At 73.8% G+C, this 115,343-nt stretch carries 98 protein-coding genes and 2 pseudogenes (1 of these 100 running past the window's edge); 54 read left to right on the forward strand and 46 right to left on the reverse strand.

From position 1 onward, the window contains the following. Positions 1–123 precede the first annotated feature (123 nt). The 4 genes from AB0411_RS03975 to AB0411_RS03990 all read right to left on the reverse strand — a co-directional run bounded on the left by AB0411_RS03975 (position 124) and on the right by AB0411_RS03990 (position 4,999). Positions 124–1,614, reverse strand: a complete 1,491-nt coding sequence (locus AB0411_RS03975; protein WP_366415644.1) for an alpha/beta fold hydrolase — start codon at positions 1,612–1,614, stop codon at positions 124–126. A 278-nt stretch (positions 1,615–1,892) separates the two neighbouring features. Continuing rightward, positions 1,893–3,182 carry a nucleotide disphospho-sugar-binding domain-containing protein gene (locus tag AB0411_RS03980; protein WP_366415645.1) on the reverse strand — a complete coding sequence of 430 codons (1,290 nt, stop codon included), beginning with the start codon at positions 3,180–3,182 and terminating at the stop codon, positions 1,893–1,895. Positions 3,183–3,440: 258 nt separating this feature from the next. Further along, on the reverse strand, positions 3,441–4,460 hold the full coding sequence (locus AB0411_RS03985) for a methyltransferase (RefSeq protein WP_366415646.1): 1,020 nt from the start codon (positions 4,458–4,460) through the stop codon (positions 3,441–3,443). 155 nt (positions 4,461–4,615) lie between these two features. Beyond that, on the reverse strand, positions 4,616–4,999 hold the full coding sequence (locus tag AB0411_RS03990; protein WP_366415647.1) for a hypothetical protein: 384 nt from the start codon (positions 4,997–4,999) through the stop codon (positions 4,616–4,618). A gap of 199 nt (positions 5,000–5,198) precedes the next feature. Between AB0411_RS03990 and AB0411_RS03995 the strand changes: the two genes are divergently transcribed. From AB0411_RS03995 to AB0411_RS04015, 5 genes are all read left to right on the forward strand, one after another. Beyond that, positions 5,199–6,215: a Gfo/Idh/MocA family protein gene (locus AB0411_RS03995; protein ID WP_366415648.1), complete on the forward strand. Its 1,017-nt coding sequence runs from the start codon at positions 5,199–5,201 to the stop codon at positions 6,213–6,215. A gap of 25 nt (positions 6,216–6,240) precedes the next feature. After that, a complete protein-coding gene (locus AB0411_RS04000) occupies positions 6,241–7,485 on the forward strand; it encodes a cytochrome P450 family protein (protein ID WP_366415649.1) in 1,245 nt (414 codons plus the stop codon). 62 nt (positions 7,486–7,547) lie between these two features. After that, positions 7,548–8,606: a methyltransferase gene (locus tag AB0411_RS04005; RefSeq protein WP_366415650.1), complete on the forward strand. Its 1,059-nt coding sequence runs from the start codon at positions 7,548–7,550 to the stop codon at positions 8,604–8,606. 72 nt (positions 8,607–8,678) lie between these two features. Continuing rightward, positions 8,679–9,701, forward strand: coding sequence for a methyltransferase (locus tag AB0411_RS04010; protein WP_366415651.1), 1,023 nt, complete (start codon positions 8,679–8,681; stop codon positions 9,699–9,701). A 160-nt stretch (positions 9,702–9,861) separates the two neighbouring features. Next, complete coding sequence (locus AB0411_RS04015; protein ID WP_366415652.1) at positions 9,862–10,584, forward strand: SDR family oxidoreductase; 723 nt, start codon at positions 9,862–9,864, stop codon at positions 10,582–10,584. A gap of 78 nt (positions 10,585–10,662) precedes the next feature. Here AB0411_RS04015 and AB0411_RS04020 read toward each other — a convergent pair whose 3' ends face one another. Beyond that, complete coding sequence (locus AB0411_RS04020; protein ID WP_366415653.1) at positions 10,663–11,835, reverse strand: winged helix DNA-binding domain-containing protein; 1,173 nt, start codon at positions 11,833–11,835, stop codon at positions 10,663–10,665. Positions 11,836–12,029: 194 nt separating this feature from the next. Beyond that, the gene (locus tag AB0411_RS04025; RefSeq protein WP_366415654.1) at positions 12,030–13,613 is read right to left on the reverse strand and encodes an MFS transporter; all 1,584 of its coding nucleotides are present in this window, start codon (positions 13,611–13,613) and stop codon (positions 12,030–12,032) included. A gap of 248 nt (positions 13,614–13,861) precedes the next feature. On the opposite strand from AB0411_RS04025, the gene AB0411_RS04030 reads away from it, so the two are divergent. From AB0411_RS04030 to AB0411_RS04040, 3 genes are read left to right on the forward strand one after another with little or no spacing between them, the layout of a single operon-like run. Beyond that, positions 13,862–15,094, forward strand: a complete 1,233-nt coding sequence (locus AB0411_RS04030; protein WP_366415655.1) for a class I SAM-dependent methyltransferase — start codon at positions 13,862–13,864, stop codon at positions 15,092–15,094. Positions 15,095–15,154: 60 nt separating this feature from the next. Beyond that, entirely contained in the window at positions 15,155–15,736 is a 582-nt protein-coding gene (locus tag AB0411_RS04035; RefSeq protein WP_366415656.1) for a dTDP-4-dehydrorhamnose 3,5-epimerase family protein, read from the forward strand. 11 nt (positions 15,737–15,747) lie between these two features. After that, entirely contained in the window at positions 15,748–16,695 is a 948-nt protein-coding gene (locus AB0411_RS04040) for an NAD-dependent epimerase/dehydratase family protein (RefSeq protein WP_366415657.1), read from the forward strand. Positions 16,696–16,753: 58 nt separating this feature from the next. On the opposite strand, the gene AB0411_RS04045 is transcribed toward AB0411_RS04040, so the two are convergent. The 4 genes from AB0411_RS04045 to AB0411_RS04060 form a co-directional block, all read right to left on the reverse strand. Further along, positions 16,754–17,863 carry a winged helix DNA-binding domain-containing protein gene (locus tag AB0411_RS04045; RefSeq protein WP_366415658.1) on the reverse strand — a complete coding sequence of 370 codons (1,110 nt, stop codon included), beginning with the start codon at positions 17,861–17,863 and terminating at the stop codon, positions 16,754–16,756. Positions 17,864–17,922: 59 nt separating this feature from the next. Then, entirely contained in the window at positions 17,923–19,308 is a 1,386-nt protein-coding gene (locus AB0411_RS04050) for an NDP-hexose 2,3-dehydratase family protein (RefSeq protein WP_366415659.1), read from the reverse strand. 4 nt (positions 19,309–19,312) lie between these two features. Beyond that, entirely contained in the window at positions 19,313–20,533 is a 1,221-nt protein-coding gene (locus tag AB0411_RS04055) for a cytochrome P450 (RefSeq protein WP_366415660.1), read from the reverse strand. Positions 20,534–20,604: 71 nt separating this feature from the next. Further along, entirely contained in the window at positions 20,605–21,135 is a 531-nt protein-coding gene (locus AB0411_RS04060; protein WP_366415661.1) for a nuclear transport factor 2 family protein, read from the reverse strand. Positions 21,136–21,407: 272 nt separating this feature from the next. Between AB0411_RS04060 and AB0411_RS04065 the strand changes: the two genes are divergently transcribed. Together AB0411_RS04065 and AB0411_RS04070 are read left to right on the forward strand one after the other, a co-directional pair. Then, positions 21,408–21,935 carry a DinB family protein gene (locus AB0411_RS04065; RefSeq protein WP_366415662.1) on the forward strand — a complete coding sequence of 176 codons (528 nt, stop codon included), beginning with the start codon at positions 21,408–21,410 and terminating at the stop codon, positions 21,933–21,935. A 111-nt stretch (positions 21,936–22,046) separates the two neighbouring features. Continuing rightward, the gene (locus tag AB0411_RS04070; protein ID WP_366415663.1) at positions 22,047–23,078 is read left to right on the forward strand and encodes an NADP-dependent oxidoreductase; all 1,032 of its coding nucleotides are present in this window, start codon (positions 22,047–22,049) and stop codon (positions 23,076–23,078) included. Between the two features lie 73 nt (positions 23,079–23,151). On the opposite strand, the gene AB0411_RS04075 is transcribed toward AB0411_RS04070, so the two are convergent. Further along, positions 23,152–23,538: a hypothetical protein gene (locus AB0411_RS04075; RefSeq protein WP_366415664.1), complete on the reverse strand. Its 387-nt coding sequence runs from the start codon at positions 23,536–23,538 to the stop codon at positions 23,152–23,154. Positions 23,539–23,700: 162 nt separating this feature from the next. On the opposite strand from AB0411_RS04075, the gene AB0411_RS04080 reads away from it, so the two are divergent. After that, positions 23,701–24,183 carry a hypothetical protein gene (locus tag AB0411_RS04080; RefSeq protein ID WP_366415665.1) on the forward strand — a complete coding sequence of 161 codons (483 nt, stop codon included), beginning with the start codon at positions 23,701–23,703 and terminating at the stop codon, positions 24,181–24,183. A 149-nt stretch (positions 24,184–24,332) separates the two neighbouring features. Here AB0411_RS04080 and AB0411_RS04085 read toward each other — a convergent pair whose 3' ends face one another. Further along, the gene (locus AB0411_RS04085) at positions 24,333–25,478 is read right to left on the reverse strand and encodes a substrate-binding domain-containing protein (protein ID WP_366415666.1); all 1,146 of its coding nucleotides are present in this window, start codon (positions 25,476–25,478) and stop codon (positions 24,333–24,335) included. 442 nt (positions 25,479–25,920) lie between these two features. Between AB0411_RS04085 and AB0411_RS04090 the strand changes: the two genes are divergently transcribed. From AB0411_RS04090 to AB0411_RS04105, 4 genes are read left to right on the forward strand one after another with little or no spacing between them, the layout of a single operon-like run. Beyond that, complete coding sequence (locus AB0411_RS04090; RefSeq protein ID WP_437041270.1) at positions 25,921–28,473, forward strand: ATP-binding protein; 2,553 nt, start codon at positions 25,921–25,923, stop codon at positions 28,471–28,473. Between the two features lie 25 nt (positions 28,474–28,498). Further along, a complete protein-coding gene (locus AB0411_RS04095; protein WP_366416289.1) occupies positions 28,499–28,930 on the forward strand; it encodes a roadblock/LC7 domain-containing protein in 432 nt (143 codons plus the stop codon). Between the two features lie 46 nt (positions 28,931–28,976). Then, a complete protein-coding gene (locus tag AB0411_RS04100) occupies positions 28,977–29,462 on the forward strand; it encodes a DUF742 domain-containing protein (protein WP_366415667.1) in 486 nt (161 codons plus the stop codon). After that, on the forward strand, positions 29,410–30,024 hold the full coding sequence (locus tag AB0411_RS04105) for a GTP-binding protein (protein ID WP_366415668.1): 615 nt from the start codon (positions 29,410–29,412) through the stop codon (positions 30,022–30,024). Before AB0411_RS04100 ends, AB0411_RS04105 begins: the two co-directional genes overlap by 53 nt. A gap of 39 nt (positions 30,025–30,063) precedes the next feature. Here AB0411_RS04105 and AB0411_RS04110 read toward each other — a convergent pair whose 3' ends face one another. The 6 genes from AB0411_RS04110 to AB0411_RS04135 all read right to left on the reverse strand — a co-directional run bounded on the left by AB0411_RS04110 (position 30,064) and on the right by AB0411_RS04135 (position 36,212). After that, positions 30,064–31,305, reverse strand: coding sequence for an NAD(P)/FAD-dependent oxidoreductase (locus tag AB0411_RS04110; protein WP_366415669.1), 1,242 nt, complete (start codon positions 31,303–31,305; stop codon positions 30,064–30,066). Next, positions 31,305–31,628: a 2Fe-2S iron-sulfur cluster-binding protein gene (locus AB0411_RS04115; RefSeq protein ID WP_366415670.1), complete on the reverse strand. Its 324-nt coding sequence runs from the start codon at positions 31,626–31,628 to the stop codon at positions 31,305–31,307. The genes AB0411_RS04110 and AB0411_RS04115 overlap by 1 nt, the downstream gene beginning before the upstream one ends. An 84-nt stretch (positions 31,629–31,712) precedes the next feature. After that, complete coding sequence (locus AB0411_RS04120; protein ID WP_366415671.1) at positions 31,713–32,936, reverse strand: cytochrome P450; 1,224 nt, start codon at positions 32,934–32,936, stop codon at positions 31,713–31,715. 28 nt (positions 32,937–32,964) lie between these two features. After that, positions 32,965–34,086 (reverse strand): epoxide hydrolase family protein, encoded by a 1,122-nt coding sequence (locus AB0411_RS04125; protein ID WP_366415672.1) that lies wholly within the window; start codon positions 34,084–34,086, stop codon positions 32,965–32,967. A gap of 104 nt (positions 34,087–34,190) precedes the next feature. Further along, the gene (locus AB0411_RS04130; protein ID WP_366415673.1) at positions 34,191–34,964 is read right to left on the reverse strand and encodes an SDR family NAD(P)-dependent oxidoreductase; all 774 of its coding nucleotides are present in this window, start codon (positions 34,962–34,964) and stop codon (positions 34,191–34,193) included. A gap of 84 nt (positions 34,965–35,048) precedes the next feature. Further along, a complete protein-coding gene (locus AB0411_RS04135) occupies positions 35,049–36,212 on the reverse strand; it encodes a winged helix DNA-binding domain-containing protein (RefSeq protein WP_366415674.1) in 1,164 nt (387 codons plus the stop codon). A gap of 235 nt (positions 36,213–36,447) precedes the next feature. Here AB0411_RS04135 and AB0411_RS04140 point away from each other — a divergent pair, with 235 nt between their 5' ends. From AB0411_RS04140 to AB0411_RS04190, 11 genes are all read left to right on the forward strand, one after another. Continuing rightward, on the forward strand, positions 36,448–37,587 hold the full coding sequence (locus AB0411_RS04140; protein ID WP_366415675.1) for a CaiB/BaiF CoA transferase family protein: 1,140 nt from the start codon (positions 36,448–36,450) through the stop codon (positions 37,585–37,587). Positions 37,588–37,816: 229 nt separating this feature from the next. Continuing rightward, the gene (locus AB0411_RS04145; RefSeq protein ID WP_366415676.1) at positions 37,817–38,881 is read left to right on the forward strand and encodes a glucose-1-phosphate thymidylyltransferase; all 1,065 of its coding nucleotides are present in this window, start codon (positions 37,817–37,819) and stop codon (positions 38,879–38,881) included. A gap of 350 nt (positions 38,882–39,231) precedes the next feature. Then, on the forward strand, positions 39,232–40,881 hold the full coding sequence (gene cimA, locus AB0411_RS04150) for a citramalate synthase (RefSeq protein WP_366415677.1): 1,650 nt from the start codon (positions 39,232–39,234) through the stop codon (positions 40,879–40,881). Positions 40,882–40,944: 63 nt separating this feature from the next. Continuing rightward, positions 40,945–41,979, forward strand: coding sequence for a ketoacyl-ACP synthase III family protein (locus AB0411_RS04155; RefSeq protein ID WP_366416290.1), 1,035 nt, complete (start codon positions 40,945–40,947; stop codon positions 41,977–41,979). Between the two features lie 170 nt (positions 41,980–42,149). Next, positions 42,150–43,121, forward strand: coding sequence for an aromatase/cyclase (locus AB0411_RS04160; RefSeq protein ID WP_366415678.1), 972 nt, complete (start codon positions 42,150–42,152; stop codon positions 43,119–43,121). Next, a complete protein-coding gene (locus AB0411_RS04165) occupies positions 43,108–43,737 on the forward strand; it encodes an antibiotic biosynthesis monooxygenase family protein (RefSeq protein ID WP_366415679.1) in 630 nt (209 codons plus the stop codon). Before AB0411_RS04160 ends, AB0411_RS04165 begins: the two co-directional genes overlap by 14 nt. Positions 43,738–43,877: 140 nt before the next feature. Further along, positions 43,878–44,078, forward strand: a complete 201-nt coding sequence (locus tag AB0411_RS04170; RefSeq protein WP_366415680.1) for an acyl-CoA carboxylase subunit epsilon — start codon at positions 43,878–43,880, stop codon at positions 44,076–44,078. 130 nt (positions 44,079–44,208) lie between these two features. Continuing rightward, entirely contained in the window at positions 44,209–45,951 is a 1,743-nt protein-coding gene (locus AB0411_RS04175) for a fatty acyl-AMP ligase (RefSeq protein WP_366415681.1), read from the forward strand. Beyond that, entirely contained in the window at positions 45,948–47,657 is a 1,710-nt protein-coding gene (locus AB0411_RS04180) for an acyl-CoA dehydrogenase family protein (protein ID WP_366415682.1), read from the forward strand. The genes AB0411_RS04175 and AB0411_RS04180 overlap by 4 nt, the downstream gene beginning before the upstream one ends. Positions 47,658–47,714: 57 nt before the next feature. Beyond that, positions 47,715–48,965 carry an acyltransferase domain-containing protein gene (locus AB0411_RS04185; protein WP_366415683.1) on the forward strand — a complete coding sequence of 417 codons (1,251 nt, stop codon included), beginning with the start codon at positions 47,715–47,717 and terminating at the stop codon, positions 48,963–48,965. Between the two features lies 1 nt (position 48,966). Next, positions 48,967–49,803, forward strand: a complete 837-nt coding sequence (locus tag AB0411_RS04190) for a 4'-phosphopantetheinyl transferase family protein (protein WP_366415684.1) — start codon at positions 48,967–48,969, stop codon at positions 49,801–49,803. 38 nt (positions 49,804–49,841) lie between these two features. Here AB0411_RS04190 and AB0411_RS04195 read toward each other — a convergent pair whose 3' ends face one another. The 4 genes from AB0411_RS04195 to AB0411_RS04210 all read right to left on the reverse strand — a co-directional run bounded on the left by AB0411_RS04195 (position 49,842) and on the right by AB0411_RS04210 (position 54,450). After that, positions 49,842–50,456: a response regulator transcription factor gene (locus AB0411_RS04195; protein WP_086717492.1), complete on the reverse strand. Its 615-nt coding sequence runs from the start codon at positions 50,454–50,456 to the stop codon at positions 49,842–49,844. 52 nt (positions 50,457–50,508) lie between these two features. After that, positions 50,509–51,744: a sensor histidine kinase gene (locus AB0411_RS04200; RefSeq protein ID WP_366415685.1), complete on the reverse strand. Its 1,236-nt coding sequence runs from the start codon at positions 51,742–51,744 to the stop codon at positions 50,509–50,511. 146 nt (positions 51,745–51,890) lie between these two features. After that, the gene (locus AB0411_RS04205) at positions 51,891–54,182 is read right to left on the reverse strand and encodes a TOMM precursor leader peptide-binding protein (RefSeq protein WP_366415686.1); all 2,292 of its coding nucleotides are present in this window, start codon (positions 54,180–54,182) and stop codon (positions 51,891–51,893) included. Positions 54,183–54,186: 4 nt separating this feature from the next. After that, positions 54,187–54,450, reverse strand: a complete 264-nt coding sequence (locus AB0411_RS04210) for a hypothetical protein (RefSeq protein WP_366415687.1) — start codon at positions 54,448–54,450, stop codon at positions 54,187–54,189. A 267-nt stretch (positions 54,451–54,717) separates the two neighbouring features. Here AB0411_RS04210 and AB0411_RS04215 point away from each other — a divergent pair, with 267 nt between their 5' ends. The 8 genes from AB0411_RS04215 to AB0411_RS04250 all read left to right on the forward strand — a co-directional run bounded on the left by AB0411_RS04215 (position 54,718) and on the right by AB0411_RS04250 (position 65,659). Beyond that, the gene (locus AB0411_RS04215) at positions 54,718–55,512 is read left to right on the forward strand and encodes an AfsR/SARP family transcriptional regulator (RefSeq protein ID WP_366415688.1); all 795 of its coding nucleotides are present in this window, start codon (positions 54,718–54,720) and stop codon (positions 55,510–55,512) included. Between the two features lie 99 nt (positions 55,513–55,611). Beyond that, positions 55,612–57,210: an acyl-CoA carboxylase subunit beta gene (locus AB0411_RS04220; RefSeq protein ID WP_366415689.1), complete on the forward strand. Its 1,599-nt coding sequence runs from the start codon at positions 55,612–55,614 to the stop codon at positions 57,208–57,210. Between the two features lie 297 nt (positions 57,211–57,507). Beyond that, positions 57,508–58,773: a beta-ketoacyl-[acyl-carrier-protein] synthase family protein gene (locus AB0411_RS04225; RefSeq protein WP_366415690.1), complete on the forward strand. Its 1,266-nt coding sequence runs from the start codon at positions 57,508–57,510 to the stop codon at positions 58,771–58,773. Continuing rightward, the gene (locus AB0411_RS04230) at positions 58,770–60,023 is read left to right on the forward strand and encodes a ketosynthase chain-length factor (RefSeq protein WP_366415691.1); all 1,254 of its coding nucleotides are present in this window, start codon (positions 58,770–58,772) and stop codon (positions 60,021–60,023) included. The genes AB0411_RS04225 and AB0411_RS04230 overlap by 4 nt, the downstream gene beginning before the upstream one ends. An 11-nt stretch (positions 60,024–60,034) precedes the next feature. Continuing rightward, the gene (locus AB0411_RS04235; RefSeq protein ID WP_260634712.1) at positions 60,035–60,304 is read left to right on the forward strand and encodes an acyl carrier protein; all 270 of its coding nucleotides are present in this window, start codon (positions 60,035–60,037) and stop codon (positions 60,302–60,304) included. A 274-nt stretch (positions 60,305–60,578) separates the two neighbouring features. Beyond that, positions 60,579–62,534 carry an acyltransferase domain-containing protein gene (locus AB0411_RS04240; protein WP_366415692.1) on the forward strand — a complete coding sequence of 652 codons (1,956 nt, stop codon included), beginning with the start codon at positions 60,579–60,581 and terminating at the stop codon, positions 62,532–62,534. 288 nt (positions 62,535–62,822) lie between these two features. Continuing rightward, entirely contained in the window at positions 62,823–64,331 is a 1,509-nt protein-coding gene (locus tag AB0411_RS04245) for an FUSC family protein (protein WP_366415693.1), read from the forward strand. A 266-nt stretch (positions 64,332–64,597) separates the two neighbouring features. Continuing rightward, entirely contained in the window at positions 64,598–65,659 is a 1,062-nt protein-coding gene (locus AB0411_RS04250; protein WP_366415694.1) for a lactonase family protein, read from the forward strand. On the opposite strand, the gene AB0411_RS04255 is transcribed toward AB0411_RS04250, so the two are convergent. From AB0411_RS04255 to AB0411_RS04285, 7 genes are all read right to left on the reverse strand, one after another. After that, positions 65,656–65,820 (reverse strand): hypothetical protein, encoded by a 165-nt coding sequence (locus AB0411_RS04255; protein ID WP_366415695.1) that lies wholly within the window; start codon positions 65,818–65,820, stop codon positions 65,656–65,658. The genes AB0411_RS04250 and AB0411_RS04255 overlap by 4 nt on opposite strands. Positions 65,821–66,342: 522 nt before the next feature. Beyond that, positions 66,343–67,296: a sirohydrochlorin chelatase gene (locus tag AB0411_RS04260; RefSeq protein ID WP_403146223.1), complete on the reverse strand. Its 954-nt coding sequence runs from the start codon at positions 67,294–67,296 to the stop codon at positions 66,343–66,345. A gap of 93 nt (positions 67,297–67,389) precedes the next feature. After that, the gene (locus tag AB0411_RS04265; protein WP_366415696.1) at positions 67,390–68,427 is read right to left on the reverse strand and encodes an N-acetylglucosamine kinase; all 1,038 of its coding nucleotides are present in this window, start codon (positions 68,425–68,427) and stop codon (positions 67,390–67,392) included. Next, the gene (locus AB0411_RS04270; protein ID WP_366415697.1) at positions 68,420–69,541 is read right to left on the reverse strand and encodes a phospholipid scramblase-related protein; all 1,122 of its coding nucleotides are present in this window, start codon (positions 69,539–69,541) and stop codon (positions 68,420–68,422) included. The genes AB0411_RS04265 and AB0411_RS04270 overlap by 8 nt, the downstream gene beginning before the upstream one ends. A gap of 23 nt (positions 69,542–69,564) precedes the next feature. Continuing rightward, entirely contained in the window at positions 69,565–70,242 is a 678-nt protein-coding gene (locus AB0411_RS04275; RefSeq protein ID WP_366415698.1) for a uracil-DNA glycosylase, read from the reverse strand. Positions 70,243–70,402: 160 nt separating this feature from the next. Next, positions 70,403–71,488, reverse strand: a complete 1,086-nt coding sequence (locus tag AB0411_RS04280; protein WP_366415699.1) for a WD40/YVTN/BNR-like repeat-containing protein — start codon at positions 71,486–71,488, stop codon at positions 70,403–70,405. A gap of 295 nt (positions 71,489–71,783) precedes the next feature. Next, positions 71,784–72,887: an NADH:flavin oxidoreductase/NADH oxidase gene (locus AB0411_RS04285; RefSeq protein ID WP_366415700.1), complete on the reverse strand. Its 1,104-nt coding sequence runs from the start codon at positions 72,885–72,887 to the stop codon at positions 71,784–71,786. Between the two features lie 159 nt (positions 72,888–73,046). Between AB0411_RS04285 and AB0411_RS04290 the strand changes: the two genes are divergently transcribed. Next, complete coding sequence (locus AB0411_RS04290; protein ID WP_366415701.1) at positions 73,047–73,418, forward strand: ArsR/SmtB family transcription factor; 372 nt, start codon at positions 73,047–73,049, stop codon at positions 73,416–73,418. 91 nt (positions 73,419–73,509) lie between these two features. Here the strand turns inward: AB0411_RS04290 and AB0411_RS04295 are convergent, their stop codons facing one another. Then, positions 73,510–74,904, reverse strand: a complete 1,395-nt coding sequence (locus tag AB0411_RS04295) for an FAD-dependent oxidoreductase (RefSeq protein WP_366415702.1) — start codon at positions 74,902–74,904, stop codon at positions 73,510–73,512. A 136-nt stretch (positions 74,905–75,040) separates the two neighbouring features. Here AB0411_RS04295 and AB0411_RS38060 point away from each other — a divergent pair, with 136 nt between their 5' ends. Next, entirely contained in the window at positions 75,041–76,162 is a 1,122-nt protein-coding gene (locus tag AB0411_RS38060; protein ID WP_437041281.1) for a DUF6214 family protein, read from the forward strand. Between the two features lie 70 nt (positions 76,163–76,232). Here the strand turns inward: AB0411_RS38060 and AB0411_RS04310 are convergent, their stop codons facing one another. Continuing rightward, positions 76,233–76,889: a DUF305 domain-containing protein gene (locus AB0411_RS04310; protein ID WP_366415703.1), complete on the reverse strand. Its 657-nt coding sequence runs from the start codon at positions 76,887–76,889 to the stop codon at positions 76,233–76,235. A gap of 195 nt (positions 76,890–77,084) precedes the next feature. Here AB0411_RS04310 and AB0411_RS04315 point away from each other — a divergent pair, with 195 nt between their 5' ends. Further along, positions 77,085–78,569 (forward strand): LVIVD repeat-containing protein, encoded by a 1,485-nt coding sequence (locus tag AB0411_RS04315; RefSeq protein WP_366415704.1) that lies wholly within the window; start codon positions 77,085–77,087, stop codon positions 78,567–78,569. On the opposite strand, the gene AB0411_RS04320 is transcribed toward AB0411_RS04315, so the two are convergent. From AB0411_RS04320 to AB0411_RS04335, 4 genes are all read right to left on the reverse strand, one after another. Beyond that, a complete protein-coding gene (locus AB0411_RS04320) occupies positions 78,560–79,222 on the reverse strand; it encodes a TetR/AcrR family transcriptional regulator (RefSeq protein ID WP_366415705.1) in 663 nt (220 codons plus the stop codon). The two genes, AB0411_RS04315 and AB0411_RS04320, sit on opposite strands and share 10 nt — an antisense overlap. Before the next feature lie 266 nt (positions 79,223–79,488). Then, complete coding sequence (locus AB0411_RS04325; RefSeq protein ID WP_366415706.1) at positions 79,489–80,127, reverse strand: LutC/YkgG family protein; 639 nt, start codon at positions 80,125–80,127, stop codon at positions 79,489–79,491. Next, positions 80,124–81,695, reverse strand: a complete 1,572-nt coding sequence (locus tag AB0411_RS04330; RefSeq protein WP_366415707.1) for a lactate utilization protein B — start codon at positions 81,693–81,695, stop codon at positions 80,124–80,126. Before AB0411_RS04330 ends, AB0411_RS04325 begins: the two co-directional genes overlap by 4 nt. Beyond that, positions 81,692–82,459 (reverse strand): (Fe-S)-binding protein, encoded by a 768-nt coding sequence (locus AB0411_RS04335; RefSeq protein ID WP_366415708.1) that lies wholly within the window; start codon positions 82,457–82,459, stop codon positions 81,692–81,694. Before AB0411_RS04335 ends, AB0411_RS04330 begins: the two co-directional genes overlap by 4 nt. Positions 82,460–82,656: 197 nt before the next feature. Here AB0411_RS04335 and AB0411_RS04340 point away from each other — a divergent pair, with 197 nt between their 5' ends. Further along, positions 82,657–84,330, forward strand: a complete 1,674-nt coding sequence (locus AB0411_RS04340) for an L-lactate permease (RefSeq protein WP_366415709.1) — start codon at positions 82,657–82,659, stop codon at positions 84,328–84,330. Between the two features lie 86 nt (positions 84,331–84,416). Here AB0411_RS04340 and AB0411_RS04345 read toward each other — a convergent pair whose 3' ends face one another. After that, positions 84,417–85,172: a FadR/GntR family transcriptional regulator gene (locus AB0411_RS04345; protein WP_366415710.1), complete on the reverse strand. Its 756-nt coding sequence runs from the start codon at positions 85,170–85,172 to the stop codon at positions 84,417–84,419. Positions 85,173–85,693: 521 nt separating this feature from the next. Between AB0411_RS04345 and AB0411_RS04350 the strand changes: the two genes are divergently transcribed. From AB0411_RS04350 to AB0411_RS04400, 11 genes are all read left to right on the forward strand, one after another. Further along, positions 85,694–86,965 (forward strand): MFS transporter, encoded by a 1,272-nt coding sequence (locus AB0411_RS04350; protein WP_366415711.1) that lies wholly within the window; start codon positions 85,694–85,696, stop codon positions 86,963–86,965. Next, positions 86,962–88,809 carry a S9 family peptidase gene (locus AB0411_RS04355; protein WP_366415712.1) on the forward strand — a complete coding sequence of 616 codons (1,848 nt, stop codon included), beginning with the start codon at positions 86,962–86,964 and terminating at the stop codon, positions 88,807–88,809. Before AB0411_RS04350 ends, AB0411_RS04355 begins: the two co-directional genes overlap by 4 nt. A 266-nt stretch (positions 88,810–89,075) precedes the next feature. Next, on the forward strand, positions 89,076–91,004 hold the full coding sequence (locus AB0411_RS04360) for a RiPP maturation radical SAM C-methyltransferase (protein ID WP_366415714.1): 1,929 nt from the start codon (positions 89,076–89,078) through the stop codon (positions 91,002–91,004). Between the two features lie 23 nt (positions 91,005–91,027). After that, complete coding sequence (locus AB0411_RS04365; protein ID WP_366415715.1) at positions 91,028–91,702, forward strand: DUF5825 family protein; 675 nt, start codon at positions 91,028–91,030, stop codon at positions 91,700–91,702. A 302-nt stretch (positions 91,703–92,004) separates the two neighbouring features. Further along, on the forward strand, positions 92,005–92,379 hold the full coding sequence (locus AB0411_RS04370; RefSeq protein WP_366415716.1) for a DUF2267 domain-containing protein: 375 nt from the start codon (positions 92,005–92,007) through the stop codon (positions 92,377–92,379). A 232-nt stretch (positions 92,380–92,611) separates the two neighbouring features. Then, positions 92,612–93,298, forward strand: coding sequence for a FadR/GntR family transcriptional regulator (locus AB0411_RS04375; protein WP_366415717.1), 687 nt, complete (start codon positions 92,612–92,614; stop codon positions 93,296–93,298). Next, on the forward strand, positions 93,295–94,713 hold the full coding sequence (locus tag AB0411_RS04380) for a hypothetical protein (RefSeq protein ID WP_366415718.1): 1,419 nt from the start codon (positions 93,295–93,297) through the stop codon (positions 94,711–94,713). The genes AB0411_RS04375 and AB0411_RS04380 overlap by 4 nt, the downstream gene beginning before the upstream one ends. Further along, a complete protein-coding gene (locus AB0411_RS04385; RefSeq protein ID WP_366415719.1) occupies positions 94,710–96,584 on the forward strand; it encodes a GMC family oxidoreductase N-terminal domain-containing protein in 1,875 nt (624 codons plus the stop codon). The genes AB0411_RS04380 and AB0411_RS04385 overlap by 4 nt, the downstream gene beginning before the upstream one ends. 191 nt (positions 96,585–96,775) lie before the next feature. After that, positions 96,776–97,609: an aldo/keto reductase gene (locus AB0411_RS04390; RefSeq protein ID WP_366415720.1), complete on the forward strand. Its 834-nt coding sequence runs from the start codon at positions 96,776–96,778 to the stop codon at positions 97,607–97,609. 149 nt (positions 97,610–97,758) lie between these two features. Continuing rightward, entirely contained in the window at positions 97,759–99,492 is a 1,734-nt protein-coding gene (gene ctaD, locus AB0411_RS04395; RefSeq protein ID WP_437041287.1) for an aa3-type cytochrome oxidase subunit I, read from the forward strand. Positions 99,493–99,504: 12 nt separating this feature from the next. After that, on the forward strand, positions 99,505–99,960 hold the full coding sequence (locus AB0411_RS04400; RefSeq protein ID WP_366415721.1) for a hypothetical protein: 456 nt from the start codon (positions 99,505–99,507) through the stop codon (positions 99,958–99,960). An 80-nt stretch (positions 99,961–100,040) separates the two neighbouring features. Here the strand turns inward: AB0411_RS04400 and AB0411_RS04405 are convergent, their stop codons facing one another. Beyond that, complete coding sequence (locus AB0411_RS04405) at positions 100,041–100,685, reverse strand: class I SAM-dependent methyltransferase (RefSeq protein WP_366415722.1); 645 nt, start codon at positions 100,683–100,685, stop codon at positions 100,041–100,043. 278 nt (positions 100,686–100,963) lie between these two features. Between AB0411_RS04405 and AB0411_RS04410 the strand changes: the two genes are divergently transcribed. Beyond that, positions 100,964–101,380, forward strand: coding sequence for an Asp23/Gls24 family envelope stress response protein (locus tag AB0411_RS04410; protein ID WP_366415723.1), 417 nt, complete (start codon positions 100,964–100,966; stop codon positions 101,378–101,380). An 89-nt stretch (positions 101,381–101,469) separates the two neighbouring features. Here the strand turns inward: AB0411_RS04410 and AB0411_RS04415 are convergent, their stop codons facing one another. From AB0411_RS04415 to AB0411_RS04445, 6 genes and pseudogenes are all read right to left on the reverse strand, one after another. Then, a complete protein-coding gene (locus tag AB0411_RS04415; RefSeq protein ID WP_366415724.1) occupies positions 101,470–101,769 on the reverse strand; it encodes a DUF6479 family protein in 300 nt (99 codons plus the stop codon). Positions 101,770–101,881: 112 nt separating this feature from the next. Beyond that, on the reverse strand, positions 101,882–103,189 hold the full coding sequence (locus AB0411_RS04420; protein WP_366416293.1) for an NAD(P)/FAD-dependent oxidoreductase: 1,308 nt from the start codon (positions 103,187–103,189) through the stop codon (positions 101,882–101,884). Between the two features lie 277 nt (positions 103,190–103,466). Then, positions 103,467–103,661: pseudogene (locus AB0411_RS04425) on the reverse strand (NrfD/PsrC family molybdoenzyme membrane anchor subunit); the annotation flags it as partial. A gap of 121 nt (positions 103,662–103,782) precedes the next feature. Beyond that, positions 103,783–104,106 (reverse strand): annotated as a pseudogene (locus AB0411_RS04430) (hypothetical protein); the annotation flags it as partial. A 669-nt stretch (positions 104,107–104,775) separates the two neighbouring features. After that, positions 104,776–105,255, reverse strand: a complete 480-nt coding sequence (locus AB0411_RS04440) for a DUF5709 domain-containing protein (RefSeq protein ID WP_366415725.1) — start codon at positions 105,253–105,255, stop codon at positions 104,776–104,778. Between the two features lie 119 nt (positions 105,256–105,374). After that, entirely contained in the window at positions 105,375–105,791 is a 417-nt protein-coding gene (locus tag AB0411_RS04445; RefSeq protein ID WP_366415726.1) for a DUF2795 domain-containing protein, read from the reverse strand. Positions 105,792–106,088: 297 nt separating this feature from the next. Here AB0411_RS04445 and AB0411_RS04450 point away from each other — a divergent pair, with 297 nt between their 5' ends. Then, entirely contained in the window at positions 106,089–107,210 is a 1,122-nt protein-coding gene (locus AB0411_RS04450; protein ID WP_366415727.1) for a baeRF2 domain-containing protein, read from the forward strand. A 155-nt stretch (positions 107,211–107,365) separates the two neighbouring features. On the opposite strand, the gene AB0411_RS04455 is transcribed toward AB0411_RS04450, so the two are convergent. Beyond that, positions 107,366–108,808, reverse strand: coding sequence for an MFS transporter (locus AB0411_RS04455; protein ID WP_366415728.1), 1,443 nt, complete (start codon positions 108,806–108,808; stop codon positions 107,366–107,368). Beyond that, positions 108,805–109,752 carry a nucleoside hydrolase gene (locus AB0411_RS04460; protein WP_366415729.1) on the reverse strand — a complete coding sequence of 316 codons (948 nt, stop codon included), beginning with the start codon at positions 109,750–109,752 and terminating at the stop codon, positions 108,805–108,807. The genes AB0411_RS04455 and AB0411_RS04460 overlap by 4 nt, the downstream gene beginning before the upstream one ends. Positions 109,753–110,097: 345 nt before the next feature. Here AB0411_RS04460 and AB0411_RS04465 point away from each other — a divergent pair, with 345 nt between their 5' ends. Next, on the forward strand, positions 110,098–111,090 hold the full coding sequence (locus AB0411_RS04465; protein WP_366415730.1) for a LacI family DNA-binding transcriptional regulator: 993 nt from the start codon (positions 110,098–110,100) through the stop codon (positions 111,088–111,090). A gap of 244 nt (positions 111,091–111,334) precedes the next feature. After that, complete coding sequence (locus AB0411_RS04470) at positions 111,335–112,282, forward strand: hypothetical protein (protein WP_366415731.1); 948 nt, start codon at positions 111,335–111,337, stop codon at positions 112,280–112,282. A gap of 259 nt (positions 112,283–112,541) precedes the next feature. Here the strand turns inward: AB0411_RS04470 and AB0411_RS04475 are convergent, their stop codons facing one another. Further along, positions 112,542–112,967, reverse strand: coding sequence for a DUF779 domain-containing protein (locus AB0411_RS04475; protein WP_366415732.1), 426 nt, complete (start codon positions 112,965–112,967; stop codon positions 112,542–112,544). A 363-nt stretch (positions 112,968–113,330) separates the two neighbouring features. On the opposite strand from AB0411_RS04475, the gene AB0411_RS04480 reads away from it, so the two are divergent. Continuing rightward, positions 113,331–115,343 carry the 5' portion of an ATP-binding protein gene (locus AB0411_RS04480; protein ID WP_366415733.1) on the forward strand. The gene runs 1,002 nt beyond the window's last position, so only the first 2,013 of its 3,015 coding nucleotides appear in the window; its start codon is at positions 113,331–113,333; its stop codon lies off the right edge, out of view.

Here is a 115,343-nt window from a genome sequence, read left to right on the forward strand (position 1 = left end):
AGGGTGATCTCCTTGCGGCCGAAAGCGGCGAGGGACAGGTCGGCGACCTTGAAGTCCTGGCCGGTGGCTGCTGTCGTCATGCGGGCTGCTCCTCGGGGCGTGGCGGGCGGTGGGTCCGGGGCGTCAGACGGAGAGGGGGGTGGCGGGGGCGTCGGCCGGCAGGTCGGGGCGGGCGGCGGTGCCGGGCACGCCGGTGCGCTCGGGCGGCAGGGTGCCGTCCACGAGGTAGCGGTGGACAAGGGCGTCCACCCGCGCGTTGCCGGACAGCACGAACACCTCGTGGTCGCCGGAGTCCTCGACCGTGACGAGGCGATGACCGAGCCGTTCGGCCATGGCGACGCCGCCGGCGTAGTGGTCCATGGGGTCGCCGTCGGCCTGGACGACGAGCCCGGCCGGGTAGCCCCGGCGGGTGAGGGCGACGGGGCGCTCCGGTGCGGTGAAGGTGCGGAACGCGCCCACCCAGGGCTGTGCCCGCAGCACTCCGTACCCGTAGGGGAAGCGCCGGCGGAACTCCCGCATGTCCGCGAAGTAGGTCTCCGGGTCCGCCGGCCAGTCGTGTTCCAGGGTGATGGCTTCGAGGACGCCGCAGCGCAGGTCGCCCTCGCTGTCGCCGGGCCGCCAGGTGCCCTGCTCCGCCAGCAGGTCGCGGATGCGCGCTTCGTCCCCGGCCCGCGTCGCGGCCCGTACGTCCCGTACCAGGAAGCCGAGTTCGGCCCACTGGGCGCGGTCGGTCGCACGGTTGCCCACCGCGCCGTCGAGCAGGGTGCGCATCCGGGGCCCGTCCGGCCGGCGTTCCAGGCCGGCGACCACGTCCTCGACGGCGGCGAGCACCGCGGCCGCGTCGGTGCCGAGGCCGAAGTGGCGGTGGCGTGCGCCGGCCCACCCGGCCCAGGCGTCCACATTGCGCCGGACGGCGTCGCCCTGCCACAGGAACTGCTCGCGCCAGGTCCAGCCGGGGTGGACGCAGGAGTCCAGGACGCTGCGGTCCAGGTGGGCGGGGAAGAGCGAGCCGTAGACGGCGCCGACGTACGCCCCGTACGCGTACCCGACGAAGTTCAGCCGCTCCTCGCCGAGGACGCACCGGATGAGGTCCATGTCCCTGGCGGTGTTCGGGGTGCTGATGTGCCGGCGCAGCTCGCCGCCGGCCCGCTCGCAGGCCAGTTCGCGGCGGCGCATGTCCTCGGCGAGCGCCTCGAAGGCGGAGTCGGGCGGACGGGAGTCGAACGGCGCCTTGGGAAGCGTCACTTCGGCGTGCAGCGGGGTGGAGGCGCCGGTGCCGCGCGGGTCGAAGCCGATGAGGTCGTAGACCTCGTGCAGCGGGGTTCCGGCGAACTTCGCCACCAGGCCCCGGCCCAGGCCCCAGTCGCCGCCGGGGCCGCCGTTGACCGCCAGCAGGATGCCCCGTCTGCGGCCCGGGTCGGTCGCCCGGTGGCGGCTGAGCGCGAGGGTCAGCCGCTCTCCGGCGGGATCGGCGTGGTCCCGGGGCACTTCGATGGTCGTGTACTCGACCGGGAGGCCGTCGTCGGTTGTGGCTGCCGTCCACCGCGGCCGCTGGGTGCGGAAGGCGTGCAGCGCGGAGGGGGGCGTCGGGGAGTCGGACCGCTTGATTACCACCGGGATCTCCGTTCTCGTGAGGACGTCAGCGTTGCGGTGGCGCCTTGAGAGGCCCTGGAACCGCTCCGGACCGGGACCGGGGCCGGGGCCGGGGCCGGGACCGCGGGGAGGGGCGGGGCCGGGAGGCCGACGCCGGGACCGGGGTGCGGACCCGCGGCGCGGCCCCGGACGCAGCCCCGGATCCGGCCCGGACGCGGCCCCGGACCCAGCCCGGACGCGGCCCCGGACGCGGCTGCGGATCGGAACGGCACGGGGTGGGGGAGAGCCGGGTGGCGTGTTCAGCGCGCGGTGCGGTGGAGCGCGGTGAGCTTCTCCAGTACGGGCACCGTGTCGTTCGGGCTCGGCATGGCCAGCCAGTCCGCGTGCAGCCGCCGGGTGCCCTCCTGGAACGAGGGCTCGGTGAGGACCCGCAGGAAACGGGCGCGCATCTCCGCCACCGACTGCTGCTGGGGATCCACCGCCAGGCCCGCACCGTGGCCGACCGCATAGGCCGAGTTGGCGGCGTACGCCACGCGCAGCTCGTCCCCGACGACCAGCTGCGGCACGCTGTGCGCGACGGCCGCCGTGAAGGTGCCGATCCCGCCGTGGTGGATGATCGCCGAGCAGCTCGGCAGCAGCAGGTTCAGCGGAAGATAGTCGAGCGCGCGGACATTGTCCGGCAGGCGCTGCCCGGTCAGTTGGGAGGTGTCGAGGGTGGCGATCACCTCGATGTCCAGGCCGTCGACCATCTCCAGCAGCGACGGGACGAGCACCTTGTCGTTGTCGAACATCCGCTGGGTGGCGCCCAGCGTCAGCGCGACCCGGGGGCGGACGGGCCGTGCGCCGAGCCAGGACGGGACGGCGGCCGCGCCGGTGTACGGGATGCGCCGGACCGGGACGGTACGGGCCCGGCTCGGCAGCCGCATGTCGGCCGGCGTCGGGTCGAGGGTGAACTGGCCCAGGAGCAGGTCGTCGTCGACCGGCACACCGTGGCGTGCGGCCGCCGGGCGGACGATCTCGGCCACCGGGTCCGGCAGCCCAGCGGCCGCCAGTTCGGCGCGTCGCCGGTCGATGCGGTGACAGGCCCAGCCCAGGTAGTCGCGCCCCCACAGCACCCGTCCGTGGGCCGCGCCGCAGGCCCGGGCGGCGACCGCGGCGGCCGGCCAGTTCGGGTCCCACAGCACCAGGTCGGGCTGCCAGTCACGGGCCGCGGCGACCAGGTCGTCGACCCCGCCCCAGCCGTGTGCCGCGGAGCCGTCCGCGGGGTGGAAGACGCGGGAGGACGCCAGCGTGTACGTGCTGACGGTGGCCCAGACGTCGGTGTCGCCGTCCAGGTCGATGTCCAGGGCCGTGGCCAGCCGTTCCCGGTGGTCGGCGGGCAGCAGGTGCTCGCCGACGGTCGCGGGGGAGGCGATGGTCCCCGGTGTGCCGAGCGGCACCGCGGGCAGGCCGGCGGCGGTGATGGTGCCGGTCAGGTCCGGATGGGAGGCGACCCGGACCTCGTGGCCGGCGCCCTGGAGCGCCCAGGCCACCGGAAGGGTCGGGTAGAGATGTGCGGTCAGCGGCCACACCACGATCAGTACGCGCATGGGGTTCCCCTCTGCTGTCCGGCCCGCGTCGCGGACCCGCCCCGGAGCGTCACACGCCGCCGTCGAGGGGGACTCGACTCCCCGTGGCCGGCGCGCGGTTCCCCGCTCCCGGCCGCGTTCCCGGCTGCCGGCCCCGGCTTCCGACCCTCGATGCCCGGCAGCCGTCCGCCCTGCCCGGTGCGGAGCGTCCGGGCAGGGCGGGGCAGGCGCGCCGGCGGCGGGGCCGTGGGCGGCAGGGCGCGGCGGGCGGCCGCCAGGTCAGGCGACGACCGCCTCGATGACCGACATCAGGGACGGAGTCGGCAGGATGCGGGTGATCCGGAACCCGGCCTTGGTGAGGATCTCCTCGAACTCGCCCTGGGTGCGCTCCTTGCCGTCGTAGACGGCCATCATCATCACGTCGATGGTCTTGCTGGCGTCGAACGTGTTGCCCGGCGGGATGACCGGGTCGACGACCAGCAACTTGCTGTCCTTGCGCATGCCCGCGCGCACGGCCTGCAGGATGCGCAGGCAGTTCTCGTCGCTCCAGTCGTGCAGGATGGACTTGAGCAGATAGTGGTCGTGGCCGGCCGGTACCGACGTGAAGAAGTCGCCGGAGGCCGTGGACCACCGGCCCGCCACCTCGGGCCCGTCCAGCTGGTGTTCGGCGATGACCGACGCCTGGTCGTACAGCGTGCCGGTGATCTGCGGGTGCGCGGCGAGCACCGAGCGCAGCAGGCCGCCGCGCCCGCCGCCGACGTCCACGACCGTGGCGCCGTCCGGGAAGTCGTAGCTCTGCGCGACGTGTTCGGTCACCAGGTGCGAGAAGCCCGCGGTGCCGGCGTTGAAGAGCGAGGCGGCGGCCGGGTCCGTCTGCAGGTGGGCGAAGAAGGGCGCACCGTAGATCTCGTCGAAGGCGGTACGGCCCGTGCGGACCGTCTCGTGCAGCCGGCCGACCGGCTTCCAGTACAGGTCGTCGCCCAGCATGAGGAAGCTGTCGCGCAGGGAGCCGGGCACCCCGCTGCGCAGCAGCTCCGCCATGGGCGTGAGGGCGAAGCGGCCCTCCGCGTCCTCCTGGAACACCTGGCGCGTGGACAGATAGCGCAGCACCCGGCCCAGGTGCGGGCCGTGCAGACCGGTGAGCTCCCCGAGCTCCTCGGGGGTGCGCGGGCCGCCGGCCAGATGGTCGGCGACACCGTGCAGGGTCACGGTGTAGAGCGCCGCCGAGTACAGAAAGCCGTTCATGTGCTCCGACAGCTGGGCGCTGAGCTCGGCGGCGTCGCCGTGAGCAGATGTCATCTTCGTCCTCCGAGGTGTACGGAAGGCCCGCCTGCGGGCCCGGAGTGTGGCGGTGCTGCGTGTCTCCCACGGTGCCGACCGCCGCATGAGCGACGGCACAGGACGGGTCGCACCCCGCCGGAGCGGCCGCCCGGGGGTGCGGACGGTGCGTTCCGTCAGCCGCGGCGGGTCCCGCGCGCCGCGACCTCGGCGCGCTCCAGCAGCCGGTCGCCGGCGTCGTAGACGTGGGAGACCCCGGAACTGGTGAAGGTGTCCCCGGTCTGGACGACGTGCTGCTCGATGTCCACCCAGCCCGTGAACGTGCCGTCCGGGTCGAAGACCAGCTCGGCGAGCCGGAAGGAGAAACGGCCCTCCCCCGTCGCGGTCCAGCTCCCGGCGCCCACGCAGCCCGGGCGCGGGCCGGCCAGCAGCAGGGTGCGGCCGTTGGGGGTGAAGCGCAGGGTGCTGGTGTACGTCCCGCGCTCCAGGAGCAGCTCCTCCGTCCAGGTGCCCACCGGGGTCGCCGCCGTCACGGCCGGGCCGGTCACCGACTGGTCCATCTCCTGTGCCTCCTCACCCGCCGCATGCGGCGCCGCTGGAGCCCCCAGCCTCCGGCCCGCCCCTCAACGGCCGGTCGAGCCGCGGTCAGCCGGCCCGTGCCGGGGCGCTCCGTGCCGAGCCGAGCCGGTGTCGAGGCCGCCCTTCTACCGTCGGCCGACCACCCCGCCGCCGTGTGCGGCCGCCGACGCAGGAGGAGCCATGCCGCCCCCCGTCCGGATCGCCGTACTGGGCTGCGCCGACATCGCCCGCCGCCGCATGCTGCCCGCCTTCGCCCGGACGCCCGGAGTCACGCCCGTGCTGGTGGCGAGCAGGGACGCCGCCCGCGCGAGGGAGCTGGCCCGCTGGTACGGGTGCCGGTACGTCCAGGGCTACGCCGCCGCGCTGGACGCCCCGGACGTGGACGCCGTCTACCTTCCGCTGCCCGCCGCGCTGCACGCCGACTGGGCGGAGGCCGCGCTGCGCGCCGGCAAGCACGTCCTGGCCGAGAAGCCCCTCGCGCTCGACCCGGACCGCACCGGCCGGCTGCTCGAACTGGCCGCCGCACGGGGCCTGGTGCTCGCGGAGAACGTGATGTTCCCCCACCACCGGCAGCACGCCGCCGTACGCGCCCTGGTGCGCACCGGCGCCATCGGCGAACTCCGTTCCCTGTACGCCGCGTTCGCCGTCCCCCGCCTGCCCGACGAGGACATCCGCCACCGCCCCGAGCTGGGCGGGGGCGCCCTGTGGGACACCGGGGTCTACCCCGTCCGGGCCGCCGTCCACCACCTCGGCGACGGACTGCGGGTCGCCGGAGCCGCCCTGTCCCGCGGGCCGGGCCGCCTGGTGGACACCACCGGATCCGCGCTGCTGGCCCGGGACGACGGGGTCACCGCCCAGCTGTCGTTCGGCCTCGACCACGCGTACCGCAACGTCTGCGAACTCTGGGGCACCCGGGGCCGGATCACCATCGAACGCGCCTTCACCCCGCCCGCCGACCTGGCCCCCCTCGTCCGCCTGGAGGACAGCACGGGCACCCGGGAGGTCCCCGTGCCCCCGGACGACCAGGTCCGCAACACCGTCCTGGCCTTCCGCACCGCGGTGCACACCCGCAGCACGCCCCCGGACACCGGCATCCGCGAACAGGCCCGGCTGCTGGACGGGATCCGCCGCCGGGCGCAGATCCGATCAGCGGACGACCCGGCCTCCACCGGGGCTCCCTACCGTGCCGACCGATGAACCGGTCCCGTACGGAGGTGTCCTGGTGAGTGCAGAGCGCATCGTCGACCTGGCGGCCCTGGGGGAGGAGTTCACCCGGGATCCGCACCCGGTGTACGCGGAGCTGCGGGCGCGGGGGCCGGTGCACCGGGTGCGGCTGCCGGAGGGGTTCGAGGCCTGGCTGGTCGTCGGGTACGAAGCCGCCCGGGCCGCGCTGGCCGACCCGCGGCTCTCCAACGACTGGCGCCGTGCCGCGGGCGCCGGGGCGGGGGATCCCGCGGCCGCGCCGCACATGCTGATCTCCGACCCGCCCCGCCACACCCGGCTGCGCAGGCTGGTGGTCAAGGAGTTCACCCCGCGCCGCATCGAGGCCCTGGGACCGCGGGTACGGGAGATCACCGACGAGCTGATCGACGCCGTGCTGAGCCGGCCCGACGGCCGTGCCGACCTCGTGGAGGACTTCGCCTTCCCGCTGCCCGCCGCCGTCATCTGCGAACTCCTCGGGGTGCCCTACGCCGACCGGAAGGCCTTCCACGCGTGGTCCACCGAGGTCACCAAGCGCTCCGGGGGACCGCGGGCCGAAGCGGCCATGGGGGAGCTGGTCGGCTACCTGACGCGGCTGCTGGAGGACAAGGGCCGGCGGCCCGGTGACGATCTGCTGAGCGCGCTGCTGCGCACGAGCGAGGACGGCGACCGGCTGTCCTTCGACGAACTCCTCGGCATGGCCGTGCTGTTGCTCATCGCCGGCCACGAGACCACCGCCGGACTGCTCTCCAACGGCATGCTCGCGCTGCTCCGCGAACCGGACCAACTGGCGGCGCTGCGGGCAGACCTCGGGCTCCTGGACGGTGCGGTGGAGGAGATGCTGCGGCACAGCGGACCGACCGGGACCTCGCTGCACCGGTTCACCACCGCCCCCGTCGACCTCGCGGGCACCCTGATCCCGGGCGGCGGGGAGCTCGTCCTCATCGGCAACACCCCCGCCAACCACGACCCCGGCCGCTTCCCCGACCCCGGCCGTTTCGACATCCGCCGCGACCCGCGCGGTCATCTGGCCTTCGGGCACGGCATCCACTACTGCTTCGGCGCCCCGCTGGCCCGGCTGGAGGCGCGGACCGCCATCCGGGCCCTGCTGGAGCGCTGCCCGGACCTCGCGCTGGACGCCGCGCCCGAGGAACTGGTGTGGCACCACAGCGCCATGATGCGGGGCCTGCCGCACGTCCCGGTCCGGGTGCGCCCCGCCCCCGGCGCCCCGGCCGCACAGGTGCACCACGCCTCGAGCGCTCGTTGAGGCGGGTCCTGCACTGTGACGAGGTCCGAAGGAGCGCTGGTGGGAGTGGAAGGGAACAGGCGATGACCGACACGGCGAGTGAGCGGGACCCGTCGACGGGGTGGGCCGGGCCGACGGCCGACGCACCGCCGGAGGCGGCACTCATGCACCTCCTGATGGGGGGCTTCGTCACCCAGTCCATCGGCGTGGCGGCCCGGTTCGGCGTCGCCGACGCCCTCGCCCACGGCCCCCGGCACGTGGACGACATCGCCGCCGAGGTCGGCGCGCACGCGCCCGCCCTGTACCGGCTGCTGCGCGCCCTGGGCGACTTCGGGGTGTTCACCGAGCTGGCGGACCGGCACTTCGCGAACACCCCGGCGGGCGCGCTGCTGCGCACCGACAGCACCCCCTCGCTGCGCGGCCTGGCGGCGCACTTCGGATCGGGCTTCCACCGTGCCGCGTGGAGCGGCCTGTACGACAGCGTCCGCACCGGCGAGGCGGCCTTCGAACGGGTCCACGGGGCGCCGCAGTTCGACTACTACCGCAGCCACCCCGAAGAGGCCGCGGTCTTCGACGCGGCGATGACGTCGGTGGCCTCCGCGATCTACGCGACGCTGGAGTCCTACGACTTCGGACGGTTCTCCACCGTCGTCGACGTGGGCGGCGGCAACGGCGCCTACCTGTCCGGCATCCTCGCCTCCCACCCGGAGCTGCGCGGTGTCCTCTTCGACCTGCCCGACGTCGTCGAGCGCTCGGCACCGGTCCTCGCCAAGGCGGGCGTCGCCGACCGCTGCGAGGTGCGGGGCGGCTCCTTCTTCGACGAGGTGCCGCGGGGCGCCGACGCCTATGTGCTGACGGCCGTCATCCACGACTGGGACGACGAGGCCTCGGTCCGCATCCTGCGCAACTGCCGCGCCGCCATGCCCGCACACGCCACCTTGCTCCTGGGCGAACCGGTGCTGCCGGACGGCCCGGAACCCTCCGTCGGCAAGCTCCTGGACCTGGAGACCCTGATCGGCACGACGGGCCGGCAGCGCACCGAAGCGGAGTTCCGCGAGCTGCTGGACCGCGCGGGGCTGCGCCTCACCCGCGTCATTCACAGCTCGGGACCGGACAGCCTCGTCGAGGCCGTGCCCCGCTGACCGTACGGCACCGCACCCGGTGACCCGGTGGACAAGACCTCAGAGCAACGGACGAAGGAGTGGGATCAGCCGATGGGCAGCGACAGCGCACGGGACGGCAGTCTGCAACTGCTGGAAATCAGTGAGAGCTTCATCTACGCACGGGCGCTGCATCTGGCGGCGGAGCTGAAGATCGCCGATCTGCTGGCGGACGGCCCGCGCCCGACGGCGGAGCTCGCCGAGGCCAGCGGCACCCGGCCGGAGGCCCTCCACCGCCTGCTGCGGGCGCTGGCCGGCCGCGGGGTGTTCACCGAAGTGGAGCGCGGCCGCTTCGGCCTCACCCCGGTCGGCGCGTGCCTGCGCTCCGACCATCCGCGGTCCGTCCGGGCGACCGTGGCACAGGCCGGCCGGCTGACCGCGAGGACGTTCCAGCACGCCGAGGAGGTGCTGCGCACCGGCGAGGGGGCCTTCGCCACCGCCTTCGGCCGGCCCGTCTGGGAGTACCTGCAGGAACACCCCGACGAGGGCGCGGACTTCGACACCGCGATGCACGAGCACAGCCGCATCGAGCGCGACGCGATCGTGGCCGCCTACGACTTCTCCCGGGCCGCCCGGCTGGTGGACATCGGCGGCGGTGACGGCACCCTGCTGGCCACGGTCCTGCAGGCCCACCCGGAGGCCGCCGGGGTGCTGTTCGACCTTCCGCATGTCGTCGAGCGGAACCGGATCGGCGACGCCGGGCTCACCGGCCGCTGCGAGATCGTCGGCGGCGACCTCTTCGGCGAGCTCCCGGCCGGCGGCGACCTGTACCTGATGAAGTCGGTGCTGCACGGCTGGACCGACCGGCAGGTCGTCGACATCCTCACCGGCTGCCGGCGGGCGATGAAGCCGGACGGCACGCTACTGCTGATCGAGCGGGTGATCCCCGCCGGCGACACCCCGCACTCCAGCAAGGCGTTCGACCTGGCGATGCTCGTCATGGCCGGCGGCCAGGAGCGGACCCAGGAGGAGTACACGGCGCTGCTCGCCGAAGCCGGGTTCCGGGTGGAGCGGGTCATCGGCACGGACTCGTCCCTGAGCATCGTGGAGGCGGTGCCCACCGGCGCCGCGCTCTGAACCGGCCGGGACAGCCGGGACGGGGGCGCCACCGCCGTGCGCCGCGGTGGCGTCCCCGCGCCGCGCGCGCATGCCGCGGCCGCGGGCCCGAGCGCCGGGCCGTCCCCGGTGCTGAGCCGGGGACCAGCCGCGCCCTAGCGGACGGTGGCAGCCTCGCCCCATGACTGCCACCGCGAAGATTGCACTGATCACCGGAGCCACCAAGGGCATCGGCCACCAGGCCGCCCGGCAGCTGGGCGCCCAAGGCGCCGTCGTCCTGCTGGGCGCCCGCGACCCGGCCCGCGGCGAGGCCGCCGCGAAGGCGCTGCGCGCCGAGGGCGCGGACGCGCACGCGGTGGCCCTGGACGTCACCGACGCCGCCGGGGTCGCCGCCGCCGCGCGGCACCTCGACGAGCGGTACGGACGCCTCGACATCCTCGTCAACAACGCCGGGATCAATGTCGAATGGCCGGCCGGCGCGCCGAGCGAACTCACCCGCGACGCGTTGTGGGCGACCCTGGAGACGAATGTGTTCGGCCTGGTCGAGGTCACCAACGCCCTGCTGCCGCTGCTGCGGCGCTCCCCGGCCGGCCGGATCGTCAACGTCTCCAGCGAGATGGGCCTGCCCGCCTGGCTGGACGGATCCGAGATGCCCGCGATGACCGCGTACAGCGTGTCCAAGGCGGCGGTGAACATGCTGACCGTGCTCTACGCCAACGAACTGCGGGGCACGGCCGTCAAGGTCAACGCCTGCTCGCCCGGTTTCGTCGCCACGGACATCAACCGGGGCGTCGGCCAGCGGACGGCCGCGGAGGGCGCCGAGATCGAGGTCCGCCTCGCGACCCTCGGCGACGACGGGCCGACCGGCCGGTTCCTGAACGACGCCGGCACCGTGGCGTGGTGACTGCGGGGCCCGAGCACCACCGAGCCCGGCCGGGCGGCGCCGTGGTGCTCAGGGCGCTCCCGGCCGGGCGGGCGGCCGCTACGCGTGGGGGCCGACGCCCACCGTCCCGATCGTCAGCTCCGCGGTCCCCTCCAGGACGCACTCCAGCCGCTCCACCTGGGCGTCGAGTTCCGCGCGCTGGGCACTCGTCAGGGGGGTGCCCGGTTCGACGGTGACGGTCAGCCGGCGGCCGGACCGCCGCTGGTGCCAGACGCCGCTCACCACGCCGTCGATCAGCAGGACCGGATAATTGCCGGCCTGGCCGCTGGGGGTCAGCGCCCGCTGGGCCATGGCCCCGGGGTAGAGCCGTTCGCGGGGCTGGCAGGCGACCACATAGGCGTCGAAGTACGGCAACAGCCGCACCCCGCGCGGCGGTTCCCCGGGAGTTCCGGTGTCGCCGGCGTTCACCCAGGCCGCCGTGCCCTCCAGGTCGACGCGCTGGAGCGCGCCGCCCAGGGAGTCGAACAGCTCGCCGGCCCAGCGCGGGGAGACATTGAGCCACCGTGCGAAGTGCTGCGGGGTGGCGGGGCCGTAGGCGTGCAGATACCGCTGCACGAGCCCGGCCAGCGCCGCGGTGCCGTCCGTGGCGCGGTCCCCGGTCAGATGCTGCGGGTGGGTGTACGTCACCTTGCGGCCGCGGTTCGGCCCGAAGCACAGCTGCCCGCGGTGCGAGGCAAGGGTGATGGCCTGCCGCCAGCGCGGCCACATGCCTTGGAAGGCCGGCATGACCAGGTCACCGGCCCAGGGGCCGGTCGCGGCGATGACGGCCTCGCTGAGCTCGTCGAGGGTCAGTTCGGCGTCGCGCAGGGCCGCGCCGATGGCCGCGACGACCTCCTCCGTCTGCTCGTCCGTCATCCGGACGTCCTTGGGGAACGGGCTGGGCGAGGGCGGCAGCGCGGTCAGCGCGCCCACCCACATCGGCAGGTCGGCCGCGGGCAGCAGATGGACGGTGCCCCGCGGCCCGTACATCTTGATCAGCCCGGCCTCGTCCCAGAGCGTCTTGCGCACCACGCTGCGGGTGATGCCCTCGCCCCGCATGCCGATGGACAGTTCGGCGGCGCTCAGCACCTGGGCGTGCGCACCGCACAGCGCGCCGACGATCCCGGCGGGGTCCAGATCCGGCGCCGGCGCGGCGAGGGCGCTGCGCTCCAGCCGCCGGGCGGAGACCGCCGGCCACCGCAGCCGCACGGCGTCGTGCGTGGTGTCGCTCATCAGTGATCACTTCCTGTTCCTCGCGGCGCCGGCGGCGGCGACGGACGGACTGGTGAACCTACCCACTCGGGCTCGTGCGCGGCTCGACCGGCGCTCGACCCGTGCGTCCGTGTCCCGGGGCAGCACGACGGCCGGCCCGCGGGCCCGGGAGGGGCCACGGGCCGGCGCGTTCGGGCGCGGCGGCGGGCGGGGTGTCAGCCGGCGGTGGGTGTCGGCTCGTTCGCGGCCGGCGCGACCTCGGCGCGCGCCGCCGGGGCGCCGTCGGACGACGCGGTGGCGGGGCCGGCGGCCGGGGCGTCGGCGTCCTCCTCGGCGGGCGGCGCGAACGGGGCGCCGGCGGCCTTCGGCAGGGCGAACATCAGCAGGAAGGCCAGCGCCATGCCGCCGATCACCCACCACAGCGAGTGGGTGAACGCCGTGATGAAGGCCGTACCGCCGGTCGGCGCCGGCGTTCCGGCGTCGTCCACGACGGTGAAGAAGGCCACCGACGTCAGCCCCAGGCCCAGGGACAGGCCCACCTGGTTGATCGTGTTGATCAGGCCCGATGCCGATCCGGCGTGCTGGCCCGGTACTTCGGACAGCACGGCGCTGGTCAGCGGCGCCATGATCATGCCGAGGCCGCAGCCGCCCACGACCAGGGGGACGGCGATCTGCGCCGGAGTGACCCCGGTGCCCTGCTGGTGGGCGATCCAGCCGTAGAGGCCCAGCCCGACGATCATCAGCAGCGCCCCGGCCTGGAGCACCTTCCGGCCGAAGCGCGGGACCAGCTTCGGTACGGCGACCATGGCGACACCGGCCATGGTCGCGCCGAACAGCAGGCTCGTCAGCGCGGCCCGCAACGGCGTCCAGCCCAGACCGACCTGCATGTACAGCGCGCCGGTGAGGGAGAACAGACCGAAGGAGGTGCCGAAGGCCAGCTGCACCACGATGCCGGCCGCGAAGCTCCGGATGCGGAACAGCGACAGCTCCAGCAGCGGGGAGGCGTCCTGCCGCACCTTGGCGCGCTGGTGCAGGACGAACAGCACGAACACCACGATGCTGCCGGCCATGGAAGCCAGGCACCAGGCCGGCCAGCCCAGGTCACGGCCGCGGGTGAGCGGGAAGAGCAGCATGAACAGGGCCAGCGTGACGAGGGTGACGCCGGCCAGGTCGAGGCGCGGCGCGCTGGGTGCCTTGGACTCGCGCACGAAGCGGTGTCCGAGGATCAGACCGGCGATCCCGATCGGCAGGTTGACCAGGAAGATCGGGCGCCATTCGAGGCCGAAGAGGTTCCACTCGGTCAGCAGGGCGCCGAGGACCGGGCCGGAGACCGCCCCGATGCCGCAGACGGCACCGAACATGCCGAAGACCTTGCCGCTCTCCTCCGGGGCGAAGGTGACATGGATGATCGACAGCACCTGCGGCACCATCATCGCGGCCATCCCGCCCTGCAGCACACGGGAGATGATCAGCATGTCCGGACCGGTCGCCAGGCCCGACAGCGCGGACGCGAGGGTGAAGCCGGCCATGGCGAGCAGGAAGACTTTCTTGCGTCCGAAGATGTCGCCGAGCCGGCCACCGGTGACCAGGCCGATGGCGAACGCGAGCGTATAGCCTGCCGCGATCCACTGCACGGCCGTGTAGGAAGCATGGATGTCCCGCTGGATGCTCGGAATCGCGATGTTGATGATCGTCGCGTCGAGCAGGTCCAGCAGGGTCGCGGTCAGTAATACGGCCAGTGCCATCCAGCGCCGGGCATCCGCGACCGGTTCTGCCGCTGTTTCGCGGGCGGAGCTCATGGGCCTCTCCTGATACGGGGGTTCGGGCGTGTCGATCGAGCCTGCTGCACCGCGCTAGAGCGTCGCTCGGGTCTCGCCGGAGCCGGGGGTTCCGCCTCCGCCGGGACGGGGCCACGCCAGCGGCGGCCGGCCGCAGGACCCTGGGACACGGGCCTTCAGCGGCGCTCCACGGGCGTTCGAGTCCGGTCCCCGACGGTGAAGGCGTCCGAGCCGGCCCGGCTCGCCGTTCGACGCGCCCTGGAGGACGAATGGTCATCGATGCCTGCCGCATCTGCGACAACCGCACGCTGTTGCCCGTGCTCGACCTGGGCCCCTCCGCCCTCACGGGCGTCTTCCCCGCGACGCCGGACCAGCAGGTCCCCACCGTCCCGCTGGAACTGGTGCTCTGCTCGCCGGACGGCTGCGGGCTGCTGCAACTGCGGCACACCGCCGACCTGGGGCTGATGTACGGCGAGCACTACGGATACCGCTCGGGCATCCGGCCGTTCATGATCGAGCACCTGCGCGGCAAGGTCGCGGAGATCACCGAGCGGGTCGCGCCCGGCCCCGGCGACCTGGTGCTGGACATCGGCAGCAACGACGGCACCCTGCTCGGCTGCTACCCCCGCAACGGCGTGACGCCGGTCGGCATCGACCCCTCGGGGGAGAAGTTCCGCGCCTCCTACCCGCCGCACGCCGAACTGGTCACCGACTTCTTCTCCCGTGAGGTCTTCACCGAGCGGTTCGGCACCCGGCGCGCCAAGGCGGTCACCTCCATCGCCATGTTCTACGACCTCCCGCGCCCGCTCGACTTCATGCGGGACGTGGCCGCCGTCCTCGACGACGACGGCGTATGGGTCATGGAACAGAGCTACCTGCCGGCCATGCTGGAGGCCACCGCCTACGACGTGGTCTGCCACGAGCACCTGGAGTACTACGCGCTGCGGCAGATCGAGTGGATGGCCGAGCGCGCGGGGCTGGAGGTCATCGGCGCCCGGCTCACCGACGTGTACGGCGGCAGCCTCTCGCTGACCCTGGCCAAGAAGGGCAGCCGGCACTCCGCCGACCACACCGCCCTCGCCCGCATCCGCGCCCACGAGCGGCGACTCGGCCTCGACACCCCGGCCCCCTACGAGGCGTTCGCCCGGCGGGCCGTCGACTCCCGCGACCAACTGGTGGAGTTCCTCGCCGACTCCCGCAAGGCCGGGAAGCTGACCGTCGGATACGGCGCCTCCACCAAGGGCAACGTCATCCTCCAGTACTGCGGCCTGGGCCCGGACGACCTGCCGTGCATCGGCGAACCCAACGAGGAGAAGGCCGGCTGCTTCACCCCCGGCACCGGCATCCCGATCGTCTCCGAGGCCGACGCCAAGGCCCTCGCACCGGACCAACTGCTCGTGCTGCCCTGGATCTACCGTGACGGCTTCGTCGAGCGCGAGGCCCCCTACCTCGCCCACGGCGGCAAGCTGGTCTTCCCGCTCCCGGAAATCACGGTCCTGTGAGGGCGCCGGCCGCGCCGCGGGCCACCCGCCCGACGCCCCGTCAGGGACGGTGGTGAGCCCGTGCGCACCCGAGCGCTCGCCGTGTCCGGCGCCTTCGAGTTCACCCCGGACGTCCACGCCGACCAGCGGGGGGTGTTCGTCTCCCCGCTGCAGGAGGCGGCGTTCCTCGCCGCCGTCGGCCGCCCCTTCCCGGTGGCCCAGACCAACCACAGCAGATCGGCCCGCGGAGTGCTGCGCGGCGTGCACTTCACCACGGCGCCGCCCGGCCAGGCCAAGTACGTCCACTGCGCCCGCGGCCGCGCCCTGGACGTGGTGGTCGATCTGCGCCTGGGGTCCCCGACGTTCGGCGCCTGGGACACCGTGGACATGGACGAGGGGACCTGCCGGGCCGCCTACTACCCCGAAGGGGTGGGGCACGCCTTCCTCGCCCTGGAGGACGACACCGTGATGTCGTACCTGGTGTCCACCGGCTACCGGGCCGAACGGGAGCTGGCCGTCAGCCCGTTGGACAAGGACCTGGCGCTGCCGTGGCCGGCCGGCACCGGGTTCGTCCTCTCCGAGCGGGACCGCCTCGCCCCCGGCCTGGCCGAGGCCACGGCCCAGGGGCTGCTGCCCCGCTACGCGGACTGCGCACGGGTCTGACGGGAGCCTCGATGACCACGACAGACCTGCCCCGCCGGGTCGCGGTCCTGGGCGCCACCGGCTGCGTGGGCCGCCACCTGTGCGCGGCCTTCGCGGCCCGGGGGGCGGACGTCGTCGCGATCGCCCGCCGCCACGCCCCGCACCTGCACCACCATGCGTTCCTGCCGCTCGACCTGGCCCGGTGCACGGGTGCCGGGCTGGCCGCGGTCCTGGCGGACGAGGACGTGGACACGGTGGTCAACGCCACCCTCGGCTGGGGGAGCACGCCCGAGGAGATGGCGTACGCCAACGTCCGACCCGTGGAACGGCTGCTGGCCGCCCTGCCACGGCTCCCGAGGCCGGTGCGGCTCGTGCACCTGGGCACCATCCACGAGTACGGCCCGGTCCCGGCCGGCACCTCCCTCGACGAGGCCGTCGCACCGCGCCCCGCCTCCCTCTACGCCCAGGCCAAGCTGACCGCGTCGCGTCTGGTGCTGGCGGCCGTCCGCGGCGGGGAGATCCAGGGCTCGGTGCTGCGGCTGACCAACACCGTCGGGCCGCACCCGGCGAAGGAGAGCTTCTTCGGGGCCCTGGCGGCACGGCTGCGGCAGGCCGACCCGGCGGCAGGACTCGACGTCACGGTGGCCGCGGCCCGGCGCGACTTCGTCGATGTCCGGGACGCGGCCGACGCGGTGCTCGCCGCGGCATCGGCCGGCACCGCCGAACCACTGGTCAACATCGGCCGGGGCACCGCGGTGGACATCCACACCCTGGTCCGCACCCTGGTCACGGTCAGCGGCCTGCCGCCGGACGCCGTCCGGGTCCGCCGGGACGACGTGCGCAGTCGCAGCGCCGGCGCCGACTGGATCCAGGTGGACCGCTCCCGGGCCGAGCGGTCGCTGGGCTGGCGCCCGCGCCGCGCCCTGGACACCTCGCTCCGCGACATGTGGGACACGGTGGTCGGTCCGCCGCCCGCCTGAGCGGATGCCGGTGCGGGAGCCGGTGGCCGCCCGCGGCGTCACCGGCTCCCGCGTCCGCTCACCCGATCAGGACCTCGCCCGTCGCGGCCGTCGCGCGCAGCTGTGCGGTGCCCGTGCCGCCGGGCCCCCGCAGAAAGCCGGACAGCAGCCCGGCCTCCTCCCGCACCGCGGCAGCCTCCTTTGGAGCCAGCGGCCGGAACGGGGTGACCTCCACGGTGCCGTCCCGCCAGGACCAGATGCCGCGGACCCAGCCGTCGACCAGGAACACCGGGCTCACCTCGCTGCCGGTGATCACCCGCCTGCGGTCCTCGTCGCCGATCACCCGGGTCCGGTCCGCATGGCTGAGGATCAGGTTGTCGAAGCGCGGCAGAAAGCGCACCGGCGCGGGCCGGTCCGGGTCGGCGAGGGCGGCGCCGGGCACATCGAACAGCTCCCGGCCCGCGGAGTCGTGGTACACCCGCAGCCGCGACCGCATGCCGTCGACCACCTCCCGCAGCTTGGTCAGACCGCACCAGGCCTGGATGTCCCGCACCGTGGCCGGCCCGTAGGCCGCGAGGTAGCGCAGGACGACCGCGTCGACCCGGGGCCGGTCGGCCACCGGGCGCCCGAGCCACTCCTCCGCGAGGACCACCGGCGTGGCGCCCCGACGGCCCCAGACGCCGCTGGGCGGTGGGTGCACATGCGCCACCAGGGACTGCACGACGTAGGCCAGGGCGAGGCTGTCCCGCCCGGGGAACCGGGCCGCCAGCGCCCGGCCCAGCTGCGGGCGGGTGAGCCCCTCGCCGCTCAGCAACTCCCGTCCCGCCCGCATCAGATCGTCCGGGTCCAGCCCCTGGACGGCCCGCCCGAACGCGCCCTGGCGGGCCTTGCCGAGCACCGGGGCCAGCAGCGGGTGCAGCGTGCGGAAGTCCTCGGCGTCCACCAGGTGCTGGGTGTTGCGCTGGAGCTTGGCGCGCACCACGAGACGGTCGTGCAGCAGCGTGGTCAGGGCGTCGTGCCGGAAGTCCGCGAGCCGCGCCCACAGGCCCGTATAGGGCGCGTCGGGCTCCTGGCCCTGCAGCCCCATCAGATGCCGGACGGCGTCGAGGGGGGTGCGGGCGGACCGGTCCAGCAGCAACTGCCGGTCGAGGTACGTGCGGTTGAGCGTGCGCGGGGAGAGCGGGGGCATGCGGCCCAGTCTCGCGGCCCGTACTCGACCGCCGCTCGAGCCGCGCCGCCGGCGCCGCGTCAGTCCTGGAGACGGGCGGCGCCGGTGGTGAGCAGCGAGAGCAGGCTGCGGGCCTGGACGTTGAGGTAGTGGCCGTGCCGGACCAGCGCACCGAGCGCGCCGGGCGTGACCCAGCGGTAGCCGGGCGGCAGGGCGTCCGGGACCTCGTCGCCCGCCTCGACCAGCAGATAGCGGCTCTCGGCGTGCAGGAACCGGCCGCCCTCCTCGGAGTGGACCGCCGCGTACCGGATCCGGCCGGGCGGCGCCGTCAGCACCGTGTCGAGGAACGGCGGCCGCTCGTCGGGCGGCAGCGCCGCGTGGTTGCCCGGCACGCACTGGACGGTCGGACCGAGTTCGACGGTGTCGAGGAAGCCGCCCTCCACCCGTGCGTGCACCAGCACCTGCGGGATGCCGCCGGTGCGGCGGGTGAGGAAGGCGGTGACGCCGAGTCCGCACGGCTCGATCAGGGGCTGGGTCCAGCCCGTCACCTCGCGGCTGCCGGCCTCGACGGCCACCGCCACCACACGGAAGTACCGGCCGTCCGCGCGCTCGATGGTGTGCGGCCCGCGCCGCCAGCCCGTCACCGCGTCCAGCGGGACGAGCTCGGCGCCGACCGTGTGGCGGGAGCGCTCCCCGGTGAACCAGGACAGCAGCTCCGTGTCGCAGGACGGCCCGACGGGCCCCGGGCCGCCGCCGGTGGGCACCCCCGCGAGGACCGTGCGGGCGTCCATGTTCACGAGGTTGTCCCGGCGCAGCAGCCGTCCGATCTGGCCGAGTGTCAGCCAGCAGAAGTCGTCGGCCACCGGCACCGCTTCACGGGTTTCGACGATCATGTTCCGGTTGCTCTTGCGGAAGAACCACGACCCGTGTTCGGACTGGAGGGAGTCGGCGACCACACTGCCCGGGGCCGGCCGCAGGAAGTGGTCGAGGTAGGGCACATCGGCGCCGCGGTGCACCTTGGTGTAGTTGCTGCGGGTGGCCTGCACGGTCGGCGACAGCTGCAGCAGGTTCCGGTTGCCCGGCTCCATCTTGGCCTGCATCAGGAAGTGCAGCACCCCGTCGAACTCCTTGGCCAGGAGGCCCAGGATGCCGACCTCCGGCTGTTTGATGACGGGCTGCTGCCAGTGCGGGAACGGCCCGGTGCCGACCGAGACCCGCAGGCCCTCCACGGTGAAGAAGCGCCCGCTGTGATGTCCGAGGTTCCCGGTCCCCGGGGCGAAGGACCAGCCGTCCAGCGCCGCGAACGGGATGCGCCGCACGGCGAAGCGGTGGCAGGCACGGCGCTCGGCCAGCCAGCCGGGGACCTCTGCGGTGCGCAGCCAGGAGCCGGCCTCGGTCACCGCGGCCGAGCGCGCGAAGCGCTCCGCGGGATCCGCTGCCGCACGCGGGGGCGTGGCGGTCGCCATGGCCTCAGGCTCCCCAGGTGACCGGAAGGCTGGTCAGGGTGTGGTTGATCTCGCCGGTGTGCCAGGGCAGTTCGCTCTCGGGCACGGCCAGCCGCAGGTCGGGGAAGCGCCGCACCAGCCCGGCCAGCGCGATCTCCATCTCCATCCGGCCGAGCTGTTTGCCCAGGCAGTAGTGGATGCCGTGGCCGAAGGAGATGTGCGGATTGCGGCCGCGGGAGAGGTCCAGCCGGTCGGGGTCGTCGAAGACCGACGGGTCGCGGTTGGCGGAGGCGAGGGACAGCAGGACCGGCTCGCCCGCGGCGATGTGCACCCCGCCGATCTCCAGGTCCTCGACGGCCATCCGCGGGAACCCCGAGGTGTCGGTGGCGAACAGGTTGACGTGCCGCAGCAGTTCCTCGACGGCGTCCGGGATGCGGCCGGGGTCCTGGACGAGCGTGCGCCACTGGTCGCGGTGCCCGGCCACCAGCGCCAGCACGGAGTTGGCGAGCTGGTTGGCGGTGGTGTCGAACCCGGCGCCGATCAGGGTGAAGCCGAACGTCACCAGCTCCTGTTCGCTGAGCCGGTCGTCGTGGTCCCGGGCCGCGATCAGGTCCGAGAGCATGTCGTCGGTGGGCTCGGCCCGCTTGTCGGCGATCAGGCCCACGATGTACTCGTTGAGCTTGGCCAGCCCGGCCAGGGACTCCTCGCCGCCGGCCCGGTCGTCGACCGTGGCGAAGGCGCGGGCGTGGGTCTCGAACTGCCGCAGATCCTCGCGCGGGACGCCCAGCAGCTCACCGATGACGGTCAGCGGCAGCGGCACCGTCAGCTGCTGCACCAGGTCCACCGGCCCGCCGCGGTCCGCCATGCCGTCCAGCAGTTCGTCGGCCACCTTCTGCACCCCGGGCCGCATCTGCTCGACCCGCCGGGTGGTGAACGCGCCGACCACCAGCTTGCGCAGCCGGGCGTGTTCGGCGCCGTCCAGCGAAATGATCATCTCGGGCGTGGTGGTCATCGACCCGCCGATCCGGGGCGCCCCGGGCCGGCAGGTCCGTGCCCTGCTCAGCCGGGGATCGGCCAGCGCCGCCCGGACGTCCTCGTACCGGGTGACCAGCCAGGCGTCCACACCTCCCGCCGTCCGCACCCGTACCACCGGCTGCTCGGTGCGCAGCCGGGCGTAGTGCGGGGCCGGGCCGTGGTAGGACGAGCCGGGGAAGGGGAACGCGTCGGAGACGGGGCAGGCGGACAAGGGGCACCTCCGCGGTGTGCGGCCTGTTCGGATCGGATCGGACCGGGGGGCCGGCGGCCCGGCCGGGCTGCTCAGGACGGGTTGTGGATCTTGTCGGCCCAGGCGGGGGAGTCATGGGTGACGACGCGGGAGCGGGTGTACAGCTCACCGTCGATACGGACCAGGACGTCGTCCACGACGGTGGTCGGCTCGAAGCTGACCTTGCCGGCGGCGTCCGTCATGCTCACGATCGCCTGGTACCGCACGTGCAGGGTGTCCTCGCCGGCCGGCTCGATGTGCATCCGGTCGAACCAGTAGCGGTACACCAGGCCGTCGTAGTACGCGACGTCGTGCTCCCGTGCGTCGCGGGCGGAGATCTCGTCGACGAGCGGCCGCTCCGGGTCCCCGCGGCGGGCCTGCATCTCGGTCAGCAACTGCTGACGTCCCGCCAGCTTCCAGCCGCCCGGACGGTGCTCGATCGAGCCGTCCTCGGTCATGGTCTCCAGGAACTCCACCAGCTTCCGGGCTTCCAGGAGCGGCATCTGCCGTGCGTAGAACTGCTGCACCTCCACATACAGCTCCGCGGTCACCCGCGGCCCGGTCTTCCGCGATACCTGGGACACATCGGCTCCTTCCGGCCATGGCGCGCCACCGTCGCCGGGGGTCTGTGGCGCCGCCCACCGTGACGTGCCGAGCTGGACGCGCCCTGGAGAGGTGCTAGGGCGTGTCCGCGGGGCAGACGAACCGACGGGCCCGGTGTCAGGCGCCACGCGGCGGACGGACGTTGGAGACGGGCCCCACGGCGCCGCGTGTCCCCGGCCGGACCTGCGGCGTTGTGCAGGCCGGCGCCGCGGACGGCGCGGCGGACCCAGCACGGACGAGAGGCGAGACCGGCATGCCGACCATGGCTGACCCCCGGATGGACGAATGCGAAGAGCTGCTGGCGGCCTGGCAGGAGCACCGCGCCGCGCTGCGCCGGACGCTCGGCGGCCTCACCGACGAACAGGCGCGCAGCACCCCCAGCGTCAGCACGCTGTCCCTGGCGTCGCTGCTCACCCATGCCGTGCGCGGGGAGCCGGCCTGGATCCCGGTCATCGCCGGCCGGGGCGCCGACTGGCTGCAGCGCGACGGCCAGGCCGAGTTCGAGGTGCCCGCGGCGGAGACGGTGGCCGGTCTGCTGGCCGAGCACGAGCGGGTGGGCGCCGAGGTGGCGCAGGCGGTGCGGGCGGTCAAGGACTTCGACGAGCGGGTACCGATGCCCAAGACCCCGTGGGGCCCGCAGGACGAGCCGCGTACGGTCCGCTGGATCCTGCTGCACCTGATCGGGGAGGCGGCCCGGCACGCCGGCCATGCCGACCTCATCCGCGAGTCCCTCGACGGCGCCAACGCCTTCGACCTGCAGCAGGCCGCCCCCGACGCCTGACGGCACCCGGCCCGTCGCACCGCCCGGCGCTGCACCGGCGCCCGAGGCGGCCGCGAGCGGGCCGGGATATCCCTGGGGTGTTGTCGCCCAGGCTGCCGACGGAGGAGAGTCATGAGCGCTGGTGTGGGTCCCGGCATTCCGCAAAAGGCGCGGGAAGTACGGCTGTCCGAGCACTTGGAGGGTGAACTCACCCTCGGCCACTTCGACATCGTCGAGGTCGAGGTGCCGCAGCCGGCGCCCGGCGAGGTCCTGGTCCGTACGGACCACCTGCCGCTGGCGGCGGCGTACCAGGACCTGATGCGGGCCGACTGCCCGCTGCCGCTGCCGCCGTTCCAGGTCGGCGAGCGGCTCGGCGGGGGCGCCCTGGGCACGGTGGTCCGGTCGGCGAGCCCGGACCTGGCCGTCGGTGACGTCGTCCAGTCGATGTCCGGCTGGAGCGAGTACTCCTGCGGTCCGGCCAACACCTACTTCAAGGTGGACCCGGACCTCTTCCCCAGCCCGGTGTACTACCTGAGCCAGGGACCCACCGCCTACTACGGCATGGCCGACATCGCCCGGGCCGGCAAGGGCGACACGGTCTTCGTCTCCGGCGCGGCCGGCGGGGTGGGCTCGCTCGCCGGGCAGATCGCCAAGTGCCGCGGAGCGGCCCGGGTGATCGGCAGCGCCGGCAGCAAGGAGAAGGTCGACTACCTCGTGGGCGAGCTGGGCTTCGACGACGCCTTCGACTACCACGACGGCCCGGTCGTCGACCGGCTGCGCGAGCTGGCCCCGGACGGCATCCAGGTCTTCTTCGACAACGTCGGCGGGGAGCAGTTCGAGGCCGCGATCGAGGTCGCGGCCCCGCACGCGCGGTTCGCGCTGTGCGGCGCGCTGTCCGCCCAGAACGGGGACCGGGCGCACCCCCGGCTCGACCTGATGACGGCCATCACCAAGCATCTGGAGCTGCGGCCGTTCGCGACCTACCACACGCCCGAGCAGATCACCGAGTGGACGCGGCACTTCGCGATGTGGGTGGCCGAGGGCACGTTCGTCTTCCCGCACACGTCCGTCGAGGGCGGCATCGAGGCCGCGCCGGCCGCTTTGATCTCGCTGCTCAAGGGGGCCTACCGGGGCAATGTCGCACTGGATCTGACGGCTGCCTGACGGCACGTCGGACCGGTCGCGGGCCGGGGGCGGGTACCGGATCCCCGGTACCCGCCCCCGGCACGTGCGGTCCTCACTCCCACCGGCGCGCGAGGACCGCCACTGGCACGCGGTAGCGCAGCACGCCCCGTGCGTCGTGCACCCGGGACACCCCGCAACTGGTGAACGACACCGCACCCCGGCACACGGCCGTCTGGTCGATGTCCACCCAGCCCGTGCACCGGCCGTCGGCGCCGAAGAGGGGCTCGGTGATCCGGTAGGAGAACGCCCCTCCACCCGTGGCGCTCCACGAGCCGCGGCCCGCGGTGCCCGAGAGCAGCACCGCCGCGCCCCGCGGGGTGAAGACGAAGGTGGCGGTGGACGTCTCCCTGGGGCGCCGCACCAGCGCCCGCCACCCACCGGCCGCGGCCGGCAGCGGGGAACGGTCGTCGTGGTCCGGGCGGGAGCGGGGGAGCGGCATCGGGCCTCCTCGGGACGCGGCCGCCCAGTGTCCGGGCGCGGCCTCGCAGCCCGCTGGAGCCCGGCGCGTGCAGCGCGGTTCGAGCGCCCGTCGAGGCGGCGGCCGCAGCCTGGCCCGACCGGTCCACCACAGCAGACGCGCAGCGCGCGGGGGAGGAACAGCATGAAGCGTTCGGCACAGGGAGCACGGCGCCCGAGACGTGCGGTCGTCCTGGCGGCCGCGGTCCTGGCCGCGGTGCCGATGACGACCGGCACCTCGACGGCCCTGGCCCCGGCGGGAGCCGGCGCCCCGGCCACGCGGCCCGGCCGGACGGCCGCCGCGGGCCCGGTCGGGAGGTGGGCCCTGAAGGTGTCCTTCGAGGGCCAGACATATGACAGCACCGTGCAGTTCGCCCCGGGCGGTACGGCCTTCATCGTGGGCGGCGGCGCGGGCAGTTGGAGCCGCACGGGGGAGGGGCGCTTCACCTTCCGGATCGACGAACCCGTCTGGGGCGCACAGGGCGACTACCTCGGCCGGGTCAGCGTCGACCAGCGCGCCCGGCTCACCGGCGACACCTTCACCAGCAGTGGCATCTCCCGCCAGTACGACGCGGACGACGTCCTGGTGCGCAGTGTGCAGGCGCACGACACCGGCACCCGCTCCTGAGCACCACGGCGGCACAGCGCCCGCCCCGCCAGGAGAGGGCGCGTGCAAGGCGGGCTCTCCGCCGTATCCGCCTGGCTCGCCCGTGCGCCCCGCCCGCGGGGCGGCCTCGCACCCGGCCCGATGTGGTCCTGGCCGGCAAGGCGTATGCGTCACTCGCCCCAGATCTTGCGGTACGCCTGGCGGTAGCCCTCGGAGTCCCAGGAGAGCGCACCGCCGCTGTTGGCGGAGGTGGCGATGTGGACGGGGGCGACGTACCCGCTGTCCGGGGCGTGGCTGAAGGCGCGGTTGAACTCGTCGACGATCTGCCAGCCCTGTTCGGAGAGCGGCTCGGGCACGGTCGCCGCCTGGAACTCCTTGCCGTTGACCCGCTCGAAGGCGGACGGGTCGCCGTCACCGGCACCGATGTTGAACGGGGCACCCGCGCCGTCCTTCCCCGCGGCGCGCAGCGCGGGGGCGGCGTGCTGGAAGTACAGGTCGTTGATGGCGGCGGAATAGGTCCACCTGCGGCCGAAACGGGACAGCAGCGAGCGGACCTCCTTGATGGACCGGCTGTTGACCTGCGGAATGGGCATGTTGGTGTAGCTCAGCAGCTTGGTGCCGGAACACGTCGCGAGTTCCTTCCTGATCAGGTCGGACTTGCGCTTCGCGAAGGGCACCGTGGCGTCGGTGAACAGGACGACGCCCGCGCGCCCGTTGGACCGGGCGATGATCCAGTCGGCGCTGATCTTCGCGACGTCCTCGACCCGGGAGGTGACGTTGCTGAAGAGTTCCGGGTCCTTGCCGGGGCCCGGGCCGGGGGTCGGCGCGGCGTGCCAGCCGATCAGCGGAATGCCCTCGGCATGGGCCTTGTTGACCTCCGCCGCGGTCGTCGAGGGGTCGAACCCGCTGATGACGATGCCGTCCGGCTTGAGGCGCAGGGCCTGCTGGAAGGCGGCCTTGAGGCCCTTCGGTGTGCCCTGGCCGTTGAGGGTGCGGGCGTGCCATCCGACGATCTTCGCGGCCTCCTGGACACCCTGGGCGACTCCGGCCACGCCGGGGTTGGTCAGGGTCTGGGCTATGTAGACGACGGTCTTGCCGTGGACGGCCTTGGGTCCCGTGGTGGGCCCCTCCCAGGGGGCGTTCACCGCCTCGGCCTTCTTGACCGCCTGCTTGGCCCTGGAGAGGGCGGTGGGGCATCCGGGCTCGGCGGAGTCCCGGTGGGACGCGGCGGCGCCGTCGCCGGGTTCACAGCCGGCGACGGTGGCCATGACCAGGAATGCGGCGGCGGTCACGACCGCCTTGCGGGTGGGGTGCACGGGTCTCCTCGCAGGGCAGCAGGATGAGGATACGGGTGGGGTGGGGGAGACAGGTTACGGGTGACGGCGCTCCGCGGAGCAGCCGCCTCCGGTGGACACGGCCTACGCCGCGGACGCCGGGCACACTCCGGAACGAGTCACTCCACATACTCCACTCCCCGTCGGAAACCGGCCAATCCGTCCATCCCGTCCGGCACCGTGTTCCACCGCGAAGACAACGGGCCAAACATGACAAAGAGTTGAATAAGGCCTGACCATTGGTCGTCCTGTGTTGCCTGCGCAGACACAAGCGGTAGTGTTCACGGCCGTCGGAGGTGTGGCGTGATCCTTTCGCTCCTCATGGGGCTGAAGATCGCAATTGCCACCCTCCGCCCCCGTCGTCGGCGGTCGGCACCAACACCACCTCGGTCCCCGCTCAGGAGCACGTCGTAAGGAGGCCTGGGTGTCTGTGGACGCAGTGGACCCGCCACACGAACCGGACCGTTCCCGGCGTTCGCCGTCGGGGCCGCGGTTCCGTCGGCGGACGGGTGCACTCCTGGACCGCTGGCCGTTCCGGCGGAAGCTCAACGTCCTGGTGATCGCGCCGGTCGCGGTCGTCGGCGTGCTGCTCACCATCGGCGTCAACAACCAGATGGACAAGGCCCTGGACGCCGGCCGCACCGAAGAGCTGGTGCGCGACAGCGAGCAGGTCACCAGGCTGATCAACGACATCCAGGCCGAACACCGGCAGGCGCTGCTGCTGTCCGTGGAGCAGGAGGCGGCCCGACCCGGTGCCGCCCTGCCGTCGACCACCACCTACCGCGAGGCGCAGCGGAGCACCGACGCACAGGTCACCACCGTGCATGCCGCGTTCGGGCCGGACCTGCCCAAGGAGGGGGCGCGGGCGCTGGAGTACGTCCGGGGCCTCTCGGTGCTGCGGGACAAGGTCGAGCGGGGCTCGGTGCCGGCCGCCGGTATCGATCCCGCCTACGCCGCCGCGGTCGGCTACCTGATCGACGGCATCGGCCTCGACCGCTTCCTGGGCACCTCGTCGTCCTCGGTCACCGACCTCCTCGACACGGTGCTGCGCGCCGACGCCGCCCACGCGGCCTACGAGAGCGGGGTGTTCTCCGCCCAGACCCGGGATGCCAACGCGCTCACCGAATACACCCGCGCGGTCGGGGCCCACAAGCTCTACGAGGAACAGACCGCACGCTTCGCCCGGATCGCCTCGCCGAGCCAGGTCCTGCGGCTGGGCGGGATCGAGCGGGACGCCGAGACGAACGGCATCGAGGCGCAGTTCGCGGAGTTGCAGATCGACCCCGGTTCGCTCCAGGGCCAAACCCCGGCGCAGCTGCGCAAGGCGATCGCCGCGGGCAGCCGGCAGGCCGAGGCCCGTCTCGACATCACCCGGTCGCTGATCGAGGAGATCGCCGCCCGCGCCGACACGCTCTCCGCCGACGCCCTGCGGAACGCGCTGGTGATGCTCGGCATCGCCCTGCTCGGCTTCGCCTCCTGGCTGGCCTTCTCCGTCCAGGTCCGGCGCTCGGTCGTGCGTCCTCTGACGGCCCTGACCGGCGCCGCGCAGCAGGTGGTCGACGTGGCCGGGGAAGAACTCGCCCGCGTCGAGGACGACGAGTCGACGGAGCGCACCCCGCTTCGGCCGCGGCCGATCCCCGTCCCGGTGCGCGACGAGATCGGCCACCTGGCCGAGGCGTTCAACCAGGTGCAGGTCACCGCCGCGGCGCTGCTGGAGCGGCAGGTGCTCAGCCGCCGCAATGTCGCCGAGATGTTCGGCAACGTCGGACGCCGGGTCAGCAACCTGACCTCCCGCCAGCTCATGCTGATCGACGCCGTGGAGCGGGAGGAGACCGACCCCGACGTGCTCCAGCGGATGTACCGCATCGACCACATCGCGGTACGCCTCCAGCGCAACGCCGACAGCCTGATGCTGCTCGCCGGCATCCGGGACCCCGAGTTGGAGGCCCGGCCGACCAGCCTGGTCAATGTCATCCGGGCCGGGCTCGGCCAGATCGAGGGCTTCCAGCGGGTGTCCCTGCGGTCCGAGACCGAGGTCACCGTCGGCCCCGACGTCGTCGACGACCTGACGCTGATGCTCGCCGAGCTGCTGGAGAACGCGGTCTCGTTCTCCCCGTCCGAGACCCCCGTCGAGGTGGTCGTCCGGCCCGGCACCGACATCACCGCGGACGGCGGGGCCCTGATCGAGATCATCGACCACGGCCTCGGCATGAGCGCCGACCGGCTCGGCGAGGAGAACTCCCGCCTGGTCCGCCGGGAGCGGCTCGACCTCGTACCGACCAAGGTCCTCGGCCTGTTCGTGGTCGGCAGCCTCGCCCGGCGCTCGGGCATCCGCGTCGCCCTCAGCCGTACGCCGGGCGGCGGCGTCACCGCCACCGTCTGGCTCCCCGCCGCACTGCTGCCGGCCGTGCTCCCCGCCGGCACCCCGTCCCCGGCAGCGGACCTGTCCGCGCCGGAGGCCGGGGACGAGGCGGGAGAACGGGCCGGAGAACCGGACAGCGCTGGTGAGGGCGGAGTGGACGGCGCCGGGGCCCCGTCGGCGCACCCGGCCGGGCCCGGCGCGCCCGAGTCCGAGCCGGCTCCCGCCACGCCGCTGCCCGTGCGGCCCCCCGCCGCCGCCCCCGAGCGGCGGCCCGTCGCCCCCTCGCGGCAGGGCGAGCTCCCCCGGCGTCTCCCGCAGCGTACGGACGAGGAGCGGACCGGCTCCCCGGCCGGTCCGCGGTCCGCACCGGCCGGCCGCCCGCTGCGACGGCGGGTGCGAGGCGCGACCCTCACCATGACCACTCCGACGGCCGACCGGGAGACCCAGGCCCTGCGCCGGCCCGTCGACGCCGACGCGGTCCGTTCGGAACTCGACGAATTCGAAGCCGCAGTACGCCGGGCGGAGCAAGAAAGCGCTCCGCCCCGGAGGGACCCAGCGCCCTCGCCACACCAGCAACCCCGGAAGGAGTCGGGCAGTGACGACGCCGACAGGTAAGAGCAGTCCCGAGCGGGCGGAACCCATGGATCTCACAGCCGCCGCGGCCGACTTCACCTGGCTCCTCGACCGGTTCGCCAGCGAGACCGCCGGTGTCGTCGACGCCATCGCGGTGTCCTCCGACGGCCTGCTGATCGCCGTCTCCCGACTGCGCGAGCAGGCCGACTCCGAACGGCTCGCGGCGATCGTCTCGGGCGTCACGAGTCTGGCCGCCGGTGCGTCCGGCAACTACGGCCTGGGCGGCCTCAACAAGGTCATCATCGACCTGGAGGGCGGCCACGTCCTGGTGTCGGCCATCGGCTGCGGTGCCGTCCTGGGCGTGGTGACCTCGAAGGAGGCCAAGCTCGGGAACATCGCCTACGAGATGACCCTGTTCGCCAACCGGGCGGGGGGCGCGCTCACCCCCCAGCTGGTACTGGAGCTCAAGAAGAGCGCCGGCGCCGCACCGGGCCGCTGACCGTTCCACTCCGCGGAGGCGGGATACAGGTGCCGAGAAGAGGATCATGATGGCCGCCGGTGAACCAGGACCGGACGAGGGTGGGGGTTCCCCTCGCCTGCGAGGAGCCGAGCGCTCGGGGGAGGGCGACGCCCCGGGCCCGTCGGAGCCGGTCGGCCGCGCTCCCGCGATCCGGCCCTTCCTGCTGACCGCCGGCCGGGTGGCAGGGGGCGGCACCGGTGCGTCGCTGCCGGTCGAGACGCAGATCGTGGCGACCTCGTCCGGGATCACCGCCCTGGGGTCGCTCGCCTTCGAGCAACACGACATCGTGGCCGCCTGCCGGCGGCCGCAGTCGGTGGCGGAGCTGGCCGCCGGGCTCCGCCTCCACCTCAATGTCGTCCGGGTGCTGGCGGAGGACCTGCGCACCGCCGGACATCTGGCGGTGCACGTCCCGAACGCCGGCACCACCCAGGACATTTCCGTACTGCGAAGGGTTATCGATGGTCTCCGCGCCGTCCCCGACTCACGGGAGTCACTCCGTGACAGCGGTTGAACAGCCGCCGGTACCGGTCAAGCTGGTCATCGCCGGCGGCTTCGGCGTCGGCAAGACCACGGCGGTCGGCTCGATCTCCGAGATCCGGCCGCTGACCACGGAAGCCGCCATCACCGAGGTCGCGGCGGGGGTGGACGATCTCACCCACACCCCCGGCAAGACCACCACCACGGTCGCCATGGACTTCGGCTGCCTCACCATCGATCCGACGCTGAAGCTCTATCTGTTCGGCACGCCGGGCCAGGACCGGTTCGGGTTCATGTGGGACGACGTGGTCGAGGGCGCACTCGGCGCTCTGGTGATCGTGGACACCCGCCGTCTGGACGACTGTTACGCCGCGGTGGACTACTTCGAGCACAAGGGCATCCCCTTCGCCGTCGCCGTCAACGCCTTCGACGGTGAGGTCCACCACGCCCTCGACGAGGTGCGCTGGGCGCTGGACGTCTCCGACCACGTACCGCTGGTCGTCTTCGACGCCCGCACCACCGGCTCGGTCCGGGACGCACTGCTCGTCGTCCTCGAAGTCGCGCTGTCCCGCGCCCAGAACGGCGCTACGGCCTGACACCCCGGAAACCGGAGGGCGCGCTCCCGCGCCGCCGCGTCATACGGCGGCGGACCGCTGGAACGTCTTGAAGCCGAAGCCGGGGGCGGCCGCCTCCTCGGGGGTCGGCAGCGGCGCTCCCGCGCCCATCAGCCGCCGGGTGATCATGTGGTCGGCCGGCCGGTTCACCGACTCGGTGGCGAGCAGCCGCTCGCCGCGGTAACACAGCAGCGAGAACCGGCCGGTGCGGGGATCGCCGAGGGTCACCACCCGGTCGTGTCCCGCCCCGAGCCCGGCGATCTGCAGCCGCAGCCCGTACTGCTCGGTCCAGAACCACGGCAGCGCCGCATACGGCCGCGGCGCCCCGCACAGCGCGGCGGCCACGCACCGGGCCTGGTCCGCCGCGTTCTGCACCGACTCCAGGCGGAGCGGGCGCCCGGTGCGCGGGTCGGGGAACCGGGCACAGTCGCCGATCGCGTACACCGCGGGGTCGCCGGTGCGCAGGTGCCCGTCGACGAGGATGCCGTCGTCCACGGCGAGGCCGGCGCCGGCGGCGAGGGCGACATCCGGCAGCGCGCCGATCCCGACGACCACCAGATCCGCCGCGATCCGCTCCCCGCCCGCGAGTTCGGCCTCCCGCACCCGGCCCGCGCCGTCGCCGTGCAGGGCCGTCACCTCGCGGGAGCGCAGGACCCGGACGCCGTGGGCCCGGTGCTCGGCGAGCAGCTGCGCCGACATCGCGCCGCTGACCGCACGCGCCAACAGGCGCGGCCCGGCCTCCACGACGGTCACCGCCAGTCCGGCCGCCCGTGCCGTCGCGGCGACCTCCAGCCCGACGAACCCGCCGCCGACCACCAGGAGGCGGCCGGTGTCGCGCATCGCGTCCCGCAGCCGGCCGGCATCGGTGAGGGAGCGCAGGGTCAGCACTCCGTCCAGCCCGGCGCCGGGCACGGTGAGCCGGCGCGGACGGGCGCCGACGGCCAGGACCAGGTGCCGGTAGCCGAGGGTGCGCCCGGAGGCGAGGGCGACCCGGCGGGCGTCCCGGTCGAGGCGCACGGCGGGGTCCCGGGCCACGAACTCGATGTCCCGCTCGGTGTGGAACGAGGCCGGGCGCAGGGCGAGTTCGCCGCCGCTGGCGGTACCGGCGAGGAACTGCTTGGACAGCGGCGGCCGTTGGTAGGGCAGCACGCCCTCGGCGCCGACCAGGGTGATCCGCCCGTCGAAGCCCTGGGCCCGCAGCGCGGCGGCGGTGTCCGAGCCGGCCTGACCCGCGCCGATGACGACGACCGACGGCGCGGCCATCAGCTCTGGGTCTCCGGCAGGTGCACCACGAGCCCGTCGAGCTCCTCGGTGACCGGCAGCTGGCAGCTGAGGCGGCTGTTCGCGCGGCGCGGGGAGGCGGTGCCGTACAGGACGTCGTCCTCGGACTCGTGCATCGCGGGCAGCGGCAGCGTGCCGGCCTCGTCGACGTACACATGGCAGGTGCCGCACTGCGCGGAACCGCCGCACTGGGCCTCGATCCCGTCGATGTTGTTGATCTTCGCGCCCCGCATCACGGTGTTGGGCACCGGGACGTCGACGACGGTCTCGGTTCCGTTCGGGTGCCGGTAGGTGATCTTGGCCATGGAGCTCTCCTCGTCTGGTGGCGGCAGGAAGACGGCTGGTGCAGGGGGCCGGGGCGCCGGTGCGGCGCCGGACGGACCGGGAGGTCACCAGGTGACCGGCAGCTCCCACAGCCCGTAGATGACCGCACCCTCCTTGCGCGGGATCTCCAGGAACGGCTTTGCCAGCCGGAGGGTCGGAATGCGCCGGAAGAGCTTGCTCCACACGATCTCCAGCTCCAGCCGCGCCAGGTCCGCGCCGATGCAGTGGTGCACGCCGTGGCCGAAGCCGAGGTGCTTGCGGCTGCCGCGGGTGATGTCGAGCTTCTCCGGCTCGGGGAAGGTCTCCGGGTCGCGGTTGGCGGCCAGACCCAGGCACAGGATCCCGTCGCCCTTGCGGATGAGCTGTCCGCCGATCTCGATGTCCTCCAGCGCGACGCGCGGCACCGCGGTGTCCCCGATGGTGGCGAACCGCACCAGCTCCTCGACGGCCGGCTTGACCAGCGACGGGTCGTCCAGCAGCAGCCGGAGCTGGTCGGGGTTCTCCAGCAGGCAGGCGGTGCCCAGCGAGATCTGGCTGGCGGTGGTCTCGTGCCCGCCGTTCATCAGCAGCCGCACCATGTTGAACAGGTCCCGGTCGGTGTACTCCTCGCCGGACGCCGCGTAGTCGGCCATCGCCCGGCTGAGCAGGTCGTCGCCCGGTTCGCGCTTCTTGAGCTGGATCAGCTCGTCCACATAGGCGTTGACCTCGACGATGGCGGCCTGCCGCTCCTCGGTGGAGCTGTGCCCGCCGAGCAGTGCGGTGCCGTGCTTGATGAAGAAGTCGTGCTTGTCCTGCGGGATGCCGAGGAGTTCGCAGATGACGGTCATGGGCACCGCCAGCGAGAACACCCGGTGCATGTCGACCGGCGGCTGCATGCCCAGCATCAGGTCGAGGTGCTCGTCGACGATCTGCTCGATGCGCGGACGCAGCCGCTGCACCTGCCGGTTGGTGAAGGTCAGCGCAGCCTTGCGCCGGGTCGTGGTGTGCTCCGTGCCGTCGTACCCGATGAACGAGGTCTCGGTGCGGTACTCGGGCGGCGCCACGAAGTAGAAGGGGAAGTTGGCGTGCTTGCGCGAGGCGCTGACCCGCGGATCGGTGAGCAGCCTGCGGATGGTCTGGTAGCCGGTCACCGTCCAGATCCGCAGCCCGGAACCGGTCAGGGTCACCTGCGAGACGTCCTGCTCGGTCATCTCCCGGTACTCGGCCGGCGGGCTGAAGGGGCACAGGCGCTGGTACGGGAACGTCTTGGCGCCGGTGGCCGCGCCGGGTCCGGTGGCAGAGGTCGTCACGATGGGTCCTTTCCAGAAGGGGCGTGGGTCAGCGCAGGGTGCGGAAGAAGGCGCGCAGCTCGCGGACGAGGTGCTCGGGCTGTTCCAGGGCGGGGAAGTGGCCACCGTGCGCGTGGTCCTTCCAGTCGCGCAGATCGGTGAAGCGGCCCTCGATCCAGGGCCGCGGCATCCGGCCGTCCTTCGGGTAGTTGGCGACGGCGGTGGGGACGTGGACGGGGGCCAGCGCGAGCTTGTTCTGGCTCTCCCAGTAGATCCGGGCCGACGACGCGGCCGAGGCCGTGAACCACGCCACCGACACGGCGTCCAGCAGCCGGTCGCGGGAGATGACCTTCTCCGGGTCCCCGTCGTGGTCGCTCCACGCCCAGTACTTCTCGGCCATCCAGGCCAACTGCCCGGCGGGGGAGTCCGTCAGCCCGTAGCCGAGCGTCTGCGGCCGGGTGGTCTGGAGGACCGAGTAGCCGCCCTCCTCCTGCTGGAACCGTTTCATCGCGGCCAGCCCGGCCAGGTCCCGCTCGGACAGCTCGGCCTCTTCCTGCGGGGGACGGGCGAACGGCATCGTCAGATGCAGCCCGAGCAGAGCGCCGCGGTCGGTCTCGCCGATCACCGCCGAGATGAAGGAACCCCAGTCCACGCCGTGCGCCGCATAGCGCCGGTAGCCGAGCCGGGCCATCAGCTCCTGCCATGCGGCGGCGATCCGCTCGGCGGTCCAGCCGGCTGCGGACGGCTTGTCGCTGAAGCCGTAGCCCGGCAGGGACGGGCACACCACGTGGAACGCGTCCGCCGGGTCCGCCGGGTCGGTCAACGGGCCGATGATGTCCAGGAATTCGACCACCGAGCCCGGCCAGCCATGGGTGATCAGCAGCGGTACCGCCCCCGGGTGCGGGGAGCGCACATGCAGGAAGTGGATGCCCAGCCCGTCGATCTCGGTACGGAACTGGGGGAGCGCGTTCAGCCGGGCTTCGGTGGCCCGCCAGTCGTAGCGCGCCGCCCAGTGGGCGCACAGGTCCTTCATGACCGCCAGCGGTACGCCCTGGGACCGGTCGGACACGGTCTCCGCCTCCGGCCAGCGGGTCCGGGCGAGCCGCAGCCGGAGGTCGTCGATCTCCGGCTGCGGAACGTCGATGCGGAACGGGGTGATTGCCGGGCTCATGTGGACGTCCCCTCCAGCGCTGCGGTGTGCCTCGGTCGCACCGAGGCTAGGAGCGGGCCCTGAACAGCGGGTCGAGCCCGGCTGGACCAGGGTGCCGCCGCAGGTCAGCCGCCCTGCGGCCCGCCCACGTCCATCCCGCCGTCGATGGTGATGACCTGCCCGGTGACCTGGGCGGACGACGGATGGGCCAGCTGCACGATCCAGGGCGTGATGTCGTCGGTCTCGGCGACCCGGCCCAGCGGGATGTGCTGCGCGACCCCCGCGAACAGGCCCTCGACCTCCTGCGGGGCCAGGCCGTTCGCGGCGTAGGCGTCGGTGCGGACGAATCCGGGGGCGACCGCGTTGACCCGGATGCCCTGACCGGACAGCTCGGCCGCCCAACTGCGCGTCAGGCTGTGCACGGCCGCCTTGCTGGCCGAGTACAGCGAGCTGCCGGGGCCCGGGTTGTGGCCGCCGCGGCTGGAGACCAGCACCAGGCAGCCACCGGGCGTCCGCAGCAGCGGGAGCAGGTGCGCGGTGAGCAGCACCGGGCCCATCACATTGGTGTCGAGCACCTCGCGGGCGGTGGCCGCGTCCAGCGCCGCCAGCGGGCTGAAGCGGAAGATGCCGGCGTTGTGCACCAGCACGTCCACCGTCCCGCCGTGCGCCCGCACGGCCTCGGCCACCGCCTCGGCGCCCGACCCGGTGGTGACATCGGCGGTCACCGGCACCACCGCGGGGTGGGCCGCGGCGGTCTCGGCCAGCCGCTCCTTGCGGCGGCCGGTGACGAGCACGGCGGCGGCGCCCTGCTCGGCGAAGGCGAGCGCGGTGGCACGGCCGATGCCGCTGCCGCCGCCGGTGACGACGACGGTCCGGCCGGCGAACGGTGCGTGGGGCATGGCGGGTTCCTCTCGGGAAGGCCGGGCGGCTCGTCCGCCCGGGGCGGGTCGTACGGGCGCACCTGCCGTGACGGGAGGGCGCGGTCACCCTCCGGGCGGTGCGAAGCGGATGTCGTGCGCGCCGGCGTCGGCCGCGGCGAACGCCAGCAGGCGGGCGCCCTCCTCGGCCAGCGCGGCGCGGTCCGCGGCGCCGAGCGGCGCGAACGGTTCGATGCGCAGGACCGCACCGGCACGCTCGCGGTCGAGGGCCCACATCCCGCGGACGAAACCGTCGACGAGGAAGGTGGCACGGACGATGCCGTTGCGGGTGAAGATGCGCCGGCGGTCCTCGTCGCTGATGATGCGGCCCCGGTCGGCGTGCGACAGCAGGATGTTGTCGAACTCCGGGAGGAACCGCACCGGGGCGGGGAGGCCGGGGTCGGGCAGCGGCGCCCCGGGAACGTCGAACAGCTCGTTGCCGGCGGAGTCGCGGAAGGTGTGCAGCCGGTCCCGCAGCCCGTCGAGCACCGGGCGCAGCCGGGTCAGCCCCGACCAGGTCTGGACGTCCTTGACGGTGGCCGGACCGTACGCCGCCAGATAGCGCAGCACCATCTCGTCCAGGGGCGGGTCCGCCACCAGCGGCTCGCCCAGCCAGGACTCGGCGGTGGCGTACCGGGTCCGGCCGCCCACGCCCCAGATGCCGCGGGGCGGCACCTGCACCAGCGGCAGCAGGGTGCGTGCCGCGTACGCCAGATGCCGCGCCGCCACGTCGGGCCACCGCTTCCGCAGCGCCTCGCCCAACTCCGCGGTCGTCAGCGGGGCGTCGGCCAGCGCGGCACGCGCCGCGGCGGTCAGTTCCGCCGGGTCCACCACCCCGTCCACCGCCTTGCCGGACCCGCTGCCCACCCACAGATCGCGGTCCAGGGCCGGCTGGGTCAGCGGCCGCAGCGTGCGGCAGTCCTGTGCCGTGACGAGATGAACGGTGCTGCGCATCACGGCGATACGGGTCAGCGAGCGGTCCTCGATCGCCCCCGCCACGTCCTCGATCGCCAGCCCGTCCAGACGGGTCCACAGGCCGATGTAGGGCGGGTTGGGCGCCTGGGCCTGCAACCCGACGAGCCGGGTGACCGCGTCGAGGACGCCCAGCCGGTGACGCCGCAGCAGCAACTGGCGTGCCAGCAGGGCGCGGTTGAGGGCTCGGGCGCTGAGGACGGGACGGTCGTCGTCGCCGTGGTGCGGGCGGCTGCTCGCCGGCATCCGGGTGGCCATCGGGTTCCTTCGGTCGTGGTGCGGGAGGGCAGGCCCACTATGGACCGCGGCACTCGCCTCCGGCTCGAACCACGCGCGGCCGGGGCGTCGGCGTGGCGCGAGAGCCCCTCAAGGCCCGGTGCAGCGCCCGCTGCCACCCTCCGCGGATGCCGCCTTCCTCCTTCGCCGGCCGCCCGCCCGCCGGTGCTCCGGCCCGCCCCGCCGCCCCGTCCGCCCCGCACCACCGGGACCCGCGGTGAGCGGCGGCCCGCTGCGCGGGCTGCGGGTCCTCGAACTCGCCGCGATCGGCCCCGCCCCCTACGCCTGCATGATGCTCGCCGACCTCGGCGCCGAGGTGATCCGCGTCGACCGGCCCGGCCAGGAGCGCGCCTTCGCCCCGTGGCACCGCATCCTCGACCGCGGCCGCCGGCCGGTCGCCCTCGACCTCAAGGACCCCGCCGGCACCGGCCTGCTGCTGCGGCTGGTGGACGGCGCGGACGTGCTGGTCGAAGGCTTCCGGCCCGGGGTGGCCGAGCGGCTCGGCGTCGGGCCGGGGGTGTGCCGCGAGCGCAACCCCGCGCTGGTGTACGGCCGGATGACCGGCTGGGGCCAGGACGGTCCGCTGGCGCAGGCCCCCGGCCACGACATCAACTACATCGGACTCACCGGGGCGCTGCACGCCATCGGACCGGCCGGCGGCGCCCCGGTCCCGCCGGCCAACCTGCTCGGCGACTTCGGGGGCGGCGGCATGCTGCTGGCCGCCGGGATCCTCGCGGCCCTCGTCGAACGGTCCCGCTCCGGCCTGGGCCAGGTGGTGGACGCGGCCATCGTGGACGGCACCGCGTCGCTGACGGGCATGCTGCTGGGCATGGCACAGGCGGGCCAGTGGGGTGCGGACCGGGGCGGCAACCTGCTGGACGGCGGGGCGCCCTTCTACGCCGTCTACCCCTGCGCCGACGGCGGGCATGTCGCGGTCGGCGCGCTGGAGGAGCGCTTCTACCGGGCGCTGCTGGCGGGCCTCGGACTGGACGCGGCCCGCCTGCCGGACCGTGACGATCCCGCCAACTGGCCAGCCCTGCGGCGGGAGTTCGAGGCCCGGTTCGCGACCCGTAGCCGCGCGCAGTGGAGCGCGGCCTTCGACGGCACCGAGGCGTGTGTGACCCCCGTGCTCAGCCTGACGGAGGCCGCCGGCCACCCGCACCACCGGGCGCGCGGCACCTACCGTCCCACCCCCGGCGGCGTCCAGCCCGCCCCCGCGCCCCGGTTCGGACGCACCCCGGCGGAGCCGGACCCGGCGCCGCCCCAGGGGCCCTCCCGGCGCCTGCTCGCCCGCTGGGGCCTCACGGAGGCGGAGAGCGCACGGCTGGGCGCGGGGGAGTCCGCCCCGGTCCGTTGAGCGGCTGAGCCGGGCCGGGCCTGCCGAGCCGGTCCGGCCCGGGCCCGCCGAGCCGGTCCGGTCCGGTCCGCCAGGGGCGGGGAGGACGGCCGCAAGGCGTCACGAAGCGGGGAGAACCAGCGGGGGTTGAGCGCGCCGCGACCCGGCCGCCGCATTCTGCGCCGGCTAGGTCACAGGCCCGCCGCCGCCGTGCAGCGGCGGCCGGCGACGCGGTGAGGAAGGACTTCCCATGAAGGCACTCGTGTTGGCCGGCGGGCTGGGCAGCCGGCTGCGCCCGTTCAGCCATTCCATGCCCAAGCAGCTGATCCCGATCGCCAACCGCCCGGTGCTCGTCCATGTGATGGCGGAGCTGCGCGCCCTCGGCGTGACCCAGGCCGGCGTGGTGGTCGGGGACCGGGGCGAGGAGATCGTGGCCGCGCTCGGCGACGGCACCGGCCTCGGCGTCGAGCTCACCTACATCCGGCAGCACGCACCGCTCGGCCTGGCGCACTGCATCACCATCGCCCAGGGCTTCCTCGGTGACGACGACTTCGTGATGTACCTGGGCGACAACATGCTCACCGACGGCGTGGCGGACATCGCCCGGCAGTTCCGGGCCGACCGGCCCGCCGCCCAGGTGGTGGTGCACAAGGTGCCGGACCCCCGGGCGTTCGGGGTCGCCGAGATCGACGAGAACGGCCGGGTGGTGCGGCTCGTGGAGAAGCCCGCCGAGCCGCGCAGCGACCTCGCGATGACCGGCGTCTACTTCTTCACCCCGGCCGTGCACGAGGCGGTCGCCGCCATCGAGCCCAGTGCCCGCGGTGAACTGGAGATCACCGACGCGCTGCAGTGGATGGTGTCCCGCGGCGCGGAGGTGCGGGCGCGGATCTACTCCGGTTTCTGGAAGGACACCGGAAAGATCGAGGACGTCCTCGACTGCAACCGTGAACTCCTCGACCGGCTCGCGCCGTCGATGCGCGGCACGGTGGACGGGGCGAGCGAGGTGTGCGGCCCGGTGGTGATCGAGGAGGGTGCGCGCGTCGTCCGTTCCCGCCTCACCGGCCCGGTCATCATCGGCGCGGGCACGGTGGTCGAGGACAGCCACGTCGGCCCGCACACCTCCATCGGCCGGGACTGTGTGCTGACCGCGGCGGAGGTGGAGTACTCCATCATGCTGGACGGCGCCACGGTCCGGCGCGTCGGTGGTGTCCGCGGCTCGGTCATCGGCCGGGACGCGACGGTCACCTCGGCCGTCCGCACCCGCTGCTCCCGTCTCGTCGTCGGCGACCACTCCAGCGTCGAGGTCGCCGCCTGAGGGATGGGTGAGCGTTCCCCGGCCGGGGGCGCGCTCACCCACCTCGCACCGCGGCCGACGGGAGCGCACAACCCGACCGCTGCCACCCGGCTGTCGGATGGCCACGGCAGCCGTCCGGCATGCCCACCGGGGCACGTCGCCGCGCCGCCGTGCGGGCGCGTCGCCCTCTCTCCCCGTACCCCGCGCCGGCAGTGCCTGCGCCGGCCTGTGACGGCCCGCGCCCGGCCGCCCCGCCGCTCCCGCCCCACCGGCTTGAGCGGCCCTCCATCCCCGCTCCACCCCGCCGCCCGACCGTGACCGCTCCGAGCCGCCTGACCGAGAGCGGCGTGAGTCAGGGAGACGGAGGGGCCATGGCCGACCAGCGTTTCCAGCTCTACGACACCACCCTGCGCGACGGAACGCAGCAGGAGGGCATGGTGCTCACGGTGGAGGACAAGCTCGCCGTCGCGCGCCATCTGGACGCCTTCGGCGTCGGTTTCATCGAGGGGGGATGGCCGGGAGCGGTCCCCAAGGACACCGAGTTCTTCCGTCGCGCCGCACAGGAACTCCAGCTCCGCAACGCCCGGTTGACCGCCTTCGGCGCGACCCGCAAGCCGGGTGCCATGGTGTCCAACGACCCCCAGGTGCGCGCCCTGCTCGCCGCGGGCACCGAGGTGGTGACCATCGTCGCCAAGAGCCACCCGCGCCATGTCGAACTGGCCCTGCGCACCACGCTCGCCGAGAACCTCGCCATGATCGGCAGCACGGTGCGCTTCCTCGTGCACGCCGGCCGGCGGGTCTTCGTCGACGCCGAGCACTACTTCGACGGCTACCGCCTCAACCGCGAGTACGCCCTGGAGGTGGTGCGGATCGCCGCCGACGCGGGGGCGGAGGCGGTGGTGCTGTGCGACACCAACGGCGGGGGACTGCCGGACCGGATCGGCGCGGTCGTCGACGACACCCGCGCGGCGACCGGGGTCCGCCTCGGCATCCACTGCCACGACGACTCCGGCTGCGCGGTCGCCAACACCCTCGCCGCCGTCGACGCCGGCGCCGACCACGTCCAGGGCACCGCCCACGGATACGGCGAACGCTGCGGCAACGCGGACCTGTTCACCGTCACCGCCAACCTGCTGCTCCAGCGCGGACTGGAGGTGGTCTCCCTGGAACAGCTGCGGGAGATGACCCTCTCCGCCGGGTCCATCGCCGAACTGACCGGCATCCCGGTGCGCGCCGCCGCCCCGTACGTCGGCGCGGGCGCGTTCACCCACAAGGCCGGGCTGCACGCCTCCGCGCTGCGCGTCGACCCCGGCCTCTACCAGCACGTCGACCCGGCGCTGGTCGGCAACGCGATGCACACCCTCGTCTCCGACATGGGCGGCCGCTCCTCCGTGGAGCTCAAGGCCCGCGAACTGGGCTACGACGTCGAGGCCGGCTCCGAGCCGGTCGCCCGCGCCGCCGCCCGCATCAAGGACCTGGAGATGCGCGGGTACAGCTTCGAGTCGGCCGACGCCTCCTTCGAACTGCTCCTGCGCGAGGAACTGCAGGGAGCCGTCGCCGGATCGCTGGAGTGCCCCTTCGACGTCGAGACCTGGCGGGTCGGGGTGGACCGGCGGCCCGGCGGCGGCACCCGCACCCGGGCCTCGGTGCGGCTGCGGGTCGACGGGGTCCCGCTGAGCGCCGCCGGCGAGGGCAACGGACCGGTCAACGCCCTGGACCGCGCGCTGCACACCGCCCTCGACCCGTTCTTCCCGGAGCTCGGCGCGCTGGAGGTCGTCGACTACCGGGTACGGGTGCTGCCCGGCAGTGCCGGGGCGGGCGACGGCAGCGGCGCGGCCGCCCGGGTGCTGGTCACCTTCAGCGACGGGCAGCGCCGCTGGGGGACCGTCGGCGTGGACGAGAACACCGTCGCCGCGTCCTGGCGGGCCCTGCTCGACGCGGTCCGTTACGTGCTGCTGTCCGGTGCGCGGACCGGCGGTGAGCGCCGCCGGGCACTGCCGACCGCCGCCGTTGCCGACTGAATCCGCCGGGGCGCCGCCGGACACCCGGCCGCGCCGGCCGCGAACCACACTCCAGGAGTGGCTGTGCGAGTGGACGACATCTTCATCCGGGGGACCGCGACCAGGCTGCCCTCCTCCTTACCGATCGCCGACGCCGTCGCCGACGGAAGCTGCCCGCCCCAGGTGGCCCGGGCCACCGGCATGCTGGCGGTGGCCCATTCACCGGACGAGTCGGCCGCCGAGATGGGCGCGGCGGCCGCCCGGGAGGCCCTCGCCAGGGCCGCGTCCGCCCCGGGCGACATCGCGCTGATCCTGCACGCCGACACCTACCACCAGGGCCAGGACCTGTGGCCGGTCGCCTCGTACATCCAGCGCGAGGCGGTCGGCAACACCTGCCCGGCCATCGAGATCCGCCAGATGTCCAACGGCGGGATGGCCGCCCTCGACCTGGCCACCGCCTACCTCACCGCGGCCGCCGGGCGCCGCGACGCCCTGCTCAGCGCCGCCGACCGGTTCTGCGCGCCCGGCATCGACCGCTGGCGCACCGACCCCGGCACCCCCTACGCCGACGGCGCGAGCGCCCTGGTGCTCTCCCGGCAGGGCGGCTTCGCCCGGCTGCGGTCGCTGGCGCTGCTCGCCGACCCCGAACTGGAGCCGATGCACCGCGGCGACGAACCCTTCGGCCCGGCCCCCTTCAGCCACCGCACCCCGGTCGACTTCGAGGAGGCCAAGCGCGTCTTCGTCGGCCGGGTCGGCATGTCCTTCGCGATCAGCCGCGCCAATGCCGGCCAGCGCACCGTCGTCAAACAGGCCCTGGCGGACGCGGACCTGGAGCTGGCCGAGGCGGAGTGGGTGGTGCTGCCGCACTTCGGCCGCCGCCGGCTGGAGGCCATCTACTACCGGCCCTACGGCATCGACCCGGCCCGCACCACCTGGGAGTGGAGCCGCACCGTCGGCCACCTCGGCGCCGGTGACCAGTTCGCGGGCCTGGACCACCTCGTCACCTCGGGCCGGGCCAGGCCCGGCGACCGGCTCGTGCTCATCGGCGTCGGCGCCGGCTACAGCTGGGGCGCCGCCGTGGTGGAGATCTGCGACCGCCCCGCCTGGGCAACGGCCTGAGCCCGCCCGGCGGGGTGACTCCCCGGCCGGCCGCCGCCCTCCCCCCCTGGCCCCGGTCCGGCCCGCCGCCGGTCCGGGCACCGTCCGACCCGCGCTCCAGCTCCGCTCAAGTCCCCCCTGCCAGTCTGCTGCCGCCGCCTGCGCGGCGCGTAACGAAGGGAAGGTCCGCCGTGGCGCCGACCGTCACCACCACCGGCACAACCCATGTCACCGAGCACACCGTCACGGTCGCCGCCCCGCCCGGCACCGTCTACGCCCTGGTCGCCGACGTCACCGCCTGGCCGCAGGTGTTCGGGCCGACCGTGCACGTCGAGGTGCTGGAGGAGGCCCGCGGCGAACAACTGCTGCACATCTGGGCGTTCGCCAACGGCGAGGTGCGCAACTGGACCTCCCGCCGCACCCTCGACCCCGCCGCCCACACCATCACCTTCCGCCAGGTCGTCTCCGCCGCGCCGGTGGCGTCGATGGGCGGCACCTGGCGGATACGGCCCGACGACGACGGCGGCTGCCGGGTGGTGCTGCTGCACGACTACCGTGCCGTCGGCGACGACCCGGCCGCCGTCGCCCTCATCGAGCAGGCGGTCGACCGCAACAGCCGCGCCGAACTGGAGGCGCTGAAGAACGCCGCCGAACTCGCCGGCCGGTGCCAGGAGACCACCTTCACGTTCAGCGACTCGGTGGAGGTCGACGGGTCCGCCGCCGACGTCTTCGCCTTCCTCGACCGCGCCGACCGGTGGCCCGAGCGGCTGCCGCACGTGGCGCGGCTCCGGCTCACCGAGGACGAACCGGGCCTCCAGCACCTGGACATGGACACCCGCAGCCCCGACGGCTCCACCCACAACACCACGTCCGTGCGGATCTGCTTCGCCGACCGTGCGGAGATCGTCTACAAGCAGCTGCGGGTGCCCGTCGCCATGGCCGGCCACACCGGCCGCTGGGAGATCACGCCGCAGGGCACGGGCGTCACCGCCACCTCCTGGCACACCGTCACCCTCGATCCGGAGGGGGTGCGCCAGACGCTCGGACCCGGGGCGACGCTCGAAGAGGCCCGCACCCTGGTGCGCAAGGCACTGGGGACCAACAGCTCGACCACGTTGCGCCACGCCAAGCAGTTCGCGGAGGAAGCACATGCCCGGACGTGACCTCAACGGGCCCGTCACCGTCATCAACCGGTTCCGCGTCAAGGGCGACACCGGCACGTTCGAGCGGGAGTTCCACGAGCACTCCCAGTTCCTGCGCCGCCAGCGCGGGTTCGACTTCCTGGTCACCGTCCGGCTCGTCGAGCAGGCGCAGACGTATGTGCACCTGGGGCACTGGCGCAGCCTGCGGGACTTTCTGGACGTGGTCCACGACGACACCTTCCTCGACCGGGTGCGCCGCCTCGGAGCGCTGGTGGAGACCGAGGCCGACCAGGCCGTCAGCGTGGGGCGCACGCTCCACGACGACGCCGCCGTCGGCGACGCGGACGTCGTCCTCCTCCACGCCAGGGTCCGCGGCTCCGGCGACGAGTTCGAGCGCCGCTTCGGGGAACTGACCCGGCGCTGGGCCCGGCTCGACGGCTTCGGCGGCAGCGACCTGCTGCGCTCCACCCTCAGCCCCACGACCTACGTCGGGCTGTCGTGGTGGCGGAACGGCGATGCCTGCGTCTCCGCGCTGGCCGACCCGCAGGCCGGCGACCGGCTGAGGGACGTCTCCGAGATCGCCGACGTCACCACCGAACGCACCGTGCACATGGCCTACCAGCGCGTCATCGGCTGACGCCGCACCCGCGCGCACCGCAGGAGCCGAGGACCCACCGGTCCTCGGCTCCGGCCGTTCCCGCCCCACAGGGTCCGCGTATAGCGATCTTCCCGGGCGGACACGAGCGCCCTTCGAGCGCCGCGGCGCATCCTGCGGGCATGGCCAACGACATACGGTTCACCGTGGTCCGGGGGAGACCGGACGAGGCCGAACTCGCCGCCGTCACCGCGGTGTTGCTCGCCGTGCTGCGGGCCGGCGAGAGCGCCGGACCCGGGGCCGGCGAGCCGCCGGTGCCCCGCGCCGGATGGGGCCGCGCGAACCGCCCGCGCCGCGCACCCGTCGGCTGGTCCACGCCATGACCCCGCGGCCGCCGCGCGCACCGCACCACCGGCACCCGCACCCCGCCGGCGGAGCCGCGCCCGGCGACCGCACCGCACCGCCGCAGGGGCCGACCGGGGCCCGTACACCACGACATGGGAGGGGGAGGCGTTGAACGGCAACCACGACTTCGCCCAGCTCGTCCGCTCCAGGGCCGCCCAGACGCCCGACCGGGAAGCACTGATCGTGCTGCCCGAGTACGAGGGCCGGGCACAGCCCGAAGTGGTGACCTACCGTGCGCTGGACGAGGGCGCCCGCCGCCTGGCCGGCTGGCTGCAGGACCGCGGCGCGGCCGGCGAACGGGTGCTGGTCGTGCACAGCGACCGCCGGCTGTTCGCCATCAGCTTCCTGGCCTGCCTCTACGCCGGCGCACTCGCCGTCCCCGTACCGCCGCCCGACGGCCGCGGCCACCTCGAAGCCCGCCTCGCGGGCATCGTCAAGGACGCCGCGCCGCTCCTCGCACTGGCCGACGGAGCCGGTGCGCCGGACGTCTCCCGGCTGCTCGCCCGGCACGGCCACGGCCACATCCCCTGCCTCGCCACCGAGGTCGTCCCCGCCTCCGGGGCCTGGCAGGAACCGGATCTGCCGGGCGACACGGTCGCCTTCCTCCAGTACACCTCCGGCTCCACCCGCGAACCCCGCGGCGTGATCGTCACCCACGACAACCTCCTCGCCAACCAGCGGGCGATCAGCCGGGTGCTGCACACCTTGCCCGGCGCCCGCCTCGGCGGCTGGCTGCCCTTCCACCACGACATGGGCCTGATCGGCCAGTTGCTGCACCCGCTGTGGCTCGGCGGCAGCAGCGTGCTGCTCTCGCCCGAGGCGTTCGTCCGCCGCCCGGCGCGCTGGCTGGAGGCGATCGGGCAGCACCGCGTCACCGTCAGCGGCGCCCCGGACTTCGCCTACGACCTGTGCGTCCGGCGCGTCACCGACGAACAGCTCGCCGGCCTGGACCTGTCCGGATGGGAGATCGCGGTCAGCGGCGGCGAGCCGGTGCGCCCGGCCACCCTCCGCGCCTTCGCCGAACGGTTCGCCCCGGCCGGCCTGCGCCCCGGGGTGCTCACCCCCTGCTACGGCCTGGCCGAGGCCACCCTGCTGGTGTCCGGCGCCCCGGCCGGCACCGAGCGCCGCGAACTGACCGCCGACGCCACCGCCCTGGAGGCGCATGAGCTGCGGGCCCCCGCCGAGGACGCACCGCGCCGTCTGCTCGCCGACTGCGGCGAGCCCGCCGACGGCACCCTGCTGATCGTCGACCCGGCCACCCGCAGGCCGCTCCCCGACGGCCGCATCGGCGAGATCTGGCTGCGCGGCGACAGCGTCGCCCGCGGCTACTGGCGCCGCCCCGCCGAGACCGCCGCGGCCTTCGACGGCACCACCGCGGCCGGCCAGGGCGGCCACCTGCGCACCGGCGACCTCGGCACCCGCGAGGACGGCCGGCTGTATGTGACCGGCCGGCTCAAGGACATGATCGTGGTGGCCGGCCGCAACCTCTATCCGCAGGACCTGGAGACCACCGTCCAGCGCCTCAGCGCCCTGTTCGGCGCCGCCACCGCCTTCGTGGTCCCCGGCGAGCGCGAACGCGTCGTCGTCGTGCAGGAGTTGCGGGCCGGCAGTCGTTACGACACCGACCTGGCCGCGCTCACCTCCGCGGTCGGGGCGGCCCTCACCGACGAGTACGACGTACGGGCCGGTGCGGTGCTGCTGGTGCGGCCCGGGACCGTCCGCCGCACCACCAGCGGCAAGGTCGAACGCGCCGCGATGCGCCGGCTGTTCCTCCAGGGCGAACTGCGGCCGCTGCACCAGCAGATCGAGCCCGAGGTCCAGCAGCTGCTGCCGGCCGGGAGCCTGCGGTGAGCGGCCCGGCGCAGGACCGCATCGACCGGCTGGAGTCCGCCTTCGGCCCGCTGGACGACCCCGGCAACCCGTGCGGCCAGGACGCCCTGCTCGCCGCGGACTCGGCGGGCGAGGCACCGGCAGCGGCCGAAGCGGTGCTGGACTCCTTCGCCTTCGACGCCGAGTTCGTGCCCGAACACCACGGCGGGCGGCTGGCGCGGATGGACGTCCTGGGCCGGGTGCTGCGCCCGGTCTTCCGCCGCGACGCCTCCCTGGGCTTCGGCTACGGACTCAACTGCTTCTTCGCGGCCGTTCCGGTGTGGACCGGGGGCACGGACGAGCAGTGCGCGCTGGCCGCCCGGCTGCTGCTCGACGGCCGGCGGATCGCGGTCGCCCGGCACGAGGTCGCCCACGGCAACGCGTTCGTCCGCGAGGAGTTCGCCGCCGAGCCCGTCGCGGAGGGCCTCCGGCTGCACGGCAGCAAATCCGTCATCGCCAACGCCGCCCGCTCCGCGGGGCTGGTGGTGTTCGCGCGCACCGGCGAGACCAGGGGCCGCACCCACTCGGTGCTGCTGCTCGACCGCGACCGGCTGCCCGCGGGGCGGGTGCGGAACCTGGGCCGCCGCGCCACCAACGGCATGCGCAGCACCGACTTCAGCGGACTGAGCATCACCGACTGCGTCGTCCCGCACGAGGCGCTGGTCGGCTCCCTCGGCGACGGCTACGAACTGAGCCTGCGCTCCTCCCTCGTCATCCGGGGCCTGATCCCGTCCATCGTGCTGTCCGGCGCCGACACCGCGCTGCGCACCGTCGCCCGGTTCGCCACCCGGCGCCGCGCCGACGGCCGCTCCTCGCTCGACGTACGGCACGTACGGGACGTGCTGACCGGCGCGTTCCTCGACCTGCTGCTCAGCGACTGCCTGGCCGCCGTCGCCACCCGGGCGCTGCACCTGCTGCCCCGCCAGATGAGCGCCTACGCCGCCGCTGCCGCCTACCAGGCCCCCAAGCTGCTGGCCGAGTCCATGGACGAGATGTCGGCGGTGCTGGGCAAGGCGACCTTCGCCGAGGCGGGTGCGTACGCCATGTTCCAAAAGCAGCTGCGGGACCTGCCGGTCACCTCGCTCGGACACGCCGGCAGCGCCGGCCGGCAGGTCAGCCTGCTGCCGCAGCTGCCGTACTTCGCCCGCAACGCCTGGTTCGCCGACCCCGAGGCACCGGCCGCGCTCTTCCGCATCCACGACGGACTGCCGCCGCTGGACCTGTCGCAGCCGGCGCTGCTGGGCGACGGCGATCCGCTCGCCGCGACCCTGGTGGCCTGCACCGACCGGCTGGAGGGCACCGCGGACGCGTCCCGGGACGGCACCCTGCGGTTCCTCGCCCGCGCCTTCACCAGCGAACTCGCCGACCTGCGCAAGGCGTTCACCGACATCGCCCCCGACGACCGCAAGGCGCTCGCCAGCCCGCACGCCTTCGGCCTGGCCGACCGCTACTCCCTGGTGCTGACCGCGGCCGCCTGCCTGGGCGTGTGGCACGAACAGCAGGCCGGCACCGACGCCTTCCTCGCCGACCCGTCCTGGGCGACCGCCGCGCTCTACCGCCTCGGCCGCCGCCTGGGCCTGCCGCTGCCCGACCGCCCGGCCGCGGACGAGGAACGCGTACTGGCCGAGGTGCTGGCCCGGCTCCACGGCCGCCGCAGCTACGACCTGTACGGATCCGCGCTGGCCTGACCACCCGCGCACCCCGTCGCCGTACCGACGTACCCGACCTGCCCCGAGGAGCCCGCCATGCACAACACGCCCCCGTCCACCCCGCCGAACGAACCGGACTACGAGGGCTGGCTCACCGCGCGCCTGCGGCACTACCTCGGCCGACCGGTCGCGGCCGACGTCGCCTTCGCGGAGTACGGGCTGGACTCGGTGGCGGCGCTCAGCCTCTACGGCGACATCGAGGAGGAGTTCGGGCCGCTGATCGACCCCACCGACATCTGGGACTACCCCACCGTGCGGGAACTCACCCGCTACCTCCAGCTCCGCGACATCCGGCCCTGCGGCGGCCGGCGGATCCGCGCCGCTTTCGTTTTCACCGGCCAGGGCTGCCAGCACCCGGGGATGACCGCCGGCCTGTACATGCACTCCACCGGCTACCGAGGCTACCTCGACGAGGCCGCCGACGTCCTGCGCCCCTACACCGGCCGGTCCGTCGTCGACCTCATCCTCAGCGGCGACCGCCGCATCCACCGGACCGCCTTCACCCAGCCCGCGCTGTTCGCCGTGCAGTACGCCCTCGCCCGCACCCTGGAGGAGGCCGGGGTACGGCCGGTCGCGGTGCTCGGCCACGGCATCGGCGAGTACGCCGCGGCCACCGCCGCGGGGGCGCTGCCGCTCGCCGACGCCGCCAAACTCGTCGCCCTGCGCGGGGCGTTCATGCAGTACCTGCCGTCCTCGGACGGCGGCATGATGGCCACCTGCGCCGCGCCCTACGAGGCGACCGAGGCGATCGCCGGTGAGCCGGGCGTCGTCATCGGCGCGGTCAACGCCGCCCGGGCGACCGTGCTGTCCGGGGAACGCGCCGGCCTCGAACGGGTCCGCGGCCGGCTGGAGGAACGGGGCATCCGCTGCACCCTGCTGGAGGTCTCGCACCCCTTCCAGTCGCCGCTGATGGAGCCGATGCTGCCGCGCTTCGAGGCGGTCGCCCGCCGGCTGCCCGGCGGCGCCCCGCAGCTGCCCTACTACTCCACCGTCCACGGCAGGCTCACCACCCAGCCGCTCTACGCGCCGTATTGGAGCCGGCAGATCACCGCCCCGGTCCGGTTCGCCGACGCGGCACGGCAGCTCCTCGACCAGGAGACGCCCAGCCATGTCGTGGAGATCGGCCCGCGGGTGGTGCTCACCCCGTTCGTCCGGAGGATGGGCGGTTCGGCCGGCCCGGTCTGCCTGGGAGTGTGCCGCGGCCCGGAGAGCAACGCCGTCGACCTGGCCGGCGTGCTGTCCGCCCTGGACGCGGGCCCGCTGTCCGACCCCCTGGTACGGGCCTGACATGGCACCGGCGTCCCCCGCTGCCGGGCCCCCGCCGTGCCGCCCCCGGGCCGTCGCCGGACCGCAGGGACCGTGGCACACCGTCCATGACGACCTGTCCGCCACCGGTGTGGTCCTCGTCTACGGGCTGCTGGCGCAGTGGCTGCCGCACATCCAGGACGTGGCGCGGGTGCGGCCCGTCCTCGGCCGCGACTGGCAGCGCTACCAGACCCTGACCCACCCCCGGGCCAAGGAACGGTTCCTGGCCTCGCGGCTGCTGCTGCGCCACGCCGCCGCGGTGGCCATCGAGACCGCGCCGGACCTGGTGGACCTGGCCTACCAGCCCGGCGGCCGGCCCTTCGTGCGCGGGTGCGACCAGATCGACATCAGCCTCAGCCACACCGAGGAGGTGATGGTGGTGGGCATCACCAGCCGCGGGCGGGTGGGCGTCGACGTGGAGCTGGCGGCCCGCCGGATGGCCGGCACCGGCTCGGAGGCGCAGGGCTGCACCCCCTTCGAGCGGCAGCGGCTGGACGCGGCCGACGGCCGGGACCGCAACGACACGCTGGTGCGGCTGTGGACGCTGAAGGAGGCGTACAGCAAGGCGCTGGGGCAGGGGCTGCGGTTCCGCTTCACCGAGTTCGGCTTCGCCCTGGACGGCACCTGGGCCCGGCTGGTCGGGCCCGACGGGCGGGACGCGGGCGCCGACGACTGGGTCTTCGCCACCTTCGCCGTCGAGGGCAAGTACGTGGTCAGCGCCGCCGTGCAGGACGCGGGGTTCGGCGACGGCACCGACCTGTCCGTCCAGACGGCCCTGGACGCCGGACTGCTGGACGCCCTTTTGGACACGACCGGCTGACCCCGCGCCGGCCCCGTCCCCGCCGCCGGAGGCCGCCGTCACGGGATCCAGCCGGCCTCCTCGGCGATCCGGACCGCATCGATCCGGTTGCGCGCGTTGAGCTTGGCGACGATCGCCGTGAGGTAGTTGCGGACGGTCCCCTGCGACAGGAACAGGCAGCCGGCGATCTCCGCGGCGTCCGCGCCGCGCGCGGCCAGCCGCAGCACCTCCAGCTCGCGGGGCGAGAGCGGGTTCTCCGGGGAGTCCCAGGCGGCCAGGGCCAGTTGGGGGTCGATCACCCGCCGCCCCGCCGCCACGCTCCGCACCGCCTGGGCGAGCTGGTCGGGCGGCGCGTCCTTGAGCAGGAAGCCCGTCACCTGCGAGGCCAGCGCGCGGCGCAGGGTCCCCGGGCGGCCGAGGCTGGTGAGGATCAGCGTGCGGCAGTCCGGGAGGCGCTGGTGCAGTTCCGCGGCGGCGGTCAGCCCGTCGATGCCCGGCAGGTCGATGTCGACGACGGCGACATCGGGCCGGCTGGCGAGCGCGGCTTCCACGATCTTGTCGCCGCGGTCGACGGACGCGATCACCCGCAGGTCCGGTTCCAGTTCCAGAAGGGCGATGAGCGCACCGCGGATCATGTGCACGTCCTCGGCGAGCAGGATCTTGACGGCGAGCATGGCAGGTCTCCCCCGGCCGGCAGGTGCCCGGCCGCGGCCGGGCAGTCATCGATCAGGCCGCGGGTCTCGCGGCCATCCGGTCTTGCGTGGTGCGCGCGGCGATCGGCCGCGTCGGCGCCTCGGCCATCATCCGGAAGCAGCCGTCCCGTGTCCGTTCCGCCTCCAGCCGCCCGCCGACCGCACCGAGCCGGGCCTTGAGATTGCCGATGCCGCTGCCGCTGTGGGGGGAGAGCGCGGGCAGGTCGTCGGGCACGCCGTCGTTGGTCAGGGTCAGCGTCACGCGCTCCTCTTCCGTGACGGCGCTGATGTGGCAGGTCTCGACCTTGCTGTGGCGGAGGATGTTGGTGACGCCCTCGCGCAGGGCCGTCGCGAGCACGGTGTCTATGACCGGGTGCAGCCGTCCGCAGGCGATCTCGACCTCCGCCCGTACGTCCGCCGAGGCCAGGATCGCCGCGGCCGACTCCGCCTCCGCGGCGAGCGACATGTCACGGTACCCACTGGCCACCATGCGCACATCCGACAGCGCCTGACGGGAGATGTCCAGCAGCGAGGCGACCTCCTCGCGCGCCTGCTCCGGCCGGCCGGGCACCAGCCGGTAGATCAGCTCGCTCTTCAGCGTGATCGCCGAGAGGCTGTAGCCCAGCAGGTCGTGCAGGTCCCGGGAGAAGCGCAGCCGCTCCTGCGAGACGGCCAGCCGGGCGAGTTCGGCGCGTGAGCGGTGCACCTCCTGGACGAGGTCGGTCAGCCGGGACAGGCCGTAGATCACCAGGCCCGTGAAGAGCGTCGACAGCATCAGATAGGACGTCTCCAGCCAACTGAGCGACACCACCAGCTGGAAGGAGGCGGGCACGGCGACGGTGGCCGCGAACGGGATCCACGCCCGCGGGAACGGCACCAGCAGGAGAATCGATCCCGCCAGCGGACCGGTCATGCTGACCCAGGTGCGGTGGAAGATCAGGACGGGCGCGTAGGTGAACACCGCCTGGGTCAGCAGCATCAGGACCCGGGTCCGCGTGGTCCAGCGCTGGGCCCGGGAGGAGGAGTGCAGGAACTGCAGGAAGAACACGGCCAGGACGATGGCCACCGACGCCGCCAGCGTCGGCATATTGGCGCTGTACTCGAGGGAGTTGAGCGAGACCACGATCGACAGGCAGAGCAGGACCACGATGGTGATGGTCCGGGCGAGCCGCGGGGCCGGCAGGTCACGGTCGGGCAGCCCTGCGGGCCACCGCGATCGCTGTGGTAACGGCTCCGCGCCGGCACCGGACGGAACGCCGGTGACACCCATGTATGCCCCCCGTGCCTTGGCTGCGCGGCTCTCGGACGTGAAGCATAGTATGGCCCAAACCCGCGTCCTGACCGTCCGTGGAGCGGGTTTTGCGGAGGTGGGCGGGGCCTCTGGCATATGGCCCGCGGGCCGTCGTGCGGGCCCTTCTACACGAAGAGCGGGACGGGGTTGAGGTCCTCGTAGCGGGTCCGGCGCGACAGCCGCCCCTCGGCCACGGGAACGTCGAAGAGCCTGCCGGGGGCGAACCGCGCCCAGAAGTGCCGCAGCCCCGGAACCAGCACCGCCACCACCGGAATCCCGACGTCCGGCCTGGTCTGGTCCAGGACCAGCATCTCCAGCCCCCGCGCGGCCACCAGTTGCTTCGCCGCCTCGATGTCGTCGCGCAGATCCGCCCGCGGCCGGTAGCCGTAACTCCCCGGTGTACGCGCGCTCTGCCCGCCGTCCGGCAGCAGATACGGCTGCCCGGCCACCGTCGCCCCGGTCCACCACGCGAGCAGATCACGGTCCCGGGTGAGGTACCCCGTGCCGTCCTCGCGGGCGCCCAGCACGGGCGGCAGCAACTGGTTCATCTCGGTCAGGGCGCGGCGCAGCGCCAGCCGCGGGTCGAAGTGCGCGCCGAAGCCGAAGGTGATGTCCTGCGCGGCCTTGTCCCGCCGCCGGGAGACGGCCGCCACCACCGGAACGCCGAAGTCCGAGGTGAGGTCCAGGGCCCACACCTCGCGGTGCAGATCCCGTTCGTAGGCCGTGCGCAGCCCGGCGATCCACGGCTCGTCGAAGGCGGCGAGGTCCACCGCGGCGTGCCGGGTCCGGTTGTACCACCACTGGGCGACCGCGTCCCGCTCCACCAGCTCCAGGAAGCCCTGCACGACGGCGTCCTCCAGGCTGCTGCCGGCCGCGCGGCCGTTGGAGTCGGCCGGCACGGCGGGCGGCCTGCCGTCCGGGCCGGGGCCGAAGTACAACAGCGAAGTGGGCAGCAGGCGTTGACGTCCGTGGGTCAGCGACCACACCGGGGTCCACTCGGTGGGGGCGGTGGTGTCGAAGGGAGCGGCGATCCGCTGGAGCGGCGAGGCGGTCGCGTTCCACCGCGCGCGGTCCCGGAACTGCCGCGCGGCCCACAGCTGGCAGCGATTGGGGTGCAGCGCGTCGCCGCCCAGCGCCCGCAGCGAGTCCCGGATCACCGGCTCATCGCCCTGACGCGTCCCCGAATAGCGCTCCACGGCCTCGCACAGCGCACTGACCTGTGCCTCCACCGCGGTCACGCCCTTGCCGCCGCTGAGGCTGCGCAGTCCGCCGCGCAGCCAGCCCAGCCCGCCGCCGAGCGCCACGTTGTGCCCCGAGGTGTAACAGTGCAGCGCGCCAGGGGCGTTGTCCGCCCGCCGGATCTCGCTGACGACGCCGGTCACCGGGCCGACCAGGTGGCCGTGGCGCGCCAGCATCTGCTCGGGGGGCAGCGCCCGGTGGTTGCCGCCGCCGTGCGCGGCCTTGGGGCGGGAGACCGGCACCACCGGCCGGCACACCGTCAGCGCCACCAGCGCCGGGTCACCGCAGGCCGGGCACTGGGGTCTTCGGTGCACGGCGTGGTGGCGGGTGTGCAGCGTCAGGGTGTCCAGCGCACAGATCGCGTCATGGCTCTCCCGCCGCACCCCGCCCAGCCAGGTCGCCGCCATCAGCACGGCCAACTGCAGGCCCATCGCGCGCCCGGCGGCCAGCGAGGCCTCGGGCGCCGCCACCGGGCGGTGGGCCCCCAGGGCGCGCTGCACCGCGAGTTCGCCCCGCCGGTGACCGCGCAGCCGATGGGCCAGACAGTGCCAGCAGGCCCCTTCCCGCGGCCGGAAGACCGGCCCGGCCCACGGCTCGGCGCCGCCGGTCCGCACCGGGAGCCAGGGCCGGCCCTGCGCCCGGTGCCAGGTGTCGACGGCCGCCAGGTCCGGGGCCAGATAGTCGTCGCAGAGCACCAGGGAGAGATCCGCCGTGCCCGCGGACGGGCCGCCGCCGGGGCCGGGCGCGGCCACCGTGAGGCCGGATTCGGCGCATGCGGCGCGCAGCGGATCGGCCGCACCCCGGCCCACGGTCAGGATCTCGACCGTCGGCCGGCGGCGCGGCGGCGCGGACCGCAGGCCGGAGACCTCCGCCAGGTCCCAGAACGCCGCGGCCGCACCGTCGCAGGGCGCACCGGGCGCGGTGCGGTAGCCGATGAGCCCGGCCGTCGCCAGCTCGGCCACCACCGCGCCGGCCTGCACCGCGGGCAGCTCGCGGGCCGCCTCCGTCAGCAGTTCCGACAGCGTCCGCGTGCCGTCGAGCAGCGGCGCGACGACCTCGGCGGGCCGCCCGAACAGTGCGGTGACCCCTCGTTCGGACAGCAGGTAGGTGGCATCGTCGGGCACCACCTCGGCACGCAGATGGCGGCGGAAGCCGACGAAGGGCTCCGTGGTCTCCACGGCGTCAGACGGCGTACGGGATACCGGTCAGCAGCGCGGTGGCCGTGGCGTCCGGCCGTCCCAGATCCTCGATGACGAGCGCGGGCGCGGTGTAGACGGGCTCCGCGCCCAGCAGCCCGAACTCGGCGAACACGGCCGCCGGGTCGGTGGTGTAGCGGCGCTTCAGGTCGGGCTCCAGGCCCGCGCGGGCCACGAGTTCGGCGAAGCGGGAGAGATCGGCGGCGTCGGCCGCGGGGCGGGCAGGCATGGTCCGGTGCATCGCGGGCATGTGACTGTTCCCTCCGTTGTCGGATGGGCCGTCCAGGGTGGCCTGAACTGCTCGGCACGACGGCCCGGCGTCCGGTGAGGCAGTATTCTGCGGGCGCCGGAGGCAGGGCCCCAGTGCCTGGTTCACCACATCGGCATGACATTTTCATGATTGTGCTCATGAGTGGCTCACTGGGCTCGCGCGCTCCCCGGTGCGAACCTCGCTTGAAGCTCGAGATGACCCGCGGCCCCGTGGCCGGCGGTTGTGACTCACGAGGGGAGAGCACTCATGGAAATCAAGGTTCTGGGCCCGCTGACCGCCCACGAACACGGTGTCTCGCTGGTGCCCAGCGCCGCCAAACCGCGGCAGATACTCGCGCTGCTCGCCCTGCAGGGCGACCATGTGGTGACCGTGCCCACGCTGATGGAAGAGATCTGGGGGCAGAACGTGCCGCGCAGCGCGGCCACCACCCTGCAGACCTACATCCTCCAGCTGCGCCGCAAGATCGCGGTGGCCCTGGACGGCGACCCCGTGCGGAACGCCAAGGAAGTCCTGGTCACCCAGCACGGCGGCTACCTCCTCCAGATCCAGCCCGGCCAGGTCGACGTCCAGGAGTTCGAGCAGCTCGCCCTGTCGGGACGCGGCGCCTACGACGCCCACGACTACGCCGCCGCCTCCGCCCTGCTGGGCAAGGCGCTGGCCGTCTGGCAGGGGCCCGCGCTGGTCGACGTGCCCGTGGGCGGGGTGCTGGAACTGGAGGTGCTCCGGCTGGAGGAGGACCGGATGGCCTGCCTGGAACGCCGGATCGACGCCGACCTCAAGCTCGGCCGGCACACCGAGGTGGTGCCCGAACTCTGCTTCCTCGCCGCCCGGAACCCCATGCACGAGAACTTCTGCGCCCAGCTGATGACCGCGCTGCACTGCTCGGGCAGCTCCTGGCGTGCCCTGGAGGCGTACCAGCGGCTGCGCGAGGCGCTCGTCGGGGAGCTCGGCATCGAGCCGTCGGCCCGGCTCCAGCAGCTCCAGCACGCGGTGCTGTCCGGCGACATCGGCCTCGGACAGTCGCTGACCGCCACCGGCTGACGGCGGACCCCGGCCGCCGCCGGGCGGGCGGGCCGCGCCCGACCGCGGCGCCGCCGCGCTCTCCAGCGGAGTTCGAGCCGGCGTTCCTACGTTCGGCCGATGACGATCCTTCAGGAAACCGCGACGCCGCCGCTGACCCCGCCGCGCCCCGACCTGGGCCGCGCCACCGACGAGCTGCACCGCCTCAAGGAGGAGGTCGGCCGGGGCCCCGACGCGGCCGCCACCCGCCGCCAGCACGCCAAGGGCAAGCTGACCGCGCACGAACGGCTGGAACTCCTCTTCGACGACGGCACCTTCACCGAGATCGAACCGCTGCGGCGGCACCGCGCCACCGGCTTCGGCCTGGAGTCCCGCAAGCCGCACGGCGACGGCGTGATCATCGGCTGGGGCCTGGTGCACGGCCGCACCGTCTTCGCCTACGCCCACGACTTCCGGGTGTTCGCCGGGGCGCTGGGCGAGGCGCACGCGACGAAGGTGCACAAGGTCATGGACCTCGCCGAGGCGTCCGGCGCCCCGCTGGTCTCGCTCAACGACGGCGCGGGCGCCCGCATCCAGGAAGGCGTCACCGCACTCGCCGGCTACGGCGGGATCTTCCGCCGCAACGTCCGCGCGTCCGGGGTGATTCCGCAGATCTCCGTGATGCTCGGCCCGTGTGCCGGCGGCGCGGCCTACTCCCCGGCGCTGACCGACTTCGTGTTCATGGTGCGCGAGACCGCCCAGATGTTCATCACCGGGCCGGACGTCGTCCAGGCCGTCACCGGGGAGAAGATCACCCACAACGGTCTGGGCGGCGCCGATGTGCACGCCGAGACCTCCGGCGTCGCCCACTTCGTCTTCGACGACGAGGCCGCCTGCCTCGAAGAGGTGCGCTGGCTGCTGTCGCTGCTGCCCCGCAACAACCGTGAACTCGCCGCGCCCGTACGGGGCGAGGACCCGGCGGACCGGCGCACCGACGCGCTCACCGGCCTGGTCCCCGCCGACCCCGGCCGGGCCTACGACATCCGCGCGGTGATCGAGGAGATCGTCGACGACGGCGAGTACCTGGAGGTGCACGAGGGCTGGGCCCGCAATGTGGTGTGCGCCCTGGCCCGGATCGACGGGCGGACCGTCGGCGTGATCGCCAACCAGCCGAACACCCTGGCCGGCGTGCTGGACATCCACGCCTCGGAGAAGGCCGCCCGCTTCGTCACCACCTGCGACGCCTTCAACATCCCGCTGGTGACACTGGTGGACGTGCCCGGGTTCCTGCCCGGCGTCGACCAGGAGCACGGCGGCATCATCCGGCACGGCGCCAAGCTGCTGCACGCCTACTGCAACGCCACCGTGCCCCGCATCTCCCTCGTGCTGCGCAAGGCCTACGGCGGCGCGTACATCGTCATGGACTCCCGGTCCATCGGCGCCGACCTGTCCTTCGCCTGGCCCACCAACGAGATCGCGGTGATGGGCGCCGAGGGCGCGGCGAACGTCGTCTTCCGCCGCGAGATCGCCGCGTCCCCCGACCCGGACGCCACCCGCGAGCGGCTGGTCAAGGAGTACAAGTCCGAGCTGATGCACCCCTATTACGCGGCCGAGCGCGGCCTCGTCGACGACGTCATCGACCCCGGCGACACCCGGCGCGTGCTGGCGCGGTCCCTGGCCATGCTCCGCGAGAAGAAGGCCGACCTGCCCGACCGCAAGCACGGCATCGTCCCGACCTGAGACCGCCCGCACCGCGCTGACCAGCGCCTACGGCACTCCCGTCGGCAGATCCACGCACATACGAGCGGGTATCGAGGCGAGGGCCGAACCATGGCGGGGCCGACAGCGGGGGAGCGCCACCAGCGGCCGCCGAAGCTGTCCGCCGCGGCGGCGGGGCGCTCGGGTGGATCCCCGCCCGGCCCCGGCCGCCGGGCTCACCGAGAGCGGACCGACCGAAGGGAACACCGTGGCCCGCAACGTTCCGTCAGGCCCGTACCCGCAGGGGTACCCGGCCCCGTCGAAGGCGAGGTAGCGGCGATGCGCAGAGTCGCCATCACAGGACTCGGGGCCGTGGCGCCCGGGGGAGTCGGCATCAAGAACTACTGGGACCTGCTGACCGCCGGCCGGTCGGCGACCCGCACGATCACCTTCTACGACGCCTCCCCGTTCCGCTCGCGGGTCGCCGCCGAATGCGACTTCGACCCCGCGGCCGCCGGGCTGACGCCCCAGGAGATCCGCCGGCTGGACCGTGCCGCGCAGTTCGCGGTCGTCTCCGCCCGCGAGGCGCTCGCCGACAGCGGCCTGGAGACGGCCGGTGTCGACCCGGGCCGGATCGGCACCTCCCTGGGCAGCGCGGTCGGCTGCACCACCAGCCTGGAGCGCGAATACGTCGTCGTCAGCAACGGCGGACGCAGCTGGCAGGTCGACCACACCTATGCGGTCCCCGAGCTCTACCGGCACTTCGTGCCCAGCTCGATGGCCGCCGAGGTCGGCATGGCGGCCGGCGCCGAGGGCCCCGCGGCCGTCGTCTCCACCGGCTGCACCTCCGGCCTCGACTCCCTCGGCCACGCCGTCGAGCTGATCCGGGAGGGCACCTGCGACGTCATGATCGCCGGCGCCACCGAGGCCCCCATCTCCCCGATCACCTCCGCCTGTTTCGACGCCATCCACGCCACCACCCCGCGCAACGACACCCCGGAGAGCGCCTGCCGGCCCTTCGACCGCACCCGCAGCGGGCTGGTCCTGGGCGAGGGCGCCGCCGTCCTGGTCCTGGAGGAGCTGTCGAGCGCACGGGCGCGGGGTGCCCACATCTACGCGGAGATCGCCGGGTTCGCCGCGCGCTGCAACGCCTACCACATGACCGGACTCAAGCCGGACGGCCGGGAGATGGCCCAGGCCATCGACGCCGCCCTGGCCGAGGCCCGGATCGACCCCACCGCCCTCGACTACATCAACGCCCATGGCTCCGGCACCAAGATGAACGACCGGCACGAGACCGGCGCCTTCAAGCGCAGCCTCGGCGCACACGCCCACCGCACCCCGGTCAGCTCCATCAAGTCCATGATCGGGCACTCGCTCGGCGCGATCGGCTCGCTGGAGATCGCCGCCTGCGCGCTGGCCATGGAGCACTCGGTGCTGCCGCCCACCGCCAACCTGCACGAGCCCGACCCCGAACTCGACCTGGACTACATCCCGCTCACCGCCCGCGAGCAGAAGACCGACACCGTCCTCAGCGTCGGCAGCGGATTCGGCGGATTCCAGAGCGCGATGGTGCTGGCCCGCCCGGAGAGGAGCGCCGTATGACCGCCACGACCGTGGTGACCGGCATCGGCATCACCGCGCCCAACGGCCTGGGCACCGAGGACTACTGGAAGGCCACCCTGGACGGCCGCTCCGGCATCGGCCCGGTCACCCGCTTCGACGCCTCGCAGTACCCCGCGACGCTGGCCGGCGAGGTCCCCGGGTTCGTCGCCGAGGAGCACATCCCCAGCCGGCTGATGCCGCAGACCGACCACATGACGCGCCTCGCCCTGACCGCCGCCGCCTGGGCCATCGACGACGCGGGGGTCGACGCGGCGGCCCTGCCCGAATACGGCATGGGGGTGGTCACCGCCGCCTCGGGCGGCGCCGTCGAGTTCGGCCAGCGCGAACTGCAGAACCTGTGGAGCAAGGGCAAGGAGTACGTCAGCGCCTACCAGTCGTTCGCCTGGTTCTACGCCGTCAACACCGGCCAGATCTCCATCCGGCACAAGATGCGCGGCCCCAGCGGGGTGCTGCTGACCGAACAGGCCGGCGGCATCGACTCGCTCGGCCACGCCCGGCGGCACATCCGCAAGGGCATCCCGCTGGTCGTCGCCGGCGGCGTCGACGCGGCCCTGTGTCCCTGGGGCTGGGTGCCGCAGCTCGCCTCCGGGCGGATGAGCACCGTCGGCGACCCCGCCCGTGCCTTCCTGCCGTTCTCGCCGGAGGCCTGCGGATACGTGGCCGGGGAGGGCGGGGCGATCCTCGTCACGGAGGACGCCGGCAGCGCCTGCGACCGCGGCGCGCGGCAGATCTACGGCGAGATCGCCGGGTACGCCGCCACCCTCGACCCGGCCCCCGGCACCGGCCGCCCGCCCGGTCTGGGCCGGGCCGCGCGCCAGGCGCTGGCCGACGCCGGTCTCGCGCCCGCCGACATCGATGTGGTCTTCGCCGACGCCGCGGGCGTACCGGAAGCGGACCGGGAGGAGGCCGAGGCGATCACCGCCCTCTTCGGTCCGCGGGCCGTACCCGTCACCGCCCCCAAGACCATGACCGGGCGGCTGCTCGCCGGCGGCGCGGCCCTGGACGCGGCCACCGCGCTGCTCGCCCTCCGCGACGGCGTCATTCCCCCCACCGTCAACGTGGCCGCCCCGGCCACGGACTTCCCCCTCGATCTGGTCACCGGCTCACCGAGGGAGCAGGACCTGCGCGCCGCGCTGGTGCTCGCCCGCGGCCACGGTGGCTTCAACGCGGCCCTCGTCGTACGACGGCATGCCGCGACGACGGACCCGGCATCCGGCCGGAACGACTGAGAGGACACGCCATGCCCATCACCACCACCCACGTCACCCTCACCGACCTGACCCGGATGCTGCGGGAGAGCGCGGGCGAGGAGGAGGGCGTCGACCTGGACGGCGACGTCATCGACACGCCCTTCATCGAGCTGGGCTACGACTCCCTCGCCCTGCTCCAGGTGATCGGCGAGATCCAGCGGGAGTACGGCGTGGAGATCCCGGACGACGCGGTCGTCGACGCCGAGACCCCGCGCGCCCTGCTCGACCTCATCAACGCCGGCACCGCGCCGGCCGCATGATCAGGCGTCGAAGGCGGCCATCCCGGTTCCCCCGGCCGGACGGGCCGCCTTCGGCGCCGCTCCCCGAGGAGTGAGGCTGCCTGGTGGCGGGTGCCCGCACCACCGCCGGCCCCCGCCACGCAGGCTCCCCGTCCCGTACCCCTCGTCGTGCCGCAGCCCTCCCCGTGCCGTCCCGTCCGCGCCCCACCGCCCGGCGGACCGCCCGTCCGGCGTCCGCCCGCCGCGCACCACCCGCCCCACGCGCCATGTGCACCCGCCCGGAAGGAGGGCACCCATGTCTCTCGCCAACCAGACCGCGGTGACCAGAAGGCTGGAGATCACGCCCAAGTCACCACCCCTCACGGGCGAGACGGACCCTCCGGCCGCCACCGCCACCGAGGACGACACAGCGGCCCTCGCCACGACCGCCGCCCCCGCCGCGCCCGACTCCTCCGGCGCCCCCGAGGGCTCCACCGCCGCCCCGGCCGGCGTCATCGATACCGTCACCGACGCCGACTTCCGCACCGTCCCCGACGCACCCGCCGCCCGCGCCCTCCCGCCCAGCGCCGTCACCGCCGTGCTGCACGCCTTCGGCGGCCGGTCCCGCGAACTGCCGCCCCGTACCGTCGTGTTCATCGGCTCCACCGCCCCGCTCACCGCCCTCCCCGCCGCGTACGAGGGCATCCCGGTGCGCACCGCGCCCTCCCCCGCCCACGCCCTGCACCTGGCCCACCACGAACTCCAGGCCCAGCGCGCCGACCTGGCGTTGGTTGCGGGCTTCCAGGAGCCCCTGGGCCGGGCCGTGACCGTGCAGACCCTCCGGCGGGCGGCCGAAGCGGTCGCCGCCGACGACAGTGTGCTGGGGGTGCTGGACTTCGACGGCTGTGCGGGGCCGGCGGACGAGCCGGTCCTGCGGCCGTCCCGGCACAGCCGCCGGCTCACCGACCCCGCGGCGCCCCGCCTGCTGCTGTGGTCCGGGGGCAACGCGGCGGAGGAACAGCGCGTACGGCGCGAACTGGCGCCGCTGCTCGACGGGTTGTTCCCGGAGGCGTTCCCCGCCCTGCCGGCCACCATGCCCTGCGGCCAGGCCCCCGGGCCGGTCCGCGCCGGAGCCGTCACCACCGCCGAGCGGGCCCCCGCCGCGGTCGCCGCGGCCCGCGCCGTGCACGCGCCCCGCCCCCGCCCGGTCGCCCTGCTCTTCCCCGGCCAGGGCTCCCAGCACACCGCGATGGCCGCCGGACTCTACGGCCGGGAGCCGGTCTTCACCGCCGCCGTCGATGCCGTACTGGAGCTGATGGGCCCGGAGGGGCCCGCGATCCGCACCGACTGGCTCGCCGACACCCCGGCCCTCGCCATCGACGACGTCCGCCGCGCCCAGCCCCTGCTCTTCGCGGTCGACTACGGCCTGGGGTGCATGATGCTCAGCTGGGGCATCCGCCCGGCCGCCCTGCTCGGCCACAGCGCCGGCGAACTGGTCGCCGCGGTCCTCGCCGGGGTGGTGCCGCTCAGCACCGCGGTCGCGATGATGCGCGAGCGGGTCGTCGCGGCGGTACGGATCCCCCCGGGCGGCATGCTCGCGGTGGCCGCCGGCGCCGACGCCCTGCGTCCGTATCTGCGTGCCGATGTGGTCGTCGCCGCGGTCAACGCCACCAGCCAGACCATGCTGGCCGGGTCGACCGCGCCGCTGGCGGAAACGGCCGCCGCGCTGCGCGCCGACGGGCACACCGTCGTCACGGTGCCCGCCACCAGCCCCTTCCACAGCCCGGCCATGGCCCCGGCGTCGGCCGCGGTGGAGCGCGCCTACACCGGCATGCCGTTCCGCGCCCCCGACCTGCCCCTCTACTCCGGCTACACCGGCGGGCCGCTGGGGCCCGACGACGCGGTGAGCCCCCGCTTCTGGGCCCGGCAGATCACCGACCCGGTGCTCTTCCAGCCCGCCCTCGACGAGCTGCTGGCGGCCGACGACATGCTCCTCCTCGAAGCGGGCCCCCGGCAGACCCTCACCGTCTTCGCCCGCCGCCACCGGGCCGTCCGCCTGGGCGCCTCGGCCGTCGTCCCCCTCCTGCCCGCCCGCCCCGTCAGCCCGGAGGCCGACCGGCACGCCGTGCTGACCGCGGCCGGCCGCCTCTGGCAGGAGGGTCACCGGCTCAAGGGGGAGGCCCTGGCCCGCCTCTGGACCTGCGCCGCGGAGGAGGCCCCCACCGCCCCCGCCACCCGGGCCGGCAGCTCCCCGGTGGGCGTCGCGGGCTGAGGCCACCGCGCACGGGGGGACGGCGGGCCCGCGCCGCCCCCCGTCGCGGCTCCCTCGCGCCGGCCCCGCCGGGCAGCGGCACCCCGCCCCGCGCGCTGCCCCCGCGCCCCGCTCCCGCCCAATGGCTTCCTCCTGGCCCGACCGGAGCCCACGGTGCTGTACCAATGGCACAGTCTTCGTGGTCTCTGTTGAGCAATCTGCCGACGGGATGCTCTGATGGTCCCGTCGATGGCGCTGCGGATCTCCGCGGCGCCTTTTTCATGCGGGAACGGCGAAGGGGCGGAAACCGTGCTGAAGAGGATGTTCGTGGCTCCGGATCCGGGCCGGCTGCGGCTGCGCAGCGCCGCCCGGTCCGTCCTCGGCATCGGCCTGGCGGTGACCGTCTGCGGTGCCGCCGGGCACTCGCTGGTCGCGGCCATCACCGGCGGGCTCGCCGCGCTGCTCGCCCTCTTCACGGTCACCGACACGACGGTCCGTGCGCAGATGGTCACCACCGCCCTGCTGCCCGCGGTCGGCTTCCCGGTGCTGGCCGCCGCCGCGGTGCTCCATGACCATCCGGTCGGGCGGGGCCTGGTCTTCGCCGCGGTGGTGGGCGCCGGGGTCTACGCCCGCCGCTGGGGGCCGCGCGGCCACTCCCTCGGGGTGTTCGCGTTCATGACCTTCTTCGCGGCGCAGTTCCTGCACACGGTGCCCGGCCGGCTGCCCGAGCTGTACGCCGCGATCGCCCTCTCCCTGGCCGCCTCCTCGACCGTCCGCTTCGGGGTGTGGTGCTACGAGCGCCGGCTGTCCCCGGCCGTGCTGCCGGCCCCGCCGGGCGGCAGGGGGCTCGCCCGCGCGACCACCCGCCAGGCGATCCAGGCCACCGCCGGCAGCGGGTTCGCCCTCGTCGTGGGACAGCTGCTGTCCGAGCAGCGCTGGTACTGGGCGGTGGGCGCGACCTGGTGGATCTTCGTGAACACCACCTCGCGCGGCGAGACGCTGGTCCGCGGCTTCCGCCGGACCCTCGGCACGGTGATCGGCATCGTCCTCGGCCTGCTCGTCGCCGTCCCGCTGCACGGCGCCCCCGTCCCCACGGTGGCCCTGATCGCGGTCAGCGTCTTCGGGATCTTCTACACCGCCGCCGTCTCGTACACGTGGATGATGCTCGCGGTGACGCTGATGGCCACGCTGCTCTACGGACTCCTGGGCGTGCTCGATCCCGGCCTGCTCACACTGCGTCTCGCGGAGACCGGGGTCGGGGCGCTCGGCGCGGCGCTGGCGGTGGTTCTCGTGCTGCCCGTCACGACCCACGCCACCACCGACGCCTGGATCCAGCGTGCCCTGCGCTGTGTCCACCACTGCACCGCCGAGGCCGCCGCCCGTCTCGCGGGCCACCCGACCGCCGACCCCGCCCCCCATGTCGCCGAACTGGAACCGCTGCTGGGCCGGGTGCGCCTGTCGCTCTCCCCGCTCGTGCACCCCCTGAGCCCGCTGCGCGCCCGCAAGGCACGGGCGCGCCAGGTGCTGGCGCTGCTCGACGACTGTGCCCGCGAGGTCCGCGGACTGGCCTCCATCGCCGCCGACCCGGAGGCGTCGCACGACGCCCGGCTCACCGCCGCCTGCCAGCGCGTGGAGGCCGCCGTCGAGGCCCTGACGACCCCGCACGGGACACGCGAAGCGGCCGCCGCCACCGTCTCCGTGGCGCACCCGCCCGCCGCGGAACCCGCGCTGGTCCACCTCCACGGCCTGGAACGGGCGCTGGCCGAACTCTCCGCACCCCTGCGCAGCTCCCCTCGCGCCCCCTTGGTCGACGCCTGACCAAGGGGCATCCGGGGGCGCCTCGCCATGCGCCCGCCGCGGCGCCCGGAGTGCTCTGCCGCGCCCGCACGGGCACCCGGGCCCGCACGGGCACCCGGGCCCGCGGGGCCGCACCCATGGGCATCCGGCCCTCGGCCGGGCCCGTGGGCACCCGGGCCCCGGGGCCGCGCCCATGGGCAGGAACCGGTCATCGCCCCCACCGCCCCGCTCCCGGCTGTTAGCGTCGCCGGGCGACCTCGACGGGCAGGCGGACGAAGGGCGGACCAGTGGGGACGAGCGACCACGGGCGACGCGCGTACATCGGATCGTTCACCACGGCCGGCGGCGCCGGCCTCACCACCGCGGCCGTCGACCCGGAGACCGGCGCCCTCACCCCGCTGCACTCCACCGACGCCCTCCCCAACCCCTCCTACCTGGCCCCGAGCCCCGACGGCCGGTGGCTCTACGCGGTCAGCGAGACCCCGGACGGCGCCGCGGCCGCCTTCGCCCTCACCCCGCACGGACCCGAACTGCGCGCGCCCGCCGTCCCCGTGGACGGCGCCGACCCCACCCACCTCACCCTGGCCGGCGGCCGCCTCGTCACCGCCAACTACAGCTCCGGCAGCGTCAGCACGCTCCCCGTACGGCCCGACGGCACACTCACCGGCCCCGCCGCCGTGCTCGCCCACCGGGGCAGCGGCCCGCGGGCCGACCGCCAAGAGGGCCCGCACGCCCACGCCGTGCTGCCCGACCCCGGCGGCCGCTGGCTGCTCAGCGTCGACCTGGGCACCGACTCGGTCCGCTGCTGCGTCCTCGGCCCCGCCGACGGTGTACCGGCGGTGCACACCGAGACCCGGCTGCGGCCCGGCAGCGGTCCGCGCCACCTCGCCTTCCACCCGCACGGCGACCGCGCCTACGTCATCAACGAACTCGACCCGACGGTCACGGTCTGCCGATGGGACGCCGGCCCCGGCGTGCTGACGCCGCTGGGGGAGACCCGCCTCCTCCCGGACGGGGCCGACGCGGGGGGCACCTTCCCCTCCGCACTCGTCGTCTCCCGCGACGGCCGGTTCGCCTGGGCCGCCAACCGGGGCCACGACAGCCTCTCCGTGCTCGCCCTCGACGGCGGCACCGCCACCCTCGTCACCACCGTCCCCTGCGGCGGCCACTGGCCCCGCGACCTGGCGCTGCACCCCGACGGCCGGCACCTCTACGCCGCCAACGAGCGTTCCGGGGACGTCACCTGGTTCACCGTCGACCCGGCGACCGGCATCCCGGCCCGGGGCGGATCCGTGGCGGCCCCGGCCGCCTCCTGCGTGGTCTTCGGCCGAGCCGCCCGGCATCCCTAGCCCTGCGGGAAGCGTCCGCCGAAGGACACCTGCGTCTCGGCGAACCGGCCGTCCCGCACCGTCGTCACCTCGACATTGCGAGGGCGTTCGCCGGTCTTCAGCTCGTTCTCGTAGCGGACGTACACCCGCGTGCCGTCGACGGCCACGGCGTCGAGGACCACCTGTAGCGCAGCCGGTCCGCCGTGGGGAAGCACTTCCCGAAGAACGCGGTCCTGCCGATGTGGTCGTCCTGCGGGCCGGTGAAGACGTGATCGTCGGCGAGCAGCCGGTCCATGGCCGCGCGGTCCCGGGCGGGACAGGCCGCGAAGGCGGCGCGGACGAGGCCGACGTGCGGCAGGAACTTCCTTCCGTGGGCGGCCCGTCCGGCGCACGGCGCGAACGGGCCGCCGGCCGGCCCTGGCAGGACGGTAGACGCCGCGGCGCTCCCGGACTCGCCGGTCGGCGCGTCAGGGGTACGGCAGGCCCCCTGTGAGGGCCTCTCCCGGACGCGCGCCCATGTGCCCACCCGTACCGCGGTCAGCGGCCTCCCGGGCCTCCTGAGAGGCATCTGCGCCGCTCGGAGCGGAATCGGACGCATCGCCTCCGCCTGTAGCGGGGCCGGCCGGGCGGCCGGATACGGCGAAGGGCCGCCCCGCGCGCTGCGCGAGGGCGGCCCTTCCAAGAACGGGTGTCCGGCAGGAGTGCTAGCGGACCGGCGCTCCCTGTGCCTGCGACGGCAGGGTGAGACCCACCGCGGCCGCGTAGTTCGACAGCACCAGGCGGCCGACCGTGCTGTAGGCGCCCAGCGCCTCCGCCGACGCGCAGCCCGCCTCCGCCGCGGCCGCCCCCAGAAGGCCGTCGGTGATCTCCGGACCGATCAGGTACGGGGCCAGCGCCAGCTGCTGCGAACCGGACTCGCGCAGCTGCTCGGCCGTACGGGAGATGGCGCCCTCCTCGTCCAGGGCGGCGGCCAGCACCGGCACCGCGAGCCGCGCGGAGAGCAGCATGCCGGTGATCCCGGCGGCCTGCACAGCCTCCTCGCCGCCGACGGTGGCGAGGATGATGCCGTCCGCCGCCGTCGCGACGGTGAACAGCCGGGCACGGTCCGCGCGCGCCAGACCGGCCTCGGAGAGCCGGACGTGCAGCGCCTCGGCGAGCAGCGGGTGCGGACCGAGGACATCGGTCAGCTCGGCGCCCGAGCCGCTGTTCATCATGGCCTGGCGTATCCGGCGCAGCAGGGCGCTGTCCGGCCCGGCCAGCAGCGGCACCACCACGGCGGCGGGGCCGGGGTCGGGCCGGCCGTCGGCGTCCTCGCGGGCCTTGTGCTCGTTGGCGGCCTGCGCCAGCACGGCCTCCAGGGACGGGAACTCGTCGTCGCCGCCGTCGACATAGCCGATCCGGGCGTCGAGGCCCGGGAGCTCGGAGCGGGCGATGCTGGAGACCTCTTCCGCCAGGCTGCGCGAGGCGGAGGAGGGGGTGCCGGGCACGGCCACCACCAGGGCGGGCGCGCCCTCGGGCGCGGCGAGCGGTTCCGGCTTGCGGTGACGGCCGGACTGCCGTCGCGGCATGCGTACGGGCAGGCCGGGCGCGGCTCCCGGGCTCGGGGATGCGGTGTCGAAATCGGGCGAGCCAGGTGCGGGCCCAGTGGGGGAACTCATGGCGCCGCATGCTAACGGTTCGGACCACCCCTGCGCGGAGGGAGGGTTCGGCGGAGAGGTATCCGTCCCGATTTATCCCGCGCGTCCTCCGCACTACGCCGGCGCAGGCCGTGTGATCTGCAACAACTTCGCATCGGCGGGCAGTGCGAGACGGTCGCCGGCCAGTGCGGCGGCGAGGGTCAGTGCCCCGTCGAGCGCGCTCCCGGCGGCGGCCGCCGGACGGGCGTGGGGCAGCCGCTCGGCCAGCGCCGTACGCAGCGGGGCCAGCAGCGGTTCGCCCAGGCGGAACAGCCCGCCGGTGCAGGCCACCGGGGTCCCGTCCGCCGACGGGCAGACCGCGGCGGCGGCATCGGCGATATGGCCCGCGGCGGCGGCCAGGATGCCGAGCGCCACCGCGTCGTCCCCGGCGGCGCAGCGGGCGACCTCCGGGGCGAACGAGGCCAGTACGGCGGGGCGGTCGGGACGCGGGTAGAGCGCGCCGGGCAGCCCGGCGACCGGCCCGAACACCGCTTCCGCGCACGCCAGGAGGGCGGCCGAGCCACCCGGCCGTCCGTCGTGCGCCCGCAGTGCGGCCTCCAGCCCGGCGCGGCCGATCCATGCGCCGCCGCCGCAGTCGCCCAGCAGGTGGCCCCAGCCGTCCGCCCGGCGCCAGCCGCCGGCCGCGGTCAGCTCCGTGCCCAGGGCGACCATGCCGGTGCCCGCGGCGACCACGGCACCGGGCCGCTGGCCCAGTGCACCGGCGTACGCGGTCACGGCGTCCGTGGCCAGGGCGAGGTGGCGCACCCCGAGTGCGGCGGCCAGCGCGTCCGGCAGCCGGGCCCGCAGATCGTCGCCGAGGGTGGCCAGGCCGGCCGCGCCCACGCACACCGCGGCGAACCCGTGCACACCCGCCTCGCGCGCCAACTCCCGTGCGGCGGGCAGGAGTCGGGACAGCAGGTGCTCCGCGTCGATCCCGGCGGGCCCGGTGCGCACCGGCTCGTCCCAGGCGCGTACGGCGAGCGGACGGGCCGCGGTGTCGTCGGCGCGGGCGACGGCGATCCGCAGCCCCGAGCCGCCCGAGTCGATCCCGAGAACCCCGGGGATGCGACCGGGCGCGCGGGCGTCCGCGGCGCGGCCGGCGGGCTCATCCAAGGCCGCGGGCGTCCTGCTTGAGGGCGGTGTCGACGGTCAGTGCCGTGGCGACGACCAGGCTCAACAGCGGGTCCGGCAGCTGGTGGTGGATCTGCAGGACGTAGTTGTCCGCCGACGTGAACATCGTCTTGGCGAGGCCCTCCCAGGTCTTGGTGATCCGGGCGACCTCGGTGTCGGCGTGGTCCACGATGGCGAAGTTCCAGGCGCGCCAGTTCTCGGCCTTGATGGCGCCGATCTGCTGGCCGTTGACCATCATCGCGAAGTTGATCTTCCCGATGGCGTTCTGCTGCACGATCTCGCCGACCGGTGAACCGTCCGGCCGCTGCACGATCACCTTGGACTTGATGATCTTCGCGGGCCGGGTCAGGATCAGCTGCGGCTGGCCGTAGGCGTCCCGGATCTCCAGCTTGTGGGTCATGTACTGATCGAGGCTGGAGACGACGCGGAGCACCTTCTTGGCCGTGCTCTGGCCGACCTGGACGACCGCGCCGATCGTGTTGCCGTGCTGGTCGAAGACGCCGTACTCGTTGGTGACCTCGATGAGCTTGGCCTTCTGGTTGACCACCAGCACCGGCTCGGTGAACAGCGTGCCCCCGCCCGGTCCGCCCGGCGCCACCCCGGCCTGGTGGTGCACCTGCTGCGGCACGGCGCCCGGATGCGCGCCCGGCATCGGCTGCTGCCCGTACGGCTGCTGCATCGGCTGGCCGGGCGCCTGGTGGCCGGGTGCCGGCTGGCCGGGCGCCTGCTGGGGGTAGCCGTAAGCCTGCTGACCGTACGGTGCGGCGCCCTGCTGCTGACCCGGGTACGGGGCCTGGCCCGGTGCCTGCTGGTGCGGCGCGGACTGCTGGGGCATCGGCTGCTGCGGCGCGGACTTCTGCAGGCTCTGCTGCTGCGGGGTGTGCTGCGGTGCCTGCGGGCCGGCCTGCTGCTGGGGAGCCGGCTGCGGTGCGGACTGCTGAGGGGCCGGCTGAGCCGCCGGGCCCTGGCCCGGCGCCGCGGGCTGTTGTCCCGGGTGGGTGTGCTCCGTCCACTGGGACCCGTCCCACCAGCGGAGCTGGTGGGGGGTGCCCTGCGGATCGGCGTACCAGCCCGCAGGGATGTTCGCATTCGTCATGCCGGGCACACTATCTCCCGACGTCAGGGCAGCCTCCAGTCGACGGGCTGTGCGCCCTGCCGCGCCAAGAGGTCGTTCACCCGGCTGAAGGGCCGCGAGCCGAAGAAGCCCCGGTCCGCGGACATGGGGGAGGGGTGCGCGGACTCGACGGCCGGCAGATTGCCCAGCAGTGGCCGCAGATTGCGCGCATCGCGCCCCCACAGCACCGACACCAGCGGGCGCTCGCGCGCCACCAGCGCGCGGATGGCCTGCTCGGTGACCTCCTCCCAGCCCTTGCCGCGGTGCGCGGCGGGCTTGCGGGGCGCGGTCGTCAGCGCTCTGTTCAGCAGCAGTACGCCCTGCTGCGTCCAGGGGGTCAGATCGCCGTTCGACGGGCGGGGCAGTCCGAGGTCGGAGTGCAGCTCGCGGAAGATGTTCTCCAGGCTGCCGGGCAGCGGGCGCACCTCCGGCGCCACGGAGAAACTGAGCCCGACCGCATGCCCCGGTGTGGGGTAGGGGTCCTGTCCGACGATGAGCACCCGCACCTCGTCGAAGGGCTGTTGGAAGGCGCGCAGCACATTGTTGCCGGCCGGCAGATAGCTCCGCCCCGCGGCGATCTCGGCGCGCAGGAAGTCGCCCATCGCGGCGATCCGTCCGGCAACGGGCTCAAGTGCCTTGGCCCAGCCCGGTTCGACAATGTCTTGGAGAGGTCGTGCAGCCACGGGATCACCCTACTGGCCCGGGCCCGCTCCCGATCAATCGATGGCCCGAGCTCCGTCGCCCCGACGGTGCGCGCACAACACCGCCGCTCCACGCGGTACGACTCCCCGCGCGGACAGGCCCTCGCACGCCCCCGTTGGACGGTGCGCCGCTCCGCTCCCCTCAGGCCACCGCCGCCGCCCGGACGCACAGCACATCCGGCAGGTGGGAGGCGAGTTGCTGCCAGCTGTCGCCGTCGTCGGCGCTCGCGTACACCTCGCCGTTGCGGTTGCCGAAGTACACCCCGGCGGGATCGGCGTCATCGACGGAGAGCGCGTCTCGGAGCACCGTGCCGTAGTGGTCCTCGTCGGGCAGCCCGTCACCGAGCGCCTGCCAGCTTCCGCCGGCGTCGGCCGTGCGGTAGACCCGGCAGCGGTGCCCGGCCGGCACCCGGTCGCTGTCGGCGGTGATCGGGAAGAGGTAGGCGACATCACCCGTGTGCGGATGGGCGGCGACGGCGAAGCCGAAGTCGGTGGGCAGCCCGGCGCCGATGTCCGTCCACCGGGCGCCCGCGTCGTCGCTGCGGTAGACGCCCCAGTGGTTCTGCAGATACAGGCGGTCGCGCCGCACCGGGTCCTGCGCGATCTTGTGGACGCACTGGCCGAACTCCGGATGCTGGTCCGGCAGGAAGACCGCCTTCACGCCCGTGTTGGACGGGGCCCAGCCGGCACCGCCGTCGAGCGTGCGGAAGACCCCTGCCGCGGAGACGGCGACGGTGACCAGGTCGGCGTCCCGCGGGTCGGTGATCACCGTGTGGACGGCCAGCCCGCCCCCGCCCGGCACCCACTTCTCCCGGGTGGGGTGGTCCCACAGCGCCCGTACGAGCTCGAAGGTCTCGCCGCCGTCCTCGGAACGGAACAGGCCGCCGGGCTCGGTGCCCGCATAGACCACATCGGGGGCGGCGGGGCCCGCCGGATGCAGCTGCCACACCCGTTCCAGCGAAGTCCCGGTGTACTTCGGGTACTTGACCGCGGGGCGGGACGGTTCGTGCCAGGTTTCTCCCAGGTCGTCGGAGTGGAACACCGAGGGGCCCCAGTGGGCGCTGTCGGCGCCGGCCAGCAGCCGGGGCGTGGCGCGACGGGTGTCGATCGCGAGGGAGTACACCGCCTGGGCGGCGAAGTGCGGACCGCTCACTTCCCAGTCGCCGTGCCGCCGGCGGCCGATGAAGAGGCCCTTGCGTGTACCCACGCCCAGTAGTACGTCAGTCATCCCGGAACACCTCCGGACGCCGTTGTCTCGGACAAGGGCAAGTCTGCACCCGACCACTGACAACGGCGTCCCGGAACGCATCCGCGCAGGTCGGACGGTGCGGCACCGCTCCTGCCACTGCCCCGGCGCCCGTCCGGCGCGCACCCTGTTGACGGCCCCGGACCGCCGGCTACGGCCTGAATGCTTCAGGCCGTCCGGCCGCCGCCCGCCCCGGACCGCCCGGTCACTGCCCGCCGGCCCGGGACCGTCCGGTCACCGCCCGTCGGCCCCGGACCGCCCGGCCGCCGCCCGCCGGTCAGACCGCCCGGTGGTACTGCCGCGGCACGGCGACCCGCGCGCCCAGTTCCCGGGCCGCGTGCTGCGCGAAGCTGGGGGACCGCAGCAGCTCGCGGCCGAGCAGTACGGCGTCGGCCTGCCCGTCCGCGATGATCTTCTCGGCCTGCCGCGCCTCGGTGATCAGGCCGACGGCGCCGACCGCGAGACCGCTCTCCTTCCTGACCCGCTCGGCGAACGGCACCTGGTAGCCGGGGCCCGTGGTGATCTTCGCGTCCGGCGCGTTGCCGCCCGTGGAGGTGTCCAGCAGGTCGATGCCGTGCGCACGCAGCTCGTGGGCGAAGCGCACGGTGTCGTCGGCCGTCCAGCCCTCGCGCGCGTCGCTCTCGTCCTCGGTGAGCCAGTCGGTCGCCGAGATCCGGAAGAAGACCGGCAGTTCGTCCGGCCAGACCTCCCGCACGGCGTTCACGATCTCCAGGGCGAACCGCGTCCGGTTCTCGTAGGAGCCGCCGTACGCGTCGGTGCGCAGGTTGGTGAACGGTGAGAGGAACTGGTTGATCAGGTAGCCGTGCGCACCGTGGATCTCGGCCACCTCGAAGCCCGCCGCCAGCGCCCGCCGCGCCGTGGCCCGGAACTGCTCGACGATCTTGCCGATCTGCGCCACGGTCAGCTCCGCGGGGGCCGCGAACCCCTCGCCGAACGGCACCGGGCTCGGCCCGACCGGCTCCCAGCCGTACCCCTGACCAGGAAGGATCGGCGCACCACGGCTCACCCAGGTGCGCTCGGTCGACGCCTTCCGCCCCGCATGGGCGATCTGGATTCCGGGGGTGGTGCCCTGGTCCTTGAGGAAGCCGGTGATGCGCCGGAACGCCTCGGTCTGGGTGTCGTTCCACAGGCCGAGGTCGTAGGGGCTGATGCGTCCTTCGGGGCTCACCGCGGTGGCCTCGGTGAGGATGAGGCCGGTGCCGCCCGTGGCCCGCGCGGCCAGGTGCTGGAAGTGCCAGTCGCCGGGCGCGCCTTCCGCCGGGCCCTCGGGAGCCGCGGAGTACTGGCACATGGGCGCCATCCAGAGGCGGTTCGGGACGGTCAGCGAGCGGAGGGTGACGGGCTCGAACAGTGCGCTCACGGCGGGCTCCTGTACCTGAAGGCGAACGGGTGCCGGCCGGCCCCGCACTCATACGATAGGCGTCGTAGTACGGCAGATGTCAAACTACGATGCTTCTCGTACAATGAGCGGGCGGGCGGCACGCCGGACCGAGCCCCGCGGAACGAGTCAGGAGCCGTCATGCCGACCGATACGACCTCCCCGAGGGCCTCTTCGGGATCCCGGTCGCTGGAGCACCCGGCCCGTGCGGACATCCGGTTGGCCGATGTGCTCCATGCGCTCGCCGACCCGGTGCGGCTGCGGATCGTCTGCGCTCTGGCGGCCGCCGAGGGCGAGCTGAACTGCGCGGACATCGAACTCCCGGTCAGCAAGTCCACCTGCACCCACCACTTCAGGGTGCTGCGCGAGCACGGCGTCATCCAGCAGCTCTACCGCGGTACGGCCAAGATGAACGGGCTGCGCCGGGCCGACCTGGAGGCGCTCTTCCCCGGCCTGATCGACGGTGTCCTGCGGGCGGCGGAGCTGCAGGCCGGCCGCCTCGGGCAGGAGTAGCCGCCTCGGACCGGAACAGCCGGCCGTCTCGGACGGGAGGGGCGCCGCCGCACCGGGCCGGGGGCCGGAGCCCCGGCCCCCGGCCGTACCGTCAGCCGGTGATGTCCGCCGCGCGCGCCGCGTCCAACAGCCCCGCCCAGTCCGGAAGTTTGACGGTGCCGCGCCCCAGCCCGCGGCCCCACTCCGCCTCGGCGGCCTCGATGGCCAGCCAGCCCGGCCACGCGACGGGCCGCCGGCCCGCCCGGGCCAGCGCGGCCACCGGGTCCTCGGCCGTGCCGCGCCCCACGAGGCCGGCGGCGTCGGCCAGCAGTGACTGTGCGGTCTCCTTGGCACAGGGCCGGTTGGTGCCGATCACCCCCGTGGGCCCCCGCTTGATCCAGCCCGCCACATACACACCGGGCAACGGCACGCCGTCCCGCAGCACCCGCCCCGCCTGGTGCGGCACCGTCCCGGTCCGCTCGTCGAACGGCAGACCGGGCTGCGGCGTCCCCCGGTAGCCCACCGAACGCAGCACCAACTGCCCCTCGATCTCCTCGAATTCGCCGGTGCCCGTCACCCCGCCGCGCCCGTCGGGCACCGTCCGCTCGAACCGCACCCCGCGCACCCCGCCGGCGTCCCCGAGCACCTCGACCGGCCGCAGGAAGAACCGCAGATGGATCCGGCGCCTCCGGCCGCGGGTCCCCGCGTCCGGGCTCGCCGGAACCGCCTCCCGCGCGGCCGCCCGCTCCGCCCAGCCGCGCAGCACCTCGACGTTCCGCCGCGCCACCGCGGGCAGCCCGCCCGGCTCCCGGTACGCCGGATCCAGCCCCAGCTCCTCGGGCCGCACCCGTACGTCCGTGTCCGGGAGGGAGCCCAGCTCCCGCAGTTCCTTGGTGGTGAACTTGGCCTGGGAGGGGCCGCGTCTGCCGACCATCCAGACGTCCTCGACGTGGCTGTCCGCGAGCGCGCCGAGCGGACCCTGCGGCATATCGGTGGCGGCGAGCTCGGCGGCGCCGCGCGACAGCATCCGCGCCACGTCCACCGCCACGTTCCCCACGCCGATCACGACGGCGGACCGGGCCGCGAGGGTGAAACGGACCGCGGCCGCGTCCGGGTGCGCGCTGTACCAGGCCACGAAATCGGTCGCCGGATGACTGCCGGGCAGCTCCTCGCCGGGGATGCCCAGGCGCCGGTCGGTGGCGGCGCCCACGCAGAACACCACCGCGTCGAAGATCTCCCGCAGCTCCTCGACGCCCAGCCCCGGTGCCCCCACCTCGACATTGCCCAGGAAGCGCACCCCAGGGTGCTCCAGCACCGTCCGCAGGTTGTTCTGCAGCGATTTGATCTTCTCGTGGTCCGGCGCGACGCCGTAGCGCACCAGACCGAACGGGCAGGGCAGCCGGTCCAGGACGTACACCTCGATGTCCGGCACGGTCTGCTGCTCGATCAGGGACTGGGCGGTGTAGACGCCGCTGGGTCCGGAACCGATCACTGCGACACGAAGCACGAGTGGCCCCTTCCGCGGGATACCCCCAGGATCGCACCGGCAGGCGCACGACGGGAGATGCGCTATCGGGGTTGCTCCCGGTGGGATGAGCGTGCCGCGCTACTGGGCCGGGTGAGCGGGGGGCTAGGTTTTCAATGTGTCGGAAAGTGACTTTTATACCGTTAATCACCGATATGACGCCCAGGGCGCGCCAGGGGAGTGGCCCACGTGGGAACTGCGGGCGCACGGCTCGGCCGCGCCCGCTCTCGCCCCCGGCCCCGCCGCGCCGGACGATCCCTCCGGGGGCCACGGCCCCGGAGGCTCGCTGCCCCGGCCCGATCCGCTGGGCCCCTGGTGCAGTGCCCGGCTGACCTTCGCCGACGGTGCCCGGGTCGATGTCCTGGTGACGGTCGCCGACGACCACATCACGGTGGAGGACGTGCGGGCCGACCCGCCGCTGACCCTCGCCGGCCTCACCGACCTGGCCGGCTGGATCGAAGGCCCGCTCGACGACGCCTTCCGTACGGCCACCGGGCGCCCGCGCAGGGCCCGGCCCACACCACGGCAGCCCGGCCCGGCGGCCGCCTCAAAACGGCCGGCGTCCGGCCCGGGGGAGGGGCCGGCGGAGGCGACGGGCACCGTACGAGGCGACGGCGTACTCCACGGCGCGAACCCGGGCACCGGCACCGGCCGGGGCGGCGCCGAGCCGTCCGCCGAGCCCGCCGCCGGACGGATCACCGAGCCGACCGCGGAGGCGTACGGCACACCGACCGCCGAGTCGACCGTCGCGCCGACCGGTGCACCGGCCGCCGAGACGCCCGCAGCCCCTCCTGCCCCGCCCGGTCCGTCCGCCGCGTCCGCCCCCTCCGCTGCGTCGCCCGCCACCGTTCCGGTCTCCGCGTCACCGGTGCCGTCCGGCCCATCGGTGCCGTCGGAGGCGTCGACGCCGGCCGCCGCCTCGGCGTCTGCCGATGCCTCGCCGTCATCCGACGCGTCGATGCCCTCCGCGGCGCCGGAGTCGTCCGAGCCCGCGACGCCCGCCGGACCCTCCGCTTCCGCTCCGCCTCCCGAGCGCACCCGTTCCGCCGTCCTCGCGCGCTCGCGGGCCGGTGCGCGCCGCAGGGTCGCCGCGGACGCGTACCGGCAGGCCCAGCGGGACGGGCGCGATCCGGTGCTGGCCGTCATGCACGCCACCGGACGTAGCCGCCGAAGATCGCTGCGCCTGATCGCCGGGGCCCGCGACGAAGGTCTCCTGACGCCACGTCACAACAAGCGCTGACGTGTGAACGCCGGGGCATCCGCCCCCCACCTTCCGACACCCGCCGCACCCGCTGGGCCCGCCGCACCCGCTACGCCCGCTGCATCCGCCGCATCCGCCCGATCTCGGCGGTCTGCTGCGCGATGACGTCGTTGGCCATCTCCTCCGCCAGCGTGTTCCGGCCCGCGGAGAGCAGGTCCGTGGCCATGGAGACCGCGCCGCGGTGGTGCGTGATCATCAACGTCAGGAAGAGCGCGTCGAACTTCTCGCCGCGCGCCGCCCGAAGTTGGCCGAGCTGGGTGCTGGTCGCCATCCCGGGCATCTCCCCGTGATGATGGTGTCCGCTCTCCGCCCGCGACCCGCCGAATCCGGCCAACCAGCCGTCCATGGCGCCGATTTCGGGCCCCTGGCCGGCGGCGATCCGCTCGGCCAGCCGCCGGACCCGCACGTCGTGGGCGTACCGCTTCGCCAGGGCCGTCATCACCAGCGCCTGCCGGTGGTGCGGGATCATCATCTGGACGTAGCCGAAGTCGGCGGAGTTGGGGGAGTCGTCGGCGCGCGCCTTCCTGGCCTCGCCGGCGGTGAGGGTCTTCGCCCGCTCGCCCGGCCTGCCCGGTGCCACCACTGCCGGCCCGTCGGTCCCCCGTGCCCCGCCGGCCCGGTCCGTCCCGGCCTCGTCGCCGGACGAACAGCCGCTCAGGGCAAGGGAGATGGCCAGCCCCCAGCCGGCCGTGACGAGGATGCTCACTCTCCTGGTGCGTCTCCTGGGGCGTTTCACCGCGCGCACTCCTGTCCGTCGGACCCTCCGGCGGGGCTTGCCCGGTCCTTACCTGCCCCGCTCGGGCATTACCTCTTCATGGCCTTCTATTGATATGTACATGAGCAGCGCGATACTACCGGGGCCAAGCACCGTTCATCTCGGAACGGACTTCAGGAGGTCCTCGTGACGTCGTTGCACAGACCCCGCGTGCGGCGCAGACCCCTCAAAGCGGTGGCCGCGGCCCTCGGGCTCGCCGCCTCCCTCCTCGTGGCCGGGCCGGCGGCTGCCACCCCCGATCCCGGCGACCATCCCTCCCCGGCCCGGGAGATGAGCCGCAGCCAGGAGGCGGCCGCCCGGGCCGCGATCAGGAACGGCGGCATACCCGGCGTGGACGAGGTGGTCCACAGCGCCAATGTCCGCCCCCTGGCGAACATCCCCAAGCAGGCCCTCCAGGGCACCAACTCCGACCTCGCCTTCCAGGGGAAGTACGCCTTCGCCGGGAACTACGACGGCTTCGTGATCTACGACATCTCCCGGCCCGAGGCGCCCAGGACCGTGAGCCAGGTGCTCTGCCCCGGCTCGCAGAACGACGTCTCGGTCTCGGGGAACCTGCTCTTCCTGTCGACGGACTCCTCGCGCAGCGACGACTCCTGTCACAGCACCGCCCAGCCCGCGACGGAGAAGTCCTCCTGGGAGGGCATGAAGATCTTCGACATCAGCGACAAGGCCCACCCCGAGTACGTCGCCGCCGTCGAGACCGCCTGCGGCTCCCACACCCACACCCTCGTCCCCGAGCGCCGCGACGTCTATCTCTACGTCTCGTCCTACTCGCCCAGTGAGGCCTTCCCCGACTGCCGGCCGCCGCACGACGGGATCTCCGTCATCAAGGTGCCGCGCTCCGCGCCCGAAAAGGCCGCCGTCGTCGACTTCCCCGTCCTCTTCCCCGACGGCGGGAACCCCGGCGGCAGCACCAACCCGGGCGTCTCGCAGACCACCGGCTGCCACGACATCACCGCCTTCCCGAAGCTGAAGCTGGCCGCGGGCGCCTGCATGGGCGACGGCATCCTCCTGGACCTCGCGAACCCGGCCGCGCCCAAGGTCATCGACCGGGTCGAGGACAACGTCAACTTCGCCTTCTGGCACTCCGCGACCTTCAACGAGCGGGGAAACAAGGTGGTGTTCACCGACGAGCTGGGCGGTGGCGGTGCGGCCACCTGCAACGAGAAGACCGGCCCCGACCGCGGCGCCGACGGGATCTACGACATCACCGGCAGGGGCACCCACCGCAAGCTGGTCTTCAAGAGCTACTACAAGATTCCGCGCCACCAGGCCGACACCGAGAACTGCGTCGCCCACAACGGTTCGCTGATCCCGGCCAGGGGCCGCGACCTCATGGTCCAGGCCTGGTACCAGGGCGGCGTCTCGGTCTGGGACTTCACCGACTCCGCCCACCCGAAGGAGATCGGCTACTTCGAGCGCGGCCCGCTCTCCACGGACTCACTGGTCACCGGCGGTGCGTGGTCCGCGTACTACTACAACGGCCACATCTACTCCAACGACATGGCCAAGGGCCTCGACGTCCTGCGGATCGACGACCGGCGCACCGACAGCGCGAAGTCCGTACGGATGCGGGAACTCAACGTCCAGACCCAGCCCGACTACCGCTGACCGGCGACCGGGGTACCGCTCCTCGTACCGGCACTCCCGCCGGGCGGCTCCTCGCCCGGCGGGACTCCCAGCTCCCAGGCCAGTCCGTACCGTTGGAACAGCTCGGCGCGCAGCCGCCCGCCCGGCATCGGCGCCCCCGGCAGCAGCATCGCCACCACCGCACCCATCAGCAGTGCCCGCAGGAGCGGATAGTCCGCATCAGGATCGGGCGAGCCGTACGCCACGACCGTCTCCCGCAGCAACTGGGCCAGCCGTTGCTGCTCGGGGCACTGGATGAACCCGTCGGAGGCCAGGATTCCGGCCATGTGCGTCCGCATCAGCAGCGGTCGGTCCTGCGCGAGCCCCAGGATCGCGTCGATGGCCCGCGCCAGCAGTTCCCGCCCCGCGTCCGGCCCGTCCGGCCGCGGCTCGCGCTCCAGCGCCGCCTGCAGCGTGCGGTGCATCAGGCGGTGCACCGCGGACTGGAGCAGCTGGCGTTTGCCGGGGAAGTAGTACGAGACCAGCCCCCGCGCCACCCCCGCCCGCTGGGCGATGTCCCCCAGCGTCGTCGCCTCGAAGCCGCGCTCTCCCACCAGCTCGACCGTCGCCCGGAGCAGCCGCTCGCGGGACCGCCGCCGCAATTCTTCATTGACCGATGCGCTGCGGGGGGACATCCTGTAACTCCTGCGTTGACTGGTTCAGGGCCAATATACTCTGTACAACTCCGGATATCCGTCGGCGAGCGGAAACCGGCCGAGCTGCCCGATTCGGGCGACGCGGGGGATCGCCCGAATCGGGTGAGGATGAGGCCGGGGCCGGCCTCGCGGCCTGCGTCATAGCAGGTCACGAGGCCGACCCCGGTTCATGACACGGCGCGGTCCGAGCGCCTCCGGCCTTCTGCTCCCCCGTTCGACAGCGTCCGCGGAGGCCGGGGGAACGCTCACGCGTCGGTGCGGATCACCACCTCCAGCGTGCGCGGACCATGGACGCCCTCCACCCGTTCCAGCTCGATGTCGGACGTGGCCGAGGGGCCGCTGATCAGGGTGAGCGGGCGCGTCGGACGCAGCCGCGCCACCGCCTCCGGCACCCCGGTCTCCACCGACGACAGGTCGACGACGCACACGTGCAGGTCGGGCACGAGCGTCAGCGCCCGCCGCCCCTGGTCCGCCGCCCCGCCGTCCAGGAAGATCGTGCCGGTCTCCGCGCAGCTGACGGCGGAGGCCGTCACCACGCCGTCCAGCGCGTCCAGCCCGGGCGCCGGGATGTCCGGGGAGTCGGTCAGCACCTCCCCGTCGAAGGCGGTCAGCCAGGCCGGGTCGAGCCCCGCGGGGACGCCGACCCGGTGTGCCCCGTGCTCCCGGAGCACCTCGGCGATCATGGCCGCGGTGCGGTCGGACGGACCGGTGTGCACCCGGGCCCGGTAGTCGACCAGCCGGTCGGTGAAGAGGGCGAGCCGGTCCCCGTCGGGGAGGGAGCGCCCGGTGCGATAGGCGCGCGGGATCTCCACCTCGGGGTGGCCGGAGAGGGCCAGGGCGTCTCGGACGCGCCGGAGCACCGTCTCCCGTGCGGTCGCGGTCATGATCCCTCCGGGGCGTCGTCGTCGGGGTGCCGGGTGCCTTCCGCGGCCGCGGCCCGCATCGCGGCCGCGCCCTCGGCGGACGCCAGCCAGGAGCGGAAGGACTGTGCCGGCGGGGCCGGGGTGTCCCGGCTGTCGCTCCAGCCGTTGAACGGCGCCGGCAGCCGCGAGAACGTGCCGTTCCGCCCCGCCAGTACACGCCCGAGGCCCGCCGTCCGCTGCGCGGCCGTGAACAGCTTCGGCCGCTTCATGACCGCGGCCGCGGCCTTCATCGCCAGCCCCTCCGCGGTCGTGCCGGACTCCTCGGTGTGCTGGTGTCGCAGCTCGACCAGCAGCGACGGAATATCGATCTTCACCGGGCAGGCGTCGAAGCAGGCCCCGCAGAGGCTGGAGGCGTACGGCAGCGAGCTGTTGGGGTCGTGGTCGGCGCCGTGCATCCCGGCGAGCTGCGGGGTGAGGACCGCGCCGATCGGACCGGGATACACCGACCCGTAGGCGTGACCGCCCGTCCGCTCGTACACCGGGCAGACATTGAGGCAGGCCGAGCAGCGGATGCAGTGCAGCGCCGCGCGCCCGATCCGGTCCGCGAGCGCCGCCGTACGGCCGTTGTCGAGCAGCACCAGGTGGAAGTCCTGCGGGCCGTCGCCCGGCGTCACGCCCGTCCACATCGAGGTGTACGGGTTCATCCGCTCCCCGGTCGAGGAGCGCGGCAGCAACTGCAGGAAGACTTCCAGGTCCTCGAAGCGCGGCAGCACCTTCTCGATGCCCATGACGGTGATCAGCGTCTCCGGCAGGGTCAGGCACATGCGGCCGTTGCCCTCGGACTCGACCACCGACAGGGTGCCGGTCTCGGCGATCCCGAAGTTGGCGCCGGAGACGGCCACCCGGGTCGTCATGAACTTCTCGCGCAGATACGCCCGTGCCGCGGCCGCCAGATGGGCCGGGACGGTGTCCAGGCCGGGGTCGATCCCGGGGATCTCCTTGAGGAAGATCTCCCGGATCTCGTCACGGTTGCGGTGGATCGCGGGGACCAGGATGTGCGACGGCTGGTCGCCGGCGAGCTGCACGATCAGCTCGGCGAGGTCGGTCTCGTACGCGGTGACGCCCTCGCTCTCCAGGTGCTCGTTGAGGCCGATCTCCTGGGTGGCCATGGACTTGACCTTGAGGACCGCGTCGCTGCCGGTGTCCTTGACCAGCCGGGCGACGATCTCGTTGGCCTCCACGCCGTCGCGCGCCCAGTGGACGGTGCCGCCGTGTTCGGCGACCTTCCGCTCCAACTGCTCCAGCAGTTCGGGAAGCCGGTTCATGGTGTCGGCCTTGATCGCCGCGCCGGCGTCGCGCAGCTGCTCCCAGTCGGGCAGTTCACCGGTGGCGTCGAGGCGCTTGGCGCGGATGGAGCGGGTGGCCCTGCCCAGGTTGCGGCGCAACTGCTCGTTGCCCAGCTCGTCATGGGCGGCCTCGGGGAACCTCCGCGCGCCGCGCAGATGGCCCGTCCCGTAGGGGGAGCGCGGCGGGACGGCGGGCATCCCGAGGAAGGTGCCGCTCGTCGGCGGGCCGGTCGGGCTGCTCATCGGGCGGCCTCCGCGAGGACGTGGGGCGAGGTGCGGGTGGAGCTGAGGATCTGCGCCAGGTGCAGGGTCCTCGTACCGGACCTGAGGCGCGAGAGCCCGCCGCCGATGTGCATCAGGCAGGACGAGTCGCCCGCCGTGCAGACCTCGGCCCCGGTGCCGGCGATGTGGTCCATCTTGTCCCGCAGCATCGCGGAGGAGGTCGCGGCGTTCTTGACCGCGAAGGTGCCGCCGAAGCCGCAGCACGCCTCGGCCTCCGGAAGCTCCACCAGGCGGATGCCGTCGACGGCGCGCAGCAGCCGCAGCGGCTTCTCGCCGACCCGCAGCATCCGCAACGAGTGGCAGGTGGGGTGGTAGGTCACCCGGTGCGGGAAGTACGCGCCGACATCCGTCACGCCGAGCACGTCGACGAGGAACTCCGACAGCTCGTACGTCTTGGCCTTCACGGCGGCGACCCCGGTACGCAGCCCCGCGTCCCCGTACCGCTCGGCGACGATCTCGTGCTGGTGGCGGACCGAGCCGGCGCAGGATCCCGACGGCATCACCACCGCTTCGATCGACGGGTCGCCGAACTGCTCGGCGAAGTTCCGCACCAGCGGGACCGGCTCGCGCTGGTAGCCGGTGTTGACATGCATCTGGCCGCAGCAGGTCTGCTCCGGCGGGAACACCACGTCGTGTCCCAGGCGGGCCAGCAGTACCGCGGTGGATTTCACCGCCTCGGGGAAGAGCGTGTCTCCCAGACAGGTGGCGAAGAGTCCGATGCGCATAGGGCCTCCTCCCATTTATGGTCCGACCATACTAGCTCCGGACCTGACGTGGAAGCGTGAAGAAGTTTGGTCCGACCTTATTGACATGCGACATCTTCAATGGGCTACTGAGGGCCGAGACGCCAGCCGGGCGGCGCCGCACCCCGGGGAGGGGCCCTGTGGGCCGGGCGGTGCACCCCACCCGAGAAGGAGCATCCGTGGCCACCACACCACCGGCCGTACTGGCCTTCTACGCCCCCGACGTGACCGCCGTCGGCGGCAGCCTCACCGCCACCGCGCTCCTGGGCCTGGTGCCCCTCGCGGTCTTCTTCCTGCTGCTGATGGCCGCCAGGCGGCCCGCACTCCACTCGGCGCTCGGCGCCCTGCTGGCCGCCCTCCTGGTGGCCGTCCTCGGCTACGGCATGCCCCTGCGGCTCGGTGCGCTGTCCGCGGCCCAGGGCCTGGTCTTCGGCCTCTTCCCGGTCATGCTGATCGTGGTGTCGGCCCTCTGGTTCTACGAACTCACCGTCGTCAGCAACCGCTTCGAGGACCTGCGCCGTTCCTTCAACGCCGTCGGGCGCGGGGACCTGCGCGTCCAGGCCATGCTCATCGCCTTCTGCTTCGGCGGACTCCTCGAAGCCCTCGCCGGGTTCGGCGCACCCGTCGCGATCACCGCCGCCATGCTGATGGCACTCGGACTGCCCCGGCTCACCTCGGCCGTGACCGTCCTGGTCGCCAACACCGCACCGGTCGCCTTCGGCGCCATGGCCATCCCCATCACCACCGCGGGCAACCTCACCGGCATCCCCGCCGAGGACATCGCCGGGGTCATCGGCCGCCAGAGCCCGCTGCTCGCCCTCTTCGTCCCGCAGCTCCTGCTCTTCCTCGTCGACGGGTGGCGCGGCCTGCGGCAACTGTGGCCGATCGCCCTGGTCACCGGAGGCGTCTTCGCCCTCGCCCAGTTCTGGTGCTCGGCCCACTTCGCCTACGAGCTGACCGATGTCGTCGCCGCACTCGCGGGCTTCGCCGCGGCCGTGCTCATGCTGCGCCTGTGGACTCCGACGACCCCGGACGACCAGCGCTCCCGGGTCGATGCCGAACCGCTGACCGGCCGCCGCGTCACCCTGGCCGTCCTGCCGTACCTCCTGGTGATCGCGGTCTTCGCCCTCGCCAAGCTCGACGTCGGCGGCCTCCGCATGCCCGAGCTGCTCGGCTCCGCCGACCTGCGGCTCAACTGGCCCGGTCTGTACGGCACTCTGCTCGCCCCCGACGGCTCCCCGGCCGGCAGCGCGGTCTACAAGCTGGAGGTGCTGGGGAACCCCGGCACCCTGCTCCTCCTCTCCGGCCTGCTCGTGACGCTGATCTACAGCAGGGCGAAGGACGCCGACCGCTTCCCGATGACCCTGCGCACGGGCCTGGTCTGCGCGGGACGCACGGTGAAGAACATGCGGATCGCCATCGCCACCGTCGCGACCGTGCTGGCGCTGGGCTACGTCATGAACCAGTCGGGGCAGACCCTCGCCATCGGCACCTGGCTCGCGGCCACCGGCGGACTCTTCGCCCTGCTCTCCCCGGTCCTCGGCTGGCTCGGCACCGCCGTCACCGGATCGGACACCTCGTCCAACGCACTGTTCGCCACCCTTCAGCAGACCGCGGGGAAGGCCGCGGGCATCGACCCGACCCTGCTGGTCGCCGCCAACACCACGGGCGGCGTCGTCGGCAAGCTCATCAGCCCGCAGAACCTCACCATCGCGGCGACCGCGGTGGAACGGCCCGGCTCCGAACGGATCCTGCTGCGCAAGGTCGTCGGCTACAGCGTCGTGATGCTGGCGGTCCTCTGCGTCCTGGTCCTCCTGCAGTCCCTGCCGGTGTTGTCCTGGATGCTGCCGTAGCGGCGAAGGCGGACATGGCCGCGGCGTGGGGCGGGCCCTGCTGCCCGCTCCGCACCGACGGCGTCCCGCCCGCCGGACGGACGTCCCTACCGGCCGGCGCCGTCCGCCCGGTCGTCCGGCGCGTTCTCGTCGACCAGCGTGCCGTGGAAGCCGCGGATGTGCTTCTCGACCAGATCGGCGGCCTTGGCGCCCTTGCCCGCGCGTACCAGCCGCAGCAGTTCGGTGTGCTGCTTGTTCAGCGCGGCCGTCGTGGCCGGCCAGTCCTCGGCCGCCTCCAGTGCCTGCAGGATCAGCGGCCGGACCGACTCGCGCACGGCCGAGGTGAGGGTGGAGGTGAGCTGGTTGCCCGAGCTGCGGGCGATGGCGACGTGGAAGCGGGTGTCCAGGTCGTTGAAGTCGTCCACGCCCACGTCCGGCTCCTGCATGCGGGCGAGGAGCGCCTCCGCCTCGTCGAGGTCCTCCACCGACGCATGCGCCGCCGCGGTCTCGAAACTGGAGCGTTCCAGCACCACCCGTGCCTCCAGGACGTCCGCCAGGCTGTAGCTGCCCAGGGCGAAGTGCAGGCGCAGCAACCGGCCCAGCGCATCGTCCGGGTTGCGAACGACCCGCGCCCCGGCGTCCGGTCCGCGCCCCGCCTGGGAGACCAGCACCCCGATCGTCTCCAGGACCCGCAGCGCCTCGCGCAGCGCCGAGCGGCTGACCCCGAGCACCGGTGCCAGCTCACGTTCGGGCGGGAGCCGGTCCCCGGCCTTGAGTTCGCCCGCCAGCACCCGTTCCTCGATGCGTTCGAGCACGAGCTCATGCGTGCGCGACTGCCGCACCGGTCGCCACTCGGCAGACATCCCAACTCCCTGGCTCGGCCCTCATGCGTCCACGCGAAAACTATGTCACACACCCTGTGTGGTCGGACCATTTTGTCCCGGCAAGGGCGGGGGCCCACAACGCGCGGCGGCAAGACGGCAGAACCGGAACGGCGGGAACTGCGGGGTGGCGGTGCCGCGCCGGGGGTGGCCGGCGGCGAGTGGGGGCGGCGGGGCGCGGCGCCATCCGGGCATCCCCGTTCAAGGGGGAGGAATCCGGGCGCGGAGTGCCGGCCGAAGTTGTTCACCGACCGACACCTTGTGGCCTGCGTCACTGGCTGGTTAAGCTCCAGCACGTTTCTGGCACATTTCCTCCGCAAGTTGACCTATTGGTGTGGCGATCTTCACGATCTGCCCACGAACGTGAGGTGGCTTCGCATGGAACCGCGATCAGCGACCCCGCGCGCAGAGGACTCGCCGCACGGCTTACCGCCGGCCCCGCAACGGAACCTCTCCGGCGGCGCCCCGCGCACCGCCGCGAGACCGGTCGCGGGTCGCCCCTGATGACGTACTCCGCCCCGGTGGCCGCCCCCGCCGTCCCCCTGCCGCATGCGCGTCGCGACATCCGGCTGTTCTGGTGGGCGGGCACCTGCGACGCGCTCGGCAGTCAGACGGCCGGATTCGTGCTGCCGCTGCTGCTGTTGAGCCTCGGCCGTTCCCCCGCGGAGGCCGGTGCCGTCGCCGGGCTCGGTGCGGCCGCCACGCTGGTCCTCGGCCCGCTCGCCGCGGTGCCCGCCGACCGCGGAGCCCGCAAGCAGGTCATGGTGGGCGCCGCGCTGGTGTCCGCCGCGGCCATGACCGGGGTCACCGTGGCCGTCGCGGCGGGGCCGGTCCCGTTGGCCGTGCTCCTGGCCGCCGTCCTCGTCGAGCGGTGCGCGAGCGCCTGCTACGAGGCGGCGTCACTGGGCACCGTGGCGCTGGTGAGTCCCCCGCGGGAGCACCGGCGGGTGCTGTCCCGATTACAGGCGGGGGAGCGGGGCGCACTGGTCGCCGGGCCCACGCTGGGCGGGCTGCTCTTCGCCGTCGGTCCTTGGCTGCCGTTCCTCGTGGACGCGCTGTCGTACGCCGTCGCGGCGGGCGGCATCCGCGCCATGCGCTGCCCGCTGTCCCCGTTACGGGAGCAGCGTCCGCGGGCCGCCCGTCCGCGGCGCGCCCGGCGGGCCGTGTTCGCCGAAGCGGGGGCGGGCGTGGCGCTGGTCTGCCGGGAGCCCTTCCTGCGGCTGGCGCTGGTGTGGATCGCGGCCGTCAACTCCCTGCTCGTCGCGCTGTATTACACGACGGTCTTCGCCCTCCAGGACCACGGCCGGGGTGCGGCTCCACTGGGGCTGGTCCTCGCGCTGGCGGGGGCGGCCGGCCTGGCCGGGGCGCTGGCGGCGCCCCGGCTGGTGCGGCGGCACGCCGCGGCGAGCGTGCTGGTACCGGTGTCCTGGCTGCTGGTGCCGCCCGCCGCGGCCCTGGCGGTGGCCCGCGACGCCTGGCAGTTCGGGCTGCTGCTCGGGCTCCTCTGCTTCCTGACGCCCCCGGCCACCGTGGCGCTGCAGGCCCACATCATCCAGCTCACCCCGCCCGCGCTGCAGGCCCGCACCGGCACCGTCCTGGCCACCGCGTCGGGCGCCGCGGCGGCCCTGGCACCGGCCCTGGCCGGACTGTCCGCCGGCCGGGCCGGGGCCGCGGCCACCTGCGCGGGCTGCGCGGTGCTGCTGACCGTGCTCGCGCTGTACGTGACCTGGGCGGCACCGCGCCGCACCCGCGGCACCGAGGAGGAGACCGGATGAGCGCGACCGTGACAGGCGCCGACGTCACGCCGCCCGGCACCGGATTCCGGGTCTACCGGCCGGCCCTCCCCGAGGTCTGCCCCGGCGATCCGGCGCGCATGGCCCTGGCCGCGGACGCCGACGGCCGCTGCGAGATCTTCACCTGGAACGCCGCCACCGGCGCCGCCCGCCAGGTCACCGACAGCCCGGAGGGCACGGTGCACTGCGCCGTCGACGCGGAAGCCCGGGTGTGGTGGTTCGCCGAGGACCGCGGCGGCCACGGGCTCTGGTACTTCCAGGACTTCGAGGGCGGACCGCGGCACCCCGGCCTGACCGGGCTGCGACCGGGCCTCCCGTGCGGACTCGCCTTCAGCGACGCCGGCACCGTGGCCCTCGGCCTCGGGGACGGCCGCTCGATGACCGTCCATCTCGGCACACCGGGCGGCCCGGCCCGGCGGCTGCGCACCGTCGACGGGGCCGCGCTGCTGACCGGGATCTCGCCGTCCGGCGGGCTGCTGGCGCTGTCGGGGGCGGCCGGCTCCGACCGTGCGGTCACCCTCGTGACCTGCTCAGGGGCGGTTCTCGACCGGCTCTCGGGGCGGAGCGGCCGGCTGTGGGCGCTCGGCTTCGCGCCGTCCCTGTCGGCCAGCGAACTGCTGCTGGTCCAGGAGGACAACGACCGCTACCGACTGGCCAGTTGGCGGCCCGGCACCGGACTGCGGCCGCTGAACTGGTGCCGCTTCGACACCGAGATCACCGCGCGCTGGTACCCCGAAGGGCGACGGGTCCTCGTCCGTCAGGACCGTCACGGCCGCTCCGCCCTCACCACGGCCGACCTCGACCGGCGCACCCTGACCCCGGTGCCCTGCCCGCCCGGCACCCTGCTCGACGCCGCCCCGCACCCCGGCGACGACGTGCACTACCTCTGGACCGACACCGCCACCCCGCCCCGGATGCGCTCCACCGCGGGCACCCGGCTGCCGGCGCTGCCCGCCCTGCCCGCCCCCGCACCCGGCCGGCACCGCGACCTGTGGACCCCCGGCCCCGACGGGCCCGTGCACACCCTGCTCAGTGAACCGGAGACCGCACCCGGCCGCAGGCCCCCGCTGGTGTTCCTGGTGCACGGCGGCCCCGCCGACCACGACCGCGACGCCTACGACCCGCAGGTGCACTCCCTGGTCGCCTCCGGGTTCGCGGTCGCGCGGGTCAACTACCGCGGCTCCACCGGCTACGGCCCCGGCTGGCGCGCCGCCTATGGCGAGGGCGTCGGGCTCACCCAGGTCGCCGACCTCGTCGCGGTCCGGGCCGACCTGCTCCGCCGCGGCCTGGCCCACGAGGACGCGATCGGCCTGTGGGGCACCTCCTGGGGCGGCTACCTGGCCCTGCTCGCCCTCGGCACCCGGCCGGAGCTCTGGCAGGCCGGCGTCGCCGTCAAACCGGTCGCCGACTGCGCCGCGGCGTACCGCACGGGCACCCCCGCGCTGCGGGCCCTGGACGAGCGGCTGTTCGGCGGCACCCCCGACACCGTGCCCGGACGCTACGCGCGCAGCTCGCCGCTCCACTACGCCTCCGGCGTCCGCGCCCCGCTGCTGGTGATCGCCGCCACCCGCGACGTCAAATGCCCGCCCGGCCAGGTCCGCAGCTACCTCGCCGCCCTGCGGAAGGCCGGCGTCGCGCACGAGTCCCTGTGGCTGGACACCGGCCACGACGGCTACACGGGTGCCCACCACGTGGCCGCCCTGCAGCGCGCCATGGGTTTCCTCGGCCGCCACCTGCGCCGCACCCCGCGGCCCACCGAACCCCCCGTCCCCCAGCGGACGGGGCCTCCGGGAGCACCGGCGAGCCCGGCGTCCCCCGGAATGTGAGATCCGTTCCCGCACCACCGGCAGAACAGGAGACACCACCATGCAGAAGGACATCATCCACAACGACCCGCTCGCGGGTGACGAGGAGAACCGCAAGCCGGGCATCGGCATCACGGTGACCGTCCCGTTCCGCAACGCCGAGGACACCGAGGAGGACTGACCCTCCCCGGCCGGCCCGGTGCACCGCCGGGCCGGCCGGTTCGCCGCTCGCCACCGGACGGCCGCCGGCCGCCTCCCTTCCACCCCGCCGCCTACGAGGAGCCGACATGCGCGTCCTGCTGGTCAACATGCCCTGGTCCCCGATCGACCTGCCGTCCCTCGCCCTCGGAATCCTGCGACGCAGCGTCGACGAGCGCACCTCCGGTCACGCCGACGTCCTCCACGCCAACCTGGAGTTCACCGACTGGATCACCCGGCGCACCGAGTTCACCGCGGACGACTACCAGTTCTATGCGCTCTCCTCGTACTTCATGGGATGCGGCGACTGGGTGTTCTCCTCCGCCCTCTACGACGATCCCGCATGGCGGGTACCGGAGTTCCGCGCCTCCATGCGCGGCAAGCTCCGGGACGAACGGATCCGGATGTCCGAGGAACTGCACCGCGTGGTACCGGAATTCGTGCAGGAGACCGCCGAGCGGATCGTCGCGGCCGGGCCCGACGTCGTCGGCTTCACCTCCACCTTCCAGCAGAACACCGCCGCGCTCGCCGCCGCCAAGTACGTCAAACGCCTCGCCCCGCACATCGTCACGGTCATGGGCGGCGCCAACTGCGACGGTGAGCAGGGCGAGGCCGGCCACCGCAACTTCCCCTTCCTCGACTACGTGGTCCGCGGCGAGGGCGAAGCCGCCTTCCCCCAACTGCTCACCACCCTCGACGAGGGCGGCGACCTCTCGGCCGTCCCCGGCCTGTGCCACCGGAGCCCCGGCGGCACCAGCACCGCCAACCCGATGAGCACCAGCCCGCTGCCGCCCGCCACCATCCTGCCGCCCGACTACAGCGGCTACTTCGAGCGGCTGGCGTCCTCCGTCGCCCGCAACTGGGTGGAGCCCAAGCTCGTCGTCGAGGGGGCCCGGGGGTGCTGGTGGGGCGAGAAGCACCACTGCACCTTCTGCGGACTCAACGGCTCCTTCATGCAGTTCCGCAGCAAGAGCCCGGACACCTTCTACGAGGAGATCATGGATCTGGCGCGCCGCCACCGGGTGCTGGACATGTACGTCGTCGACAACATCCTCGACATGGGCTACCTCAGTACCGTCCTGCCCCGCATCATCGACAGCGGCTACGACCTGCGCCTGCACATCGAGATCAAGGCGAACATGCGCCGGCCCCAGCTGCGCACCCTCGCCGACGCCGGGATGATCTACGTCCAGCCGGGCATCGAGAGCCTGAACAGCCGGGTGCTCGACCTGATGGACAAGGGCGTGAGCGGCTGCCAGAACGTCCGTATGCTCCGCGACGGAGCCGAGACCGGACTCTCCGTCTCCTGGAACTACCTCCACGGCTTCCCCGGCGAGACCGCCGCCGACTACGAACCGGTCATCGCCCAACTGCCCGCACTGGAACACCTCGACCCGCCGGTCGACCTCTCCGCGCGCATCGCCATCGAACGCTTCAGCCCGTACTTCAACCGGCCCGAACTCGGCTTCACCGGCCTGCGGCCCGAGGAGCACTACCGCTTCACCTACGACCTGCCCGAGTCCGAACTGTACGACCTGGCCTACGTCTTCGAGGCACCCGAACGCGGCATCGGGGAGACCACCGTCACCTCCCTCAACGACGCCCTGGGCGCCTGGCGCAAGCACCACGTGGACAGCAGGCTCACCCACACCGACCTCGGCGACCGCATCGTCTGCGTCAGCCGCCGGCGCGCCTTCGACTGGGGAGCCATGGAACTCACCGCGCCCCTGGAGATCGCGGCCTTCCGGCTCCTCGACCAACCGCACGCCCCGGCCGCGCTGACCCGCAAGCTCGCCGCCCGCCTGCCGGAGCACCCGGTCGACGAGGCCGCCGTGCACACCCTGCTCCAGCACTGGGTCACGCTCGGGCTGGTCTTCACCGACGGCGGCCAGTACGTCCACCTCGCGCCCGCGGCCGTCAACGAGGACCTGCTGCGGCTCGACTTCATGCGCCACCGCCACGCCGTGCCCACCGCGCAGCAGACGCCGGACGCGCCCCGGGCCGTCGTCCACGCCTGACCGCCGCCCACGAGGAGACCCCCATGACCTGCACCACCACCCACGCCCCCGGGGCGCTGACGCTCGCCGCGTGGCGGGACTACGACGAGGACGCCTGCGCGCTGCCCGGCATGAGCCTGGGCGAACTCGACCTGACCGGCCCCCCGGAGGAGGACGCCGCCCGGCTGTGGGAGCTGGGGGTTCGGCGGGTGCGGCTCGCCGGGGAGATCGACCTGACGGCCGTCGACGACCCCGCGTCCGCCGCGCACGCGGTCCGGCGGCTGTGCCTGATCCGCGATCTGACGGCACGCGCCGTGCTGGTCCAGTGGGAGCTGCGCCTGCCGGCGGAGCCCGCCGACGGCTGGCGCGAACTCAGCCACCTCCAGCCGCCCCGCACCCTCACCGGCCCCGCCGACGCGGCGGACGCGCTCGCCCAGTGGCGCGACGAGCACTACCTCTGCAAGTGCCTGTGGCGCGAGGGCCCCGGCTTCGTCCAGATCCGCGACCGCCGCTGGGGCAACCTGCGCCGTTTCACCGCGGACGAGCCCGCCTACCGGACGGCGATCGCCCAACTCTCCTACGGCGCACCGCTGTCGGCCGTACCCGAGGCCATCGCCGCCGACTTCCTGGAGGAGCGCCTGGTCTCCCGCACCGGGCCGCTGCTGTGGTGGCTGCCGTACCGGGTGAACCGGTGGATCCAGGAGGCGATGGCCATCTGAGGCACCCGTGGGGGGAGGGGCCCGGGGGGAGGGCGCGCCGCCGCACGGCCCCGCCCGGCCCCTGGCGGCGCGGGCGGGGCGGCCCGGCGGACCCCCTCCTCGTGCCGGACGCCGCGGCCGCGCCGGGGCCGGGTTCGCTTTCGGTGGTCGGGCGGTGACCACGGGTTCCGGTTGCGGGCGGGCGGCCGTCTGACCCCGAGGGGCGGTCCGCGGTGCCTCGCACGGGGGATGCGGGCGTGGCAAGGTGGGGGGAGAGGTTTTGCCTCCCTCGCCCGTTCCCCGATACCGAGGTGGAGGCTCGCATGGACGACAAGGAGTTCTTCCAGGCAGTGGCGCATCGCACGGGTTTCTCCCGCCAGGAAGCGGCCGACCTCACCCGTGCCACTCTCGAGACGCTCGCCCTTCGCCTGAGCGCCGGCGAAGTGCGCGATCTGGCGCTCGAACTTCCCGAGCCGCTGCGCGACTCGCTCCAGCGGGGGCGGAGCGCCATGGTGACCTTCGGCCCCGACGAGTCGGTCCGCAGGGTGCGCGAGCACACCGGGCTGACCAAGGCGGAGGCCACCCGCGGGGTCCGGGCGGTGCTCGGCACGCTCCACGAGGTCATCTCGCAGAAGGAGTTCGACCACGCCATGTCCCAGCTCGGCAAGGAGTACGCGCCGCTGGTGGAGACCGGCTGAGGGGGCGTTCCGGGGCGGGGCGGCGGCCTCGCTCGCCGGGCTGTGGCCGGTCAACTCCGGCTGTGGCGGCGATCGTCGGTCGAAGGGCGCCAGGGGAGGCGGCAGGAGCACGCGGCAGCAAAAAGGCTTGACGGGGCCGAACTCCGATGGTGCAGTGGATCATCCACTCAGTCACTGACTCACTCGGTGCACCGAGTGGGGCACTGGCGATCGCTGCCCTGGGAGGGAAACCGTGGAGACGCTGCCCCGTGAGACCGTCGTCGACGTCCTGGAGAACCGGCTGCGGGAGGAGATCCTCACCGGGCGCTATCCCGCCGGCGACTATCTCCCCACCGAGCGCCGGCTGGCGGAGCGGTACGGCGTCAACCGCACCACCCTCAAGCACGCCTACGGCCGTCTCCTCCAGGCCGGCCTGCTGGAGACCCGGCACGGCGTGGGCACCAAGGTGCGCGACTACCTGCGCCTCGGCGGCGCCGATCTGCTGCCGATGCTGGTACGGCACAGCCCGGACTGGATCGGTGAGATCTTCGAAGTGCGGCGCAGCATCGGCGCGTTGATCGCCGAGCGGGCCGCCGCCCGCTCGGGCCGCAAGCACCACGAGGAACTGCGTGAACTGCTGGCGGCGGTGCGGAGCGCAGAGGGCGGCGACGCCGTACAGCTGGCGGACATCGAGGTGCACCGCGCGCTCGCCCGCGCCACCGGCAACCGCGTCTATGTGCTGCTGACCAACACCCTCTTCCACGCCTATCTGCCGGTCCGTTCCGCTCTGGTGCGGCCCTTCACCGACCCGGAGGCCGCCCACGCCCGGCTGGTGCCGGTGGTCGAGGCCGTGGTGGCGGGCGAGCGGGACGCCGCGCGCGCCGCCGCCGAGAGCTATCTGACCGCCACCGAGCGGATCATGCTGGAGGAGCTGGCATGAGCGGCGGCGACAACGCCCGCGGGACGGCGTTCACCGAGACCATGCTCGGCTCCGCCCGGCTCGACGGGGAGGACGGGAGCCGGCGGGCCCGGCTCGACCTGCGGGTGACGGCGCCCCACGTGCTCCGGCCGCTCGGCACGACCACGGCCCGGGTGAGCGGCCGCCTGCGCATCGCCGGCTGGGCCGACGACCCCTGCGCCACCGGCGAGATGGAGATCTCGCCGCTCGCCCGGCGCCGCATCCGCTACCGGCTGGCCTTCACCGTCCAGGGCCGCCGGCTGACCCTGGACGGCTGGAAGTCCGTCTCGGCGCGCCGCCCCGTCCGCTCGATGACGGTCCTGCCCTACACGCTCTACGACGGGGAGGAACGCCTCGGCACCGGCACCCTGCGCTTCCCCCTCGCCGCCGGCCTGGCCCCCTTCCTGGGCAGCGTCCGCTTCCCCCGCCGCGAGGACGGCGGCCACCAGTTGGCACCGCGCTGGCGCGGGGAGCGGGGCCGCACCGAGGTCTGGTACACCACCGTCACCGACCCGGCGACCGGCCGCGGGCTGTGGCTGCACCACGAACTGACCGCGCCGGCCGACGGATCCCCGCCCTTCGCGCACGGCTGGGCCGCCGTCTTCCCCGCGGCGGCCCCGGACGGTCCGCAGGACGCGGTGCGGCACACCCGCTTCGGCCCCGAGCCCTGGCGCGGTGGCGAGGACGGCTTTCGCGCGGACGGCATCGCCGTCCGGCCCGGTCACCTCGAAGGAGCGGCCGGCGACTTCCGCTGGGAGCTGACCGAACGCCCCGAGGACACGCCGCTGTTCACCTTCCCGCGCTGGTCCTGGCGCCGCCCCCTGCTGCCCGCCGCCCAGATCCTGCCCGCCGCCCGCGCCACCTACGACGGCACGGTCGCCTACGGCGGCGAGAAGCTGACCCTGCACGGCGCGCCCGGCGCCTCCGCCCGCATCTACGGCCACGGCAACGCCCACCGCTGGGCCTGGCTGCACGCGGATCTCGGCAGCGGCGAGGTACTGGAGATCGTCGCCGCGGTCTCGACGCGACCGGGACTGCGCCGGCTGCCGCCCCTGGTCTTCCTGCGGCTGCGCCGCGGCGGCCGCACCTGGCCCCGCCGGGCGGAGCGCACCGCGTTCGGCTGGGCGGGGCTCGGCCGCTTCCGCGCCGCCCTGGGGCGTCCGGACTGGAGCGTGACGGGACGCGCCGGACTGCGCCGCATCCGGGTCGAGGTGAGCCTGCCGGCCGAGCGCACCCTGCGGCTCGACTACGCGGACCCCGACGGCAGTCCGGCCGTCTGCCGCAACAGCGAGACCGCCGACGCCGTCGTCCGCCTGGAACGCTGGTGGGGACGCTGGCGCCCCGAGGAGGAGTGGCTCCTCGAAGGAACCGCGCACGCGGAGGTGGGGGAGCGATGAGCACCGCCGGATTCGTCGCGGCCCTCCTCGCCGACGACGGCGGCACACCCTGGCCGGGCAGGGTGCCCGGACGCCTCGACGCCCTGCTGGCCGCCATGCCCGCACCGGCCCGCGCCGGGGTGCGCGGCGCGGCCCGTGCCGTCGACGCCTATGCGCTGGCCCGCACGGGACGCCCGCTCGCCGCCCTCGGCCCGGACGAGCGGGACGAGATCATGACGGCGCTGGCCGCCCGGCCGCGCCTGGCACCACTGCTCGACCTGGTTAAGGTGCCGGTGCTGCTGGCCGCCGGCACGGAGCGGATGCTCGCGCACCGGGCCCCTACGGGAGACGGCACCGGAACGCCGCCGGCGCGCCCGCTCGCCCTCGCGCCGCCGGACGATCCGCCGCTGGACTGCACACCGGCCGCCGACTGGCCCGCGCGCAGCACCGCCGACGCGGTGGTGATCGGCTCCGGCGCCGGCGGAGCCATGGCCGCGCGGGTCCTGGCCCGCGCCGGACTGCGCACCGTCGTCCTGGAGGAAGGCGACCACCACACCACCGCGTCGTTCCGCCGCCGCACGCCTCTGGAACGCTTCGCGGAGCTCTACCGGGACGGCGGCGCCACCGTCGCCGCGGGCCGCCCGCCGCTGCTGCTGCCCACCGGACGCGCCGTCGGCGGGACCACCCTCGTCAACTCCGGCACCTGCTACCGCACCCCGGACCATGTGCTGGAGCGCTGGCGCACCGCCTTCGGACTCGACCTCGCCGACGGCTTCGGAGCGCACCTCGACGAGGCCGAACGCACCCTGGGCGTGGCCACCCAGCCCCTCGACGTCCTCGGCAACAACGGGCTGCTCACCCTCGCCGGGGCGGAGCGCCTCGGGTGGCGGGCCGCGCCGCTGCGCCGCAACGCCCCCGGCTGCCAGGGCTCCTGCCAGTGCGTCGTGGGCTGCCCCACGGGCGCCAAGCAGAGCGTGCAGCGCTCGGTGCTGCCCGACGCCTGTGCCGCCGGGGCCCGCATCGTCACCGGGGCGCGGGTGCGGCGCATCCTCGTGGACGCCGACCGGCCCGGTGGCCCGCGTGCGGCCGGGGTGGCCGTCGAGCGTCCGGGCGGCGGCGAGCTGGAGATCCTGAGCCCGCTGGTGGTTCTCGCGGCGGGCGCGCTGCAGTCGCCGCCGCTGCTGCGCCGCTCCGGGCTGGGCACCCACCCCCGGCTGGGCCGCAACCTCAGCGTCCATCCGGCGACCAGCGTGGCGGGCCGCTTCGCCGAGCCGGTGACGGCCTGGGAGGGCGTGCTGCAGAGCGTCGGCGTCGAGGAGCTGCACAGCGGCGGCATCCTCATCGAGGCGACCGCCACCCCACCGGGCATGGGCAGTTTCGTGCTGCCCGGCGCCGGTCGCGCGCTGCGCCACGAGGTGGACACCGCGGACCGGCTGGCAACCCTCGGCGCCATGATCGCCGACCGCCCCTCGGGCCGGGTCCTGGGCCGGGACCGCACCCTGCTGCGCTACGATCTCGATCCGCGCGACGCGGGCCGCCTGATGACCGCGGTTCGCGCCATGGGCGAACTGCTCTTCGCCGCCGGCGCCCGGGAGGTGCTGACCGGCATTCCCACCGCGCCGCGGGCCCGCTCCCTGGCCGAGCTGTCCGCCCTGCTGGACGGGGTGAGCGCCCGCCAACTCCATCTCTCCGCCTTCCACCCCACCGGGACCGTGGCCGCCGGGGCGGATGCCCGGCGCTGCCCCGCCGACGGCGCGGGCCGCCTGCGCGGGGTGCACGGGGTGCTGATCGCCGACGGCTCGCTGCTGCCCGGCTGTCCCGAGGTGAACCCGCAGTTGAGCATCATGGCCGCCGCCCTGGGCGTCGCGGAACGGGCGGTGGCGGCGGGGTGAGGGCCGGCGTCGGGGGAGGAGGCAGGGGGACCCCCGACGCGGACTCCCCGCGGCGGACCGCCGCCGGGCCCACCCGCCTCGCACACCGGGCTGCGATCATGGTGACCGCGTGACCACCTGACCACCACCCGACGGCGTGACCGCGTGTTCGTGACGGTCCGTCGAGGACGAGGACGGAGAAGGAGCACACGATGACCCGCACGCGAACGGTGACCTTTCCCTCCGGTGCGCAGGTGCCCGCTCTCGGGCAGGGCACCTGGCACATGGGGAACGACCCCGCACGGCGCGCCGAGGAGATCGCCGCCCTGCGGCGGGGCCTGGAGCTGGGGCTGAGCGTGATCGACACGGCGGAGATGTACGGAAACGGCGCCGCCGAGGACCTGGTCGGCGAGGCGGTGCACGGCCGCCGGGACCAGGCCTTCCTCGTGAGCAAGGTGCTGCCCTTCCACGCCGACGAAAGAGGCACGGTCGACGCCTGCCATGCGAGCCTGCGCCGGCTGCGGACCGACCGGATCGACCTCTACCTGCTGCACTGGCGGGGCAGTGTGCCGCTCGACGAGACCGTCGAGGCCCTGGAGTCCCTGGTGGCGCAGGGCAGCATCGGCGCCTGGGGAGTGAGCAATTTCGACGTCGGCGACCTCGCCGACCTGCCCGACGGCGCCCGCCCGCAGACCGACCAGGTGCTCTACAACCTCACCCGCAGGGGCCCGGAGCACGACCTCTTTCCCCGCTGCCGGGAACTCGCGGTCCCGTTGATGGCGTACTCGCCCGTGGAACAGGGCCGGCTGCTGGGCCACGACGCACTGACCGCCCTGGCCTCCGCCCGGGGAGCGACCCCCGCCCAGGTCGCGCTGGCCTGGGTGCTGCGCCACGACGACGTCATCGCCATTCCCAAGGCGGCCGGCGCGGCCCATGTCGAGGAGAACCGTGCGGCACTCGACCTGTCGCTCACCAACGACGACCTCCGCTTCCTCGACGACGCCTTCCCGCCCCCGTCCGGAAAGCAGCCCCTCGAGCTCCTGTGACGCGATGACCGGCCCGGCCGGATTCCCGGCTCGCCCCGCGCCCCTGATGTGACTGATGGTGCGCGGCGGCGAGCCTCTTTGGCGATTTCGGCGGTATCGGTACCGTCGGCCCGGCGAGGGGGCCCGCGCGCGAGTGAGGAGTCCGGACCGTGACAGCCGTTCAGCAGACGGAATCGCTGCAACCAGCCAGGCGGCGACGGAATGCCGGACGGGTGGTGGTGGACTGGCTGACGACCACCGACCACAAAACCATCGGCACGCTCTATCTGAGCACGTCGTTCGCGTTCTTCATGGTCGGCGGAATTCTGGCGCTCGCCCTTCGCGCCGAACTTGCCCGCCCGGGACTGCAGATCCTCTCGAACGAGCAGTTCAACCAGGCGTTCACGATGCACGGCACCATCATGCTGCTGATCTTCGCGACGCCGTTGTTCGCCGGTTTCGCGAACTGGATCATGCCTTTGCAGATCGGCGCACCCGATGTGGCCTTCCCGCGGCTCAACATGTTCGCCTACTGGCTCTACCTGTTCGGCTCGCTGATCGCCCTCAGCGCCTTCATCACCCCGGACGGGGCCGCCGACTTCGGCTGGACCGCCTACACCCCGCTGTCCGGCCCCCTCCGCACCCCCGGAACCGGCGGCGACCTCTGGGTGATGGGCCTGGCCTTCTCCGGTTTCGGCACCATCCTGGGTTCGGTCAACTTCATCACGACCATCATCTGCATGCGGGCGCCCGGCATGACGATGTTCCGGATGCCGATCTTCACCTGGAACATCCTGCTCACGGCCGTGCTCGTGCTGCTCGCCTTTCCCGTGCTGGCCGCCGCGCTGCTGGTGCTGGAGGCGGACCGGAAATTCGGGGCGCAGGTCTTCGACGCCGCGAACGGCGGCTCACTGCTGTGGCAGCACCTCTTCTGGTTCTTCGGCCACCCCGAGGTGTACATCATCGCGCTGCCGTTCTTCGGCATCGTCACCGAGATCTTCCCCGTCTTCAGCCGTAAGCCCATCTTCGGCTACATCGGACTCGTCGCGGCGACGATCTCGATCGCGGGCCTCTCGGTCACCGTCTGGGCGCACCACATGTTCGTGACCGGCGCGGTGCTCCTGCCGTTCTTCTCCTTCATGTCCTTCCTCATCGCGGTCCCGACGGGTGTGAAGTTCTTCAACTGGGTCGGCACGATGTGGCACGGTTCGCTGTCGTTCGAAACCCCGATGCTCTGGGCGATCGGTTTCCTGGTGACCTTTCTCTTCGGCGGACTGACCGGCGTCCTGCTGGCCTCGCCGCCGATGGACTTCCATGTCTCCGACTCGTACTTCGTCGTCGCCCACTTCCACTACACCGTGTTCGGCACCGTGGTCTTCGCGATGTTCGCCGGGTTCTACTTCTGGTGGCCCAAGTTCTCCGGAAGAATGCTCGACGAGCGTCTCGGGAAAATCCACTTCTGGACCCTGTTCATCGGATTCCACCTCACCTTTCTCATCCAGCACTGGCTGGGCGTCGAAGGCATGCCGCGCCGCTATGCGGACTATCTGGCGTCCGATGGCTTCACCACGCTGAACACGATCTCCAGCATCGGCTCGTTCCTGCTGGGCCTTTCGGTGCTGCCGTTCCTCTACAACGTCTGGAAAACGGCCAAGTACGGGAAGAAGGAAGCCCTCGACGACCCGTGGGGCTACGGACGCTCCCTGGAGTGGGCCACTTCCTGCCCGCCGCCGCGGCACAACTTCACCACGCTGCCCCGGATCCGCTCCGAGTCGCCCGCCTTCGACCTGCATCACCCCGATGTCGCCGCCCTGGAGGGCGCCAGGAAGGCCGCGCGGCGCGCTGCGCTCCGCCCCGACGCGCCACGCCGCACCGACCGCCCGCCGGGGGACGAGCCGCGCTGAGCGGATCGCGCCATGACCGACAGCCGCACGCCGGACAGCCGCACGCCAGGCGGCCAACCGCCGGAGAACCGCACCCCCGCCGGCCGATCGCCGCAGAGCCGCCCGCCCGACGGCCGGTCCCGGCACGGCCGGGCCCCGGACCGCCGCACCGTCCAGGCGGGTATCGCGAGAATGGAGGGGTACCTGCTGTGGCAGGCGGAGATCGACCGCGCCCGCGCCGACGCCGCGGCCTTCGTCGACGCCCTCGACTGGCCGACGACCGCCCAACGCGAGGAGTTGGCGGCCCTCTTGGCCCGCCGGCAGCTCGACCTCTCCCAGCAGACCGTCGCCCGCATCGCCGCCCGTGCCCTCCAGCTCCGCCGCGAGTACCAGCAGCGCTATGACGTCCTCCGGCGCCGTGTCCTGGTGGCCGCGCTGGCCCTGCTGACGGCCCTGGTGCTCCTGGACGCGCTGCTGCTGGCCCGCTGAACGTCGGCTCGTCCGCAGGGGAATGACCGAGCGGGGCGTACGGGGTGCCGGGGCCGCGCACCGGCCCCGGCGGGCCGGCGTCAGGCCGGGGCGCGACGCAGCTTCAGGGTGTTGTCGGTGCGGGTTCCCGGCTGCCCGTCCGGGCCGGTCATGGCGCGTTGGTGCTCCTCGTTGCGCAGGACCTCCCACTCCCCGTCCGGGAGGCCGAGAGCCGCGAGGACCTCGTCCGGAGTGGGGAAGTGCAGGTCGGGGTGCGGGCCGGGGTCCCAGGAGGGGGCCGCCGCATGGCCGACGACGAGGAGGACCCCGCCGGGTGCCACCGCCGCGGCGGCCTTCCGCAGGATCTCGTCGCGCGGCATATCGCCGGGGGAGTGCAGGAAGTGGGCGGAGACGAGGTCGAAGCTGCCCGCGGGGAACGAGGAAGCGAGGTCGCACCACTGCCAGTCGATGCGGTGGGCCGCGTCCGCCGCCGTCTCCTGCGCGTGCCGTGCCGCGCGGTCGAGGGCGACGCGGGAGATGTCGACGGCGGTGACGTGCCAGCCGTGTTCGGCGAGCCAGACGGCGTCGGCTCCCTCACCGCAACCCAGGTCGAGTGCCGTGCCCGGGGCGAGGCCGGCGGTCTCGCGGATCAGCGGGGCGTTGGGGCGGCCGCTCCACATCCGGTCGCTCTCCGTGTAGCGGGCGTCCCAGAACGCGTGGTCGGGGATGGTGCTGTCGTGGGGCATCGGCGGGTCCTCCCGGTGCGGGCTGTCGGCGGTCCGGTGCGTCGGTGCACCTGGGGCACGGGCGGTGTCGCCGCCGTGCCGTGCCCCTGGAAAGGAGAGTCCGCCGAGGCCGGGCGAACAGGCAAGAATCTTTGCCGGAACGGCAAAGGGACGGGGCGTGCCGGTTCGGGGCCCGACGCCGTCCCGCCCCGTTTCGGGAGGCAGCGTCACCCGTACGGCCATAGCGTGAAGAGAGGGTCCGAAGACTTCCCCTCGACGGAGCAAAGAGGTGAGGCGCGATGACCGAGTTCGCAGAGCGTGGGTCGCGGAACACCGGGAACCTGGGGCGCACGACCATCGCCGACGGCGTGGTCGCGAAGATCGCCTTCCTGGCAGCCACGGAATCGGAAGGGGTCCATGCCCTCGGCAGCGGGTTTTCGAGATCGGTGGGCGCCCTGCGCAAACGCGTACCCGGCGGGGGCACGACCACCACGCACGGCGTCAAGGTCGAGGTCGGCGAGAAACAGGCGGCGGTCGATCTGGATCTCGTCGTCGACTACGGCGAGGTCATCCCCGACGTGGGCAGGGGCGTACGGGAGAACGTGATCTCCGCGGTCGAGGGGATGACCGGTCTCCAGGTCGTGGAGGTCAATATCGCGGTGAGCGATGTGTGGCTCCCCGACGAGGAGGAAGGCGAACCGGAACGCGTGCAGTAGGCGCGATGCGGTCGGCCCCGTCGGCCCTGTCGCCCCCGGATGACCCGCCCTGCCGGCCGTCCGCTGCCGACTGACTGACGCACCGTCGGCTACGAGTGGCGCCGCGGCCTGGTCCCGTTGCCCTTCAGCTCGTGCGGGGTGCGCCGTCGGTCCGTCCGCGGGAGGTCGTCGGGCTCGCGGCTCTCGACGGTGTCGCCCACGGGGCCGCCCTCGGGCAGCCGCGGCTGCTCCCCGGGCTCGGGCGGGCCCGGCTCACGGGCCTTGACGCGGCGTCCCCAGACGAAGGCCGCGAGGAGGACGGCGACGAGGACCACTCCCACGAGGCTGAACAGGGCGCCGCTGGTCCCCTCGGGAGCGGCGAGCTGCTCGGTCAGCACTGTTGCGTCCATGTCCGGATCTCTCCTTTCGGGCCGGGTGTCCGGCGGGGCGGGAAGGGGTGCAAGGACCGCTGCGGGTCCCTTGCGGGGGCTCTTGCGCCGATGACCATGTCTGCGAGTACGCCTATGACGTGCCCGTCTTGCCGCCCGGCAGGCGGGGCACTTCGGGTGACTCGGCGTCCAGCGGCACCGACCAGGAGCTGACCAGTCCCAGGTGGACGCCCTGCCGCGGCAGCACCGCGCCCAGAATCCAGTCGGCGGCCACCTGGAGACGGTTCCCCGGCATCGCCAGGAGGTGGTAGCCGCGGGTGAGCGCGCCGGCGAGCGGGCCGGAGAGCGGGATGTGGAAGGGGTTGGCCGCGGCCTGCACACCGCCCAGGTCGACCATGAAGCCCAGGTCCCGGTGCTCGTAGGCGCGCCGTGCGCCCTGGCCGCAGGAGGCCGCCACATTGAGCGCCGCGACCTTGCCCTGCCGCTGCGCATGCTGGGCGGTCATCGGCGTCACCTCGCCGGGGCGGGTCAGGTCCGGCACGGCCGCGGCATCACCGCAGGCGAACACCTCGGGACGGCCGGGCACGCCCAGGTATTCGTCGACGCACAACCGCCCCTTGTCGGTGGGCAGCCCCATCGAGTCGACCAGCGGGTCGGGCCGTACGCCCACGCACCACACCAGCGACCGGCTGTGGATGAACTCGCCGTCGTCGAGCAGCACTCCGTCCGACGTCGCTTCCTTGACGGAGGTGCGGGTGCGGATATCGACGCCCCGGGAGCGCAGCACCCGGTCCGCGGTGTGCGAGAGCCGCTCGTCGAGTCCGGGCAGCAGCCGGTCGGCCACGTCCACCAACAGCCAGCGCGGACGCGGACCGTCCTGCAGACCCACGTTCTGCCGGGCCAGGGCATCGGTGAACAGCACGCCGTGGGCGGCGACTTCGGTGCCGGTGTAGCCGGCGCCCACGACCACGAAGGTGGTCCGGGCGGACCGTTCGGCGGGATCCTCGCTCGTCCCGGCCAGCTCGATCTGACGGGTGATGTGGTCGCGCAGGTACAGCGCCTCGGGCATCCCGCGGAAGCCGTGGGCGTGCTCGGCGACGCCGGGGACGGGCAGCAGCTTGTTGACGCTGCCGACCGTCAGGACCAGCCGGTCGTAGGAGAGGGAGCCCTCCTCGTCCTCGGGGTCGGTGTAGTGCACCCGGCGGGCGTCGAGGTCCACGCCGTGGGCCTGCCCGAGGACGAGCCGGGTGCCCGGCAGGCTCCCGGTGAGCGAGACCGCGACCCGGCGGGGTTCGAGGATTCCCGCCGCCACTTCCGGCAGCAGCGGCACGTACAGAAAGTAGTCGTGCGGGTTGAGCAGCACGATCTCGGCGGCTCCCTTGGCCAGCCGGGAGAGCGTGCGGGCGCATTCGAATCCGGCGAAGCCGGTTCCGACGATCACGATCCGAGGACGACGTCGGTTCACGTGAACTCCTGCGGTCGAGGGGAAATGCTCGGGCGCGGGTCCTGGCGGCGCTCGCGGTCCGGTGCGCGCGGACGGCCGGTGCGCGCACACCGGTCGGCGGTGTGGTGCCGTGCGAGGGGGTGCTGCCATGACGGGTTACCGGTGTGCGGCCGGCTACACATGACGGCGCCGTCGCGCCGGGGTCTTCTCATGGTGCCGGGGAAGGCCCTTGGGCCGCTCGTCGGGGCAGGACGGTGCAGGCCGGGACCCGGAACACGGCCGAGTCCGCCACCGCGGCCAGGACCGCGGCGCGCCGGGCGGGGGCGCTCTCCCGCTGCGGCGCCACCGCCGGCGCCATACCGGCGGCCGTGGCGGTCGCGGCGGCGGCGAAGAGGTACGGAAGCTCCCGGTGGGCGCCGGGCCAGGCCGGTAGGGCGGTGTCCGCGGCGAGCACGGCGGTGTAGCTGGCGGCGCGAACGGGAGGCCTCGCGCCGGGCGGTGGGGTGCGTCATCGTCGTTCCGTCCTCCGCAGGAGCGCGGGCAGCGCGAAGGGGAGCGCGGTGCCGCCCGCCAACGACAGGGCCGCCGCCCCGGCAGAGAACCTGGTGGCGCCGGGCGTCCCCCGTCGTCAACTGGCGCGTCGCCGACCCCTTGGGGCACGGCCGCCCCCTGCTGACCGGCGAGTCCGGGTCCCCCTCGGTCCGCACCACGCGTTCGTCCTTGACGTACACCTGCTGCCCGTACCTGACCGCGCAGTAGGGGCAGATCGTGGCCACGACGCGGTCGGCGGCGTCCGTACGGGGCCGCAGCTCCTCCGTCCGCCGGGACATCGCGGCGCGGCCGCGGCCCCACGGGTCCCGGCCTGTGAGCTGCCGGTACACGGGCCGGTCGCGGAGCAGCCGGCGTCCGCCCATGGTTCCTCCAGCGCGTCGAGTCCTGAGGTATGCCTCCAAGCTCGCTCCCGCGGGCTCCGAGTGCCCCTCGGTGGGCCCGTTACTCACCCAACCGGGCAGTCACCGGGCGTGCGCGGGCCTCCGGCGCCCCGCCCGCATGCGGCAGGGACCGCCGGGCGCGACAGTGGGAGATGCGGCCATCGGGCAGGAAGGACGGGCAGGTCACGTGGGGACCCTCCGCTGGCGGAGGCAAGCTCCGCGGCGGCTACGCACCGACCCGGTTCCGCGGCGGCCCGGGGGAGCGGGAGGCCCGGCTGCTGGTGAAGGAGAGGGACGATCGCGCCGGGCGGCACGGCACCGCTGCCCCCCGGCGGGCCCGGTCGGTCCTCAGCGGGCGGGCCCTGCGACAGGTGGCGGCGGAAGAGGCGCACATGCGCTCGATGCCTTAGGGGTGCCGGGGCGCACCGCATTCCTCCGCGGCTGCGTGGCAGTCAAGCGCTTTCCTCGGGAAATGTTCCGTCGGCCGCGATGCGCACCGCATGGGCGTGCGCCGGCGGCGGGTGGAAAAGCCTCGCAGGTCGGAAAAGTCTCGCCGGGGGCAGCCGCGCCGCGCGTAACGGACTTGCCCGGCGGAAAACCCCCGCCCCCGTCCGAAGAATTCCGATGGGAAAACCCCTCCCGGCTCCCGCCCTAACCCTCCCTGTCCCCGTCCCCCGCATTGTCCCGCGCAATGTGCACCGCCGCCTCCTCCGCCGACGCGGCGCCGCCGTCGATACCGACGTCGCGCGCGGCGATGTCATTGCTGCCGCCGCGCCAGAATCCCTCGTCGGATCCCACGAGCCGGCCGGCCCGCTCCTCACCGCATTCGAGGTCGGTGGGTTCCCCCACCCCGCCGGGCAGGTCGCCGATTCCGTCGCCGTCGGGCGCGCAGACGTCCGGTACCTCCACGGCCAGCCGGTGGTCGAGCGTCTCGCGGTCGTGCAGCTCCCGCGCGGTGGTCCCTTCGTGATTGACCACGAAGGGCCGCTCCGGAGGCGAGTAGCCCGTGTCCAGCGTCTCGTCGAGATCCGGCTCGTCCAGGGCGTCCTCCATGTCGAGGTCGTTGGGGTTGTCCTGGGGGTCGGACCGGGGAGGCTGATAGACCTCGTCGCCCATCGCGTCGTCGGACATAACCGCCTCCCTCTTCCTCGTCGCAGGCCCGGCCGCCGGGTGCGGCAGGTGCCTGTACGACCAATTGTCCGCCTCCTGGCGTCTCGCGGCAGCGCCAGAAGGCGACGGCGCGAGACGTCTCAGGCGCGTCGGTGTTCCGTCGCGAGGCCCACGGCCTCCGCGATGCTCTGCACGTTCCCGAACCGCTCGTGCGCGGGCAGTCGCTCGGCCATCGCCACCAGCCGGTCCGGTGCGTTGTTCCGCCGGAGGGTCTCGATGATCGCGTTCTTGTCGGCCGGGTACAGACTCCGCCCGAGGTGCTGGGCGAATTCGGAGCGCAGCCCGACGTCCCGCTCGGACATCCCGCTCGGCGTGCCGCCCCTGAAGTCGCTCTCGGGGGACCAGGCCGCCACCGGCTGGTCCTCGCCCGCCGGCTGGAGTTCGTGCTCCTCGTCGGTCCGCAGGGAGCGCTCGGCCGTCATCTGCCCCCGCAGTTGCCGCTTCATCACGTCGTCCCGGGCGGGACCGGTCTTGTCCGTGCCGTGTTCCATGACCATGGGTGCCTCCGGCTCCACGGGTCGTACAGACCCGTCGCGATACTCCCAGTTTCCCTGGTCCCCCAGCCCTAACAACCCGACAGCCCCGTTTTCCACGTACACACGGAAATCATCCGGGCGTGCGCGGAACGTGATCGCAGATGCATATGCCCGCCATGCATACGGCTTTCGGGAACGGGAATTCGTAAGGCACCCCACCGCATAACGACATACCGACGACACACCGCCGCACACCGATGACAGCCCACCGCACCACGGGAGAATCCGCGAATCCGAGGAAGCCAAGGAGGCAGCGCCATGCGACTCTCGCTCCTGAAACCGGTCATCGATCGGCCCGGCCCCTGGGCATCCGTCTATGCCACTGTCCCGCAGAGCAGCGAGGACGCCGCGAAGCAGCAGGAGTTGACGGCGAGTGCCACCACCGCGCAGTTGTTCGCGCTCGGCGCGGACGAGGCCACCTGCGGTGCCGTGCACGAGGCCCTGCTCACGCGGCGGGAGGGCGACAGCGGGGCGCACGCCGGGCGGGTGCTGTTCGCCGCCCATGGCGCGATCGTGCTCGACACCCCGCTCCCCGGGCCCCCGGCCGTGCCCTTCGCCGCCTGGGGGCCGGTGCCCCGGGTCACCCCGTTGCTGGCGGCGATCGGTGACGACCCCGTCTGCCTGGTGGTCCGTCTCGACCGGACCGGAGCGGACTTCGCCCTCCTGGGCGAGCGGGGCGCCGGCCCCGCCGGCCGGCCCTTCCCCCGTGCCTCCGCGGACGGCCCCGCCGAGCGGCACTTCCGGACCGATCCGGGGAAATCCTGGGAGCACAACGCCGGGGAGCTCGCCGGCGCGGTGCGCGAGGCGTTCGAGAAGAGCGGCGCCGAGGCCGTCGTCCTGGTCGGGGAGGAGCGGGACCGCCACCTGGTACACGACAAGCTGCCCGAACCGCTGCGCGCCCTCACCTGCGAGAGCACTCACGGCGGTCGTGCGCCGGGCGCCGAGAGCACGCTGGTCGACCGGGACATCGCCCAGGTCAGAGCGGTCCAGGAACGCGAACACATCGCGCGGGTGACGGACCGCTTCCGCACCGGCGCCGGGCCCGGCAACAAGAGCGCCCCGCAGGCCGCGGCCGGCATCCCCGCTCTGGTCGAGGCGGCGCGGGAGCACCGGATCGACACCCTGCTGGTCAGCCCGCACGGCGCGGACATCGCCCGGCAGGTCTGGGTGGGCGCGGACGCCGACCAACTCGCCGTACGCGGAACGGAGTTGACGTACCTGGGGGAGGAACGTCCGGCCGTCGCACGGGCGGACGACGCCCTGGTGCGGTCGGCGGCGGCGACCGGCGCCGACATCGTGGTGGTCCGTGACCCCGAGCGCGCACCGTCCGGCGGGCTCGGCGCCCTCTTGCGCGGGAGGGTCGAAGCGACGCCGGAGTGATCCGCCGCAACGCGCCGCGCCCGCACGCCCGCGGACCCCGCCCGTACGAACGCCGGCACCCCACCGCCCGCCGACCGGGGAATCCGGCGGCGGGCGGTGGGGTGCCGGTGTGCCCCGGAGCGGCGGGGCGTGCCGCACGAGCGGCGGTAGGTGCCTCAGTCGTGGGTTTCGGCCGCCACCGGCTTCGGGATCAGGAAGGACGTCGCAATGGCCGCGGCGAGGATGACCACGCCCGCGATCATGCCGGCGGTGTAGCCGCCGGGCGACGACGGGTCCGCCGGGGTGGCGGCGGTCTTGACCGCGTACAGGACGGCGAAGCTGAGTCCCGCGCCGAGATTGAACGCGCCCGCGTTGAGGCCGGGCAGGAAGCCCGGGTTCTCGGCAGGGGAGAGGACGATGCCCAGCCCGTTGAGGACGATGTTCGCCACGCCCGCGTAGGCGATGCCCACCAGGACGGACGTCACCAGCAGCAGGACCTGCGAATGGCTGTGCATCGTGAGCAGCATCAGCACGACCGTGGCCACCGACCCGACCAGGCCGCACCGCAGGATGCGGCCGTAGCCGAAGGTGGCGGCGAGGCGTCCGGCCAGCGGGCCCATGGCCAGCCCGGCGAGCGCGTACGGGGACAGCGTCCACCACGCGGAGGCCTCGGCGCTCATCCCGAGCCCGGCCCGGGCGTCCTGGGCGAACGCCGGGATCAGCCCGTTCATGACGGCGAACACACCGGTCATGGTGAGCACGGTCGTCAGCAGCGTCGCCCAGGTCGCGCGCTGCTTGAGGTGCCGGGTGGCGACCAGGGGGTGCCCGCTGCGGTCCTCGGTCCGCCAGAACAGCGCGAAGGCGGCCGCGGACAGGACGAGCAGGACGGCGATCAGCGGCCAGTTCGCGGCGGCCAGCTTGCCCGCCTCGTTGAGCGCGATCAGCAGCGAGCCCACCGAGACGACCAGCAGTGCGACCCCGGGCCAGTCCATCCGGGTCGCCGTCGGGGCCTTCGACTCGGGGGTCAGGGTGGCGACCAGCACGGCGGCCAGGGCCGCGACGACCGCCATCGCCCAGAAGACCGAACCGAAGCCGTGGCGGTCGGCGAGGTAGCCGCCCGCGAGGGAGTCGACACCGGCGATGCCGCCGTTGACGGCGGTGATCACGCCGAGCAGGGTGCCGTACCGCTTGGGCTCGTGCACCTCGACCCGCAGCATGATCAGACACAGCGGGACGACCGGGCCGCAGACGCCCTGGATGACGCGGCCGGCGAACAGCATCGGCACGCTGGTCGCCAGCGCGGCGACCACACATCCCACGACCATCAGGCCGAGCATGCCGGCCAGCACCCGGCGGCGGCCGATGACATCGCCCAGCCGCGGGAGGAACAGGGAGAACAGCGCCGCCGAGGTGAAGAACGCGGTCTGGGTGAGGCCGATCTCGGCGGAACTGGCGCCGAGGGTGTCCTCGATGTTCTTGAGCGCGGGGCTGAGCATGCTCGCGTTGAGCTGGAAGGCGAAGCACGCCGCGAGGAGCGCCGTGACCAGGACACCAATCCGGACGCCGGAGCTGCCGCCGTCCGTCGCTTCGACGGGGCGCTGGGTGGTGGAAACGTTCATGCCTCGATGTCGCCGATCCGCTCGAGCGCGTCCACGACGAGGTTCCAGAACCGCTCGTGGTCGAGCTTCACCGCGACCTGGGTGGTGCAGTCCTCCGGGGCGGGCGCACGGAAGTCCGTCACGGTCATCCCGACCGTCAGCGCACCGCGCAGCTCGATGTCCACCGGGGCCTTGCGCACGGTCATGACGTCCGGGTCGATCACATACGCCACCGCGCACGGGTCGTGCACCGGCGGGTGCTCGAAGCCCTGGTTCTCGCGGTAGGCCTCGCGGAAGAAGTCCAGCAGCTCACCGACGAACCTGGCCGGGCGGGTGCCGACCGCGGCGATCCGCGCATCGACCTCGGGGGTGGCCAGCGCCTGGTGCGTCAGGTCGAGGCCGACCATGGTGACCGGCCAGCGCTCGTTGAAGACGATGTGCGCGGCCTCGGGGTCGATGATGATGTTGAACTCGGCGACCGCGCTCCAGTTGCCCTCGTGGTAGCCGCCGCCCATCAGGACGACCTCGCGCACCCGCTCCGCGATCCGCGGCTCCTTGCGCACGGCCAGCGCGATGTTCGTCAGGCCCGCGGTCGGGACGATGGTGATCTCGCCGGGCTCGTGGGACATCACCGTGTCGATGATCAGGTCCACCGCATGCCGGCGGTCCAGCTCGAAGGCGGGCTCGGGCAGGTCGGGGCCGTCGAGACCGGTCTCGCCGTGGATGTCCGGCGCCGTCTCGATGGCCCGCACGAGCGGACGCGGGCAGCCGGCGGCAAAGGGGACGCCCGTGATCCCGGCGATGCGCGCCACGGACAGGGCGTTGCGGGTCACCTTCTCCAGCGTCTGGTTCCCGACCACGGTCGTCACGGCGACCAGCTCGACGTCGGGATTGCCATGTGCCAGGAGCATGGCGATCGCATCGTCATGCCCCGGGTCGCAGTCGAGGATGATCTTTCTGGCCAACGGAAGAGCCCCTTTGCTCTGCTGCTCGGTGAAGCGGTGATGAAGGTGGTGGGTGCGGGCCGGCATGGGTTCCGGCGCACCACGCGCCCGGCGGTCACCCATGGCGAGCCCGGGCGCGGAGTCAGCCGGCGAGCGAGCAGCATGGAAAACGTTCTCCGGAAACTTGACCCATGGACCTGCCGGTTGTCAATGGTTCAATCTCTGGCTATCCGGACGTTATCGGGACGAAGAGCGGGCGCGACGACCGGGCGATCCGCATCCCTTGGGACAACGTTTGCCCATGGCACACGGGGGCGTATGCTCCCTCCGGTTCGGGCGGGCCGAACCGGAGGGAGCCGGGAGACGGTGGCCGAAGTCACGTTGAAGGATGTCGCGCTGGCGTCGGGCTGCTCCATTGCCACGGTCTCCCGTGTCCTGGCCGGCACCCGTCCGGTCGGCGCCGAGACCGCACGCACCGTGCGCGCGGCGGCCGAGCGCCTGGGCTACCGGCCCAACCATGTGGCCCGCGCCCTGCGCAGCCGTTCCACCGGCACCGTCGGACTGGTGCTGCCGCAGATCACCAACCCGTTCTTCCCCTCCCTCGTCCGGGAGCTGGAGCACGCCCTGCACGCCGAGGGGCGGGCCGTCCTCCTCGCCGACTGCGACGACGACCCGGTGACCGAGGCGGCCCGGATCGGCGCGTTCCTGGGGCGGCAGGTCGACGCCCTGCTGCTGATACCGGTCGACGAGCGGCGCAGCCGGGAGGCGGTGGCCGGCGCGGCCGCCCGGGTGCCGCTGGTGCTCCTCGACCGCGGATGCGGCCCCGGTGTCGCCGACTCCGTCGCCGTCGACAACGCGGCCGGTATGGCCCTGGTACTCGATCACCTGGCGGCCACCGGCCGCCGTCGCCCCTGCTTCGTCGGTGCGGCCGGGACGGCGTCGGCGGCGGTCGAGCGGCGCGCGGCCTACGAGGCGGGGGCCGCGGCGCTGGACCCCGAGGCCCCCGGGCGCATCGCGCTCGGCGACTTCTCGGTGGAGTGGGGACGGGCCGCCGTCGACCGCCTCTGGCCGTCCCGCCCGGACGCCCTGATCTGTGCCAACGACCTGATCGCCGCCGGTGCGCTGCAACGTCTGCGGCAGCTGGGCGCGGACGTGCCCGGCGAGGTCGCCGTCACCGGCTTCGACGACATCCCGCTCGCGGGCCTCGCCGACCCCGCGCTGACCACCGTCCGCCAGCCCGTCGGCGAACTCGCCGCCGAGGCCGCCCGCCTGCTGAGCCGGGGCACCGCCGGCGGTGAGCAGGGGCCGCGGCACACGGTCCGGCTCGCCCCGCGGCTCGTCGTCCGGGACTCCGGCTGAGAATTGACGGGGCATCATGCCGGCGAGGGCCGGCTGTGCGTCACCGGCGGAGGGTGGGCCGTCACCTGCCACGACGGCGGGACGGGCCCGCCTCCGGCCGTCTTCGCCCCGTCAACTCCGGCGCCTCGCCCCCTGCGCCGGTCACTGCCGTGGACGGCTGCGTCAGGACGGCGGCGGCGGCGACGCACCGGTTACGATCGGCCCATTCGAGGCCGTTGTGCGTGGCCGCTGCCGGGAGGAAGAGATGGGCCTGTTCCGCCGAGGACCGAAGCGGGATCCCCGCGACCTGGCACGCGACGGGGAGTTCGGCTTCTTCTCCGAGCGCGAGGGCGGCGTCTTCAGATCGCAGGTCCGGCAGGCCTTCGCGGAACAGGGGCTCGAAGTCACCGCGTATGCGGGGGTGGTCACCGACGCCGCGGGCCGGCAGTTCGGCCTCGGCAACCTCGCCGCCGTGTGCCACCGCGACCGGCGCGGTGAGCGCAGCTGGCCCGCGCTGATCCGGGACCACGTCGGCAAGGTGCTCCGCACGATGGACGGCCCGCAGCCCCTGGAGATCCTCAGCGAGGACGAGATCCGGGCCTGCCTCTACCCCCGGGTGGTCGCCCAGGAGACGCTGCCCGCCTCCGACTCCTTCCGCTACGGCCGCGCGCCGGCGCCGGGACTGCGGGAAGTGCTCGCCCTCGATCTGCCCGAGGCGGTGCAGATGCTGAGCGAGGACTCCCTGACCGAACTCGGCGATATGGCGGAGCTGCGCATCCGGGCGATGAACAATCTGCGCGCCCTGCCGGTCGAGGGGCACGAGACCGTGCGGCGCGGCGACGGCTCGGCGTTCGAGGTGCTGCTCGGCGACTCCTTCTTCACCGCGAGCCGGGTGCTGGTGCTGGACGAACTGGTGCAGCGGCTGATGGGCACCGGGCTCACCCCCGACGGGGCGCTGGTCGCGCTGCCGTTCCGCCACCAGCTGGCGTTCCACCGCATCCACGACGCACAGGTGATCCCGGCGTTGCAGGCCATGGCGCAGTTCGCGGCGGCCGGGCACGAGGACGCGGCGGGCGCCATCAGCCCCAGGGTCTTCTGGTGGCGCCGGGGCGTGATGACGCCGCTGAGCAGGCTGGACGGTGACGGGCTGCGGGTGGTGGCGGACGCGGACTTCCAGGCGATGCTGGAGCGGTTGGTGCAGGACGACGCCTGAGCGGCGGCGCCGCCGGCGAGGGCGCCCGGTACCTGCCGCCACCCGTGCAGCCCCTCGCCTCCACCCCATCCACAAGATTTTCTTGCGGAATTTTCACCTAGAGGGAACCCGGGACGCCTTTCAGCCGTTTTCCAGAGTGAGGCCCCACGCTCTCCCCCGTGTGTGGGGCCTCACTGCGTCTCCGGTCCCCCTTCCGGCCCGACCCGGCCCGGTCCGGCGTGACCGGCCCCGCTCGGCCGCCGTCGCCGCGACCGGCACGTCACTCGCCGAGCGCCGCGCGCTCCTCGTCGGTGAACAGCCGTGAGCGGATCAGGAAGCGCACGCCCTCCGGCGCCTCCAGGGAGAAGCCGCTGCCCCGCCCCGGTACGACGTCCACCGTCAGGTGGGTGTGCCGCCAGCGCTCGTACTGGTCCGCCGACATCCAGAACCCCACCGGTTCCGGCACGCCCTCCACGGTCAGCCGGGCCAGCAGCACATCCGACGACCCCGTACGGAACTCCCCGGCCGGGTAGCACATGGGGGCGCTGCCGTCGCAGCAGCCGCCGGACTGGTGGAACATCAGCGGGCCGTGCTGGGCGTGCAGCAGGCGCAGCAGCTCGGTCGCCGCGGCGCTCAGCGCGATACGCGAAGCGCCCTCCCGTACGGCGTCCCCGGTGGCCTCCGCCTGCCCCTCGCCGCCGCTCATCAAAGCCGCCCCGTTTCTGTCACGGAGGCGCTGACCTGCGGACTGTCGGTCTCTTGTCGGTACACGTGGGGATTCCTCTCTCGACCGGCCACAACGGATGGCGCTCCCGGCACGGCGGCGAACCGGCCGAACGGGCCGGATCGCCGTCACCGAGCCGCCACAGAGGCAGTACCCCAGTTAACTCCCTGCAACGTTGCGAGGTGGTTGCACACGAGCGCGGGCGGGTCGGATCAGGGGACCGCGCGTCGACGGGGCGGCGGTTCGCCACGAGCGGGGGGCGGGCCGGCCGGCGGGTCCGCAGGCCCGGCCGCCCAGCTCAGGCAACCGACCACCACCACCGAACGTCTCGAAAACCAGATGCACATGACGAGAGTTGAGCAAGTGGTGACGTTCGGACATTCCCGTGATGCATGCGGTGACGACTGGCCGTTGGTGGGGCGCGAACGCGAGCTCGCCACCCTCGACGCCGTGGCCGCCGAGGTCCTGTCCGGCCGGTCCCGCGTCGTACAGCTCGAAGGGTCTGCCGGGGTCGGCAAGACCGTCCTGCTGAGCACCTGGTGGGAACGGAACAAACAGTTCCGGGTGCTGCGGGCCCGCTGCCATCCGCTGGAGCGCGAATTCGCCTTCGGCGCGGTACGACAGCTGTTCAAGCCCCTGCTGGCGGCCGCCTCCGATACCGACCGCGCCCGCCTCCTGGAAGGGTCCGCAGCCGCGACCCTGCGGGCGCTGGACGACGCGGCCACCGGTCCGCTGCCGGAGGCCGCGGGCGCGACGGCGGCCACGCTGCGGGGACTCGACGCACTCGTCTCCCGGCTCTCCCGGCGGCAGCCCCTGCTCCTGGCGGTCGACGCCCTGCAGTGGATCGACCAGCCGTCCCTGCGATGGCTGGTGCACTTCATGGGGCGGTCGGACAGCCACCCCGTGCTGATCGCGGTGACCACCCGGAGCGCCGAGGCCAACCGGCTCGATCCGCTGTTCGCCGAGCTGGTCCGCCCCGCGGAATGCCACACCCTCGTCGTCGAGCCGCTCGACGTGGCCGGCGTGGGAGCGCTGGTGCGCACCCTCTGGGACGTGGCCGAGCCCGACGACGCCTTCTGCGCCGCCTGCCACGCCGCCACCGGCGGGCACCCGCTGTTCGTCCGCGCCCTGCTCCACCAGGCACAGCGCAGCGGGGTGCGGCCCACCGCGGCGTTCCGGGACCGGATCCCCACGGTCCTGCTGTCGACGCTCGCCGGGGAGATCGCGCACCGGCTCTGCCAGGCGTCCGGCGAGGTCGTGCGGCTGGCCCGGGCGCTGGCCTTCCTGGGCGACCGCAAGCCGCCCGAACTGCTCGCCGCGTACTGCGGGACGGGACGGGCGGTGGTGCTCTCCGCGGCCGGGGACCTGCGGTCGCTGGGCCTGCTGCGGGCGGACGGCGACCTCCGCTTCACCCATCCGGTCGTCCGCGACACGGTGCTCGGGATGCTGTCGCCCGAGGAACTCGGTGCCGGCCATGCGCGGGCCGCCCAGGTGTCCTGCCTCAGCGGACGTCCGGACGAGGAGGTCGCGGCCCATCTGCTGGCGGCCGGCCCCGTGCACGGCTCCTGGGTCCTGCCGGTGCTGCGCCGAGCCGCCACCGGGGCCCTGCACCGCGGTGCACCAGAAACGGCCGTGACCTATCTGCGCGCCGCGCTCGACCAGCCGCTGGACGGTGCCGAACGCGCCCGAGTGCTCCTGGACCTGGGCACCGCGGCCAGCCACTACGATGCCGGGCTGGCCATCTCCTGCGTCACCAGCGCGTTGGAGGAGCTGACCGACGAGACGGCCCGCAGCGACGCCCTGGGCGTGCTGGCCTACTCCCTGCTCATGTCCCGCGGCTCCCGCACCGACCTGTCGAGCGTCGACCGGAAGATCGCGGCGCTGTGCGACCGGCGCACCGCGGACGCCGGGGCAGCCGACCGGGAACTGGCGCTGCGCATGGGGGCGCTGCGCTCGTGGATGGAGTTCGAGCGGCCGTCCGCCAGATGCCAGGCCCCGGCCCCGGCCTCCGACCCCGACCCGGACGACGACCTCGCCGACCGCACCGCCGGGGAACGCCAACTGCTCGCGATCCGTGCCTTTCGCGCCCTGCGGGCGGCCCTGCCCGCCCCTTACATCGCCGGCCTCGTCGAGCGTGCGTCCGTCCACCTGCCGGCGTTCTCCCACGACCTGTTCCCGCTGCACTACTTCGTCGCCCAGACGCTGCTGTACCTCGACGAGCTCGACACGGCCGACCGGCTCAACCGCCATCTCACCCGGGAGGTCTCGGGCAAGGGCATGGAGCTGCTGGTCTCCTCCCTGATGGTCTATCAGGCGGGGCTGGCGCTGCGCCGCGGGAACGTCACCGAAGCCCTGGCC

Source organism: Streptomyces angustmyceticus, from assembly GCF_040701845.1.
GTDB lineage: Bacteria > Actinomycetota > Actinomycetes > Streptomycetales > Streptomycetaceae > Streptomyces > Streptomyces angustmyceticus_A.

What these genes read in the sequence shown, in the direction of transcription:
- AB0411_RS04025 (WP_366415654.1), bottom strand. Translation starts at nt 13,613, where the DNA reads ATGAGCTCCGCCCGCGAAACAGCGGCAGAACCGGTCGCGGATGCCCGG.
- AB0411_RS03995 (WP_366415648.1), top strand. Translation starts at nt 5,199, where the DNA reads ATGCCGCCCCCCGTCCGGATCGCCGTACTGGGCTGCGCCGACATCGCC.
- AB0411_RS04200 (WP_366415685.1), bottom strand. Translation starts at nt 51,744, where the DNA reads ATGGGTGTCACCGGCGTTCCGTCCGGTGCCGGCGCGGAGCCGTTACCA.
- AB0411_RS03980 (WP_366415645.1), bottom strand. Translation starts at nt 3,182, where the DNA reads ATGCGCGTACTGATCGTGGTGTGGCCGCTGACCGCACATCTCTACCCG.
- AB0411_RS04100 (WP_366415667.1), top strand. Translation starts at nt 28,977, where the DNA reads ATGATGGCCGCCGGTGAACCAGGACCGGACGAGGGTGGGGGTTCCCCT.
- AB0411_RS04330 (WP_366415707.1), bottom strand. Translation starts at nt 81,695, where the DNA reads ATGAGCAGCCCGACCGGCCCGCCGACGAGCGGCACCTTCCTCGGGATG.
- AB0411_RS04290 (WP_366415701.1), top strand. Translation starts at nt 73,047, where the DNA reads ATGCCGACCGATACGACCTCCCCGAGGGCCTCTTCGGGATCCCGGTCG.
- AB0411_RS04040 (WP_366415657.1), top strand. Translation starts at nt 15,748, where the DNA reads ATGACCACGACAGACCTGCCCCGCCGGGTCGCGGTCCTGGGCGCCACC.
- AB0411_RS04345 (WP_366415710.1), bottom strand. Translation starts at nt 85,172, where the DNA reads ATGTCTGCCGAGTGGCGACCGGTGCGGCAGTCGCGCACGCATGAGCTC.
- cimA (WP_366415677.1), top strand. Translation starts at nt 39,232, where the DNA reads ATGGCCGACCAGCGTTTCCAGCTCTACGACACCACCCTGCGCGACGGA.
- AB0411_RS04005 (WP_366415650.1), top strand. Translation starts at nt 7,548, where the DNA reads ATGACCGACACGGCGAGTGAGCGGGACCCGTCGACGGGGTGGGCCGGG.
- AB0411_RS03990 (WP_366415647.1), bottom strand. Translation starts at nt 4,999, where the DNA reads ATGGACCAGTCGGTGACCGGCCCGGCCGTGACGGCGGCGACCCCGGTG.
- AB0411_RS04350 (WP_366415711.1), top strand. Translation starts at nt 85,694, where the DNA reads ATGACGTACTCCGCCCCGGTGGCCGCCCCCGCCGTCCCCCTGCCGCAT.
- AB0411_RS04405 (WP_366415722.1), bottom strand. Translation starts at nt 100,685, where the DNA reads ATGCCCCACGACAGCACCATCCCCGACCACGCGTTCTGGGACGCCCGC.
- AB0411_RS04445 (WP_366415726.1), bottom strand. Translation starts at nt 105,791, where the DNA reads ATGGTCATGGAACACGGCACGGACAAGACCGGTCCCGCCCGGGACGAC.
- AB0411_RS03985 (WP_366415646.1), bottom strand. Translation starts at nt 4,460, where the DNA reads ATGACATCTGCTCACGGCGACGCCGCCGAGCTCAGCGCCCAGCTGTCG.
- AB0411_RS04190 (WP_366415684.1), top strand. Translation starts at nt 48,967, where the DNA reads ATGGCACCGGCGTCCCCCGCTGCCGGGCCCCCGCCGTGCCGCCCCCGG.
- AB0411_RS04400 (WP_366415721.1), top strand. Translation starts at nt 99,505, where the DNA reads ATGACCGACAGCCGCACGCCGGACAGCCGCACGCCAGGCGGCCAACCG.
- AB0411_RS04455 (WP_366415728.1), bottom strand. Translation starts at nt 108,808, where the DNA reads ATGAACGTTTCCACCACCCAGCGCCCCGTCGAAGCGACGGACGGCGGC.
- AB0411_RS04020 (WP_366415653.1), bottom strand. Translation starts at nt 11,835, where the DNA reads ATGAGCGACACCACGCACGACGCCGTGCGGCTGCGGTGGCCGGCGGTC.
- AB0411_RS04370 (WP_366415716.1), top strand. Translation starts at nt 92,005, where the DNA reads ATGGACGACAAGGAGTTCTTCCAGGCAGTGGCGCATCGCACGGGTTTC.
- AB0411_RS04365 (WP_366415715.1), top strand. Translation starts at nt 91,028, where the DNA reads ATGACCTGCACCACCACCCACGCCCCCGGGGCGCTGACGCTCGCCGCG.
- AB0411_RS04320 (WP_366415705.1), bottom strand. Translation starts at nt 79,222, where the DNA reads ATGTCCCCCCGCAGCGCATCGGTCAATGAAGAATTGCGGCGGCGGTCC.
- AB0411_RS04065 (WP_366415662.1), top strand. Translation starts at nt 21,408, where the DNA reads ATGCCGACCATGGCTGACCCCCGGATGGACGAATGCGAAGAGCTGCTG.
- AB0411_RS04240 (WP_366415692.1), top strand. Translation starts at nt 60,579, where the DNA reads ATGTCTCTCGCCAACCAGACCGCGGTGACCAGAAGGCTGGAGATCACG.
- AB0411_RS04185 (WP_366415683.1), top strand. Translation starts at nt 47,715, where the DNA reads ATGCACAACACGCCCCCGTCCACCCCGCCGAACGAACCGGACTACGAG.
- AB0411_RS04335 (WP_366415708.1), bottom strand. Translation starts at nt 82,459, where the DNA reads ATGCGCATCGGACTCTTCGCCACCTGTCTGGGAGACACGCTCTTCCCC.
- AB0411_RS04095 (WP_366416289.1), top strand. Translation starts at nt 28,499, where the DNA reads ATGGATCTCACAGCCGCCGCGGCCGACTTCACCTGGCTCCTCGACCGG.
- AB0411_RS04170 (WP_366415680.1), top strand. Translation starts at nt 43,878, where the DNA reads ATGGCCAACGACATACGGTTCACCGTGGTCCGGGGGAGACCGGACGAG.
- AB0411_RS04470 (WP_366415731.1), top strand. Translation starts at nt 111,335, where the DNA reads ATGGGCCTGTTCCGCCGAGGACCGAAGCGGGATCCCCGCGACCTGGCA.
- AB0411_RS04110 (WP_366415669.1), bottom strand. Translation starts at nt 31,305, where the DNA reads ATGGCCGCGCCGTCGGTCGTCGTCATCGGCGCGGGTCAGGCCGGCTCG.
- AB0411_RS04050 (WP_366415659.1), bottom strand. Translation starts at nt 19,308, where the DNA reads ATGGCGACCGCCACGCCCCCGCGTGCGGCAGCGGATCCCGCGGAGCGC.
- AB0411_RS04225 (WP_366415690.1), top strand. Translation starts at nt 57,508, where the DNA reads ATGCGCAGAGTCGCCATCACAGGACTCGGGGCCGTGGCGCCCGGGGGA.
- AB0411_RS04070 (WP_366415663.1), top strand. Translation starts at nt 22,047, where the DNA reads ATGAGCGCTGGTGTGGGTCCCGGCATTCCGCAAAAGGCGCGGGAAGTA.
- AB0411_RS04440 (WP_366415725.1), bottom strand. Translation starts at nt 105,255, where the DNA reads ATGTCCGACGACGCGATGGGCGACGAGGTCTATCAGCCTCCCCGGTCC.
- AB0411_RS04270 (WP_366415697.1), bottom strand. Translation starts at nt 69,541, where the DNA reads ATGACGAATGCGAACATCCCTGCGGGCTGGTACGCCGATCCGCAGGGC.
- AB0411_RS04210 (WP_366415687.1), bottom strand. Translation starts at nt 54,450, where the DNA reads ATGCCCGCGATGCACCGGACCATGCCTGCCCGCCCCGCGGCCGACGCC.
- AB0411_RS04135 (WP_366415674.1), bottom strand. Translation starts at nt 36,212, where the DNA reads ATGGCCACCCGGATGCCGGCGAGCAGCCGCCCGCACCACGGCGACGAC.
- AB0411_RS04165 (WP_366415679.1), top strand. Translation starts at nt 43,108, where the DNA reads ATGCCCGGACGTGACCTCAACGGGCCCGTCACCGTCATCAACCGGTTC.
- AB0411_RS04220 (WP_366415689.1), top strand. Translation starts at nt 55,612, where the DNA reads ATGACGATCCTTCAGGAAACCGCGACGCCGCCGCTGACCCCGCCGCGC.
- AB0411_RS04280 (WP_366415699.1), bottom strand. Translation starts at nt 71,488, where the DNA reads ATGACTGACGTACTACTGGGCGTGGGTACACGCAAGGGCCTCTTCATC.
- AB0411_RS04390 (WP_366415720.1), top strand. Translation starts at nt 96,776, where the DNA reads ATGACCCGCACGCGAACGGTGACCTTTCCCTCCGGTGCGCAGGTGCCC.
- AB0411_RS04030 (WP_366415655.1), top strand. Translation starts at nt 13,862, where the DNA reads ATGGTCATCGATGCCTGCCGCATCTGCGACAACCGCACGCTGTTGCCC.
- AB0411_RS04105 (WP_366415668.1), top strand. Translation starts at nt 29,410, where the DNA reads ATGGTCTCCGCGCCGTCCCCGACTCACGGGAGTCACTCCGTGACAGCG.
- AB0411_RS04450 (WP_366415727.1), top strand. Translation starts at nt 106,089, where the DNA reads ATGCGACTCTCGCTCCTGAAACCGGTCATCGATCGGCCCGGCCCCTGG.
- AB0411_RS04475 (WP_366415732.1), bottom strand. Translation starts at nt 112,967, where the DNA reads ATGAGCGGCGGCGAGGGGCAGGCGGAGGCCACCGGGGACGCCGTACGG.
- AB0411_RS04045 (WP_366415658.1), bottom strand. Translation starts at nt 17,863, where the DNA reads ATGCCCCCGCTCTCCCCGCGCACGCTCAACCGCACGTACCTCGACCGG.
- AB0411_RS04125 (WP_366415672.1), bottom strand. Translation starts at nt 34,086, where the DNA reads ATGAGCCCGGCAATCACCCCGTTCCGCATCGACGTTCCGCAGCCGGAG.
- AB0411_RS04230 (WP_366415691.1), top strand. Translation starts at nt 58,770, where the DNA reads ATGACCGCCACGACCGTGGTGACCGGCATCGGCATCACCGCGCCCAAC.
- AB0411_RS04115 (WP_366415670.1), bottom strand. Translation starts at nt 31,628, where the DNA reads ATGGCCAAGATCACCTACCGGCACCCGAACGGAACCGAGACCGTCGTC.
- AB0411_RS04145 (WP_366415676.1), top strand. Translation starts at nt 37,817, where the DNA reads ATGAAGGCACTCGTGTTGGCCGGCGGGCTGGGCAGCCGGCTGCGCCCG.
- AB0411_RS04075 (WP_366415664.1), bottom strand. Translation starts at nt 23,538, where the DNA reads ATGCCGCTCCCCCGCTCCCGCCCGGACCACGACGACCGTTCCCCGCTG.
- AB0411_RS04360 (WP_366415714.1), top strand. Translation starts at nt 89,076, where the DNA reads ATGCGCGTCCTGCTGGTCAACATGCCCTGGTCCCCGATCGACCTGCCG.
- AB0411_RS04410 (WP_366415723.1), top strand. Translation starts at nt 100,964, where the DNA reads ATGACCGAGTTCGCAGAGCGTGGGTCGCGGAACACCGGGAACCTGGGG.
- AB0411_RS04415 (WP_366415724.1), bottom strand. Translation starts at nt 101,769, where the DNA reads ATGGACGCAACAGTGCTGACCGAGCAGCTCGCCGCTCCCGAGGGGACC.
- AB0411_RS04380 (WP_366415718.1), top strand. Translation starts at nt 93,295, where the DNA reads ATGAGCGGCGGCGACAACGCCCGCGGGACGGCGTTCACCGAGACCATG.
- AB0411_RS04260 (WP_403146223.1), bottom strand. Translation starts at nt 67,296, where the DNA reads ATGAGTTCCCCCACTGGGCCCGCACCTGGCTCGCCCGATTTCGACACC.
- AB0411_RS04130 (WP_366415673.1), bottom strand. Translation starts at nt 34,964, where the DNA reads ATGCCCCACGCACCGTTCGCCGGCCGGACCGTCGTCGTCACCGGCGGC.
- AB0411_RS04325 (WP_366415706.1), bottom strand. Translation starts at nt 80,127, where the DNA reads ATGACCGCGACCGCACGGGAGACGGTGCTCCGGCGCGTCCGAGACGCC.
- AB0411_RS04195 (WP_086717492.1), bottom strand. Translation starts at nt 50,456, where the DNA reads ATGCTCGCCGTCAAGATCCTGCTCGCCGAGGACGTGCACATGATCCGC.
- AB0411_RS04215 (WP_366415688.1), top strand. Translation starts at nt 54,718, where the DNA reads ATGGAAATCAAGGTTCTGGGCCCGCTGACCGCCCACGAACACGGTGTC.
- AB0411_RS04235 (WP_260634712.1), top strand. Translation starts at nt 60,035, where the DNA reads ATGCCCATCACCACCACCCACGTCACCCTCACCGACCTGACCCGGATG.
- AB0411_RS04385 (WP_366415719.1), top strand. Translation starts at nt 94,710, where the DNA reads ATGAGCACCGCCGGATTCGTCGCGGCCCTCCTCGCCGACGACGGCGGC.
- AB0411_RS04355 (WP_366415712.1), top strand. Translation starts at nt 86,962, where the DNA reads ATGAGCGCGACCGTGACAGGCGCCGACGTCACGCCGCCCGGCACCGGA.
- AB0411_RS04010 (WP_366415651.1), top strand. Translation starts at nt 8,679, where the DNA reads ATGGGCAGCGACAGCGCACGGGACGGCAGTCTGCAACTGCTGGAAATC.
- AB0411_RS04080 (WP_366415665.1), top strand. Translation starts at nt 23,701, where the DNA reads ATGAAGCGTTCGGCACAGGGAGCACGGCGCCCGAGACGTGCGGTCGTC.
- AB0411_RS04015 (WP_366415652.1), top strand. Translation starts at nt 9,862, where the DNA reads ATGACTGCCACCGCGAAGATTGCACTGATCACCGGAGCCACCAAGGGC.